Annotated in this window: 108 protein-coding genes, 1 tRNA gene, 3 pseudogenes and 1 riboswitch (1 of these 113 cut by a window edge); of the genes and pseudogenes, 59 read left to right on the forward strand and 53 right to left on the reverse strand. The window is 67.7% G+C overall.

The genetic code is table 11. From position 1 onward, the window contains the following. From MELE44368_RS11405 to MELE44368_RS11420, 4 genes are all read right to left on the reverse strand, one after another. The coding region (locus MELE44368_RS11405; protein ID WP_164890091.1) for a transglycosylase family protein at positions 1-559 on the reverse strand (559 nt) is incomplete at its 3' end. A 9-nt stretch (positions 560-568) separates the two neighbouring features. Continuing rightward, positions 569-752, reverse strand: a riboswitch (cyclic di-AMP (ydaO/yuaA leader). A 249-nt stretch (positions 753-1,001) separates the two neighbouring features. After that, the gene (locus MELE44368_RS11410; protein WP_128108586.1) at positions 1,002-1,268 is read right to left on the reverse strand and encodes a MoaD/ThiS family protein; all 267 of its coding nucleotides are present in this window, start codon (positions 1,266-1,268) and stop codon (positions 1,002-1,004) included. A 6-nt stretch (positions 1,269-1,274) separates the two neighbouring features. Further along, complete coding sequence (moaA, locus tag MELE44368_RS11415; RefSeq protein WP_128108587.1) at positions 1,275-2,339, reverse strand: GTP 3',8-cyclase MoaA; 1,065 nt, start codon at positions 2,337-2,339, stop codon at positions 1,275-1,277. Further along, the gene (locus MELE44368_RS11420) at positions 2,336-2,749 is read right to left on the reverse strand and encodes a YccF domain-containing protein (protein ID WP_128108588.1); all 414 of its coding nucleotides are present in this window, start codon (positions 2,747-2,749) and stop codon (positions 2,336-2,338) included. The genes moaA and MELE44368_RS11420 overlap by 4 nt, the downstream gene beginning before the upstream one ends. A 261-nt stretch (positions 2,750-3,010) precedes the next feature. Between MELE44368_RS11420 and MELE44368_RS11425 the strand changes: the two genes are divergently transcribed. Further along, positions 3,011-3,421 (forward strand): cold-shock protein, encoded by a 411-nt coding sequence (locus MELE44368_RS11425; protein WP_128108686.1) that lies wholly within the window; start codon positions 3,011-3,013, stop codon positions 3,419-3,421. A gap of 81 nt (positions 3,422-3,502) precedes the next feature. On the opposite strand, the gene MELE44368_RS11430 is transcribed toward MELE44368_RS11425, so the two are convergent. Beyond that, positions 3,503-4,357, reverse strand: a complete 855-nt coding sequence (locus tag MELE44368_RS11430; protein WP_128108589.1) for an endonuclease domain-containing protein — start codon at positions 4,355-4,357, stop codon at positions 3,503-3,505. Positions 4,358-4,467: 110 nt separating this feature from the next. Here MELE44368_RS11430 and MELE44368_RS11435 point away from each other — a divergent pair, with 110 nt between their 5' ends. After that, positions 4,468-5,481, forward strand: a complete 1,014-nt coding sequence (locus tag MELE44368_RS11435; RefSeq protein ID WP_164890092.1) for a glutathione S-transferase family protein — start codon at positions 4,468-4,470, stop codon at positions 5,479-5,481. A gap of 60 nt (positions 5,482-5,541) precedes the next feature. On the opposite strand, the gene MELE44368_RS11440 is transcribed toward MELE44368_RS11435, so the two are convergent. Together MELE44368_RS11440 and MELE44368_RS11445 are read right to left on the reverse strand one after the other, a co-directional pair. Next, on the reverse strand, positions 5,542-6,024 hold the full coding sequence (locus MELE44368_RS11440; protein ID WP_128108591.1) for a DUF2771 domain-containing protein: 483 nt from the start codon (positions 6,022-6,024) through the stop codon (positions 5,542-5,544). Then, positions 6,021-7,727, reverse strand: coding sequence for an MFS transporter (locus tag MELE44368_RS11445; protein ID WP_128108592.1), 1,707 nt, complete (start codon positions 7,725-7,727; stop codon positions 6,021-6,023). Before MELE44368_RS11445 ends, MELE44368_RS11440 begins: the two co-directional genes overlap by 4 nt. Before the next feature lie 88 nt (positions 7,728-7,815). Between MELE44368_RS11445 and MELE44368_RS11450 the strand changes: the two genes are divergently transcribed. Then, entirely contained in the window at positions 7,816-8,601 is a 786-nt protein-coding gene (locus MELE44368_RS11450; protein WP_128108687.1) for a DUF3027 domain-containing protein, read from the forward strand. On the opposite strand, the gene MELE44368_RS11455 is transcribed toward MELE44368_RS11450, so the two are convergent. Both MELE44368_RS11455 and MELE44368_RS11460 read right to left on the reverse strand, forming a co-directional pair. Next, positions 8,598-9,053, reverse strand: a complete 456-nt coding sequence (locus MELE44368_RS11455; protein ID WP_128108593.1) for an SRPBCC family protein — start codon at positions 9,051-9,053, stop codon at positions 8,598-8,600. The genes MELE44368_RS11450 and MELE44368_RS11455 overlap by 4 nt on opposite strands. A gap of 27 nt (positions 9,054-9,080) precedes the next feature. Continuing rightward, positions 9,081-9,329 carry a DUF2530 domain-containing protein gene (locus tag MELE44368_RS11460; RefSeq protein WP_128108594.1) on the reverse strand — a complete coding sequence of 83 codons (249 nt, stop codon included), beginning with the start codon at positions 9,327-9,329 and terminating at the stop codon, positions 9,081-9,083. A gap of 30 nt (positions 9,330-9,359) precedes the next feature. Here MELE44368_RS11460 and MELE44368_RS11465 point away from each other — a divergent pair, with 30 nt between their 5' ends. Together MELE44368_RS11465 and MELE44368_RS11470 are read left to right on the forward strand one after the other, a co-directional pair. Continuing rightward, positions 9,360-10,208, forward strand: a complete 849-nt coding sequence (locus tag MELE44368_RS11465) for a TrmH family RNA methyltransferase (RefSeq protein WP_128108595.1) — start codon at positions 9,360-9,362, stop codon at positions 10,206-10,208. After that, positions 10,205-10,477 carry a DUF2537 domain-containing protein gene (locus MELE44368_RS11470; RefSeq protein ID WP_128108596.1) on the forward strand — a complete coding sequence of 91 codons (273 nt, stop codon included), beginning with the start codon at positions 10,205-10,207 and terminating at the stop codon, positions 10,475-10,477. Before MELE44368_RS11465 ends, MELE44368_RS11470 begins: the two co-directional genes overlap by 4 nt. 16 nt (positions 10,478-10,493) lie before the next feature. Here the strand turns inward: MELE44368_RS11470 and sepH are convergent, their stop codons facing one another. Both sepH and serC read right to left on the reverse strand, forming a co-directional pair. Continuing rightward, a complete protein-coding gene (gene sepH, locus MELE44368_RS11475) occupies positions 10,494-11,282 on the reverse strand; it encodes a septation protein SepH (protein ID WP_128108597.1) in 789 nt (262 codons plus the stop codon). Positions 11,283-11,369: 87 nt separating this feature from the next. Next, positions 11,370-12,482 (reverse strand): phosphoserine transaminase, encoded by a 1,113-nt coding sequence (serC, locus tag MELE44368_RS11480; RefSeq protein ID WP_128108598.1) that lies wholly within the window; start codon positions 12,480-12,482, stop codon positions 11,370-11,372. Between the two features lie 202 nt (positions 12,483-12,684). On the opposite strand from serC, the gene MELE44368_RS11485 reads away from it, so the two are divergent. The 4 genes from MELE44368_RS11485 to MELE44368_RS11500 all read left to right on the forward strand — a co-directional run bounded on the left by MELE44368_RS11485 (position 12,685) and on the right by MELE44368_RS11500 (position 18,950). Further along, entirely contained in the window at positions 12,685-13,140 is a 456-nt protein-coding gene (locus MELE44368_RS11485) for a CAP domain-containing protein (RefSeq protein ID WP_241566576.1), read from the forward strand. A gap of 144 nt (positions 13,141-13,284) precedes the next feature. Further along, positions 13,285-14,310: an AurF N-oxygenase family protein gene (locus MELE44368_RS11490; RefSeq protein WP_128108599.1), complete on the forward strand. Its 1,026-nt coding sequence runs from the start codon at positions 13,285-13,287 to the stop codon at positions 14,308-14,310. 23 nt (positions 14,311-14,333) lie between these two features. Further along, complete coding sequence (locus tag MELE44368_RS11495) at positions 14,334-16,025, forward strand: 4Fe-4S binding protein (protein WP_128108600.1); 1,692 nt, start codon at positions 14,334-14,336, stop codon at positions 16,023-16,025. 162 nt (positions 16,026-16,187) lie between these two features. Continuing rightward, entirely contained in the window at positions 16,188-18,950 is a 2,763-nt protein-coding gene (locus MELE44368_RS11500; RefSeq protein ID WP_128108601.1) for a family 1 glycosylhydrolase, read from the forward strand. A 4-nt stretch (positions 18,951-18,954) separates the two neighbouring features. On the opposite strand, the gene MELE44368_RS11505 is transcribed toward MELE44368_RS11500, so the two are convergent. After that, positions 18,955-19,554 carry a TetR/AcrR family transcriptional regulator gene (locus tag MELE44368_RS11505; protein WP_128108602.1) on the reverse strand — a complete coding sequence of 200 codons (600 nt, stop codon included), beginning with the start codon at positions 19,552-19,554 and terminating at the stop codon, positions 18,955-18,957. A gap of 72 nt (positions 19,555-19,626) precedes the next feature. On the opposite strand from MELE44368_RS11505, the gene MELE44368_RS11510 reads away from it, so the two are divergent. Continuing rightward, the gene (locus MELE44368_RS11510) at positions 19,627-21,039 is read left to right on the forward strand and encodes an ABC1 kinase family protein (protein WP_206613746.1); all 1,413 of its coding nucleotides are present in this window, start codon (positions 19,627-19,629) and stop codon (positions 21,037-21,039) included. After that, positions 21,026-22,201 carry a cytochrome P450 gene (locus MELE44368_RS11515; protein ID WP_128108603.1) on the forward strand — a complete coding sequence of 392 codons (1,176 nt, stop codon included), beginning with the start codon at positions 21,026-21,028 and terminating at the stop codon, positions 22,199-22,201. The genes MELE44368_RS11510 and MELE44368_RS11515 overlap by 14 nt, the downstream gene beginning before the upstream one ends. Before the next feature lie 3 nt (positions 22,202-22,204). Here the strand turns inward: MELE44368_RS11515 and MELE44368_RS11520 are convergent, their stop codons facing one another. The 4 genes and pseudogenes from MELE44368_RS11520 to MELE44368_RS11535 form a co-directional block, all read right to left on the reverse strand. Beyond that, entirely contained in the window at positions 22,205-22,660 is a 456-nt protein-coding gene (locus tag MELE44368_RS11520) for a VOC family protein (protein ID WP_128108604.1), read from the reverse strand. A 121-nt stretch (positions 22,661-22,781) separates the two neighbouring features. Next, entirely contained in the window at positions 22,782-23,606 is an 825-nt protein-coding gene (locus tag MELE44368_RS11525) for a glycoside hydrolase family 16 protein (RefSeq protein WP_206613747.1), read from the reverse strand. A gap of 64 nt (positions 23,607-23,670) precedes the next feature. Beyond that, positions 23,671-24,278 (reverse strand): annotated as a pseudogene (locus MELE44368_RS11530) (maleylpyruvate isomerase N-terminal domain-containing protein). After that, positions 24,275-25,405, reverse strand: coding sequence for a citrate synthase 2 (locus MELE44368_RS11535; protein ID WP_128108605.1), 1,131 nt, complete (start codon positions 25,403-25,405; stop codon positions 24,275-24,277). The pseudogene MELE44368_RS11530 and the gene MELE44368_RS11535 overlap by 4 nt, the downstream one beginning before the upstream one ends. 116 nt (positions 25,406-25,521) lie before the next feature. Here MELE44368_RS11535 and pdxH point away from each other — a divergent pair, with 116 nt between their 5' ends. The 4 genes from pdxH to MELE44368_RS11555 all read left to right on the forward strand — a co-directional run bounded on the left by pdxH (position 25,522) and on the right by MELE44368_RS11555 (position 29,846). Next, positions 25,522-26,172, forward strand: coding sequence for a pyridoxamine 5'-phosphate oxidase (pdxH, locus tag MELE44368_RS11540; RefSeq protein WP_276050607.1), 651 nt, complete (start codon positions 25,522-25,524; stop codon positions 26,170-26,172). 113 nt (positions 26,173-26,285) lie between these two features. Continuing rightward, complete coding sequence (locus MELE44368_RS11545) at positions 26,286-26,939, forward strand: TetR family transcriptional regulator (RefSeq protein ID WP_128108607.1); 654 nt, start codon at positions 26,286-26,288, stop codon at positions 26,937-26,939. 99 nt (positions 26,940-27,038) lie between these two features. After that, complete coding sequence (locus tag MELE44368_RS11550) at positions 27,039-28,346, forward strand: citrate synthase (protein ID WP_128108608.1); 1,308 nt, start codon at positions 27,039-27,041, stop codon at positions 28,344-28,346. Positions 28,347-28,427: 81 nt separating this feature from the next. Beyond that, positions 28,428-29,846, forward strand: a complete 1,419-nt coding sequence (locus MELE44368_RS11555; protein ID WP_128108609.1) for an MFS transporter — start codon at positions 28,428-28,430, stop codon at positions 29,844-29,846. A gap of 41 nt (positions 29,847-29,887) precedes the next feature. On the opposite strand, the gene MELE44368_RS11560 is transcribed toward MELE44368_RS11555, so the two are convergent. After that, positions 29,888-31,459, reverse strand: a complete 1,572-nt coding sequence (locus MELE44368_RS11560) for a phytoene desaturase family protein (RefSeq protein WP_128108610.1) — start codon at positions 31,457-31,459, stop codon at positions 29,888-29,890. 3 nt (positions 31,460-31,462) lie between these two features. Further along, complete coding sequence (locus tag MELE44368_RS11565; protein WP_128108611.1) at positions 31,463-31,711, reverse strand: DUF2630 family protein; 249 nt, start codon at positions 31,709-31,711, stop codon at positions 31,463-31,465. On the opposite strand from MELE44368_RS11565, the gene MELE44368_RS11570 reads away from it, so the two are divergent. Further along, the gene (locus MELE44368_RS11570; protein WP_276050599.1) at positions 31,692-32,117 is read left to right on the forward strand and encodes an FKBP-type peptidyl-prolyl cis-trans isomerase; all 426 of its coding nucleotides are present in this window, start codon (positions 31,692-31,694) and stop codon (positions 32,115-32,117) included. The two genes, MELE44368_RS11565 and MELE44368_RS11570, sit on opposite strands and share 20 nt — an antisense overlap. 76 nt (positions 32,118-32,193) lie before the next feature. On the opposite strand, the gene MELE44368_RS11575 is transcribed toward MELE44368_RS11570, so the two are convergent. Together MELE44368_RS11575 and prrA are read right to left on the reverse strand one after the other, a co-directional pair. Beyond that, entirely contained in the window at positions 32,194-33,540 is a 1,347-nt protein-coding gene (locus MELE44368_RS11575) for a HAMP domain-containing sensor histidine kinase (protein ID WP_128108613.1), read from the reverse strand. Then, positions 33,540-34,241: a two-component system response regulator PrrA gene (gene prrA / locus MELE44368_RS11580; RefSeq protein WP_046749998.1), complete on the reverse strand. Its 702-nt coding sequence runs from the start codon at positions 34,239-34,241 to the stop codon at positions 33,540-33,542. The genes MELE44368_RS11575 and prrA overlap by 1 nt, the downstream gene beginning before the upstream one ends. Before the next feature lie 139 nt (positions 34,242-34,380). On the opposite strand from prrA, the gene MELE44368_RS11585 reads away from it, so the two are divergent. From MELE44368_RS11585 to MELE44368_RS11595, 3 genes are all read left to right on the forward strand, one after another. Further along, a complete protein-coding gene (locus MELE44368_RS11585; protein WP_128108614.1) occupies positions 34,381-36,303 on the forward strand; it encodes an ABC transporter ATP-binding protein in 1,923 nt (640 codons plus the stop codon). A gap of 134 nt (positions 36,304-36,437) precedes the next feature. After that, the gene (locus MELE44368_RS11590; protein WP_409366117.1) at positions 36,438-38,405 is read left to right on the forward strand and encodes an ABC transporter ATP-binding protein; all 1,968 of its coding nucleotides are present in this window, start codon (positions 36,438-36,440) and stop codon (positions 38,403-38,405) included. Further along, positions 38,402-40,243, forward strand: coding sequence for an ABC transporter ATP-binding protein (locus MELE44368_RS11595; RefSeq protein ID WP_128108616.1), 1,842 nt, complete (start codon positions 38,402-38,404; stop codon positions 40,241-40,243). The genes MELE44368_RS11590 and MELE44368_RS11595 overlap by 4 nt, the downstream gene beginning before the upstream one ends. A 2-nt stretch (positions 40,244-40,245) precedes the next feature. On the opposite strand, the gene MELE44368_RS11600 is transcribed toward MELE44368_RS11595, so the two are convergent. Continuing rightward, positions 40,246-41,358, reverse strand: a complete 1,113-nt coding sequence (locus tag MELE44368_RS11600; protein ID WP_128108617.1) for an epoxide hydrolase family protein — start codon at positions 41,356-41,358, stop codon at positions 40,246-40,248. Positions 41,359-41,455: 97 nt separating this feature from the next. On the opposite strand from MELE44368_RS11600, the gene MELE44368_RS11605 reads away from it, so the two are divergent. Next, positions 41,456-41,704, forward strand: a complete 249-nt coding sequence (locus MELE44368_RS11605) for a hypothetical protein (protein ID WP_128108618.1) — start codon at positions 41,456-41,458, stop codon at positions 41,702-41,704. A gap of 6 nt (positions 41,705-41,710) precedes the next feature. On the opposite strand, the gene MELE44368_RS11610 is transcribed toward MELE44368_RS11605, so the two are convergent. Together MELE44368_RS11610 and MELE44368_RS11615 are read right to left on the reverse strand one after the other, a co-directional pair. Continuing rightward, on the reverse strand, positions 41,711-42,403 hold the full coding sequence (locus MELE44368_RS11610) for a hypothetical protein (RefSeq protein ID WP_409366118.1): 693 nt from the start codon (positions 42,401-42,403) through the stop codon (positions 41,711-41,713). 56 nt (positions 42,404-42,459) lie between these two features. Continuing rightward, on the reverse strand, positions 42,460-43,929 hold the full coding sequence (locus MELE44368_RS11615; RefSeq protein ID WP_128108620.1) for an acetyl-coenzyme A carboxylase carboxyl transferase subunits beta/alpha: 1,470 nt from the start codon (positions 43,927-43,929) through the stop codon (positions 42,460-42,462). 168 nt (positions 43,930-44,097) lie between these two features. Here MELE44368_RS11615 and MELE44368_RS11620 point away from each other — a divergent pair, with 168 nt between their 5' ends. Genes MELE44368_RS11620 through MELE44368_RS26615 form a run of 7 tightly spaced genes read left to right on the forward strand, consistent with a single transcriptional unit; the run spans position 44,098 to position 51,873 of the window. Next, positions 44,098-45,288, forward strand: coding sequence for an MFS transporter (locus MELE44368_RS11620; protein WP_241566580.1), 1,191 nt, complete (start codon positions 44,098-44,100; stop codon positions 45,286-45,288). Beyond that, the gene (locus tag MELE44368_RS11625) at positions 45,285-46,280 is read left to right on the forward strand and encodes a thiamine pyrophosphate-dependent dehydrogenase E1 component subunit alpha (RefSeq protein WP_128108622.1); all 996 of its coding nucleotides are present in this window, start codon (positions 45,285-45,287) and stop codon (positions 46,278-46,280) included. Before MELE44368_RS11620 ends, MELE44368_RS11625 begins: the two co-directional genes overlap by 4 nt. Continuing rightward, positions 46,277-47,296 carry an alpha-ketoacid dehydrogenase subunit beta gene (locus tag MELE44368_RS11630; protein WP_064889849.1) on the forward strand — a complete coding sequence of 340 codons (1,020 nt, stop codon included), beginning with the start codon at positions 46,277-46,279 and terminating at the stop codon, positions 47,294-47,296. The genes MELE44368_RS11625 and MELE44368_RS11630 overlap by 4 nt, the downstream gene beginning before the upstream one ends. Next, a complete protein-coding gene (locus tag MELE44368_RS11635; protein WP_128108623.1) occupies positions 47,293-48,057 on the forward strand; it encodes an SDR family NAD(P)-dependent oxidoreductase in 765 nt (254 codons plus the stop codon). The genes MELE44368_RS11630 and MELE44368_RS11635 overlap by 4 nt, the downstream gene beginning before the upstream one ends. Continuing rightward, complete coding sequence (locus tag MELE44368_RS11640; protein WP_128108624.1) at positions 48,054-49,358, forward strand: ATP-grasp domain-containing protein; 1,305 nt, start codon at positions 48,054-48,056, stop codon at positions 49,356-49,358. Before MELE44368_RS11635 ends, MELE44368_RS11640 begins: the two co-directional genes overlap by 4 nt. Then, a complete protein-coding gene (locus tag MELE44368_RS11645; protein ID WP_128108625.1) occupies positions 49,355-50,608 on the forward strand; it encodes an ATP-grasp domain-containing protein in 1,254 nt (417 codons plus the stop codon). Before MELE44368_RS11640 ends, MELE44368_RS11645 begins: the two co-directional genes overlap by 4 nt. A 59-nt stretch (positions 50,609-50,667) precedes the next feature. Next, positions 50,668-51,873: a sensor histidine kinase gene (locus MELE44368_RS26615; RefSeq protein WP_164890093.1), complete on the forward strand. Its 1,206-nt coding sequence runs from the start codon at positions 50,668-50,670 to the stop codon at positions 51,871-51,873. Here the strand turns inward: MELE44368_RS26615 and MELE44368_RS11650 are convergent. Then, on the reverse strand, positions 51,862-52,500 hold the full coding sequence (locus MELE44368_RS11650; RefSeq protein ID WP_128108626.1) for a response regulator: 639 nt from the start codon (positions 52,498-52,500) through the stop codon (positions 51,862-51,864). The two genes, MELE44368_RS26615 and MELE44368_RS11650, sit on opposite strands and share 12 nt — an antisense overlap. Positions 52,501-52,635: 135 nt before the next feature. Further along, positions 52,636-52,995: pseudogene (locus MELE44368_RS11655) on the reverse strand (carboxyl transferase domain-containing protein); the annotation flags it as partial. Between the two features lie 204 nt (positions 52,996-53,199). Between MELE44368_RS11655 and MELE44368_RS11660 the strand changes: the two are divergent. From MELE44368_RS11660 to MELE44368_RS11695, 8 genes are all read left to right on the forward strand, one after another. Continuing rightward, positions 53,200-54,309 (forward strand): glycosyltransferase family 4 protein, encoded by a 1,110-nt coding sequence (locus MELE44368_RS11660; RefSeq protein WP_128108691.1) that lies wholly within the window; start codon positions 53,200-53,202, stop codon positions 54,307-54,309. After that, positions 54,306-56,432 (forward strand): amylo-alpha-1,6-glucosidase, encoded by a 2,127-nt coding sequence (locus MELE44368_RS11665; RefSeq protein WP_128108627.1) that lies wholly within the window; start codon positions 54,306-54,308, stop codon positions 56,430-56,432. Before MELE44368_RS11660 ends, MELE44368_RS11665 begins: the two co-directional genes overlap by 4 nt. A gap of 25 nt (positions 56,433-56,457) precedes the next feature. Beyond that, positions 56,458-57,192 (forward strand): enoyl-CoA hydratase, encoded by a 735-nt coding sequence (locus MELE44368_RS11670; RefSeq protein ID WP_128108628.1) that lies wholly within the window; start codon positions 56,458-56,460, stop codon positions 57,190-57,192. Next, positions 57,193-58,308 (forward strand): MBL fold metallo-hydrolase, encoded by a 1,116-nt coding sequence (locus MELE44368_RS11675; protein ID WP_128108629.1) that lies wholly within the window; start codon positions 57,193-57,195, stop codon positions 58,306-58,308. A gap of 151 nt (positions 58,309-58,459) precedes the next feature. Then, positions 58,460-60,040, forward strand: coding sequence for a serine hydrolase (locus MELE44368_RS11680; RefSeq protein ID WP_128108630.1), 1,581 nt, complete (start codon positions 58,460-58,462; stop codon positions 60,038-60,040). Next, positions 60,037-62,430: a cation-translocating P-type ATPase gene (locus tag MELE44368_RS11685; protein WP_128108631.1), complete on the forward strand. Its 2,394-nt coding sequence runs from the start codon at positions 60,037-60,039 to the stop codon at positions 62,428-62,430. The genes MELE44368_RS11680 and MELE44368_RS11685 overlap by 4 nt, the downstream gene beginning before the upstream one ends. A 10-nt stretch (positions 62,431-62,440) precedes the next feature. After that, complete coding sequence (locus MELE44368_RS11690; RefSeq protein ID WP_128108632.1) at positions 62,441-62,629, forward strand: antitoxin; 189 nt, start codon at positions 62,441-62,443, stop codon at positions 62,627-62,629. A gap of 3 nt (positions 62,630-62,632) precedes the next feature. Next, positions 62,633-63,079: a type II toxin-antitoxin system Rv0910 family toxin gene (locus MELE44368_RS11695; protein ID WP_128108633.1), complete on the forward strand. Its 447-nt coding sequence runs from the start codon at positions 62,633-62,635 to the stop codon at positions 63,077-63,079. 79 nt (positions 63,080-63,158) lie between these two features. Here MELE44368_RS11695 and MELE44368_RS11700 read toward each other — a convergent pair whose 3' ends face one another. Genes MELE44368_RS11700 through MELE44368_RS11730 form a run of 7 tightly spaced genes read right to left on the reverse strand, consistent with a single transcriptional unit; the run spans position 63,159 to position 70,668 of the window. After that, a complete protein-coding gene (locus MELE44368_RS11700; protein ID WP_128108634.1) occupies positions 63,159-63,728 on the reverse strand; it encodes an isomerase in 570 nt (189 codons plus the stop codon). Between the two features lie 2 nt (positions 63,729-63,730). Further along, complete coding sequence (locus tag MELE44368_RS11705; protein WP_128108635.1) at positions 63,731-64,402, reverse strand: NAD(P)H-binding protein; 672 nt, start codon at positions 64,400-64,402, stop codon at positions 63,731-63,733. A 10-nt stretch (positions 64,403-64,412) separates the two neighbouring features. Continuing rightward, a complete protein-coding gene (locus tag MELE44368_RS11710) occupies positions 64,413-65,864 on the reverse strand; it encodes an acyl-CoA synthetase (protein ID WP_128108636.1) in 1,452 nt (483 codons plus the stop codon). Positions 65,865-65,868: 4 nt separating this feature from the next. Next, positions 65,869-66,642: an SDR family NAD(P)-dependent oxidoreductase gene (locus MELE44368_RS11715; protein WP_128108637.1), complete on the reverse strand. Its 774-nt coding sequence runs from the start codon at positions 66,640-66,642 to the stop codon at positions 65,869-65,871. Beyond that, positions 66,633-68,303 carry an AMP-binding protein gene (locus MELE44368_RS11720; protein WP_128108638.1) on the reverse strand — a complete coding sequence of 557 codons (1,671 nt, stop codon included), beginning with the start codon at positions 68,301-68,303 and terminating at the stop codon, positions 66,633-66,635. The genes MELE44368_RS11715 and MELE44368_RS11720 overlap by 10 nt, the downstream gene beginning before the upstream one ends. After that, positions 68,300-69,049, reverse strand: coding sequence for a GntR family transcriptional regulator (locus MELE44368_RS11725; protein ID WP_128108639.1), 750 nt, complete (start codon positions 69,047-69,049; stop codon positions 68,300-68,302). The genes MELE44368_RS11720 and MELE44368_RS11725 overlap by 4 nt, the downstream gene beginning before the upstream one ends. Next, complete coding sequence (locus MELE44368_RS11730) at positions 69,046-70,668, reverse strand: SMP-30/gluconolactonase/LRE family protein (protein WP_128108640.1); 1,623 nt, start codon at positions 70,666-70,668, stop codon at positions 69,046-69,048. Before MELE44368_RS11730 ends, MELE44368_RS11725 begins: the two co-directional genes overlap by 4 nt. 138 nt (positions 70,669-70,806) lie before the next feature. Between MELE44368_RS11730 and MELE44368_RS11735 the strand changes: the two genes are divergently transcribed. The 14 genes from MELE44368_RS11735 to MELE44368_RS11800 all read left to right on the forward strand — a co-directional run bounded on the left by MELE44368_RS11735 (position 70,807) and on the right by MELE44368_RS11800 (position 87,111). After that, positions 70,807-71,652, forward strand: a complete 846-nt coding sequence (locus tag MELE44368_RS11735; protein WP_046749972.1) for an SDR family NAD(P)-dependent oxidoreductase — start codon at positions 70,807-70,809, stop codon at positions 71,650-71,652. 8 nt (positions 71,653-71,660) lie between these two features. Further along, positions 71,661-73,031: an aromatic ring-hydroxylating oxygenase subunit alpha gene (locus MELE44368_RS11740; RefSeq protein ID WP_128108641.1), complete on the forward strand. Its 1,371-nt coding sequence runs from the start codon at positions 71,661-71,663 to the stop codon at positions 73,029-73,031. Continuing rightward, the gene (locus MELE44368_RS11745) at positions 73,031-74,890 is read left to right on the forward strand and encodes a flavin-containing monooxygenase (protein WP_128108642.1); all 1,860 of its coding nucleotides are present in this window, start codon (positions 73,031-73,033) and stop codon (positions 74,888-74,890) included. Before MELE44368_RS11740 ends, MELE44368_RS11745 begins: the two co-directional genes overlap by 1 nt. A gap of 46 nt (positions 74,891-74,936) precedes the next feature. Further along, positions 74,937-75,851 (forward strand): SDR family NAD(P)-dependent oxidoreductase, encoded by a 915-nt coding sequence (locus MELE44368_RS11750; RefSeq protein WP_241566577.1) that lies wholly within the window; start codon positions 74,937-74,939, stop codon positions 75,849-75,851. Continuing rightward, the gene (locus tag MELE44368_RS11755) at positions 75,844-77,001 is read left to right on the forward strand and encodes a CaiB/BaiF CoA transferase family protein (RefSeq protein WP_128108644.1); all 1,158 of its coding nucleotides are present in this window, start codon (positions 75,844-75,846) and stop codon (positions 76,999-77,001) included. Before MELE44368_RS11750 ends, MELE44368_RS11755 begins: the two co-directional genes overlap by 8 nt. After that, positions 76,991-78,142 carry an acyl-CoA dehydrogenase family protein gene (locus MELE44368_RS11760; RefSeq protein WP_128108645.1) on the forward strand — a complete coding sequence of 384 codons (1,152 nt, stop codon included), beginning with the start codon at positions 76,991-76,993 and terminating at the stop codon, positions 78,140-78,142. Before MELE44368_RS11755 ends, MELE44368_RS11760 begins: the two co-directional genes overlap by 11 nt. A gap of 5 nt (positions 78,143-78,147) precedes the next feature. Then, positions 78,148-79,065, forward strand: a complete 918-nt coding sequence (locus tag MELE44368_RS11765; RefSeq protein WP_128108692.1) for an acyl-CoA dehydrogenase family protein — start codon at positions 78,148-78,150, stop codon at positions 79,063-79,065. Beyond that, entirely contained in the window at positions 79,062-79,976 is a 915-nt protein-coding gene (locus tag MELE44368_RS11770; RefSeq protein WP_128108646.1) for a Gfo/Idh/MocA family protein, read from the forward strand. Before MELE44368_RS11765 ends, MELE44368_RS11770 begins: the two co-directional genes overlap by 4 nt. Then, a complete protein-coding gene (locus MELE44368_RS11775; protein WP_206613750.1) occupies positions 79,973-81,184 on the forward strand; it encodes an acyl-CoA dehydrogenase family protein in 1,212 nt (403 codons plus the stop codon). The genes MELE44368_RS11770 and MELE44368_RS11775 overlap by 4 nt, the downstream gene beginning before the upstream one ends. Next, on the forward strand, positions 81,184-82,137 hold the full coding sequence (locus MELE44368_RS11780; RefSeq protein WP_128108648.1) for an acyl-CoA dehydrogenase family protein: 954 nt from the start codon (positions 81,184-81,186) through the stop codon (positions 82,135-82,137). Before MELE44368_RS11775 ends, MELE44368_RS11780 begins: the two co-directional genes overlap by 1 nt. Positions 82,138-82,156: 19 nt before the next feature. Further along, a complete protein-coding gene (locus MELE44368_RS11785; RefSeq protein ID WP_128108649.1) occupies positions 82,157-83,869 on the forward strand; it encodes a thiamine pyrophosphate-binding protein in 1,713 nt (570 codons plus the stop codon). Positions 83,870-83,921: 52 nt separating this feature from the next. After that, positions 83,922-85,358 carry an aldehyde dehydrogenase family protein gene (locus tag MELE44368_RS11790; RefSeq protein ID WP_128108650.1) on the forward strand — a complete coding sequence of 479 codons (1,437 nt, stop codon included), beginning with the start codon at positions 83,922-83,924 and terminating at the stop codon, positions 85,356-85,358. Between the two features lie 8 nt (positions 85,359-85,366). After that, positions 85,367-86,263 (forward strand): amidohydrolase family protein, encoded by an 897-nt coding sequence (locus tag MELE44368_RS11795; protein WP_128108693.1) that lies wholly within the window; start codon positions 85,367-85,369, stop codon positions 86,261-86,263. Positions 86,264-86,334: 71 nt separating this feature from the next. Beyond that, positions 86,335-87,111: a VOC family protein gene (locus MELE44368_RS11800; protein ID WP_128108651.1), complete on the forward strand. Its 777-nt coding sequence runs from the start codon at positions 86,335-86,337 to the stop codon at positions 87,109-87,111. On the opposite strand, the gene MELE44368_RS11805 is transcribed toward MELE44368_RS11800, so the two are convergent. Then, positions 87,112-87,771, reverse strand: coding sequence for an SDR family oxidoreductase (locus tag MELE44368_RS11805; protein ID WP_128108652.1), 660 nt, complete (start codon positions 87,769-87,771; stop codon positions 87,112-87,114). A gap of 118 nt (positions 87,772-87,889) precedes the next feature. Here MELE44368_RS11805 and MELE44368_RS11810 point away from each other — a divergent pair, with 118 nt between their 5' ends. Continuing rightward, positions 87,890-88,255, forward strand: coding sequence for an Hsp15 family ribosome-associated heat shock protein (locus MELE44368_RS11810; RefSeq protein WP_128108653.1), 366 nt, complete (start codon positions 87,890-87,892; stop codon positions 88,253-88,255). Positions 88,256-88,291: 36 nt separating this feature from the next. Here the strand turns inward: MELE44368_RS11810 and MELE44368_RS11815 are convergent, their stop codons facing one another. Further along, a complete protein-coding gene (locus tag MELE44368_RS11815; protein ID WP_128108654.1) occupies positions 88,292-88,738 on the reverse strand; it encodes a cupin domain-containing protein in 447 nt (148 codons plus the stop codon). Positions 88,739-88,816: 78 nt separating this feature from the next. Here MELE44368_RS11815 and MELE44368_RS11820 point away from each other — a divergent pair, with 78 nt between their 5' ends. After that, positions 88,817-89,254: a hypothetical protein gene (locus MELE44368_RS11820; RefSeq protein WP_128108655.1), complete on the forward strand. Its 438-nt coding sequence runs from the start codon at positions 88,817-88,819 to the stop codon at positions 89,252-89,254. After that, positions 89,251-89,847, forward strand: coding sequence for a GNAT family N-acetyltransferase (locus tag MELE44368_RS11825; protein ID WP_128108694.1), 597 nt, complete (start codon positions 89,251-89,253; stop codon positions 89,845-89,847). The genes MELE44368_RS11820 and MELE44368_RS11825 overlap by 4 nt, the downstream gene beginning before the upstream one ends. 7 nt (positions 89,848-89,854) lie before the next feature. Here MELE44368_RS11825 and MELE44368_RS11830 read toward each other — a convergent pair whose 3' ends face one another. Then, positions 89,855-90,304 (reverse strand): Hsp20/alpha crystallin family protein, encoded by a 450-nt coding sequence (locus MELE44368_RS11830; RefSeq protein ID WP_128108656.1) that lies wholly within the window; start codon positions 90,302-90,304, stop codon positions 89,855-89,857. Positions 90,305-90,592: 288 nt separating this feature from the next. Here MELE44368_RS11830 and MELE44368_RS11835 point away from each other — a divergent pair, with 288 nt between their 5' ends. Next, positions 90,593-91,282 (forward strand): GAF and ANTAR domain-containing protein, encoded by a 690-nt coding sequence (locus tag MELE44368_RS11835; protein WP_128108657.1) that lies wholly within the window; start codon positions 90,593-90,595, stop codon positions 91,280-91,282. A gap of 4 nt (positions 91,283-91,286) precedes the next feature. Here MELE44368_RS11835 and MELE44368_RS11840 read toward each other — a convergent pair. Next, positions 91,287-91,359, reverse strand: a tRNA-Arg gene (locus tag MELE44368_RS11840). Between the two features lie 422 nt (positions 91,360-91,781). Here MELE44368_RS11840 and MELE44368_RS11850 point away from each other — a divergent pair. Then, complete coding sequence (locus MELE44368_RS11850) at positions 91,782-91,976, forward strand: hypothetical protein (protein WP_128108658.1); 195 nt, start codon at positions 91,782-91,784, stop codon at positions 91,974-91,976. Between the two features lie 136 nt (positions 91,977-92,112). On the opposite strand, the gene MELE44368_RS11855 is transcribed toward MELE44368_RS11850, so the two are convergent. The 3 genes from MELE44368_RS11855 to sigC all read right to left on the reverse strand — a co-directional run bounded on the left by MELE44368_RS11855 (position 92,113) and on the right by sigC (position 94,690). Next, positions 92,113-93,576 (reverse strand): PepSY-associated TM helix domain-containing protein, encoded by a 1,464-nt coding sequence (locus MELE44368_RS11855; protein ID WP_128108659.1) that lies wholly within the window; start codon positions 93,574-93,576, stop codon positions 92,113-92,115. Continuing rightward, a complete protein-coding gene (locus tag MELE44368_RS11860) occupies positions 93,563-94,069 on the reverse strand; it encodes a hypothetical protein (protein ID WP_128108660.1) in 507 nt (168 codons plus the stop codon). Before MELE44368_RS11860 ends, MELE44368_RS11855 begins: the two co-directional genes overlap by 14 nt. 108 nt (positions 94,070-94,177) lie before the next feature. Next, positions 94,178-94,690, reverse strand: a complete 513-nt coding sequence (gene sigC, locus MELE44368_RS11865; protein WP_241566581.1) for an RNA polymerase sigma factor SigC — start codon at positions 94,688-94,690, stop codon at positions 94,178-94,180. Positions 94,691-94,825: 135 nt separating this feature from the next. Between sigC and MELE44368_RS11870 the strand changes: the two genes are divergently transcribed. Continuing rightward, positions 94,826-97,108, forward strand: coding sequence for a heavy metal translocating P-type ATPase (locus tag MELE44368_RS11870; RefSeq protein ID WP_128108662.1), 2,283 nt, complete (start codon positions 94,826-94,828; stop codon positions 97,106-97,108). 382 nt (positions 97,109-97,490) lie between these two features. On the opposite strand, the gene MELE44368_RS11875 is transcribed toward MELE44368_RS11870, so the two are convergent. Then, a complete protein-coding gene (locus MELE44368_RS11875; protein WP_128108663.1) occupies positions 97,491-98,168 on the reverse strand; it encodes an energy-coupling factor ABC transporter permease in 678 nt (225 codons plus the stop codon). Between the two features lie 77 nt (positions 98,169-98,245). After that, the gene (locus MELE44368_RS11880; RefSeq protein ID WP_128108664.1) at positions 98,246-100,219 is read right to left on the reverse strand and encodes a cytochrome c oxidase assembly protein; all 1,974 of its coding nucleotides are present in this window, start codon (positions 100,217-100,219) and stop codon (positions 98,246-98,248) included. Positions 100,220-100,433: 214 nt separating this feature from the next. Here MELE44368_RS11880 and MELE44368_RS11885 point away from each other — a divergent pair, with 214 nt between their 5' ends. Next, positions 100,434-101,009, forward strand: coding sequence for a DUF5134 domain-containing protein (locus MELE44368_RS11885; protein WP_164890094.1), 576 nt, complete (start codon positions 100,434-100,436; stop codon positions 101,007-101,009). Positions 101,010-101,024: 15 nt separating this feature from the next. Here MELE44368_RS11885 and MELE44368_RS11890 read toward each other — a convergent pair whose 3' ends face one another. Continuing rightward, a complete protein-coding gene (locus MELE44368_RS11890; protein WP_128108666.1) occupies positions 101,025-101,765 on the reverse strand; it encodes a zf-HC2 domain-containing protein in 741 nt (246 codons plus the stop codon). 250 nt (positions 101,766-102,015) lie between these two features. Here MELE44368_RS11890 and MELE44368_RS11895 point away from each other — a divergent pair, with 250 nt between their 5' ends. Next, positions 102,016-102,645, forward strand: a complete 630-nt coding sequence (locus MELE44368_RS11895) for a porin MspA (protein WP_128108667.1) — start codon at positions 102,016-102,018, stop codon at positions 102,643-102,645. Positions 102,646-102,918: 273 nt separating this feature from the next. On the opposite strand, the gene MELE44368_RS26620 is transcribed toward MELE44368_RS11895, so the two are convergent. Further along, positions 102,919-103,080, reverse strand: a complete 162-nt coding sequence (locus MELE44368_RS26620) for a hypothetical protein (protein WP_164890095.1) — start codon at positions 103,078-103,080, stop codon at positions 102,919-102,921. Positions 103,081-103,229: 149 nt separating this feature from the next. Here MELE44368_RS26620 and MELE44368_RS11900 point away from each other — a divergent pair, with 149 nt between their 5' ends. Continuing rightward, positions 103,230-103,814, forward strand: coding sequence for a hypothetical protein (locus MELE44368_RS11900; RefSeq protein ID WP_128108668.1), 585 nt, complete (start codon positions 103,230-103,232; stop codon positions 103,812-103,814). A gap of 249 nt (positions 103,815-104,063) precedes the next feature. Here MELE44368_RS11900 and MELE44368_RS11905 read toward each other — a convergent pair whose 3' ends face one another. Beyond that, on the reverse strand, positions 104,064-104,885 hold the full coding sequence (locus tag MELE44368_RS11905; protein WP_128108669.1) for a TIGR03621 family F420-dependent LLM class oxidoreductase: 822 nt from the start codon (positions 104,883-104,885) through the stop codon (positions 104,064-104,066). 169 nt (positions 104,886-105,054) lie between these two features. On the opposite strand from MELE44368_RS11905, the gene MELE44368_RS11910 reads away from it, so the two are divergent. Next, positions 105,055-106,155, forward strand: coding sequence for a glutamate--cysteine ligase 2 (locus tag MELE44368_RS11910; protein ID WP_128108670.1), 1,101 nt, complete (start codon positions 105,055-105,057; stop codon positions 106,153-106,155). On the opposite strand, the gene MELE44368_RS11915 is transcribed toward MELE44368_RS11910, so the two are convergent. The 9 genes and pseudogenes from MELE44368_RS11915 to MELE44368_RS11955 all read right to left on the reverse strand — a co-directional run. Beyond that, positions 106,152-107,219: a poly-gamma-glutamate hydrolase family protein gene (locus MELE44368_RS11915; protein WP_128108695.1), complete on the reverse strand. Its 1,068-nt coding sequence runs from the start codon at positions 107,217-107,219 to the stop codon at positions 106,152-106,154. The genes MELE44368_RS11910 and MELE44368_RS11915 overlap by 4 nt on opposite strands. A gap of 5 nt (positions 107,220-107,224) precedes the next feature. After that, positions 107,225-108,451 carry an Nramp family divalent metal transporter gene (locus MELE44368_RS11920; protein ID WP_128108671.1) on the reverse strand — a complete coding sequence of 409 codons (1,227 nt, stop codon included), beginning with the start codon at positions 108,449-108,451 and terminating at the stop codon, positions 107,225-107,227. A gap of 75 nt (positions 108,452-108,526) precedes the next feature. Continuing rightward, positions 108,527-108,706 (reverse strand): hypothetical protein, encoded by a 180-nt coding sequence (locus MELE44368_RS11925; protein WP_306439147.1) that lies wholly within the window; start codon positions 108,704-108,706, stop codon positions 108,527-108,529. A gap of 74 nt (positions 108,707-108,780) precedes the next feature. Continuing rightward, complete coding sequence (locus tag MELE44368_RS11930) at positions 108,781-109,041, reverse strand: hypothetical protein (RefSeq protein WP_128108673.1); 261 nt, start codon at positions 109,039-109,041, stop codon at positions 108,781-108,783. Between the two features lie 13 nt (positions 109,042-109,054). After that, positions 109,055-110,149, reverse strand: coding sequence for an NAD(P)H-dependent amine dehydrogenase family protein (locus tag MELE44368_RS11935; RefSeq protein ID WP_128108674.1), 1,095 nt, complete (start codon positions 110,147-110,149; stop codon positions 109,055-109,057). A gap of 10 nt (positions 110,150-110,159) precedes the next feature. Beyond that, positions 110,160-110,951, reverse strand: coding sequence for an SDR family oxidoreductase (locus MELE44368_RS11940; RefSeq protein ID WP_128108675.1), 792 nt, complete (start codon positions 110,949-110,951; stop codon positions 110,160-110,162). A gap of 243 nt (positions 110,952-111,194) precedes the next feature. Beyond that, positions 111,195-112,133 carry a non-homologous end joining protein Ku gene (gene ku / locus MELE44368_RS11945; protein ID WP_128108676.1) on the reverse strand — a complete coding sequence of 313 codons (939 nt, stop codon included), beginning with the start codon at positions 112,131-112,133 and terminating at the stop codon, positions 111,195-111,197. Then, positions 112,133-113,086: a carbohydrate kinase family protein gene (locus MELE44368_RS11950; RefSeq protein WP_128108677.1), complete on the reverse strand. Its 954-nt coding sequence runs from the start codon at positions 113,084-113,086 to the stop codon at positions 112,133-112,135. The genes ku and MELE44368_RS11950 overlap by 1 nt, the downstream gene beginning before the upstream one ends. Beyond that, a pseudogene (locus MELE44368_RS11955) lies at positions 113,083-113,956 on the reverse strand (mannitol dehydrogenase family protein); it runs 517 nt beyond the window's last position. The gene MELE44368_RS11950 and the pseudogene MELE44368_RS11955 overlap by 4 nt, the downstream one beginning before the upstream one ends.

A 113,956-nucleotide genomic window follows, 5' to 3' on the forward strand; every position in this document is an offset into this window, starting at 1 on the left:
CGGGAGGCAGCGGCGGTGGTGGCGGCGGCGGAGGCGGGGGGGCCTCGGGCAGGGGTGCCGCGAGCGCGTCGACGGGGGCCGGCGCGGGGGGTGGCGGCGGCGCGAAGGGGTCGACGGGCGGCGGAGGCGGCAGCACGCCGTTGAGAGCCGGAGCGTCGAGCGGCTGCGGCTCGTCCTTGACGACGTTGCGGGGGGTGTGACCGGAAAGCGGTCCCCCGCAGGACGGCCAGGCGCCCTTGCCCTGGGTCGCCAGCACGCGCTCGGCGACCGCGATCTGCTCTTCCTTGGTGGCCAGGTGCGCAGCCGGTGCGAACTCCTTGCCGCCGTGGCTGGCCCACGTGCCGGGCGCGAACTGCAGGCCGCCGTGATATCCGTTGCCGGTGTTGATGGCCCAGTTGCCGCCGGACTCACATCTGGCGACCTGATCCCATTCATGATCGGTGGCTGCGTTCGCGTGCCCGGCGAGGGCAATGCTTCCGCCGCCGATGACTGCGCCGGTGAAGGCGACTTTCGCGACGTTTACGGCCGATGCAGTGGGCTTGCGGTGTCGTCCACTCATGCGTGCGCTAGGTCCTCTCGTCGGCGCCCGCGAGGTCAGCTGTCGGGTTCGGGCTGGAGAGGTCGCCCGGTCGGCATCGTCGAGATGACGATGACGGCTTCACCCCAAGGAGCCGAAGGCTCCGAGTCCGCTGCTATTCGGCGGACCGGTTGGGTCCCCCGCCTCCATCCGAGTTGTTCGGTCGTGGTCCCGTGCGTCAGCGGATGGAGTTCGGCGCGGCTGAGCACGGCGGGCCGATCGATTCGTGGTCGACGGCTTGGGCAGAACCGTAACGGCTCTGTGTGGACCCGTCATCTTTTGTCGATATCGGCGTTTCCTGAGGTGGCAAATATTAAAAAGCCTCTAAAGGCCCAGCAAAGTAGCGCGTTTTCGCAGGACTGTACGGCGATACATCCGGCCGTAGCCAGCCCGTGACCATTTCGTTATGTGAGGTAAATCACGGCTAGCCGCCGGCGAAGGGGGGAAGGACGTCGACGGTCTGAGCGTCGCGCAGCACCGTCGACGTATCCCGCACGGCGATGCCGTCGCACAGAAAACTGCAGCGCATCAACACTTTTGCCAACTCCGCATCGCGCGCGCCGAGCCGCTCGACCAGGTCGGCGACCGTCGTTCCGGGTGCGATCCGAATTGCCTCCGCATCGTTACCCACCGCCGCCCGCGCGGCCGCGAAATAGCGCACGGTCACCTGCACCGTCGTGGTCGACGTCATCATCAGCTACCCGCCGATCGCGCTCATCGGGCGGTCCGGCTGCACGAAGCCGGGATCGTTGATGCCATGACCGGCGGCCTTGGCCCACATCGCCGCCCGCCAGGCGGCCTCGAGCGCGTCGTCGTCGGCGCCGCTACGCAGCAGCCGGCGCAGGTCGGTCTCCTCCCGCGCGAACAGACAGTTGCGCACCTGGCCGTCGGCGGTCAGCCGGGTGCGGTCACACGCCGCACAGAAGGCGTGCGACACCGAGGCGATGACGCCGACCTTGCCCACCGCACCTGAGTCGTCGGTGACCTGCCACAGCTGCGCCGGTGCCGAACCCCGCGGCGCGGGATCCGGCGTCACCTCGAAGTGCCGCCCCAAGGCGTCCAGTACCTCGTCGGCGGTGATCGCGCGGTTGCGCTGCCACCGGTGCTCGGCGTCCAACGGCATCTGCTCGATGATGCGCAGCTGGTATTCGTGCTCGAGACAGAACCGCAGCAGCGCGACAGCGTCGTCCAAACCGGTGACCGGGTCGAGCACCGCGTTGACCTTGACCGGGTTCAGCCCCGCGGCCTTCGCGGCCCGCAACCCGGCGAGCACGTCGGCCAGGCGGTCTCGCCGGGTGATGCGGGCGAAGCGCGCCGCGTCGACGGTGTCCAGCGACACGTTGATCCGGTCCAGGCCGGCCTGCCGCAACTTCGCCGCCCGCTTGTCGAGCCCAATTCCGTTGGTGGTCAAGGTGATCTCCGGACGGGGCCGCAGCGCCGCGGTCGCGGCGACGATGTCCTCGAGGCGTTTGGCCACCAGCGGCTCACCGCCGGTGAAGCGCACGCTGGTGATGTCGAGGCGCGTGACGGCGATGCGCAGCAGCCGGATCAGCTCGTCGTGCGACAGCAGTGCGTCGGTGCCCAACCACTTCAGGCCCTCGGCGGGCATGCAGTAGGTGCAGCGTAGGTTGCATCGGTCGGTCAGCGACACCCGCAGATCGGTGGCCACCCGGCCGAAGGTGTCGATCAGCGGCCCGGAGGTGGGTGCGGGTGCGGGTTGAGCCGGCCGCAGCGACGGTACGCCCAGGTCGACGAGGGTCATGCGGCGGCTCGCGTTGCGTTGAAGGCCGAGTTCACCTGGTCGACGGGCACGATCTCCTTGCCGAGCGGCACCAGCGAGACCGGAACCATCTTGAGGTTGGCCAGCGCCAACGGGATGCCGATGATCGTGACCGCCATGGCCGCCGCGCTGACGATGTGGCCGATGGCCAGCCAGATGCCGAACAGGATCACCCAGATGACGTTGCCGACCAGCGCGCCGGGTCGGGTGCCCGGCTTTTCGACGATGGTGCGGCCGAACGGCCACAACGCATAGGAGGCGATACGCAGGGCGGCGAACCCGAACGGGATCGTGATGATCAATACGAAGCAGATGAGGGCGGCCAGCAGGTACCCCAACGCCAGCCACAGGCCGCCGAAGATCAACCAGATGACGTTCAGGATCAGGCGCATTTCACCTCCAGCGGTCGTTCCAGCCTACCCAGTCGGGAGTACCGTTGCCCTGGAGTAGGTGATCGCAATGGCATCCCAGTCAAGGACATTGGTCGGCGATCGGCAGGATCCGCTGCGGGTTCGCTGTCGAACCGAACCCGGGCCCGCGCTCTAATGAGGATGCTGCTGCCCGCAATTGCCGAGTAAGATCACCCCATCGCGTCCCGACGCAGGCGGGACGCGTTCGTCATGAGAGCTTCCGAAAGACAGTAGGTGAGACCAGTGCCGACCGGCCGCGTGAAATGGTACGACGCCGAGAAGGGCTTCGGGTTCCTATCGCAGGAGGACGGCGAGGACGTCTACGTCCGGGCCTCGGCGCTGCCCGCCGGCGTCGAGACCCTCAAGGCCGGCCAGCGGGTGGAGTTCGGCATCGCCTCGGGCCGTCGGGGTCCGCAGGCGCTGAGCGTGACGATCATCGACCCGCCGCCGAGCCTGACCCGGACCCGCCGCGAGGCAGCCGCCGCCGAGCGCAAGCACAGCCCCGATGAGCTGCACGGGATGATCGAGGACATGATCACGCTGCTGGAAAGCGCCGTGCAGCCGGACTTGCGCAAGGGCCGCTATCCGGATCGCAAGACCTCGCGGCGGGTGTCCGAGGTGGTGCGCGCCGTGGCCCGCGAACTGGAGCGCTGAGCGCCGCGCTCTTGGGGCGCCGAGTCTGAGCTTGTGCACGGCAAATCGACGTTTTGCGTGACTTATCTTCAGTTTCGACGCTCAGACGGGTGCACCGGCGGCGCGTAGCGCGGTCTCGGTGCGCGCCACGATCGTGTCCGGGCGGTAGCGGAGCATCTCAGCGCTGACGCGGATGATGCGCCAATTCAAGGCCTCGAGTTGGGCCTGCACTTCAATGTCATTGGCTCGGATGGCCGGATTCGTCCAGTGTTGCGCGCCGTCGTACTCGACGCCGACCTGGTATCGGGGCCATCCCATGTCGACACGACGGACGTGGTCGCCGAAACGGTTGTACACGTCGATCTGCGTGTGGGTCGGCCGCAGCCCGGCGTCGGTGAGTGCCAGACGGGTGCGTGTCTCCTGAGGCGACTCGGCCCCGGGATCGGCGAGGTCGAGCACTTCGCGTAGCTGCACGAGCCCGCGCGCACCGCGATGACGGTCGATGAGTGTCCGCACGTCGTCCAGCGTCAGATCGGTGGCTTGCAGCAACGCGTCGACGCGGATGACGGCCAACGTCCGTCCGCGCCGGCGGCCGAGGTCGAACGCCGTTCGCGCGGGCGTCGTCACCGGAATGCCGCCGATGTTGACGACCTCGTCCGGCAAGAGCGTGTCGCTGTGCAACACGATGTCTCTGGTTCTGTGCTGGCTTGCTTGGTTCAGCTCGGCAGGTAATCGGGTGTCAATCCACTTGTCGCCGTGCATCGCCGCGGCCGAAACGCCGACGACGACCGCCCGGCGCCCCGACCACAGCCAGGCGGCCTTCGCCTTCAGCGCGGGCGTCAGCGATTGGTTTCGTGGCACGTAGACGTTGCGGTAGAGCGCCTGATACCGCGTGGCCAGGCCGCGGCGAGTGACGAGCCCGGCCGCCAACGCCTCGGTGCCAAGGAATAGCTGCATGCGGATAGGACGCGGGCGCACCCGCGGCGGTTCCTCGAATCTGAGCTTGTGCACGAATCGCCCTGGGCTTCCGGTGCATAAGTTCAGGTTCGACGGGTAGAACCGAAGGCGTGAGCTATGTCGCCGACAAGTCCAAGTCCGCAGGCGAGTTCAACCGCGACACCGACTACATCACGACCCGCATCACCGCCGACGGCCGCGACGGCTATCCCGTCGAGCCGGGCCGCTACCGGCTGATCGTGGCGCGGGCCTGTCCGTGGGCCAACCGCGCCATCATCGTGCGGCGGCTGCTGGGCTTGGAAGACGCGCTGTCCATTGGGTTTTGCGGCCCCACCCATGACGAGCGCAGCTGGACCTTCGACCTCGACCCCGGCGGCGTGGACCCGGTGCTGAAGATCCCGCGCCTGCAGGACGCCTATTTCAAGCGGTTTCCCGGCTACCCCAAGGGCATCACGGTGCCCGCGATCGTCGACGTGCCGACCGGGCAGGTGGTCACCAACGACTTCGCGCAGATGACGCTGGACTTCTCCACCGAGTGGACGCAGTACCGCTGCGACGGCGCGCCGCAGCTGTACCCCGAACCGCTGCGCGACGAGATCGACGAGGTAGCCCAGCGCGTCTACACCGATGTCAACAACGGCGTGTACCGCTGCGGGTTCGCCGGGTCCCAACAGGCCTACGACAAGGCCTACGACCGGTTGTTCGCCGCTCTGGACTGGTTGTCTGAGCGGCTCAAGGATCAGCGGTATCTGGTCGGCGACACCATCACCGAAGCCGACGTGCGGCTGTTCACCACGCTGGCCCGCTTCGACCCGGTGTATCACGGGCACTTCAAGTGCAACCGGCAGAAGCTCTCCGAGATGCCGGTGCTGTGGGCCTACGCGCGCGACCTCTTTCAGACGCCGGGCTTCGGCGACACCATCGACTTCGTGCAGATCAAGCAGCACTACTACCTCGTGCACAAGGACATCAATCCGACGCAGGTGGTGCCGAAAGGCCCTGACCTGTCGAACTGGCGGACGCCGCACGGCCGGGAAGCGTTGGGCGGCAGGCCGTTTGGCGATGGCACCCCGCCGGGCCCGACACCGGAGGGTGAGCGGGTGCCCGAGGGCCACAGCGCCTGAGGGACAAACGGGGGCATTGCGAGTAGAGCGCGCCAATACGTCGATCTCGGCGCAGGGCGGTTACGGCCAGACCGTGCGCACCGACCACTCGGCGTGCGGTACCGGGAACTCGTTGCCGTCCTCGTCACGCACCAGCGTCGGCAGTTGCACCGCGAAGCCGTACAGCTTGCCGCGGTGCGGGTCCACGGTGGGGATGGTGACCGCGTTCCGACTGCCGGGCCGGAACTCTTCGACGACGTCGGCGCCCTCGTACGTGCGCACCAGCACCCACGGCGCGCGGGAGATGGCCGGGGGCACCGACAGTTGCACGGTGTGTTCCGCGTCGACGGTGAGTTCACCCCCGGTGCGCGGAGTTACACAATCGGTCGGGTTGAGCACCTGGCAATACTGGTAGGGGCCCACCCTGGTCAGCTGACCGTCGGTGTACGCGCTGATCTCCGGATGTGCGGGCCGGGGGTCCTTGGACAGACGCCAGATCAGCACCCCGGTTCCGATCGACGCCAGCACCGCCACGACCGCCAACCCGGCGACGACGCGTTTCACCGACGCCTCACCGCCGGATCCGGTCGCCCACCCTCCTGCTCGGCCAGCACGGGACGGTTGCCGCCGAAGCCCGGAATCAGCGAGTCACCGCGATAGCTGACCACCGTCTGGGCCAGGCCGAGGATCAACACCGCGGTGATCGCGGTGAACCCGGCCCACAGTTCGGTGTAGATCAACACCCCGATGGCCCCACCGGCGACCCAGGCCAACTGCAGCAACGACTCCGAGCGGCCGAACGCCGACGCGCGGGAGCGCTCGGGCAGGTCGTCTTGCAGTGACGCGTCCAGGGACGCCTTGGCGATCGCGCTGGCGCCCGACGTGATCAACGTGGCGGCGGCGGCCACCAACAGGTTGCCGCTGATTGCGGTGAGCAGGGCGCCGACGGTGACCGCGGTGGCGCAGCGCACCACCAGCTGCGCCGGGTGACCGAGCTTGAGCCGGGCGCTGGTGAAGTTGCCCGCGAAGTTGCCGACCGCCGCGGCCGCTCCGATCAAGCCGAGGATCTGAAGCTGCTCCCAGCCGCTGGCGTCGTGCGACTTGGCGACGAACGCCGGATACAAGAACAGGAAGCCGACCATCACCTTCACGGTGCAGTTGCCCCACAGCGCGGTGATCGTGTTGCGGCCGAACGGTTGCCGCGCCGCACCGCCGGTGGGCTGCGGCTCTGATCCGCGGCGCAGCTCACCGGTGCGGCCGTGATAGCTCAGTGTCGCGGGCACCTCGCCCTCGGTGACCTCGACCCATTTCGGGATCCGCATCGCCAGCACGGCGCCGGCGATCGTCGCCGCGACGACGATGTACAGCGCGCCGGGCGCGTCGAACAGGTTGAACAGATACTCCGCGCCCGCGGCGATGACGCCGCCGGCCATGGTCCCGCCGAGCAGGCCGAAGATCGTCAGCCGCGAGTTCACCCGGACCAGATCGATCGTCGGCGGCAGCACCCGTGGCGCCACCGCGCCGCGCAGCACGCTGAATGACTTGGACAGCACCATCATTCCCAGCGCGCAGGGGTAGAGCACCCACGACGGGAAGCTGCCCGTCGCGCCGTCGTAGTTCATGATCAGCAGCAGCGCCAACACGGTGCGCAACAGAAACGACGTCGCCAGCGCGACCCGGCGGCCGTGCTGCAACCGGTCGAGCGCAGGACCGATCAGAGGGGCGACGACCGCGAACGGCGCGATGGTGATCAGCAGGTACAAAGCGACCCTGCTCTTGCTCTCGGCGGTGGCCGCCGCGAAGAACAAGGTGTTGGCCAGCGCGACGGCCATCGCGGCGTCGACGGCGAAGTTCGCGACCACCGGCCAGGTCAGCGCGGTCAGGCCGGACTTGTCGGCGCCATCGGCCGTCGCCGCCCGGTGCACCAGGCCGTACATCTTGGAGCCGACTTCGCGGCTGCGCGCGGCGGCCGCCCGCGTCACGGTGATCTTCTCGCCGGCCGCGGCGCCCGCGCCCGGCGGCGGGGACGAGTAGCGGTACCGGCGCTCGGACTCGTCCAGCGGCGGCAGCCACCGATTGGCGCTCGGGGTGGCGTCGGCCCGCCGCGCCTGGCGGTAGTCGCCGTCGCTGGGGTAGTTGGCCATCCCCGGGTGCTCGTCAGCACGCGGATCGGCCCAGTCGTTCTCCGCCGCGGGCGGGCGCGGCGGGTAATAGCGAGGGTCACGCCGACCCGCCGGGTCCCGGTAGTCACGCCGCGGTCCGGTCACGAAGTCGATTGTCCACCATCGGTGCGACAGCGGCCGGGTAGCCGACCGGTGTGGCTACCGGTGTGCCGGTCAGGCAGTATGAATGGCGATGGACAGCGTGACCGAATCGCCCGGGCACGGCGCGGCTGCACCGGCCGAACGCCCGGACTTGGAGACGGTGCTATTGGGCGCCGTCGATGAAGCACGCGCGGCGATCGTCGAGCACAGCGGCGAGGACACCGTCGGGGAGTACCTCGGGGCCAGCTTCGAGGACCCGACCGCGGCCACCCATCGGTTCCTCGCCGACATGCCCGGGTACCGGGGCTGGCAGTGGGCCGTCGTCGTCGCGGCCGCGCCGGGTGCCGAGCGGGCCACGATCAGCGAAGTCGTCCTCGTGCCGGGGCCGACGGCGTTGTTGGCGCCGAAGTGGGTGCCCTGGGAGGAACGCATCAAACCGGGTGACCTGAGCCCCGGTGACCTGCTCGCCCCGTCGACCGACGACCCGCGCCTGGTGCCCGGCTACATGTCCAGCGGTGACCCGGCGCTCGATGAGGTCGCCGCCGAGATCGGCCTGGGCCGACGGCAGGTGCTGAGTCCGTGGGGGCGCAGAGCCGCCGCGCAGCGCTGGCACGACGGGGACTTCGGCCCGAACTCGGCGATGGCACGGTCGACCCGCCGGGTGTGCCGCGACTGCGGCTTCTACGTTCCGCTGTCCGGGTCGCTGGGCGTGATGTTCGGGGTGTGCGCCAACGAGTTCTCCGCCGACGGACACGTCGTCGACTCCGAGTACGGCTGCGGTGCGCATTCGGACACCCCGCAGCCGCCGGGCAGCGGGTCTCCGCAGTACGCGCCCTACGACGACGGCGTGCTCGACCTGACCGAACCCGCCGACTAGCTTTCGGCGGCGGCCTTGATCCGGGCCAGTGACTGGTTCATGCCGTCGACGAGTTCACGTTCGAAACTCTCGACGCCGCCCATGAACGCGTTGGTGAGCTTGGTGGAGATGGGTTTGACGCCGTTCTCGGCGTGCCGGGTCTCCACCACCCGGGTGCCGGTGTCGGTGGGTTCGAGCTCGTAGCTCCACACCGTTCCGTTCTCGTTGACCTCGAACGCCAGCTTCTTCTCCGGCACGAACTCCGTGATGCGGCTGGTGGTGGGCCAGAACATCAAGCCGCGGCGGTTGAGGTTGATGGTGCGGGCGCCGACGCGTGGCGGGCCGCCGAGAACGATCATGCGACGGCACTGCGGGCTCCACTCCGGCATCCGGCGCAGATCCGAGATCACCTCCCAGACCTTCGAGACCGGAGCATTGATGTCGATCTGGGCCTGTAGCACCGGAGCTGCCATGGCGATCCCCTTGTCTGGTTTCGGATTTCAGTCCAACCCGTTCTGCGCGCCACGAGAGCCGCGACGCACAGCGTGACGCTGCCACAGAAATATCGATGTGCCAAGGGCGCCGACCCCCAACCCGGCCACCGCGTACGGCCGCCACTCCGCCAACCCGGGCACGGTGAACGACAGCACCGCGGCGATCACCCAGCCCACCCCGATCACCACGATGACCGGCCACGGGTTGAGCAGGGCGGGCGGCAACAGCGGGGGTGGCGGAACCTTGGGTGACATCGCTGCTCAACCTAGCCGATCGCTAGTCTGCTGCACGTGAACGTCGTTGACGTCGCTGACCCCGCCGACCCGCGGCTCGACGACTTTCGGGATCTCAACAGCGTGGATCGCAGACCCGATCTGCCCAGCGGCAAGGGGCTGGTCATCGCCGAAGGGGTGCTGGTGGTCCAGCGGATGCTGGCGTCCCGGTTCACTCCACGCGCGGTGATGGGCACCGACCGGCGGCTCGCCGAACTCGCCGCCGACCTCGACGGCGTCGACGCCCCGTACTACCGCGTCTCGGCCGAGGTGATGGCCGACGTCGTCGGGTTCCATCTCAACCGCGGCGTGCTGGCGTCGGCGTCGCGCCCCGGCGAGTTGACGCTCACACAGGTGCTCGCCGGCGCTGCGGGGCCGGGGACATCGGGCCGGAGCGCGCGCACCGTCGCGGTGCTCGAGGGCGTCAACGACCACGAGAACCTCGGCTCGATCTTCCGCAACGCGGCGGGCCTCGACGTCGACGCGGTGGTGTTCGGCGCCGGGTGCGCCGACCCGCTCTACCGGCGCGCCGTGCGGGTGTCGATGGGTCATGCCCTGCTGGTGCCGTACGCGCGGGTCGCCGACTGGCCGCGCGATCTGCAACTGTTGCGCGACAGTGGGTTTCGGCTCCTGGCCATGACCCCTGATCCGGCGGCGTGCACACTGGCCGACGCGATGGCGGCCCTCGCGCACGAAAAGGTGGCCATCCTGGTCGGCGCGGAGGGGCCCGGGTTGACCAGAAGCGCGATGGCGGCCAGCGATCTGCGGGTGCGGATCCCGATGTCACGGGGTACCGACTCGCTCAACGTCGCGACCGCTGCCGCGCTGGCGTTCTACGAACGGGCTAGGTTGAACCGGTGACCGACGACTCGACGCCGTGGGCGATGGGGTTGACGGTCGCCGCGTTCGTCGCGGCGGTCACCGCGGCGGCGGTGGTGGTGCTCAGCCTGGGGTTGATGCGCGTGCATCCGCTGTTGGCCGTCGGGCTGAACCTCGTGGCGGTCGGCGGGCTGGCGCCGACGGTGTGGGGCTGGCGCAAGCTGCCGGTCTGGCGCTGGTTCGTGCTGGGATCCGGCGTCGGGGTGGCCGGGGCGTGGCTGGCGCTGCTGGCCATCGCCCTCGGCGGCTGACGATTACCTCGCCGGACTACCGGCTGTTGGAGCGCACGCCCAACAACACGTCCTCCCACGCCGGCACCGACGGCTTGCCCTTGCGGGCCCGGGCCGGCTTCGCGGGGGCAGGCGGCTCGGGTTCGGGTGCGGCCGCGGTGGTCGGTGCCTGCTGCTGGGGCGGCGCCGGCTCCTCGGGGTCGAGTTCGGCGATGGGCGCGACGGGCCGCAGCGGCCGGGCGAAGTCCGGATCGATCAGCTCGCAGGCGGCGTCGTCGAACGCGGTAACGGTGCCGCCGTGGGCGCCGGGGGTGAACCGGAAGTGCGCCACGTTGTCGGACATGCCCGCTTTCCACGCCAGCTGCACGGTCCAGCGGCCGTCTTCGTTGCGCCACGCGTCCCAGTTGGTCGCGTCGGGATCCAGGCCCCTGGCGATCAGGGCCGTCGTCACCGTCTCGAGCAGGGTCAGCACCGCGGGCCCGTCGACCAGCACCGGATGCGCTGCGGTGGCCAGCTCGGCGGCGCGTGCGCGCTCGAGCAAGACGGGGTGCGCGAACCGCTCGACGCGTTCGACGTCGACGCCTGCGGCAGCCGCGACCTGCTCGACGGATGCGCCCGCCCGAATCCTGGATTGAATCTCTTTGGGACGCAGCACGTTCGGAACCTCGGAATCACTTCGTGGTTGGCTGGACGCGGCTTTGTCGCCGCGCACGGCGGCCCGCAGCCGGTCATCGGACAGCAGGACGAACTTCTCGCCGGAGTCATCGGCCTCGCAGACGATTCGTTTGCCGTCGACGTCAAGCCCAACGACTTTGAGTTCTCGCATGCCGGCCTCCTCAGGGCTACGCGCAAAGCCCGATCAACCGGACCCTACTGCGTTATCTCCCCGTTACCGCGCAGACACGCGGTGGCCTCAGAGCCGTTCCACCACCCAGTCGACGCAGGCGGTCAGCGCGCTGACGTCGTCGGGCTCGACGGCGGGGAACATCCCGATGCGCAGCTGGTTGCGGCCGAGTTTGCGGTAGGGCTCGGTGTCGACGATCCCGTTGGCCCGAAGCGTCTTGGCCACCGCCGCCGCATCGACATCGTCGGAGAAGTCCACGGTGCCCACCACCTGCGAGCGCAACTGCGGATCGGTGACGAACGGCGTGGCGAACGGCGAGGCCTCGGCCCAGCTGTACAGCCTTTGCGATGAGTCCGCGGTGCGCTTGACCGCCCAGTCCAGGCCGCCGTTGCCCAGCATCCAGTCGAGCTGGTCGGCGAACATGATCAGGGTGCCGATCGCCGGGGTGTTGTAGGTCTGGTTCTTGCTGCTGTTGTCGATCGCGATCGGCAGCGACAGGAACTCGGGCACCCAGCGCCCCGAGGCGGCGATGGCCTCGACGCGCGCCAGCGCGGCAGGCGACAGGATCGCCACCCACAGGCCCCCGTCGCTGGCGAAGTTCTTCTGCGGCGCGAAGTAGTAGGCGTCGGCCTCGCGGATGTCCACCGGTAGCCCGCCCGCCGCCGAGGTGGCGTCGATCGCGATCAACGCGTCCCCGGAACCCTCGGGTCGCTGCACGGGAACCGCGACGCCCGTTGAGGTTTCGTTGTGCGCCCAGCCGATGAGGTCGACGGAGGGGTCGGCCTGTGGCTTGGGGGCGCTGCCCGGGTCGGCCGTGACGACGACGGGGTCGCCGACGAAAGGGTTCTTGGCCACCGCGGAGGCGAACTTGCTGCTGAACTCGCCGTAGGTCAGGTGCAGTGAACGCTTGTCGATCAGGCCGAACGCCGCGGCATCCCAGAACGCGGTGGTGCCGCCGTTGCCCAGGACCACCTCATAGTCGTCGGGCAGGGAGAACAGCGCGCGCAACCCGTCGCGAACCCGGCCGACGAGGTTCTTGACCGGCGCCTGCCGGTGCGAGGTGCCGAACAGGTGGCCGGCGTCGGCCAGCGCGCGCAACTGTTCGGGACGCACCTTGGAGGGACCGCAGCCGAACCGGCCATCGCTGGGCTTGAGGTCGTTGGGAATCGTCAGTTCGGCCATGCGGTCAAGAGTAGTGACCGGACTTGCCCGGTTCGCCCCGAGGGAGGGCCCGGTAGAAACGCCGGAAAGTTAGGAAATGTAGCCAAACCGTTATGCACCGGTGTCCGTTCAGTCATACTTGACGCAGGTCGGGGGACCACAATTTCGAGCCCGTTCTGGGGGGCACGTGATCAGAGGGAAGAGTTTCGGGTCTCCGCCGACCGTGGCGGCGGTCGCGATGCTGTGTGTTTCGATGCTCGCCGCGGCGCCGGCCCAGGCTGACGGCGACGAGGGCGACGCAGTACTGAACCTGATCAACGCGACCCGTGCCGCCAACGGATGCGGCCCGCTTGCGCAAAACCCGCAGTTGACGGAGGCCGCCACGCGGCACGCCCTCGACGTCCTGAACAACGGTGCGGAAGGCCACGTCGGCACGGACGGGTCCTCCATCTCGCAGCGGGTGAGGGACGCCGGCTACGCGACGAACTCCACCGTCGGCGAGGTCGTGTTCTGGGGCACCGGCGCCGCGCGTAACCCAGCCGCCGCTGTCCAGTGGTGGATGAACAGCCCTGGGCACCGCGCGATCATCACCGACTGCGGATTCACCGAGGCCGGCTTCTCGGCGGTGAGCAACGGTCGCAAGATGTCTGCGGCAGGCGACTTCGGCAAGAAGAGGTAAGCACCCGCCTGCTGTGACTCATATCACATTCCTGCGCTGAGCGTTGCCGGGGCCACATCGCGCGACCGGGTCTGTCAAATATGCGATACCTGCGGTACTGTGTACATCTGCCCGGTTGATGTAAACCGCACAGGAGGCTTCCGTATGGCCCGGACACGGATCGTCAGGCGTTGGCGTCGCAACATGGAGATCGGCGACAGCCCCGAGGACAAGACCTACGCCGAGTTGCTCAAAACCCTCTCCGAGGGGTCGGTGCGGCGCAACTTCAACCCGTACACCGACATTGACTGGGATTCCCCGGAGTTCAAGGTCGTGGCCAACGACCCGCGCTGGATTCTGCCGGGCACCGACCCGCTCGGCCGCCACCCCTGGTATCAGTCACAGCCGATCGAACGCCAGATCGAGATCGGGATGTGGCGGCAGGCCAACGTCGCCAAGGTGGGTCTGCACTTCGAGTCGATCCTGATCCGCGGGCTGATGGAGTACGCGTTCTGGACGCCCAACGGCTCGCCGGAATACCGGTACTGCCTGCACGAGGCGGTCGAAGAGTGCAACCACACCATGATGTTTCAGGAGATGGTGAACCGGATCGGCGCCGACGTGCCGGGTATGCCGCGGCTGCTCAAGTGGATTCAGCCGGTGATCCCGTTGGTCGCCGGGCCGCTGCCGATCCCGTTCTGGTTCGGCATCCTCGCCGGCGAGGAGCCCATCGACCACACGCAGAAGAACGTGCTGCGGGAAGGCCGCAACCTGCATCCGATCATGGAACGGGTGATGGCCATCCACGTCGCCGAGGAGGCCCGCCACATCTCGTTCGCCCACGAGTACCTGCGCAAGCGGCTCCCACACCTGCCGCGCCGCAAGCGGTTCTGGTTGTCGCTCTATGTCCCGCTGGTCATGCGGATCCTGTGCTCGGCGATCATCGTTCCGCCGCGCGCGTTCTGGAAGGAATTCGACATTCCGCGCTCGGTGCGCAAGGAAGTGTTCTTCCGCTCGCCTGAGTCGCGGCAGATGCTGCGTGACATGTTCGGCGACGTCCGGATGCTGTGCCATGACACCGGGTTGATGAACCCGGTGGCCAAGCTGATGTGGCGGATCTGCAAGATCGACGGGCCGCCCAGCCGCTACCGCAGCGAGCCGGCCCGCCAACACGTCGTCGCCGCCGCGTAACCCCAAGGACGCCGGAGACTTTCGTGCCCCATGTGATCACCCAGTCGTGTTGCAGCGACGGGTCGTGTGTCTTCGCCTGCCCGGTGAACTGCATCCACCCGACACCCGATGAGCCCGGCTTCGCCACCGCCGAGATGCTCTACATCGATCCGGAGGCGTGCGTCGACTGCGGCGCATGTGTGACGGCGTGCCCGGTCGGAGCGATCGTGCCCCACACCCGGTTGACGCCCGAGCAGCTGCCGTTCGTCGCGCTGAACGCGGCGTTCTATCCCGTGCGCGAGGGCAAGGTGCCGCCGACCTCCAAGCTGGCGCCGGTGCCCGACGCGCCGAGGATCGACCCGCGGCCCGGGGGACCGCTGACGGTCGCGATCGTCGGCTCCGGACCCGCGGCGATGTATGCCGCCGACGAGCTGCTCACCCAGCGCGGCGTACGGGTCAACGTCTTCGAGCGGCTGCCCATCCCATACGGGCTGGTGCGTGCGGGTGTGGCGCCCGACCACCAGAGCACCAAGCGGGTGACGCGGTTGTTCGACAGGATCGCCGACCGGCGGGGGTTCACCTTTTATCTCAATGTCGAGGTGGGATCGGACATCACCCACGACGAGCTGCTGGCCCATCACCACGCCGTGCTCTATGCCGTCGGCGCACCCAACGACCGGCGCCTCGAGATCGACGGAATGGGAATGGCGGGCACCGGCACCGCTACCGAGATCGTCGCGTGGTACAACGGGCATCCCGAATTCGCCCGTCTGCCAGTCGATCTCGGACACGAGCGGGTGGTCATCATCGGCAACGGAAACGTCGCGCTCGATGTCGCCCGTATCCTCACCACGGATCCCGACGCGTTGGCGCGGACCGACATCTCCGATCACGCGCTGGCCGCGCTGCGCGGCTCGAAGGTCACCGAGGTGGTGATCGCCGCGCGCCGCGGGCCCGCGGATTCGGCGTTCACCCTGCCGGAGTTGATCGGGTTGACGGCGACCTGCGATGTGGTGCTCGACGCCGCCGACCACGAACGCGTCGCCAGGGATCTGGCTGAGGCCACAGATCCGTTGACGCGCAACAAGTTGGAGATCTTGAGCAGGCTCGGCGACGCCTCGGCGCCGGCCACCCGGCCGCGGATCCGGTTGGCCTATCAGCTGACGCCGCGGCGTGTGCTTGGTGAGCGGCGGGCAGAAGGTGTCGAGTTCGCCGTGACGGGAAGCGCCGACGAGGTCGTCCGGCTCGACGCCGGACTGGTGCTGACCTCGATCGGCTACCGCGGCAGGCCCGTTCGCGATCTCCCGTTCGACGACGCCGGGGGCGTGGTGCCCAACGATGGCGGCCGGGTGATCGACCCGTCGACGGGTGCGCCGGTGCGCGGCAGCTACGTGGCCGGGTGGATCAAACGCGGACCGACGGGCTTCATCGGCACCAACAAGTCTTGCGCCGCGCAGACCGTGCACAACCTGGTCGCCGACTACAACGACGGCCTGCTGCTCGATCCCGCCAGGGACCGCGCCAAGCCGGCCGCGCTGGACAGGTTGGTCCGAAGCCGGCAACCCGACGTGGTCGACGCGGCGGGGTGGAAGGCGATCGACGCCGCGGAGATCGCTCGGGGTGGCGGGCAGCGTCCGCGCAGGAAGTTCACCCATGCCGCCGACATGCTTGCCGCCGCGGCCGACGCGCCGGCGCCGCCGTTGCACGAGCGCGTGCTCGCCGGCTTGCGCCGCTAGGTCGTCGGTGTCCCGCGAGACTGCGTTGTAGCGGTCCGCTACTCGAATTTTCTCTGCGGAAACGCAGTCTCGCGAACACAATGCCGCGTGACGCCATCGGGTTCGCCGACGAATCCCCCGAATCGCCTGATAAACCGCGCGTTCGGCGGTATAGCAAACAACATGAACGCTGCGGCATACGTCGGTCGAGTCGGAAGCCTGGCTGTCGCCTTAGGGGTCGGCATCGCCGTGGCCACCGGTTATGGCTCGGGAATGGCGTGGGCGGACGGGTCCGGGTCGGGGACATCGAGCGCGGCGTCCTCGGCGTCCTCCGAGTCCTCCGAGTCCTCGAGTGCCAGCACCGCGGAGTCGGCGGCGGCTGATGAGAGCGGCGCCGAGGCCGAAGTCGAAACCGACCCGGAAGTTGAAGACGAACCCGACTCGGAGCCGGATGCCGAAGTCGGCTCCGAGCTGGAAGTCGAACCCGACTCCGAGCTGGACGCCGAAGACGAACCCGAAGTCGAGCCCGATCCTGAACCCGACCCCGAGCCCGAAGTCGAACCCGAGTCCGAACTAGAGCCCGAGCCGGAACCCGAATCCGAGCCGGAGGAGCTGTCCGAGCAGTCGGGGTCGTCCGACGAGCCCGCGACTAAAGAGCCCGTCGAACCCTCGCCGACCGCGACGAGCAACGCCGCCCGGGTCGACGCCGACGAGGACGTGACCGATGAGGTTGCCCTCGACGACAACGCCGCCGCCGCGATGCCCGAAACCACCGCGGTCTCGAGCACTTCCCTTGCGGCACAGGCATCCTCGCCGACTGCCGCGACGATCACCACATGGAACGCGCCGGCGTTTCCCTCGCTGCGGCCGTGGCCCACCGCGTTCGACCCGGCCACCGCCATCACCTATGTGACGGGCATCGTGTTCAGCCTCGTCAACGCCGTACTGGCGCCGTTCGCCGCCGGCCTGCCCGCCCCGCCGAGCGGCCCGCCGACGGTGTGGACGCTGCTGGCGTGGGTGCGACGTGAACTTTTCAACTCCACACCCCACGTCTCGGCCGAACTGCCGCCCTACACACAGAGTCTGGTCGACGGCGAGGTGATCATCACCGGCAATGTCGGCATCGTCGACCCCGACGGGGACCCGATGTTCTACACCGTCGTGGGCAGGCCGCTCAACGGCGGCGTGGTCGACGTCGACGCCGACGGCAACTTCACCTACCGGCCGATGAACGCGATGGCGGCGGTCGGCGGCTGGGACTCGTTCACGGTGGTGGCCGACGACCAGGCGGCCGGACTGCACGTGCACGGACCTGGCGGGTTGCTGCAGTTCGTGCCGATCGTGGGCAACCTGGTGTATCCCGGCGGGGGGCACCGGGCCACCCGCACCATCACCGTCAACGTCACCCCGGTCGACGGCGTCGACCTGTCCTTCCCAGACGGATTCCATTGGGGCGTAGCCCATTCCGGGTTTCAGGCCGAGGGCGGACCGGGTGTTCCCATGGACGTCAACTCCGACTGGTACCGCTGGACGCACGACCCGTTCAACCAGCAGCTGGGGCTGACCAGGGGAGTGCCCGAGGACGGGCCGGGCGCCTACCTCAACTACGACGCCGACGCCGCGCTGGCCCGCGACGAACTCGGCATGAACACCTTCCGGATGGGTATCGAGTGGAGCCGGATCTTCCCGAATTCCACCGCCTCGGTGGATATCTCGGATGAAGGCGGCGGCGTCAGCCTCGCCGATCTGGAGGCGCTCGACGCACTGGCCAACCAGGAAGAGGTCGAGCACTACCGCGATGTGCTGGCGTCGCTGCGCGCGCACGGCCTGGAGCCGATGGTCACCGTCACGCACTTCACCCTGCCGGTGTGGGTGCACGACCCCGCGATGACGCGGCTGCTGGTGCAGGCCGGGCTGCCCGCGCACGCGGCAGGCTGGCTGTCACCGTCGACGCCCGTCGAGTTCGAGAAGTACGCGGCGTATCTGGCATGGAAGTACGGCGACCAGGTCGACTACTGGGTGACGCTCAACGAGCCGTTCCCACCGATCCTCACCCAGTACCTGTCACCGCCGATTCCCGGCAGCCCGATTCCGCATTGGCCGCCGGGGATCGTCCGGCCGGACCTGGCCGCCACCTTCCTCGTCAACCAGGCCAAGGGGCACGTCGCCGCCTACGACGCCATCCACACCTGGGACACCGTCTCGGCGACGGAGGGTCAGCCCGCGGCGTTCGTCGGCTTCAGCAACAACATGATTCCCGCTCGCCCGGCCAACCCGAACAACCCGCTCGACGTGCAGGCCGCCGACGCGTGGAATCGGTTCTACAACCTCTGGTTCCCCAATGCCGTGATCGACGGGTGGGTGGACGCCAACTTCGACGGCATCAAGACGCTCGATGAAATCCACCCCGAGTTCAAGGACAAGGTCGACTTCCTGGGCGTGCAGTACTACGGATCGTCACCGATGCAGGGCTTCGGGCTGGCGCCGGTGCCGGGCATCCCGTTCCTGCAGGGCATCCCGGTCCAGTGCTCGCCGAGTTCACCCACCTGCAGCGACTTCAACCAGCCCATCGATCCGGGTGGCTTCCGGGAGGTGCTCGAGGTCGCCGCCTCCTACGGCAAGCCGATCTGGATCACCGAGAACGGTATCGCCGACGCGGGCGACTCGAAGCGACCGCCGTATCTGACCAGCCACATCGCGGTGGTGCAGGACCTCGTCGCGCACGGTGTGGATATCCGCGGCTACATCTACTGGTCGTTCGTCGACAACCTCGAATGGGCGCACGGCTACGACCTGCACTTCGGGCTCTACGGATCCGACCCGACCACGCCCGAACTGGAACGCACACCGAAGCCGGACAGCATCGCGGCCATCAGCGCGATCACCGGCGCCAACGGGCTGCCGATCGAGGTGCTGGAGACGTATGTCCCGAAAATGACTGTATGACGGCTCATCGGACCGCTTCGATGCGCGTGGCCAGAAGCGATGTCCACTCAGCCAGATACCGATCATCGGGAATGTGCGTCTCCGACCGACGAAACAGGCTCGTGGCAAAGCGGGCCCCGAGGATGCCGTTTACTCCGAGCGCGGCAAGGACGTTGCGGTCGTGTTCGGCCAGCGTTGGTGCCCAACCGACGATCCAGTCGCCGAGTTCCGCGTTGAGCCCATCGACCAGTGCGGCGTAAGCCGCGTCAAGACGTGCTGATCGGCCTGCGGGTGTCCGCGCGGCGATCTGCAGCAGTTCGATCTCCTCATCGACGACGCTGAGCAGGTAGCGCCCGAGCACGGTGAGTTCGGCGCGCAGATCGCCGAGGCCGGCGAACAGTGTCCGGATGTCGTGCATGGCGCGGCGGCGATCCAACTGGCGGTCGATGCCCGCGTCCAGCAGCGCGTCCTTGGACTTGAAATGGTGATACAGCGCGCCCGAACCGGGCGCCAGCCCGGCCGCGGCTTCGATCTGGGAGACGCTGGTCGCCTCGAAGCCCCTCGCGCTGAACAGCCGCATCGCCTCAGTGACCAGCCGTTCTCGCGTCGGCGTCGCTGCTCCCATTGACCGCTCCCAAGTGATCACTTACCTTAGTCAAGGGATCACTTTACTACGTGGGTCGGGGTTGGAGGGCGCATGTCGCATTGGGACAATTCCGTACCTCGTGGGCGCATCCGGCGCACGATGCCGCTCGCGGGTTTTGCCGCGCGGGCGGCAGGCGGCCGGCTGGTGGCCGGGTTGCGGGAAAAGACGGGCAGTGACGGCGCCGTCGCGCGGTTTCACGAGCGCACTGCCGAGCGATATGCCGAGCTTCTCGGCCATTCCCGCGGCGTGCTGATGAAGGCCGGCCAGATCCTGTCGATGGTCGACGCACGAGCGATGGGCACCGGCGGCTATTGGCCCTATCAGAAGGCCCTGTCACGTCTGCAGGCTGACGCACCGCCGATGCATCCCGCTCTGGTCCGTAAAGTGCTCGACAACGAATTAGGCTCTGCTGTCGCGAATTTCGCGGACTTCGACGACGAGCCGATGGCGGCCGCATCGATCGGGCAGGTCCATCGGGCAGTGCTCAAGGGCGGTCGTGATGTCGTCGTCAAGATCCAGTATCCCGGTGTGGCGCAGGCTATCCGCGACGATCTGGTCAATACCGAACTGGTCGCGACGTTTCTGCGGTTCGTGATCGCGGCGTCGGGAATGAAGGTCGATATCCGCACCCTCGCCCGTGAAGCGACGGCGCGAATCGCCGAGGAGGTCGACTACCGGCACGAAGCCGCGATGATCACCGCGTTCAGTGAGCTCTACCGCGGACACCCGTTCATCCGGATACCAGAGGTCATCCCCGAGGCCTCCGGCGACCGGGTGTTGACCATGACCTATCTGGACGGAATGGACTATGCCGCAGCGCAAGACGCCGACCAGGACCTGAAGAACACGTGGGCCGAGGTGATCAGTCGGTTCATCAACAGTTGCTACCGCCAGGCCAACCTGGTGCAGGCCGACCCGCATCCCGGCAATTACCGTTTTCATCCGGACGGCACCGTCGGCTTTGTCGACTTTGGCTGCATCACAGTCATGCCCGAGAAGAAGCGGTGGCTCTGGGTGTCGTTCATGCGCGCCGCATCCGAACAACGCATAGACGACTGCCGCGAGCTCATGACGGAACTGGGGTTCATCGGCCGTGACTCGTCGCTGAGCGCCGAGGAACTGCAGCGCTGGCTTTCGGACTTGACGTACGAAGTCACCATGCCCCAACCTGCGACGTACACACCCGACGCCACGGTGCGAACGGTTCGGGGATTCTTCGACATCAGTGGCGTCGACCATCCGCTTACCAAGGTAAATCTGCCACCGGAATTCGCGTTCACCTCCCGGATCACGTTGGCCTTCGCCAGCGTTGCCAGTGGTCTGCAGGCGACGATCCCGATACGGGCCATCTTCGAAGACCTCGACGGCGTCGCCGAACCCGTCACCGAACTCGGCAAGCTGCACCACGCGTGGGTGCGTGAGCGCGGCCTGCCCGGGGCGCTGGACCACCATGACCACCCCTGAGGCGACGACGCGGTTGCCGTGGGACCCCGCGGACCCGTACCCGTACTACGAGACCCGCCGCCGCTTGGGCGCGGTGGTCTGGGATGACGGCATGGGTGCGTGGCTGGTCCTCGGCTATCACGCCGCCCAGCAGATCCTTGCGAGCGCACATTGGACCAGCAATCCGCTGGCGAACCCCACCGCTCCAGCCGCGATACGTACGATGGATCCAGACCTGTTGCGCCGCAACATCTTGTTCACCGACGGCGTGGACCACCGGCGCTTGCGCGGCGCCGTCCGTGACGTGTTCACCCGGTCGTTCATCGCGGGCCTCGAACACGGCATCGAGGCGGTCGCCACCCAAACGATCGACGAACTACCGGCCGGTGTCGAATTCGACGTCATGGCTGACATCGCGTTGCCGCTGCCGATCGCGGTCGCTGCGGCGTGGCTCGACTTCGACGTCGCCTCCGCGCGGCTCCTGCGGGAGGAGTCGCCCGCGATCAGCCGAATGCTCAGCGACCCCTCCGACGGCGATGCCGTCGACGCGGGAACCGCGGCGTTTGCGACGTTGCTCACCGAGCTTCTACCGCTGGCCGCCGACCGGCGCGCCCACCCCAGGGACGACCTGCTCAGCTTCATCGCCGCCGACCCGGATCTCGAGCTCGACGACGTCGTCACCACGGCGGTGATCATCGCCGTCGCAGGCCACGAGACCACGGCAAACCTGTTGGGCGCAGCGCTGATCCGGCTACTCACACACCGGCCCGACGGGAACCGACCGATCGACACGGTCGGCGCCGTCGACGACCGTCTGGTCACCGAGCTGCTGCGGATGGACGGTCCGGTGCAAGCCGTCGGCCGCACCGCTACCCGCAACCACACCATCGAGGGCGTGGCGATTTCCGCCGGGCAACTGGCACTGGTGGTGCTCGGGGCGGCCAACCGAGACCCGCTCATCTTCAACCGCCCCGAACAGCTCCAACCGGACCGAGCCGGGCCCGCCCCGCTGTCCTTCGGCTACGGGGCGCACTTCTGCCTCGGGGCGGCGCTCGCCCGCCTCGAGCTCACGGTCGCGCTGCGACACCTGCTGGCGCGCCGTCCCGCGCTGTGCGGCGAACCGGTCTGGCGGGACATCCCAGCGATTCGGGGTCCGCAGCGCCTGCCGTGCGTCTTCGCCTAGCCGTTACTGCATCTGCTTGACCGCTTGGTCGATCTCGTCCTGGCTGACCTCGCGGATCGGCTGGCCCAACGACCACATGTGTCCGAACGGGTCGCGCACCTCGCCGTACCGGTCGCCCCAGAACATGTCATCGAGCGGCATGACGACGGTGGCGCCGGCGTCGATCGCCTGCTGGAACTTGGCGTCCACATCGGTGACGGTCAGGTGAATGGTGACCGGCGAGCCGCCCAACGCCTCCGGCGTCACCGACTTGCCGTCGTTCATCTCGGGGAAGTCGTCGTTGAGCATGACCATCGTCCCGTTGATCCGCAGCGCGGCGTGAAGCAGCCGCTTGCCGTCGGCGGCGGGCACCCGGCCCAACTCCTCGGCGTCGAACGCCTTGACGTAAAAGTCGATCGCTGCCGCGCCATCGCTGACCGTGAGCATCGGCGACACCGCGGGCTGAACATCAATTGCCATGAGCACTCCTGGAGGGTGTGATATTTGTGCGGGCGACGAAGTGTTGACCCGCCACGCGGGTGGATCTCATCGCGCCAGGGCCCATGCAACCACCGGGCACCGACAATTCGGCGCCGCCGATTCAGCCCGCGAAGACGCGCACCCAGTCCACGAGCATTTCGGCGGGGTAGTCGCCGCCGGCGGGATCCCCGCCGCCCGAGCCGGCGACCGCGAGGTTGAGCACCGGAAACATCGAGTACCCGGGATAGTTGAACGGCCAGTGCTCGATCGAGTGGGCCGGCACTTCGAAGTACGGCTCTTTGCCGGGCACGTAGTCCTGCCAGAAGTACATCCCCGCGTCGGTCCAGCTCATCCGCCAGGTGTGCCAGGCGCCGTCGACCGGGTAGGGCTGGGTGGCGTACGACGTGCCGTCGAGCAGTGCGTGCACCGTGGACCCGGACGGCCAGTCCTGGTTGCCGTACCACTCCATCAGGTCGACTTCGCCGCCGACCTCGGGATGGTCGTTCATCAGCCACCACGCCGGCCAGCACCCGTTGGTCAGGCAGTTCAGCTTGATGCGGGCCTCCCACGTGGTGTTGATCGGACCCCACCACCGGCCCTGGACCTTGCCGGAGACGTACTTGCCGTCCTCGTTGCGCGTCGCGCGGATGACGAGGTTGGAGTTGCCGTCGAGGAAGACGTGCTCGCGGCTGTCGCGGTACTGGCCCATGTTCTCCGGGCGGTCCCAGAACACCGGGTTCTTGATCGTTTCGCGGGCCTTGGCGATCGACCACTTCGACGGATCGGGCGCGGAACCCGCAGGTCCGTCGAACTCGTCGGCGAACAGGAACGTCCCGGTCTGGCCTGCCGGCGCTGGCTGCGCGTGGACTTTGGGAAGGGGAACGGCGGACGCCAAGAGGCCGAACCCGGTCATCAGCATCATCGTGCGGCGATCAAACTGCGGCATCCGATCACCTTAGAAGGCCATGTGGGGGTTTTTGCGGCATTTCCGTGTGCCAAGTGTCGGCGGGTCAGACCACCGAGAACGACGGCGGCAAGCCCGCGCGGCCCGTCAGCGCGAGCAGCACCGCCTCACCCTGCCCCGTCGTGACGGCCACCCGCGTCGCCAACGCGGCCGCCTCGGTGAGCACCTCGGGCGGCAGCGCGAGCGGAATGTCAACGGCGCGAGCGATATCCAACCCGTGTACGGCCAGCTCGAACACCCGTGTCGGCAGATAGGTGTGCAGCCGGATCCCCAGCCCGCCGATCACCTCGATCAGCGGGTCGTCGACGGCCTGCAGGTCGCGCAGGGCCTGTGTCATCAGCGCCTCGACCGCGACCGCCGGATCGTCGCCGAGCGCCCTGCCGGCCTGGCGTCCCCGTTCGGCGACAGCGGCCGGGTCGATGCCCAGCGCCGACGCGGTGACCCGCACGTAGTACTCCGCCGGCGTGGTGATGTCCTCGGATTCCGCGGTGGTCTCGAGGTAGCTGCTGACGGTGCTCAGCGAACGTGAGGTGTGCCCGACGAGTGCGCGGACATCCCATTCGCCAAGGCCCGGCTTGTCCCACGCCGCCGGGGGATCTCCCCGACAAGGTCGACGAAACCCCTTGCCGCAGAAGCGAAGACCGCTGTCCTCACGACGTGGCGACTTGGTCCCAGCCCTCCACGGATTCCGGGGATCGCGGCGGCGGCCCGACGTAGATCGCCGACGGCCGCACCAGCTTCCCGAGCCGCTTCTGCTCGAGGATGTGCGCACACCACCCGGCGGTTCGTCCGCAGGTGAACATGGCGGGCATCATCTTCGTCGGCACCTGCGCGAAGTCCAGGATCACCGCGGCCCAGAACTCGACGTTGGTCTCGATGGCCCGGTCGGGCCGGCGCTCACGCAGTTCGGCCAGCGCGGCCTGCTCCAACGCGGCGGCCACCTCGTAGCGCGGCGCCTCCAGGCGTTTGGCGGTGGCGCGCAGTACCCGTGCGCGCGGATCCTCGGCGCGGTAAACGCGGTGACCGAAGCCCATCAGCTTCTCGTTGCGGTCCAGGACGCCCTTGACCACCGCCCGGGCGTCGCCGGTCTTCTCGGCCTCCTCGATCATCGGGATCACCCGCGCCGGGGCGCCGCCGTGCAACGGGCCGCTCATCGCGCCGATCGCCCCGGACAGCGCGGCGGCCACGTCGGCGCCGGTCGACGCGATCACCCGCGCGGTGAACGTCGAGGCGTTCATCCCGTGTTCGGCTGCCGACACCCAGTAGGCGTCGATGGCCTCGATGTGTCTGGGATCGGGTTCACCCTGCCAGCGGGTCATGAAACGCGCTGTCACAGTGGCGCATTCGTCGATGGTGCGCTGAGGGACCGCGGGCTGGTGGATGCCGCGGGCCGACTGCGCGACGTAGGACAGCGCCATCACCGATGCGCGGGCCAGTTGTTCGCGCGCGGTCGCGTCGTCGATGTCCAACAGCGGAGAGTAGCCCCAGATCGGGGCCAGCATGGCCAGGCCGGCCTGCACGTCCACGCGCACGTCGCCGCTGTGGATCGGCAGCGGAAACGGCTCCGCGGGCGGCAGCCCCGAACCGAACCTGCCGTCGACCAGCAGTCCCCACACGTCGCCGAACGTCACGCGGTGGTTGACCAGATCCTCGATGTCCACGCCGCGATACCGCAGCGCACCGCCGTCCTTGTCCGGTTCGGCGATCTCGGTGGTGAAGGCCACGACGCCTTCGAGTCCAGGTACGAAGTCCTCGGGCGCCACAGGGGACTGGCTAGTCATTTGCCGATTCTCGCACTCGCGTGGGCTTGGTCGTCTACCGGTTCGCGGCACCCCGGTGAGCGTGCGCGGCGTAGCGTGATCGCGTGACACAGCAGGACGACGAGCACTTGGCGAGGATGCGGGTGGAGTACGGCTCAGTGGAAAAAGATGGCAGCCCCGATCTGGACAGCGACTGGCTCGGTCCCGATCCCGCGACGGGGTGGGTTGGGCTGCTGCGCAACTGGTTAGCCGACGCCGAACGCGCAGGCGTCGCGGAACCGAACGCGATGGTGCTCGGCACGGTCGACCGCAGCGGCAGGCCGGTCACCCGCTCGGTGCTGTGCAAGAGCATCGACGAAACCGGCATCACGTTTTTCACCAACTACGACTCGGCCAAGGGCGAGCAGCTGGCCGCCGCCCCCTACGCATCGGTGACCTTCCCGTGGTTCCTGCTCGGCCGCCAGGTTCACGTCCGCGGTCCGGTACACAAGGTCTCGGCCGAGCAGACGGCCGCGTACTGGGTTCTGCGGCCACGCGGTTCGCAGCTGGGCGCATGGGCGTCGCAGCAGTCCAGGCCGATCGGCTCGCGCGCGGAGCTGCTGCAGCAAATGTCCGAGGTGACAGCGCGGTTCGCGGGCGAGGACACCGTTCCGGTTCCGCCGAACTGGGGTGGATATCTGATCGCGCCCGAGGTCGTCGAGTTCTGGCAAGGCCGTGAAGACCGGTTGCACAACCGGATCCGGGTGATACTGGGCGCAGAGGTACGCGTCGAACGGTTGCAGCCCTGACATCGTCGGCGGCTATCACATGGCGGAGGCTGCCAAACGGTGATCGGGGTCGACTCCCCGGTGCCGCGGACCTTCTAAGGGCGCTCATATGTATGCCGGTTAGGATGCCCTTCGTGGCTGATGGGACGGGGGATCCGCGGCTCGGCCTGCGTGAGCGCAAGAAGCAACGCACCCGCGCGATGTTGTTGGACGCTGCCATCGAGCTGTGCCAGCGACAGGGCTTCGAGCGAACAACCGTCGACCAGATCGCCGCGATCGCCGACGTCTCACCGCGAACCTTCAGCCGATACTTCGCCACCAAGGACGCCATCGCGTTCGCGTTGATCGACGAGGCGATCGACGTCGCCGCCGTCGAGCTGGCCGGCCAACCCGAGGGCATCAGCCATCTTGAGGCGCTGCACAGGGCATACGTCGGGATGTACGACAACGCCAAGAGCAGCGCCGGGCCGGGTGGACTGTCCGCGGACCGTCTGATCTGCAGCGTGCGGATCATCATGACGTCGCCGGCCCTGCGCCAGGCCGCCCTCGAGTACCGTCCCCACGCCGTCAACGTCGAGCTGGCCAAGCGCATGGGGGTCGGCACCGATGACCGCGCGTTGCGGCTGGTGTCCTCGGTCTGGGGGGCGATCATCATGACCGCGCTGGCTGATCTGGCCGACAGCCAGCTCGACTGGGAGGGGGTCGGTATCGACGACATCGTCGCCCGCCTCAATGACACGTTCGCCGAGTTCACCGGCCTGATGTCTGAGGTTGTCCAACTCGTGTGACCAATGCCGCCCCCGCCCGGGCAGGACAGCCCGGAGAGGACTACCTTTTGTAGGACATACTGTCTGTCGTTCATCCCCCGCAGCGAAGAAGGGATTCCCGTGGCCGATAACCCAAGTAGTGGAGGCCAGAAAGCCACCCTCTCCTACCCCGGCGGCGAGCTTGACCTCGACATCGTTTCTGCAACCGAGGGAGCGGACGGCATCGCGCTGGGCTCGCTACTGGCCAAAACCGGCTACACCACCTACGACGAAGGCTTCGTCAACACCGCGTCCACCAAGAGCTCCATCACCTACATCGACGGTGAGGCCGGGATCCTGCGCTACCGCGGCTACCCGATCGAGCAGCTCGCGGAGAAGTCGAACTTCATCGAGGTCAGCTACCTGCTGATCTACGGTGAGTTGCCGACCCCCGAGCAGCTCGACAAGTTCACCGGCCATATTCAGCGACACACCCTGCTGCACGAGGACCTCAAGCGGTTCTTCGACGGCTTCCCGCGCAACGCACACCCGATGCCGGTGGTGTCCAGCGCGGTCAACGCACTGAGCGCCTACTACCAGGATTCGCTCGATCCGTTCGACGACGAGCAGGTCCAGCTGTCCACGATCCGGCTGCTGGCCAAGCTGCCGACGATCGCGGCCTACGCCTACAAGAAGTCGGTCGGCCAGCCGTTCCTGTATCCGGACAACTCGATGACCCTGGTCGAGAACTTCCTGCGGATGACGTTCGGGCTGCCCGCCGAGCCCTACGAGGTCGATCCGGAACTCGTACGGGCCCTGGACATGCTGTTCATCCTGCACGCCGACCACGAGCAGAACTGCTCGACGTCGACGGTGCGGCTGGTGGGCTCCTCGCAGGCCAACCTGTTCACCTCGATCTCCGGCGGCATCAACGCGCTGTGGGGCCCGCTGCACGGCGGCGCCAACCAGGCCGTGCTGGAGATGCTGGAGAAGATCCGTCAGGCCGACGGCGACGTGAACGACTTCGTCAAGAAGGTCAAGAACCGCGAGGACGGTGTGAAGCTGATGGGCTTCGGGCACCGCGTCTACAAGAACTACGACCCGCGGGCGCGCATCGTCAAGGAGCAGGCCGACAAGATCCTCGGCAAGATCGGCGGCGACGACGAACTGCTGCAGATCGCCAAGTCGCTGGAGGAGGTCGCGCTCACCGACGACTTCTTCGTCGAGCGCAAGCTCTACCCGAACGTCGACTTCTACACCGGTGTGATCTACCGCGCGATGGGCTTCCCGACGCGGATGTTCACCGTGCTGTTCGCGCTCGGCCGGCTGCCCGGGTGGATCGCGCACTGGCGGGAGATGCACGACGAGGGCAGCGGCAAGATCGGTCGTCCGCGCCAGATCTACACCGGCTACACAGAACGCGACTACGTCCCCGTCGGCAACCGCTAGCCCGGTCCTTCTCTTCGGCGAGCGCGCACTGGCGTACGCGCATCGCAGAGATTTGCGTACCTAGCTGTGCGCTCGCATGAGATGACCGCTCGGCGCAAGGCCATCATCCTGATGTCCTGCTGCCTGAGCCTGCTGATCGTGTCGATGGACGCGACGATCGTCAACGTCGCGATCCCCAGCATCCGCGACGACCTCAACGCGTCCGCCTCGCAGCTGCAGTGGATCGTCGACATCTACACCCTCGTGCTGGCGTCGTTGTTGTTGCTGTCCGGGGCCGCCGCGGATCGGTTCGGCCGCAGGCGCACCTATCAGCTCGGTTTGACGGTGTTCGCGCTGGCATCGTTGCTGTGCAGCGTCGCACCGAACATCGAGACGCTGATCGCGGCGCGTCTGCTTCAGGCCATCGGCGGTTCGATGTTGAACCCGGTGGCGATGTCGATCATCACGCAGGTGTTCACCGGCCGCGTGGAGCGGGCCCGCGCGATCGGCATCTGGGGTGGGGTGGTCGGCATCTCGATGGCACTCGGTCCGATCGTCGGCGGTGCGCTGATCGAGTTCGTCGGCTGGCGTTCGGTGTTCTGGATCAACCTGCCGATCTGTGCGGTGGCCATCGCGTTGACGGCGATCTTTGTGCCCGAATCGAAGTCGGTGACGCTGCGCGACGTCGACCCGGTCGGCCAGGGCCTGGGCATGGCCTTCCTGTTCGGCATCGTCTATGTGCTCATCGAATGCCCGGTGATGGGCTGGACCGCGGGCCGCACCATCGCGGTGCTGGTCGCGGCGACGCTGGCTCTCGCAGGTTTCCTGCTGTGGGAGGCCCGCCGTCGCGACCCGTTCATCGACCTGCGGTTCTTCCGCAGCATCCCGTTCACTTCGGCCACCGTGATCGCGGTGTGCGCCTTCGCCGCGTGGGGCGCCTTCCTGTTCATGATGTCGCTGTACCTGCAGGGCGAACGCGGCTTCTCCGCCCTGCACACCGGCTTGATCTACCTGCCGATCGCCATTGGCGCGCTGGTGTTTTCGCCGTTGTCCGGCCGCATGGTGGGGCGGTTCGGCAGTCGACCGTCGCTGCTGATCTCGGGCGCGTTGATCGCGCTGGCGGCGCTGATGCTGACCCGGCTCAGCGCCGCCACCCCGGTCTGGCACATGCTGGTCATCTTCGCCGTGTTCGGCATCGGCTTCTCGATGGTCAACGCGCCGGTGACCAACGCCGCGGTCAGCGGCATGCCGACCGACCGGGCGGGCGCCGCGTCGGCGATCGCGTCGACCAGTCGGCAGGTCGGGGTGAGTATCGGTGTGGCCCTGTGTGGTTCGGTGGCGGGGCCGGCGCTGGCGGCCGCGGGCGCTGACTTCGCCGCGGCGGCCCGGCCGCTGTGGTTCATCTGTACGGTCTTCGGGCTTGTCATCGCGGGCCTGGGCCTGTACTCGACGTCCGAACGCGCGTTGTGTTCGGCTGAGCGGCTTGCCCCGCTGATCGCCGAACCCGAAGCCGCGAAATAGCATTCCAGGTCGTTGAGCGCCCGGTTTCGCAGCCCTGGCTGCTATCTGGGCACAGCCTCCAGCACCGCCATCGCGGCGTTGTGCCCGCCGATACCCGACACCGCACCACCCCGCCGGGAACCTGAGCCGCACAACAAGATCCGCTCGTGCGCGGTCGCCACGCCCCAGCGGCGCGCCGGCGTGTCCAGAGGCTCGTCATCCTCGGCGAACGGCCAGGACAACGCGCCGTGGAAGATGTTTCCCGCGGTCATTCCCAGCGACTGCTCCAGGTCGGCCGTCGTCTTGGTCTCGATGCACAGCCGCCCCGCGGAGTCTTCCATCAACACATCTTGAATAGGTTCGGCCAGCACGGAATTCAAGGAGTTCAGCGCGGCGGAGGTCAGCGCGTCCCGCATCCGGTCGGGTCCGCCCGAGGCGATCAAGCCGTGCGGGGTGTGCAGCCCGAACACCGTCATCGTCTGCGCACCCGAGGCGCGCAACTCGTCGGACAGGATCGACGGATCGGTCAGCGAATGACAGTAGATCTCGCATGGCAGCGGATCGGGAACCAGCCCGTGGCTCGCGCGCATGTGTGCCGAATCCAGTTGCCGCAGCGTCTCGTTGATGTGAAACGTCCCACCGAACGCCTGCTCGGCGGAGACGCTGTCGTCGCGCAACCGCGGCAGCCGGTGCAGCATCAGGTTGACCTTGACCTGCGCCCCGGGCGCCAGCGCGGGCTCGGGCTCGCCGAGCAGCCGCGCCAGCACCGCAGGTGTCACGTTGGCCAACACCACGTCGGCGTGCACCCGATGCTCGTCGCCGTCGCGGCGGTAGCGCACCTGCCCATCGGGGTCGATCGCAAAAACCTCTGCGCCGCAGATGATTTCCGCACCATGGCCAGCGGCCGCAGCGGCCAGCGCACCGCTGACCGCGCCCATCCCGCCGACCGGCACATCCCAGTCGCCGGTGCCGCCGCCGAGCAGGTGGTACAGGAAGCAGACGTTCTGGATCAACGACGGATCGTCGGTGCGCGCGAACGTGCCGATCAACGCGTCGGTGGCGATGACCCCGCGCACCAGATCATGAGACACCGCATCGGTGATCGCATGCCCGATCGGTTCCTCGAGCATCATCTGCCAGGCACCGTCGTCGCCGACGAGCTCGCGGGCCTGCCCGCGCGTCATCAGCGGCTGCAAGAGCGTGGGCCACAACCGTGATGTGACGGCACCGCAACGCTCGTATAACTCCGCGAAGCCCGCCTCGTCGGCCGCCGCACCGACCGCGTCGAACGTCGACGTCGGCCCGACCAGCAGGCCCGTCCGCCCGCCGGTCGCCGGGTCAGGCGTGTAGGACGAATAGCGGCGACGCACCAGCCGCACCCGAGCGGAGAGGTCCTCTATTACGCGGCGGGGCAGCAGGCTGACCAGATACGAGTAGCGGGACAACCGGGCGTCGACGCCGTCGAAGGCATGGGCGGACACCGCCGCGCCGCCGACGTGGTCGAGGCGCTCCAGTACCTGCACCCGGCGGCCGGCGCGCGCCAAATAGGCCGCGGCCACCAGGCCGTTGTGCCCGCCGCCGACGACGACGGCGTCATATTTCGCCGCCGGTGCGGCTCCGGCGTCGGATGTCACAGCTCAGCCGAGATAGCCTTCGACCTCGTCCGGAGGACGGATCTGAGCCTCGCGGGGATCGCCGCCGGACTCGCGCAACGCCCGTCGCTGCCGCAGCAGATCCCAGCACTGGTCGAGCGCGATCTCCAACGCGCGCAGCCGTTGGTGCTCCTCGGACTCGTCGATCTCACGGTGCTGAAGCTTGCTGCGCAGCTCCTGCTCCTCGGCGACAAGCTTGTTGACCTGAGCCAGAATGTCGTGGTCCGTAGTCACCGGTCCAGTCTGCCCGACTAGCGTGGAAGCGGTGAGTGCAACTTCAGGGCAGAAGCCCGAGATCGAGTTTCCCGACGGACCACCACCGGCGGACCTGGTCATCACCGACCTGGTCGTCGGCGACGGTGCGGAGGCGGTGCCCGGCGGGACCGTCGAAGTGCATTACGTCGGCGTCGAGTTCGACACCGGCGACGAGTTCGACAGCTCGTGGGGTCGCGGCGAGTCGATCGAGTTTCCGCTGCGCGGGCTGATCCAGGGCTGGCAGGACGGCATCCCCGGGATGAGGGTCGGTGGCCGTCGTCAACTCGTCATCCCGCCCGAGCAGGCCTACGGTCCCGCCGGCGGTGGGCACCGGTTGTCCGGCAAGACGCTGATCTTCGTCATCGACCTGCTGGCCACCCGCTAGGTTCCCGCGAACGTTCCTTACCACTCGAACATTCGTCGAAATTTCGAGTGGTAAGGAACGTTCGCGCGGAAGGAACCTAGTCCCGCACCCCGGGTAGCTTCAGCAACAACCGGGCGCCACCGAGCGGGCTTTCGGTCAAAGTCGCCGTGCCACCGTGCAATTCGGCTTGCTGGGCGACCAGCGCCAGGCCGAGTCCCGAGCCGGAGTGCGACGCCGTCGACCCGCGGGAGAACCGGTCGAACACGACGTCGCGCTCTTCCTCGGGAACACCGACCCCGTCGTCGTCGATGGCGATCTCCACGCCCTCACGCGAGCTGACCGCCGACAGCTGCACCCTGGTCGCGCCGCCGTGCTTGACCGCGTTGGCGATCGCGTTGTCCACCGCGAGCCGCAGCCCGGCGGGCAGGCCGACGATGATCACCGTCGGCGCGGGCACCAACGACACGTCGAGATCGGGATACACCCGCATCGCGTCGTGGGCGGCGCGGTCGAGCAATTCGGTGATGTCGACGGGCACATGGTCATCCGACGTCGACAGTTCGCCCTGCGCCAGCCGTTCCAGCGCGCTGAGTGTGGCCTCGATGCGCGATTGGGTGCGGATGACGTCGTTCACGACCTCTTTGCGTTGCTCCTCGGGCAGATCCAGGGTGGCGAGCACCTCGAGGTTGGTGCGCATCGCGGTCAGCGGGGTGCGGAGTTCGTGCGCGGACACCGACGCGAAATCGCGGGCCGACGCCAGCGCGGCCTTGGTTCGGTCCTGCTCGTTCCAGATGCGCTGCAGCATGCCCTTCATGGCATCGGCGATCTCGACCGCCTCGGTGGCGCCGCGGACGTCGATGTCCGGATCGGCGTCTCCGGCGTCGATGGCCCCGGTCTGCTGCGCCAGCCGTTTGAACGGACGCACCGCGAACGCGGCCAGCACCCAACCCCCGAGCGTCGCCGCGCCGATCGCCAGCGTGCAGATGATGATCACCCGCCGATGCAGGTTGTTGATGTCGGCGATGGTCGCGTCGTAGGTGGCGCCGACGGCCACCGACATCGGGCCGGGGTAGTAGGGGATGTCGACCGTGCGCACGCGGTAGCGCACCCCGTCGACGTAGGTGTCGGCATAGCCGGAATCCAGCGGCGGCAGTACGACGTCGGAGTTGGACGCCACCTGGTCGCCGCGCCGCACGGTGATCACGACGTCCTGGTTGTTCGGCGACTTGGGGATCTCCTCGAGACCCTGCGGTAGCAGCGGGATCACGAACCCGGCTGCCTCGTCCAGGCGGCGGTCCAGCCGCTCGTTCCACGCGTCGGTGATACCGAACCACACCACCGTCCCCGCGATGACGACGACGATCGCGGCCGCGATAGCACTGGTGAACGCCACGCGTTGACGCAGTGAGGGAGTCCGCCGGAAGATCCGGGACAACAGGTCCATCACTGTGTCCGCAGGACAAACCCCACGCCACGCACGGTGTGCAGAAGCCGAGGCGCGCCGCCGGCCTCCAGCTTGCGGCGCAGGTAGCCGATGAACACGTCGACGACGTTGGTGTCAGCGGCGAAGTCATAGCCCCACACCAGCTCGAGCAGCTGCGCCCGCGACAGCACCGCGGTCTTGTGCTCGGCCAGCACGGCCAGCAGGTCGAATTCGCGCTTGGTCAGGTCGACGTCGACGCCGTTGACGCGCGCCCTGCGGCCGGGGATGTCGACCTCCAGCGGGCCGACCTGGATGGTCTCCGAGGAGAACGTCGCCGTCGAGCCGCGCCGGCGCAGCAGCGCCTTCACCCGCGCGACCAGTTCGGCCAGCACGAACGGTTTGACCAGGTAGTCGTCTGCCCCGGCCTCCAGCCCGGCGACCCGGTCGTCGACCGAACTGCGCGCCGACAGCACGCAGACCGGGACGTCGTTGTCCATCGCGCGCAGGGCGGTGACCACGCTGACTCCGTCCAGCACCGGCATGTTGATGTCGAGCACGATCGCGTCCGGCCTGGTCTCTGTCGCGCTGCGCAGCGCTTCCGCGCCGTCGACAGCGGTCGCCACGTCGAACCCGGACAACCGCAGGCCGCGCTCGAGCGAGGCCAGCACGTCGGGGTCGTCGTCCACCACGAGCACCCGGGGCGATGCAGCAGCACTTTCCATATCCACAATCTTGCCTGAAACGACGGGCGAACCGCGGGAAGCTGCGCATTCGGCCCGGCTGATCTGCGCCGATACGGCCCGCCACGCCGCCCGCCGGAACATTTGACCTCATCTTTTGTTGAGGTTCTACGGTGAATTCATGAGTATCGAGACGGTTGCCCGGCAAACCCTGTACCGGCAGGCGCACGCTCGCGGCGGCGACCTGCGCTCGCTGGCCAACCGGACGCTGCTGCGGCGGATCTGGCGGTTCGCGCAGCGCCATCACCGCAAACTGTGGGTGTTCGTCGCCGCCAGCGTGGTGAGCGCGCTGCTCACCGTGGCGACGCCGCTGCTGGCGGGCAAGGTGGTCGACGCGATCGTCGACGGGTCCGCGCCGCGCGTCGTGGTGCTGCTGGCGGCCGTGATCGCGCTCGTTGCCGTCGCGGAGGCGGCGGTGACGTTGGGGACGCGTTGGCTGTCGTCGAACATCGGGGAAGGGCTGATCTTCGACCTGCGCACCGCGGTGTTCGACCACGTGCAGAGGATGCCGATCGCGTTCTTCACCCGCACCCGCACCGGCGCGCTGGTAAGCCGGTTGGGCAACGACGTGATCGGTGCCCAGCGAGCATTCTCCGACACGCTGTCGGGCATCGTGTCCAACGTCGTGACGCTGACGTTGACGCTGGCGGTGATGCTGTCGATCTCGTGGCAGGTCACGCTGCTCTCGCTGTTGTTGATGCCGCTCTTCACCGTGCCCGCGCGACGCATTGGCGCCAAGATGGCGGACTTGTCGCGTGAGAAGACAATTCACAACGCGACGATGAACACCCAGATGACAGAACGGTTTTCCGCACCGGGAGCGACGTTGGTGAAGCTGTTCGGCAGCCCGGCGACCGAATCCCAGGAGTTCGCCGTTCGCGCCGGGCGGGTGCGCGACATCGGGGTGAAAACCACGATGCTGCAGTCGGTGTTCATGAACTCGCTGACCCTGATGTCGGCGTTGGCGCTGGCGTTGGTGTATGGGCTCGGCGGGTGGCTGGCCATCGGCGGGCACCTGCAGGCGGGTGCGATCGTGGCGCTGGCGCTGCTGTTGACGCGGCTGTACGCGCCGTTGACGGCGCTGGCCAGCGCGCACGTCGAAATCGCCAGTGCGCTGGTCTCTTTCGAGCGGGTCTTCGAGGTGCTCGACCTTGTCCCACTGATTCAGGAGCGCCGCGACGCCGTCGACGTGCCCGCAGGCCCGGTCACGGTCGAGTTCCGCGACGTGCGGTTCTCCTACCCGTCCGCCGACAAGGTGTCGCTGGCCTCGCTGGAGGAGGTCGCGGTGCTGGACACCCGCGGCGGAGACGAAGTGCTGCACGGTGTTTCGTTCACCGCGCAACCGGGCCAGGTGGTCGCGTTGGTCGGGTCGTCGGGTGCGGGCAAGTCGACGATCGCGTCGCTGCTCGCCCGGCTCTACGACGTCGGAGCCGCGGACGCGGCGACATCGGACAAAGGCTCGGGATCCATCAAATTGAACGGCATCGATGTGCGCGACGTGACGTTCGCGTCGTTGCAGGACACCGTCGGGGTCGTCACCCAGGACGGGCACCTGTTCCACGAGTCGATCCGGTCGAACCTGCGGCTCGCCGCCCCCGACGCCACCGACGCGCAGCTGTGGGACGCGCTCGAACGCGCCCGGCTGGCCGATGTCGTGGCCGCCATGCCCGACGGGCTCGACACCGTGGTGGGGGAGCGCGGCTATCGGCTCTCCGGCGGGCAGCGGCAACGGCTCACCATCGCGCGCCTGCTGCTGGGCTCGCCGCGGGTGGTGGTGCTCGACGAGGCCACCGCATCGCTGGACTCGTCGTCGGAGGCCGCCGTCCAGCAAGCGCTCGACGAGGCGCTGGCGGGACGGACCTCGATCGTGATCGCCCACCGGCTGTCCACGGTGCGCGCGGCCGACGTGATCCTCGTCGTCGAGGACGGCCGCATCGTCGAGCAGGGCAGCCACGACGAGCTACTGGCCCGGGGCGGGCGCTACGCCGAGCTGTACGAGACCCAGTTCGGCGACCAGGCCGTGCGGGAGTGGCCTGCCGCATGACCCCCGTATTCCGCCGAGATCGACGTTTTGCACGTTCTTACTCGACTTTTCCCGCCCGTTTGTCCCTTTCGGCGAGCTGGCGTAGGGGTTAACCGGTTGCTGCCCATGGGAAGATCTACCAAGTGGTTGACGCCGTGACCCTGCGCTCTGCGCCCGCTATCGCCCCACCGCCCCAGCGCCGACGTACCAGCTCGGACCTGTGGCGGCTGCTGCCGTACCTGCTGCCGTACCGGGCGCGCTGGATCGCGATGGTCACTGTCGCCATCGCCAGCCTTTCCGCGACGATCGCTGTTCCGCTGATGACCAAGGCCGTCATCGACGGGCCGGTACGCGAGCAGGACCCGCAGGGGCTGTGGCTGCTCGGCAGCGCGGCCATGGGCGTCGGCGTGTGCGAGGCCGTGCTGTGGTTCATCCGCCGTTGGCTGGCGGCCCGCGCCACGATGGGGGTGGAGGCCGACATCCGCAAGGACCTCTACGCCCGGCTGCAGATCCTGCCGATGAGCTTCCACGGCCGATGGCAGTCGGGTCAGCTGCTGTCGCGAATCATGAACGACCTCGGCACGATTCGTCGGTTCATGTCGTTCGGTCTGCTCTTCCTGCTGCTGAACACCCTGCAGATCACCGTGGTGACCGCGATCCTGCTGGTGATGTACTGGCCGCTCGGCGTCATCGTGATGTTGTCGATCGTCCCGATCGCCGGCACCGTGCTGCACTTCCAGCGCGAGTACACCCGGCTGTCGCGGCTGGCGCAGGACCAATCGGGCCACGTCGCGACGCATGTCGAGGAGTCCGCGCTCGGGGTGCGGGTGGTGAAGTCGTTCGGCCGCGAGGACTACGTCTACGACCGGTTCGACGAGCAACTCACGAACCTCTACGACACGCAGGTCAACCGGGTGGTGGTGTCGGCGAAGTTCTGGACCCTGCTGGAGATCATCCCGAACCTGACGCTGATCGTGGTGCTCGGTTTCGGCGCTTACGCCGCCGGCCACGGCTACGTGACGATGGGCACGCTGGTCGCGTTCATCACGATGATGCTGTCGCTGGTGTGGCCGATCGCGTCGCTGGGCTTTCTGCTGTCGATGACGCAGGAGTCGTTCACCGCCGCCAATCGGATCGCCGAGATCTTCGACGCACCAATAGAAATCACCGACGGCCCGCACGACGAACCGCCCCGCGAAGCGCGCCTGGAGCTCATCGACGTGGGCTTCCGGTTTCCCCCGTCCGGCGAACCGGACACAGCAGCCGGGCCCGGCGACGATTGGGCCCTTCGGCACGTCAACGCCGTCGTCGAACCCGGCGAGACGATGGCGCTCGTCGGGGCCACCGGTTCGGGCAAGTCGGTGCTGACCGCGCTGTTGTCGCGGCTCTACGACGTGACCGAGGGCCAGGTCCGCATCGACGGCCGCGACATCCGCGAGTTCTCGCTGTCGGCGCTGCGCCGGACGGTGGCCACCGCCTTCGAGGACCCGACGCTGTTCTCGATGTCGGTGGCGGAGAACCTGACGCTGGGCCGGTCCGCGGACAACCCGGCCACCGACGAGGAGATCGCCGAGGCCGTCGAGGTCGCCGCCGCGCAGTTCGTCTACGACCTGCCGTTCGGTCTGGACACCCGCATCGGCGAGCAGGGCATGAGCCTGTCCGGCGGCCAGCGGCAGCGGCTTTCGCTGGCCCGGGCGATCCTCGCGCAGCCCAAGATCCTCGTGCTCGACGACACCCTCTCGGCGCTGGACGTGCACACCGAGGCCGTCGTCGAGGAGGCGCTGACCCGGGTGCTGCACGACGTGACCGCCATCGTCGTCGCGCACCGCGCGTCGACGGTGCTGATCGCCGACAAGGTCGCACTGCTGCAGAAGGTCGACGGCTACGGCACCATCACCCACATCGGCACCCACGCCCAGCTGCTCGCCTCCGTCCCGGAGTACCGCTACCTATTAGCGGCCGACAGCGAATTTGGGGCACTCGACGACCGCGCCGAACGTGTCTGCGCCTGGCAGGACGACGAGGACCGCAGCCGGCTGGGCCTGGCGTACGAGGAGCAGGAGGTGCTGGACCAGGATCGCGTCGCGCAGCGGTTCGTCACCACGGAATCGGAGGGCCGATGACCGTCGTGGCGGGCCGGGCCGACCCCGGGTGGCGCGGCAAGTTCGCCGAGGAGCAACCCGACGACCTGCCGATCGACGAGAGCGTGCCACGGCGCCGCGAGGCCCGGCTGCTGCTCTGGTCGCTGTTGCGGCCATACCGCGTGACGGTCGCGTTGCTCGCCGTGGTCGTGGTGGTGGAAAACGTTGCGCGCCTTCTGGTCCCACTGCTGGTGCAGCGCGGCATCGACCATGGCATCCCGCCGATCGTCGAGGGCGGGCCCGCGCACACGCTGCTGATGATCGTCGCGGCGCTCGGGGTGGTGGTGCTGATCCAGGCCATCAGCAGAATGTTCTTCCTGCGCCGTTCGGGCCGCATCGGGCAGAAGGTGCTGCTGGAACTGCGCCGCCGGGTGTTCCGGCACTTCCAGCGTCTCGACATCGCCTTCCACGAGCGCTACACGTCGGGGCGGGTGGTGAGCCGCTCCACCAACGACGTCGAGGCCATCCAGGACATGCTCGAGACCGGCTTCGACAGCCTCGTCACAGCCGTGCTCACCCTCTTCGGCACCGCGATCCTGCTCGTGACGCTGGACTGGCGACTGGGCCTGATGTGCCTGGGCGCCTTCCCGATTCTGATCGGGTTGGTGTGGTGGTTCCGCGAGGAGTCGGCCAAGACGTACCGCAGGGTCCGCGAGAGCGCCGCGCTGGTGATCGTGCAGTTCGTCGAGACCATGACCGGCATCAAAGCCGTGCAGGCGTACCGGCGCGAACCGCGCAACCAGCAGATCTTCGAAGACATCGCCGATCGCTACAAGGACGACAACGAGAAGACCTTCCGGCTGCTCGCGATCTTCATGCCGGGCGTCAAACTGGTCGGCAACATCACCACCGGTGTGGTGCTGCTCTACGGCGGCTACCGGGTGCTCAACGACCAGATGACGATCGGCACCCTGACCGCGTTCCTGCTGTACCTGCGGATGTTCTTCGAGCCGATGCAGGAGATCAGCCAGTTCTTCAACACCTTCCAGTCCGCCGCCTCCGCGCTGGAGAAGCTGGCGGGTGTGCTGGCGCAGCGGCCCGGCATCAAGGACCCCGAACACCCGGTCGCGCTGGATCACGTGCGCGGCGAGATCTCGCTGACCGACGTGCAATTCGAGTACGTGCCGGGCCGGCCGGTGTTGCCGGGCCTCAGCGTCGACGTGCCGGCCGGGCAGACGGTCGCGCTGGTCGGCACCACGGGCGCGGGCAAGACGACGATCGCCAAGTTGATCGCCCGGTTCTATGACCCGACGTCGGGTTCGGTGACGCTGGACGGCGTCGATCTGCGCGACGTCTCGCAGTCGGAGCTGCGCCGCCACGTCGTGATGGTCACCCAGGAGAACTTCATGTTCGACGGCACCATCGCCGACAACATCCGCTTCGGAAAGCCCGACGCCACCGACGAGGAAGTGGCGGCCGCGGCCGCGGCGGTGGGCGTCGACCGGTTCATCGATTCACTGCCCGACGGCTACGACACCGACGTCGCCAAGCGCGGCGGCCGGCTCTCGGCGGGCCAGCGTCAACTCGTCGCGTTCGCCCGGGCGTTTCTCGCCGACCCCGCCGTGCTGATCCTCGACGAGGCGACGTCGTCGCTGGACATTCCCAGCGAGCGGATGGTGCAGCGGGCCCTGGAGACCGTGCTGGCCGACCGCACGGCGCTGGTGATCGCCCACCGGCTGTCGACCGTGCAGATCGCCGACCGGGTGCTGGTGCTCGAACACGGCCGCATCGTCGAGGACGGCGCACCTGCGGACCTCATCGCCCGCGACGACGGCCGCTACGCCGCGCTGCACCGGGCGTGGGTGCAGTCACTGGCCTGACCTCAATGCCGGAAGCCGTCGAAGAACGTCGCGACGTCGTCGACGAAGAGCTCGGGCTGTTCGAACGCGCCGAAATGGCCGCCGCGCGGCATCGTCGTCCAGTGTGTGACGTTGTAGTTGTTCTCACACCAGCTACGCGGGGAGCGCAGGATCTCCTTGGGGAACGCCGCGACACCGGTGGGCACCTGTACCGGCTCGCTGTCGCCGAAGCTGGCGAAGCTCTCCCAGTACAGCCGCGCGGACGAGGCGCCCGACGCGGTCGCCCAGTAGAGCATCACGTTGTCGAGCAGCTCGTCTCGGCTCAGCACGTTCTCCGGATGGCCGTCGCAGTCCATCCACGACCAGAACTTCTCGACGATCCACGCCAGCTGCCCCACCGGCGAGTCGACCAGCCCGTAGCCCAGCGTCTGCGGCCGGGTCATCTGTTGCTTGGAGTAGCCCGAATCCCACTTCTGGTAATAGTCCAGCCGCTCGAGCGCGGCCAGCTCGTCCTCGGTCGGGTTGGAGAGATCACCGGGCTGCCCGAGCGGCATGTTGAGGTGGATCGCGACGCACCCGTTGCCGCCGGCGGCGTCGCGGCCGAGCTGGGTGGTGACGGCCGCTCCCCAGTCGCCGCCCTGGGCGCCGTACCGCTCGTAGCCGAGCCGGCCCATCAGCGTGGCCCACGCCGCGGCGATCTTCTCGACGCCCCACCCGGTTCGTGACGGCTTTCCGGAGAAGCCGTACCCGGGCAGCGACGGGCACACGACATCGAACCCGCGCTCGGTGAGCGGCTCGATCACCTTGTGGAACTCGACGACCGAACCGGGCCAGCCGTGGGTGATCAGCAGCGGGAACGCGTTGTCGCGACCCGACCGCTGGTGAATGAAATGGATTGCGAGCCCGTCGATCTCGGTGGTGAAGTGGTCGAACCGGTTCAGCGCAGCCTCACGGGCCCGCCAGTCGTAGGTGTGCGCCCAGTAGTCGGCCAGCTCACGGGTGTAGGCCAGCGGGATGCCCTGGCTCCAGTCGTCGACGCATTCGGCCTCCGGCCACCGCGTGCGGGTCAGCCGCTGGCGCAGGTCGTCGAGGTCGGAATCGGGAACGGCGATGTGAAACGGGGTGATTGCGGCCATGCCGCATGCTCCCACGGATTTCGCGCCTGCGGTCGCGCCGTTTCACAGCCGGCAAGAAACCGGAGCGGTTCACCCGAAAACCGGGTATTGCTGTGCCATGACCATCTCGACCGACGATGTGCGCCGATTGCTGCACGCCGAGGACAAGAACGCCGTCTTGGTGTTGGTGGAGGGCCGCACCGAGGTGATCGGTGCCGGGCAGCTGGCGTCGGACAAATACCGCGGCGCGTTGGAGGTGATCTCGCGTGAGGACCTGCTGGGCCGGGTCAGCGCGGGGGCCTCCGAGCGCGAGCTGACAGAGCAGGCCGCCATCCTGGACTCCGCGGTCTCCGAGCTGGGCGGCTGAACCCGCCTACGCCTCGATCTCGCCTGCGATCCGGCGCTCGATGCTGGCCCTGGTCACCGCCGGCAGCACGATCAGGCCGTCGAGTTCCTTCTGGGCCCGGGCATAGGCGCTCTTGCGTTCCTCCTGGGTGGCCCCGCGGTCGGTCGCCAGCCGCAACAGGTGCTGGGCTCGCTCCAGGCGGTCCTGGTCCTCGGCCGAGAAGTCGCTGCGCCGTCGGCGGATCGCCTCGGCCTCGGCCAGGTCGAACGCCGCCACATAGTCGTGGACCGCGTCCCGATACTCGAGTTGTGCGGCGCGGTCGCCGAGGATGTCATCGACGGTGTCCGGTCGCAGCAGATCCGCGCGGCTGCGGGCCTTGTGGAAACCGATGGTCAACGGATCGCGCAGATCGGTCATCATCGGAAAGTCCAGCAGTTTGGCGATGTCGATCTCATAGTCCAGCCAGCGGGCGTCGGTGCGGTCATGGCGCTGCAGCACCTTCGTCATCTCGCGGCGGTTGGCCGCTTCGTTCTCCCGCGTCTTACCCGCCGCCTCGGCCAGCGCGATCTTGGCCTGCTGCTTGATGCGGTAGCGCTCGAGCCGGCGCTCCGCACGGCGTTCGTTGGCCGCGGCGATCGCTCGCACGCTGCCGCCGATCGCCCCGCCGAGCGGAAAGATCAGCCACCAGAAGTTCCCCGCGAAATGCAGCAGAGATTCCACAAACGCCAGCATGCCACTTGTCGCCGACGGCCCGCATCGGCCGAAATCGCACAGCCCTACAACCCGATGTGGCGGTACCGCCGCAGCCGGGTGTTCAGCCGTTCGTCGTCGGGGATCGAGCGCAGCGTGTGGAGTTCGTTGGCGATCGTGGCCGACAGCCGCCGGGTGAACTCAACCGGCTCGTCGGCGGCATCCGGGCGTTCGGGCACGATTGCGTCGACGATCCCGTGGCGCAGCAGGTCCACTGAGCGAATGCCTTGTGCCGCAGCGAGTTCCGGTGCATGGTCGACGTCGCGGAACACGATCGCGCTGGCTCCCTCCGGCGGCAGCGGAGCCAGCCAGCCGTGCAACGCGGCCAGCACCCGGTCGGCGGGCACCATCGCCAGCGCAGGCCCGCCGCTGCCCTGGCCCACCAGCACCGACACCGTCGGCGTGTCCAGCGTGACGAGTTCGGCCAGGCACCTCGCGATTTCGGCGGCCAGCCCGCCCTGCTCGGCATCGACGGTCAGCGCGGGCCCGGCGGTGTCGATGATCAGCACCAGCGGCAGGGTCAGGCCTGCCGCCAACGCCATCCCGCGGCGCGCTTCCCGCAGTGCCGCGGGTCCGACCATGCCCCCGACCACCCGTTGCTGACCGAGGACGACGGCGGGCTGTCCGGCGAACCTGGCCAGCGCCAGCAGCGTCGTGGCCGCCTCGCCGTGACCGGTCCCCGACAGCAGCACCTGGTCGGTCGTCCCGTGCCGCAACAGATATCCGACGCCCGGCCGGTCGGGCCGCCGCGACGCCTGCACCGACTCCCACGCCGGCACGTCGGGCAGCTGTTCGGGCGCGGGCGCCGGTGGCGGCGGGCCGGCCGGATCGGCGACCACCCTCAGCGTGCGGTCCAGCGTCTCGCGCAGCGTCTCGAGCGGAACCACGGCGTCGACGACGCCGTGCCGCTCGAGGTTCTCCGCGGTCTGGATGCCCGGCGGGAACGGTTCGCCGTAGAGGTGTTCGTAGACCCGCGGGCCGAGGAAGCCGATCAGCGCTTCGGGTTCGGCGGCGGTGACGTGGCCCAGCGAGCCCCACGACGCGAACACACCGCCGGTCGTCGGATTGCGGAGGTAGACCAGGTACGGCAGGTGCGCCTTCTTGTGCAGCTCGACGGCGGCGGCGATCTTGACCATCTGCAGGAACGCGACCGTGCCTTCCTGCATGCGGGTGCCACCCGAACTCGGCGATGCCACCAACGGCAGCCGCTCGGCCGTGGCCCGCTGCACCGCCATGGTGATGCGCTCCGCGGCGGCCACTCCGATCGAGCCGGCCAGAAAGTCGAACTCGCACATCACCAACGCCACGCGGCGGCCGAAAATCGTGCCCTCGCCGGTGACTACCGACTCGTCGAGGCCGGTCTTCGCCGCCGCGGCGGCCAGTTCGCGTCGGTAGGAGTCGGTGGTCGCGATCTGCAGAGGCTGGGTGTCCCAGCTGTGAAACGAGCCGTCGTCGAGGACGGCATCACGCAGGGCAAGGGCGCCGATGCGGCTCACCCGATGAGGCTAACGCGGGCGGCTCGCGGCCAGCGGGTCCTCCGATCGTAGGAGGGCGCCTCATCACCTACTGGGCGCGATCGCAGGATGTTCGCGCAGGTGAGCGCTTTTTACGGTCATTGCGTGACCGCAACACTCACCACCACGAACCAAGGCCAGGCGCCGGAGATCACGGCGGACGCCGGCTACCCGCCGGCGATCTGGGTGCTCCTGGGAGGCAATTTCCTGGTCCGAGCCCTGGGGTTCGCCTACCCGTTCATGGCTTACCACGTCGCTCATCGCGGACACGGGGCCACCGCGGTCGGGGCGGTCCTGGCGGCCTTCGGCGTGGGCTGGATGGTCGGGCAGCTCGTGTGCGGCTCGTTGGTCGACCGCATCGGCGGACGCATCACCCTCATCGCCTCCATGCTGTTCGCGGCGGTCCTGCTGACGTTGCTGGCGGGCGCCCACAGCCTGCCCGCTCTGCTGGTCGCAGCGGCGCTCGCCGGAGTGGTGTACGACGCCCCCCGCCCGGTCGTCTCCGCCGCAATCACCGAGTTGATCGCCGATCCCGAGAAACGGGCGAAGATCGACGCCTTGCGGTACGGCTGCGTGATGAATGCCGCAGCCGCCATCACCGGCGCGCTTGGTGGGCTGCTGGCCGACCGGATCGGCACCCCCACGCTCTATCTGATCAACGCGGCCGCTTGCGCGGCGTTCGCCCTGGTGGCGCTGGCCTACATTGCGCCCGATGTGCGCCGCCCCGCGCCGCCGACGAAGTCCACGTACCGTGACGCGTTCTCCGACTCGCGACTGCTGCTGCTGCTGGCGTCGAGTGTGGGGACGCTGACCGCGCTCTGGGGCCTGTACGCCGCGATGCCGATGCTGATGACCGCCGCCGGGCTCGACGTCGGTTCCTACGGTCTCGCCCAGCTGGCCAACGCGCTGGCCGTCGTCGTGCTCACCCCGCTCATCACGCCGTGGCTGAGTGCGCGCGTGGCCTCGCGTCCGCGACTGGACATCTTGGCGGTCGCGACGGTGTGGGTGACCGTGTGCATGGCGATGGCGAGCTTCGCCCACACGTCCACCGAGTTCAGTGTGGCCGCGGCGGCCTGTGCCCCCGGGGAAATCGCCTGGTTCGTCGTCGGCGCCGGCATCGTGCACCGCATCGCCCCGCCGGCGCTGCGCGGGTGCTACCACGGCCTGTGGGGAATGGCGTTGGCCGTTGCGGCGGTCACCGCACCGATCCTGGCGTCGTACAGCCTGAGCCGCGGTGGACCGTCCCTCATGGCGATCGCCGTCCTGGTCGTCGGTGTGACCGGCGCGGCACTGTGCGCGCCGCTCGCTCAAGCACTGGAATTAAGGAGTCATGCGAAATGATCGGCACCACAACACGGTTCATCGATGAGAAAACCGACCTGCTCGAACTCTATCGCCGCATGTGCGTCCTGCGCGAGCTCGACATCGTGCTGGAGGAACTGCGCGCCGAGGGCCTGGTCAAGGGACCGATGCATGTGGGGTTCGGGCAGGAGGCCGCGGGTATCGGCGCCACCGCCGCGCTGCGTGACGGCGATATCACCACAGCGACGCATCGGCCCCACGCCCAGTATGTCGGCCTCGGCCTTCCGCTCGGTCCGACGGTCGCCGAGATGATGGGCCGCGCCGACGGCCAGTGCGGCGGCCGCGGCGGACACATGCTCATCGCCGATCCGGACCACGGGCTGCTCGCTCCCTCAGGGATCATCGGCCACTCGCTGCTGTTGGCCGTCGGTCATGGCTACGCCCAACGGCTGGCCGGCGACGGGCGCGTCACGCTCTGCGTCACCGGGGACGGGGCCGTGAACTCCGGCGCTTTCAACGAGGCGGCGAACATGGCCGCGCTCTGGCAGCTGCCCGTCGTGATCTTCGTCGAGAACAACCAATACGCGTTGAGCGTGCGCCTCGACCGGCACGTGCGGGAGACCGAGTTGTACCGCCGCGGTTGGGGATACGGCATACCCGGGGTTCGGGTCGACGGCAACGACGTCGAAGCGGTGCACCGGTGCGTGGCCAGGGCCGTGGCACGGGCTCGCGACGGTAAAGGACCAACGCTGGTGGAAGCCGTCACCTACCGCGCGGCGGTGTTCTCCGGGGCCGACCATGGCGGGTACCGGGACCCCGCCGAGGGGGCCGGGTTCACGGATCCGCTGAGCCTGGCGCGCGGTCGACTCATCGACGCGGGCACCAGCCCTGACCAGGTCGACGCCATCGAACGCGCGGCCCGCCGAGAGGTCGAGGACGCCGTCGCGTTCGCCAAGGCCAGCCCGTGGCCAGACCCCGCAGAACTCACCGACATCGCAACGAAATGGGACGGAAGGGAGCCCCGGTCATGAACCGCATGACATACGCGCAAGCGCTGAACGACGCACTGCGCCAAGAGATGCGACGCGACGAGCGTGTCATCGTGCTCGGCCAGGACGTGGCGGTGTACGGAGGAATCTTCGGCGCCACCCAGGGTCTGCTCGACGAGTTCGGTCCCACCCGCGTGGTGGACACGCCGATCTCGGAGAACGGCATCGTCGGCGCCGCGATCGGCATGGCGATGTCGGGGCTGCGGCCGGTCGTCGAGATCATGTACAGCGATTTCCTCTGCCTGGCCATGGACAGCCTCGCCAACGGGGCGTCGGTTTTCCCCTTCGTTACCCAGGGTCGCGTCACCGTGCCGCTCGTGGTGCGCACGCAGGGCGGCCCCGGAGGCAATGCGGGACCTCAGCACTCGAAATCCCTAGAGCAGTGGACGGCGCACCTGCCGGGAATCCACACCGTGTTGCCCAGCAGTCCCGCGGACGCCAAGGGCCTGCTTACCTCGGCGCTGCGGTCGCCGGACCCGGTCATCGTGTTCGAACACAAGAAGCTGTACGGCACTGAGGGTTTGGTCCCCGATGGGGAGCACGTTACGCCCCTGGGAACGGCGGCAGTCGTGCAGGAGGGGACCGACGTCACCATCGTCGCGGTCTCCGGCATGGTGCGGCACGCACTGGACGCGGCGGCCGAGCTGTCGACGCGCGGTGTGAGCGCCGAGGTGGTGGACGTCCGCTCGCTGCGGCCTCTCGACACCGCCACGCTCGTCGCCTCGGCGCGCAAGACCGGCCATGTCGTGGTCGCCGCCGAGACCTGGTTGCGGTACGGGCCCACCGCGGAGATCGCCGCCGTCATCATGGCGGAGGCGTTCGAGGAACTGCGCGCGCCCGTCGCCCGAGTCGGTGCGGCGGCGGTGCCCTATCCGGCGAGTCCCGCGCTCGAGCCAGCCGTCATCGGCGGTGCCGACGACATCGTGCACGCCGCCCAGGCGCTCTTGACGACTCGCACGTTGCGCACCCACCGAAGCGAATTGAGGCGCAGCGCATGACCGGCCGCTTCGCAGACAAAGTCGTTCTGGTCACCGGTGCGGGCACCGGGATAGGACGGGCCACCGCATGCCGTTTCGCGCAAGAGGGCGCGACGGTGGTCGTCGCCGGCCGGCGGCTCGAGCCTCTGCGGGAAACGGTGTCGCTCATCGAATCTGACGGCGGAAAGGCCCAAGCATTCCAGATCGACGTCACCCGCGAAGACGAGGTCGCCCGGCTCATCGACACGATCGTCATCCGCAACGGCGGATTGGACGCGGCCTGCAACAACGCCGGAGTACCGGGATCGGGGAAGCCCTCCGACGGCTACGACCTGGACCACTGGCGGCGCATCGTGGACACCAATCTCCAAGGCGTGTGGCTGTCGATGAAGCACGAAATCGCCCATATGCGCACCAATTCCGGGGGAGCGATCGTCAACGTGGCTTCCATTGCCGGCATCGTCGGCTATTACCACTCAGCCCCCTACACCGCCAGCAAGCACGGCGTGGTGGGGCTCAGCCGGGCAGCCGCCATCGATCACGCCACGGAGGGCATCCGCGTGAATACCGTCTGCCCGGGGCCGATCTCGACACCGATGCTGATCGAAGCCAAGGCCGCGCGCGGACCGGCGGCCGATGACTTCTACCTATCCCACATTCCGATGGGACGACTTGGCCGACCGGAAGAGGTCGCCCATGCAGTGGTGTGGCTCGCTTCAACCGAAGCGGCTTACGTAACAGGCCAGGCATTGGCCGTAGACGGAGGATGGACAGCCCAATGATCACACCGAACACAACAATCCCGATGAACCACAACCGGTCTCGACACATCGTTCTGGTCGACACCTACGGGGCGGCGTCGCGCCTCGCGCCGGCCTTTCAGGCCGCGGGATACATCCCCATTCGCGTGCAGAGCACTGTCGAGGTGCCCACGGTGTACCGCGGCCGACCCGACCGGTTCCCGTTCGTCGTCGACATCGTCCACCGCGGCGACCTCGCCGACACGGTGAACGCGCTGTTGCCGTTCGAACCCGTCGCCGTCATCCCCGGCTGCGAACCGGGCGTGGAATTGGCCGATGCGCTGAGCGAGGCGCTGCACCCGCTGACCGGCACGCCGAGCAACGGCACGGCGCTCAGCTCGGCGCGGCGCAACAAGTTCGAGATGATCGAGCGGATCAAATCGCAAGGGTTGCAAGGAGCTCGCCAGATCCTTGTCGAGAGCGAGGAACAGTTACGCGAGTGGCACACCCAGCTCGGCGGCATGGCGATCCTCAAGCCGCTGCGCAGCTCGTCCAATGACGGCGTCACGTGGTGCGCCACCCCGGACGACTCCGTGCGGGCGTTTCGCCGGCTCAACGGGCGGGAGAACATCAACTCGGAGGCCGCGGACGGTGTGGTCGCACAGGAATACCTCGTCGGTGCTGAATACCTGGTCAACACGATGAGCCGCGACGGCCGGCACCACGTCACCGACATCTGGAGGACCCATCGCATCAGTGCGAACGGCGTGTCCGACCTCATGGTGGCCTGCCAGATCATGCCCGCCACCGGCGAAGTGCAGGACAAGCTCATCCCGTACGCGTTCGGCGTGCTCGACGCGCTCGACATCCGCCACGGCGCGGGGCACGTCGAGATCAAGACCACGCCCACCGGCCCCTCCCTCGTCGAAGTGGGGGCACGGATGGCCGGCCAGGACATCCCCGGTTTCGCCGGTCTCGCGATCGGCGAGTCGCAGGTCGACTGGATGGTGGACGCCTACGTGCGCCCGGAACGCTTCAGGCAACGCTGCGGGCGCCCCTATCGGCTGCAGCGAAGCTTCGCGTGGGCCAAGATGGTCGCCCCGCGCAGTGGAACGTTGGTCTCCTACCGCGGTCTGCAGGCCATCAAGGAGCTGGAGAGCTTCCGCGACATCCAGTTCCAGGTTCACCCCGGACAGCAACTGCAACGAACGGTCGACGACAGCACCTACCCCGTCACGGTGACGCTGATGCACGAGGTGGACGACATCCTGCTTCGTGACCTCTGGACGCTGCGCTACATCGACGGTGAGCACTTCTACGAACTGAAAGGAGACGCATCATGATCGTCGTTCTGTCCCTGTACCGTCCGCGCTTGGAGGATTTTCTCGCCGCGCAGGGCGAAAAGATCCTCGCCCTGATTCCGGACAGCATGCGCACGGCGCGCGAGGCCGGCGATCCGGGATATCCCATCAGGACCATCGACCGATGGGATAACTACAACGAGCTCGCCCGCCTCGCAGGCGAATTCGAAACCCTCGGGGTGACGGCTGTCGCGACCATCGACGAGCCGTGCATCCGCGCCGCAGCCTTCCTGCGAGGTCTGTTGGGGCTACCCGGTCAGGACCACGAAAGCGCGGTCGCGTGCACCGACAAGTCGGTGATGAAGCGGCGCCTGGCCGCCCACGGCATCCCGGTCGCCGAGCACCGCGTCGTGCACAGCGTCGCCGAGATCCGTGAATTCCTCGACGAGATCGGCGACGCCATCGTCGTCAAACCTCGCAGTGGTTTCGGCACGATCAACACCCACCGGGTCGGCCTGGACAATTTCGACGACCTCGCCGCAGCGGGCGCGTTCGCACCGCCGCGCGACCTGCCGGAGTACTTCTGGTCCACGTCCATGACGTCGGACCTCGGCCAGGTCAGCTATCTGGTGGAGCGTTATGTCGACGTGGTCGCCGAATATCACTGCGAGCTGATGCTCCACGAGGGCGAGGAAGTGCACTGCCTGGCAGCCCGATACGCCAACCCGGTCCTGGCGGACCATGCGGTCGGATCGGTGTGGCTGCATCACCGGTCGGCCGAGGCCGTCGAGGTGCGCAGACTCACCCGTGCGGCCGCGAAAGCGTTGGGCGTGACACACGGTTTCGGGCACTGCGAAGTCTTGCGCGACCGCACCGGCCGGTGGTTTGTCGGTGAGTTCGGTTCTCGCCCCGGCGGATCGATGATTCCCCGCTCCCTGAAGCTGAGTTACGGGATAGACAACCTGGCGCTGCTGGCCGACCAGCTCTGCGGGCGCAGGCCACGCAAACAGCCGCCGCCACGGCGTATTCCCGGCGCGATTGCGTGGCTCGCCATACCCGTCGAATCCGGCGTGATCACCGACATGCCCGATGAGGCTCAGCTGCTCGGCCTGCCGGGAGTCATCGACGCCGAAATCGTCATGCGGCCGGGGGATTCCACCAAGGGCCTGACCTCCGGGGCGATGTTTCACGCCGCCTACATCTTCTGTGTCGGCGAAAACGCGCAGGAGGCAGAAGACTTCGCCAAACATGCACAGCGGGCCTGCCACATCGCGGTCGACCCCGCGGCGTGACGGTCGGCGATACCGTAGTACTCACGGCAAAGGCGGTCGAGTTCTGCGAAGGTGACGCAATGACGGCTATCAGCGCTGACGTCGATGGCAGTGACGTGCACGAAATCCGGGAAAATCATCAATTGCTGTCGGTGCGGGCCGCCGCGTTGCTTCGGCTGGCGGTGGTCGGGCTCATGGCTGGTGCCATGGTGCTCGGCACGGGCATGCACGAATGGTTTGCGCAATCGGTCCTGCTGGTCATCTACGGCGCCGGCGCCATCTGGGTGGCGGTGTTGGCGTTCCGGAAGGGAACTTCGGCAGCCCATCCGACCACCCAGACGGTCGTCGCGGTCGTCGACGTCACCGCGATCTGCATTTTCGAACTGCTGTCGGACGGTGGATACACACCGCTGGCGGTGATGGTCTTGCTGGCGCTGCTGGTGGTGCTCGAGGTGTCGGCCCGCCGGGCCGCGGCCATCCTCGCTGTCAGCGCGGTGGCGTTCACCGCCGTCGTGGTCTTCGACCCGGTGATGTTGCCGGATCTCGGTTGGGCCAAGACCATTTTCGTCTGCGCGCTGTTCGCGTTTCTGTGCTGTACCGTTCTTGCCGTCGTCGCCACCCAGCAGCGGCACCTAGGTGAGATCGAGCGGCTCAGCGCGTCGCGTCGGGCGCTGCTCGCGGACACCATGACGGCCTTTGACGATGAGCGGCGGCAGCTCTCGGAGTCCCTGCACGACGGACCGCTGCAGTTGGTGATGGCCGCGCGGTTCGACATCAGTGAAGCGGCGAAAGCATCCACCGACGACCGGTTACACCGCGCGTTGAGCAGCCTGCGTGAGGTCATCGGCCGCATGCGCGAGGCGACGTTTCTGCTCCATCCGGCGGTGCTCGATCAGGCCGGTCTCGCCGAAGCCGCCCAGAAGCTGGCGTCGATCACCGAAAACCGCTCCGGCATCGACATCTCGGCAGAGGTCGACTACCCGGTCCGCAGCTCGGTCGACCCACTGGTCTTCGCCGTGATGCGCGAGCTGGTCTCCAACGTGGAGCGACATTCTGGTGCGGCCCAGGCCCGCATCGAGCTCCGCGCGGTCGACCGCGTGTGCCGCCTCGATGTGGTGGACGACGGCGTCGGAATCTCGCCGGAGACGTTGAGCCGCCGGCTGGCCGAAGGGCACATCGGCATCGCATCGCACCGAACACGCGTTGAAGCCGCGGGCGGCAGAATGACATTCATACCGACAGCGGTGGGAACCCACGTCCGGGTCGAGCTGCCGTTACTCCAGTAGCCGGCGCCGCATCGCCTCCGCTACGGCGGCAGCGCGGTCCGACACCCCCAGCTTCTCGTAGAGGTGCTGCACGTGGGTACGGACCGTCGTCGGTGCGAGGTGCAATTCGGCGGCGATCTGAGGTACCGACAGCCCGTCGGCCATCATCCGGACTGTTTCGAGTTCCCGGGGCGACAGCAAGGCGGCGTCGCCCTTGGCCCGCTGCTTGATTTCGTTGGCGAGCCCGCTGGCCAACTGCGTCGGAACGTAGCCGTCGCCCTTGGCGCAGCTGACGATCGCCGCCACGATTTCGTTGCTGTCCGACTCCTTGGTGAGATAGCCGCTCGCGCCGGCGGACAGGGCCTTGTACACCAGCGGGGCGTCATCGAACGCGGTGAGCAGGATGACTTGGGTCGGCAGGTCGTCACGTGCCACCGCATTCACCACGTCGAGGCCATCGAGTTCCGGCATCCGGTAATCCAGCAGCGCGACCGTCGGCCGGTGCTCCCGGATGGCGGCAAGCGCCCCACGCCCGTCGCTGGCCTCGGCGACGACCTGTATCCGGCCGCTCTCTTTCAATGCGCGTACGACGCCCGTCCGATACACCGGGTGATCATCGGCGACGATGACGGTGATGCCCCCGATCATGGGACAATCTTGGCACCGGGACGGCGACTTTTTTGCGAATGCACAGATTGCGTGCCAGCGGACAGCCACAGCTGAAACGGTGACCACTACCACCACTACAGCCCCTCACATTCGAGAAGCCTGCCCCGTGTTGAGTAGGTAAACTAAGTATGGTAGGTGCGCTTTTTGTGCAGCTCGACGGCGGCTGCGATCTTGACCATCTGCGGAAACGCGACGGTGCCGTCCTGCCTGCGGGTGCCACCCGAACTCGGCGATGCCACCAACGGCCGCCGTTCGGCCGTGGCCCGCTGCACCGCCATGGTGGGCGCTCCGCGACGGCCACTCCCATCGAGCAGGCCAGAAGTTCGAACTCGCACATCACCAACGCCACGCGGCGGCCAGGTCGCGACGATACGAGTCGGTGGTCGCGATCTGCACAGGCTGGGTGTCCCGGCTGTGAAAACGAGCCGTCGTCGAGACGGCATCACGCACGGCAAGGGCGCCGATACGGCTCACCCGATGAGGCTAACGCGGGCCATCGCCGTCCCCGGTCAGCCGATTCGCGAAGTACGCGACAACGAGCCATAATTAGCACTCGAGAGGCGAGAGTGCTAACGCCGCGGGGAGGCAATAGAGACCAAAGGAGGAACAGTGGGCCCCACCAATTTCGTCAACGAGCGTCAAGTCGACGAACCGGCCATCGAACCCGCCATCGAGCCGATGCGCATCGTGCTCGTCGCACCGCCCTACTTCGACGTTCCACCGAAGGGCTACGGGGGCACCGAGGCCGTCGTCGCCGACCTGGCCGACGCCCTGGTGAAACGCGGACACGACGTCACGCTGCTGGGCGCCGGCGAGCCGGGCACCGCGGCCAAGTTCGTTCCGCTGTGGGACCGCAGCCTTCCCGACCGTCTCGGCCAGCCGTACCCGGAGATCATGCACGCGCTCAAGACGCGGCACGCGATCGAGCGGATCGTCAAGGCCGACGGCGCCGACATCATCCACGAGCACACGTTCGCCGGGCCGCTCAACGCCGCGCTGTACCGCTTGCTCGGGCTGCCGACCGTGGTCACCATGCACGGTCCGATCGACGAGGATCTGTACCCGTTCTACCGCGAGCTCGGCCACGACGTCGGCCTGATCGCGATCAGCGACCGGCAGCGCGAGCTCGCCCCCGATCTCAACTGGGTTGGCCGCGTCCACAATTCACTGCGCATCGACGATTGGCCGTTCCGCAGCGACAAGGGCGACTACGCGCTGTTCCTCGGGCGGTACGCCCCGTACAAGGGCGCCCACCTGGCACTCGACGCCGCGCACGCGGCCGGGATCCCGCTGGTGCTGGCGGCCAAGTGTGACGAACCCGCCGAGCAGGCATACTTCGACGAGTACGTGCGCCCGCGGCTGACCGAGAACGACCACGTATTCGGCCAGGCCGACGCCGACGACAAGCGCAAACTGTTGGCGGGCGCGCGCTGCGTGCTATTCCCGATCCAATGGGAGGAACCGTTCGGGATGGTGATGATCGAGGCCATGGCGTGCGGCACCCCGGTGGTCGCCCTGCGCGGCGGCGCGGTGCCGGAGGTGATCGCCGACGGCGTGACCGGGTTCGTCTGCGACCGGCCCGAGGAGCTTCCGCAGGCCATCGAGATGGTCGAGGCGCTGGATCCGGCCGCCTGCCGCCGACATGTCGCCGCGCACTTCGGGTTCGGGCACTTCGGTTCGGGTTACGAACGCATCTACCGCGAAGTGGTCGACGCGGCGCGCGGTCAGCAACCGCTCGCGATGCGTCAGATCATCACCCCGGCCAGATCGACGCGGGGGCGGACATGAGCACCCCGTCGGCACTCAACGCCGGCGAACCGGCCAGTCTGGGCTTCGGCGGCGACGCGGTGACCCTGGTGGAGGGGGCCACCTTCTGCCGATCCGGCTACGACGGCGACGTGCTGGAGGGTCGCTCGCACGGGCTGTTCTTCCGCGACTCCCGGGTACTGTCCCGGTGGGAACTGCGCGTCGACGGCCGGTCACCCGAGCCGCTGTCCGTCGACATGCCGGAGGCGTTCGCCGCGCACTTCATTTCGCGTCGCGCACCGCAGGCCGGGCTGGCTGACAGCACGCTGCTGGTGGTGCGCGAGCGGCTGGTGGCCGACGGTATGCGGGAGACGATCTCACTGCAGAACCTCGGCACCGAACCCACCGTGGTGTCGCTGGAACTGCACGCGGACGCCGACTTCGCCGACCTGTTCGCGGTGAAGGAAGGGCGCCTCGCCGCCGGCAGCGCCGAGATGACCGTCGTCAGCGGCGAACTCGTCCTTCGGGACCGCACCGACCACGTCCGCGGACTGGTCGTGTCGGCCTCGGGGGACCCGACGGTGGTGCCCGGGGCGTTCAGCTGGCGCATCGTCATTCCGCCGCGCCGACGGTGGCAGACCGAGGTCGTCGCCCAGCCGACATGGTCCAACCAGAGCGTCAAGAGCCGCTTCCGCACGGGCGAACACCTCGAGTCCAGCGCGCCCGCGCAGAAACTGCAGGCCTGGCGCGGCACCGCCACCAAGGTCGAACCCGACCACCGGGTGCTCGCAGAAGTGTTGCGGCGCACCGAAAGCGACCTCGGCGCGCTGTTGATCCACGACGAGACGGGAGAGAAGAGACCGTTCGTCGCCGCGGGTGCTCCCTGGTACATGACTCTGTTCGGCAGGGACAGCATCCTCACCGCGTGGATGTCGCTGCCGGTGGACTACGGGTTGTCGCTGGGCACCCTCCAGCAGCTGGCCGAGACCCAGGGCCGCAACGTCGATCCGGTCACCGAGGAGCAGCCCGGACGGATCATGCACGAACTGCGCCGCGGACCTCTCAGCGCCGCGGTGCTCGGCGGTCCCGTGTACTACGGCGCGGTGGACGCGACGCCGCTGTTTGTGATGCTGCTCGGCGAGAGCTGGCGCTGGGGCGCCGACGAGCAGGTGATCCGGTCGCTGCTGCCCGCGGCCGACGCGGCGCTGGACTGGGCCGCGCGCTACGGCGACCGCGACGGCGACGGCTTCATCGAATACCAGCGCGCGACCGACCGCGGGCTGGTCAACCAGGGCTGGAAGGACAGCTTCGACGGGATCAACGACGCGAGCGGGCGAATCGCCGAGCCGCCGATCGCGCTGTGCGAAGTCCAGGGCTACCAGTACGCTGCGCTGCTGGCGCGTGCCGAGTTGGCCGAGGCGTTCGGCGAGCCGGCGACCGCCAAGCGGTTGCGCGAGCGCGCGCAGTCGCTCCGGGCCAATTTCCTCGACGCGTTCTGGCTGCCCGACCGGGGCTGGTACGCGCTCGCGCTGGACTGCGACAAGCGACCTGTCGACTCGCTGACCAGCAACGTCGGCCACTGTCTTTGGACGGGAATCGCCGCCGACGAGCACGTGGAGTCGATCGTGAAACGGCTGGCGACCGACGAGATGGACTCCGGCTTCGGCCTGCGCACACTGGCCAGCTCGATGGGCGCCTACAACCCGATGAGCTACCACAACGGTTCGGTGTGGCCGCACGACACCGCGATCGTCGTCGCGGGCCTGATGCGCTACCGGCACGTGCCCGGCGCGGTGGACCTCGCCGAACGGTTGGCGACCGGCCTGCTCGACGCGGCCGCCGCGTTCGGCGGGCGATTGCCCGAATTGTATTGTGGCTTCTCGCGTTCGGAGTTCCGCTCACCGGTGCCCTATCCGACGTCGTGCTCACCGCAGGCCTGGGCCAGCGCGGCACCGCTGCTGCTGGTGCGGGCGTTCCTCGGGCTGGACCCACACGTGCCGAACCGGCGCATCGCGGTGACCCCGAAGCTCCCCGAGTCCTGGGGCCGCGTCTCGCTGACCGACCTGACGCTCGGCGAGGCGACCGTCAACATCGAAGCCCAAGGTGACGAGGTCAAGGTCAGCGGCGTCCCCGGCGGCTGGGAGGTGGTCACCCCGCAGAGCTGACCATTCCGCTCGCTAGGGTGGCGACATGATTGGTGTGACCCGCGACGGCCAGGTATTGACTCTGGAGATGCAGCGCGCCGAGCGCCGCAACGCGCTGAACGGCGAGCTCGTCGACCGCCTGCGTGAAGCAATCGAGAAAGCCGCCACCGAAGACGTCCGCGCGATCGTGCTGACCGGGCAGGGCGCGGTATTCAGCTCGGGCGCCGACCTGTCCGATCCTTCCGGGGTGGCCGACGAACTGCCCGACAAGGCCAAGGCCCTCAACCTCGCCATCGACAAGACCCCGGTGCCGGTCATCGGGGCGATCAACGGACCCGCGATCGGCGCCGGTGTCATCCTCTCGATGATCTGCGATCTGCGGGTCGTGGCGCCCGAGGCGTACTTCCAGTTTCCGGTCGCGAAATACGGTTTGGCGCTGGATAACTGGAGCATCAGGCGGCTGACCTCGCTGGTCGGCGCGGGCCGGGCGCGGGGGATGCTGCTGGCGGCCGAGCGGCTCACCGCAGACATGGCGCTGCACACCGGGATGGCCAATCGTATTGGCACACTGGCCGATGCGCAGGAATGGGCCGCCGAGATCGCGGGCTATGCCCCGCTCGCGTTGCAGCACGCCAAGCGGGTACTCAACGACGATGGTGCATACGAGGAGCCGTGGCCCGAGCATCAGGAATTGTTCGATCGCGCATGGGCCAGCCAGGACGTCATCGAGGCTCAGGTCGCGCGGATCGAGAAGCGCCCGCCGAGGTTCCAGGGAGCCTGAGTGATCCGCACAGCGCTGCGCTTCGGCTTAGGGACGGCATCGCTGCTGGCCGGTAGCTGGGTGGTGCGCGCGCTGAACGGTGCGCCCGTGGCGCTGGGCGCCGCGCCCGCCGAGATCGAAGCTGTGGCCAGGCGTTCGCCGAACTACCGCGACGGCGTCTTCGTCAACCTCGATCCCGCCTCGATGATCAACCTCGACCGAGAGCAGCAAGAGCTGCTGCTGCGCGAACTGCTCGGCTCCCGCGAAACCGGGAAGCCCAGCGGCCCCGTACCGGTGGTGCAGCCCGCGGCCACCGACGTCGAGCCGCCGGCGCTGGCGGTGTCCTGGTTCGGGCACTCCTCGGCGCTGGTCGACATCGACGGCTACCGGGTGCTCACCGACCCGGTGTGGAGCCGACGCTGCTCACCGTCGCGCACCGTCGGCCCGCAGCGGCTGCACGACGTCCCCGCCCCGCTGGAAGCGCTGCCCGCCGTCGACGCGGTGCTGATCAGCCACGACCACTACGACCACCTCGACATCGAAACGATCGTCGGGCTGGCCCGTACCCAGCGGGCGGCGTTCGTGGTGCCGCTGGGAGTCGGCGCCCACCTGCGCAAGTGGGGAATACCGGACAGCCGCATCGTCGAACTGGATTGGTACGACAGCCACCAGATCGGCGAGCTGCGATTGGTGTGCACCCCCGCGCGGCACTTCTCCGGCCGGGTGTTCTCCCGTAACACCACGCTGTGGGCGTCCTGGGTGATCACCGGCCCACGGCATCGCGCGTTCTTCGGCGGTGACACCGGCTACACCAAGAGCTTCCCCGAAATCGGGGTCGATCACGGACCTTTCGACCTCACCCTGCTGCCGATCGGCGCCTACCATCCGGCGTGGCCCGACATCCACATGAACCCCGAGGAGGCCGTCCGCGCCCACCTCGACGTCGCCGAGGCCGACTCGGGCCTGTTGGTGCCGATTCACTGGGCGACCTTCCGGCTGGCGCCTCATCCCTGGGCGGAACCGGTCGAACGGCTGGTCAAAGCGGCGCACGACGAACGCGTGCGGATCGCGGTGCCCAAACCGGGTGAGCGCGTCGATCGCGCGACGTCGTCATTCGACCCGTGGTGGCGGCTCTGACGCACGCTCCGCAGGCGACCGTCGGCGTCGCCATTTCTACGTCAGGGCGGTGGTTCGCGCCGATCCACGACCCTGCGGCAGAAACCGGCGCGAATGGCCCGCTGGCGCGTATGACGGGCCCCACGAGCGAGCACCCGTTACCGTTCACGTCATGAGTTCACTGGTCAGGGCGGTGTTCGCGGTGGTGCTGTTGACGCTGGGGGTGGGGTGCGCGCCGGAATCGACTCCGCCCGCGCCATCGCCTCCCGCGCAGGCCGACGTGCCACCACCGCTGGTCCCGGCGATGGCCCTACCGGAGAACGCCGTCGAGAACGCGGTCGCGAAACTCGACGGCATCGCCGAGCGGATGATGGCCGAATCCGGGATCCCGGGCATGGCGGTCGCCGTGGTACACGGCGGAAAAACCCTGTACGCGAAGGGGTTCGGCGTCAAAGAGGTGGGGGGAACCGGCGAGGGCAACCAGGTCGACGCCGACACGGTGTTTCAGCTGGCGTCGCTGTCCAAACCGTTGGCGGCGACGGTGGTCGCGCAGCAGGTCGGTGTCGGCGCGGTCGACTGGGACACCCCGATCGTCTCGAAGCTGCCGTGGTTCGCGCTCTCGGATCCGGTTGTCACACAGATGGTCACCGTCGGCGACATGCTCGCGCACCGCTCCGGCCTGCCCGATCACGCGGGTGATCAACTCGAGGACATCGGCTACGACCGCAGGCAGGTGCTCGAGCGGCTGCGCCACCTTCCACTGGACCCGTTCCGGATCTCCTACGCCTACACCAACTTCGGGTTCACCGCAGGGGCCGAGGCGGTCGCCGCCGGCGCCGGCAAGCCGTGGGAGCAACTCGCCGACGAGGTGTTGTTCGAGCCGCTTGGCATGTCGTCGACGAGCTACCGGTTCGCCGATTATCGGGACCGCCCGAACCGCGCCGTCGGGCACATCGACATCGACGGGCGCTATCAGCCGACCTACGTCCGCGACGCCGATCCCGAAGCGCCTGCGGGCGGGGCCAGTGCGTCGGCCAACGACATGACCCGCTGGCTGGCGATGGTGTTGGCCAACGGAAACCACGCCGGCAAGCAGATAGTCGCCGCCCAGGCACTGCTTCCGGCGCTCACCCCCCAGGTCGTCTCGAGCCGGGCGACCGAGCCCGCGATGCGGTCGGGCTTCTACGGCTACGGCTTCAACGTCGGCACGACGTCGGGTGCGCGGACGGAGCTGAGCCATTCCGGTGCGTTCCTGCTCGGCGCGGCCACCAACTTCCTGATCCTGCCGTCGGCGGACGTGGCCATCGTCGCGCTCACCAACGGCACACCCGCCGGCGTGCCCGAAGCACTGACCGCCGAGTTCGCCGATCTCGTGCAGTTCGGCGAGGTGCGCGAGGACTGGTATGGGCTCTACACCAAGGTTTTCGCCGAGATGACAAGCCCGGAGGGCTCGTTGGCAGGTAAGCAACCGCCCGCCGACCCCGCACCCGCCGCGCCGTCGGCGTCGTACGTCGGCACCTACCACAACGACTACTGGGGCCCGGCCACGATCACCGAGGTCGACGGCGGCCTGCAGCTCAGCCTCGGGACGAAGCTGAATGCGCGGCTGTCACATTGGGACGGCAACACCTTCACCTACACCTGGGTGTCGGAGAACTTCCCGCCGGGCTCTGTCGGCAAGGCCACCTTCGACGGCGACACACTCACGCTCGAGGACTACGACGCGTTCGGCAGGGGAGCATTCGTCCGGTGACTGCTGTGATCGCCGCTGGGTTGACCGAAGCTGAAGTAGCTCAACGCATCGCGGACGGAAAGACCAACGACGTCCCGACCAGGGCCGCCCGAAGCGTGTCCGAGATCGTGCGGGCCAACGTGTTCACCCGCATCAACGCGATCCTCGGCGTGCTGCTGATCATCGTGCTGTTTACCGGTTCGGTGATCAACGGCGCGTTCGGGTTGCTGATCATCGCCAACAGCGCCATTGGCATGATCCAGGAACTGCGCGCCAAACGGACACTGGACAAGCTGGCCATCGTCGGACAGACCAAGCCGCTGGTGCGCAGGCGTTTCGGCGGGGTCTCCACCGCGAAACCGTTGCCGCCCAACGAGGTGGTGCTCGACGATATCATCGAGCTCGGGCCCGGCGACCAGATCGTCGTCGATGGCGAGGTCGTCGAAGAGTCCAACCTCGAAGTCGACGAATCGCTGCTCACCGGGGAGGCCGACCCGGTCGCCAAAGACCCCGGCGACACGGTGATGTCGGGCAGCTTTGTCATCGCGGGCAGCGGCGCCTACCGGGCCACCAAGGTCGGCCGCGAGGCCTATGCGGCCAAACTCGCCGAAGAGGCAAGCAAGTTCACGCTGGTGAATTCCGAACTGCGCAGCGGCATCAACAAGATCCTGCAGTTCATCACGTACCTGTTGATTCCCGCGGGCCTGCTGATCATCTACACGCAGCTGTTCACCACCGGCGCCGGATGGAACCAGGCGGTGCTGCGCATGGTGGGGGCGCTGGTGCCGATGGTGCCCGAGGGCCTGGTGCTCATGACGTCGATCGCGTTCGCGGTCGGCGTCATCCGGCTGGGACGACGACAGTGCCTGGTCAATGAGTTGCCCGCCATCGAGGGCCTGGCGCGCGTCGACGTGGTGTGTGCGGACAAGACCGGCACCCTGACCGAAAACGGTATGCGGGTAGCAGATCTCAAGAAGATCGACGAGTGCGCCGCCGCCGAGGTGTTGGCTCAGTTGGCCGCCGACGACGCCAGACCCAATGCCAGCATGCAGGCGATCGCCGAGGCGTATCGGATGCCACCGGGCTGGACCGCCACCGAGACCGCACCGTTCAAGTCGTCCACCAAATGGAGCGGGGCATCCTACGGCGAGCACGGCAACTGGGTGCTCGGCGCACCCGACGTGTTGCTCGAACCGGGTTCACCGGTGGCCGAGCAGGCCGAGGAGATCGGCGCGCGCGGCCTGCGGGTGCTGCTGCTCGGGTCCAGCGATCTGCCCGTCGACCACCCGGACGCGCCAGGGCGGGTGACGCCGGCGGCGTTGGTGGTGCTCGAACAACGGATCCGGCCCGACGCCGGTGACACCCTCGATTATTTTGCGTCGCAAAAGGTTTCGATCAAAATCATTTCGGGTGACAACGCGGTGTCGGTCGGCGCGGTGGCAGAGTCGCTCGGCCTGCACGGGCAGGCCATCGACGCTCGCGAGTTGCCCGACGATCCCGAGGGGCTGGCGGACACCCTTCAGGAATACACGACGTTCGGCCGCGTGCGGCCCGATCAGAAGCGCGCGATGGTGCACGCGCTGCAATCGCGGAGTCACACGGTCGCGATGACGGGCGACGGCGTCAACGACGTGCTGGCGCTCAAGGACGCCGACATCGGCGTGGCGATGGGCTCGGGCAGTTCGGCGGCGCGGGCAGTGGCCCAGATCGTGTTGTTGGACAACAAGTTCGCCACGCTGCCGTACGTCGTCGGCGAAGGCAGGCGGGTGATCGGCAATATCGAACGCGTCTCCAACCTGTTTCTGACCAAGACGGTGTACTCGGTGCTGCTGGCGAGCCTGGTGGGGCTGGCGGGGCTGTCGTCGAGGTTCTTCGGTTCCGATCCGCTGCTCTACCCGTTCCAGCCGATCCACGTCACGATCGCGGCCTGGTTCACCATCGGCATCCCGGCGTTCATCCTGTCGTTGGCGCCCAACAACGAGCGCGCACAACCCGGTTTCGTGCGCCGGGTGATGACGGCGGCGCTGCCGTCGGGTCTGGTGATCGGCATCGCGACGTTCAGCTCGTATCTGGCGGCCTATCAGGGTCGGGGGGCCACACCGGCCGAACAGACCCAGGCGTCGACGGCGGCGCTGATCACGCTGCTGGTCTCGGCGGTGTGGGTGCTGGCCGTGGTGGCCCGGCCCTACCAGTGGTGGCGGGTCGCGCTGGTCGCGGTGTCAGGGGCGGCCTACGTGGTGATCTTCGCGATCCCGCTGGCCCGGGAACTGTTCATGCTGGACTTCTCGAACGTCAAGACGACGTCGATCGCGCTGGCGATCGGCGTGCTCGGGGCGGCGGCGATCGAGGTGATCTGGTGGGTGCAGGGTGCGGTGTTGGGGGAACGACGACGGTTGTGGCGCTCGGAGTAGGGTTGAGTCCATGGCATTTCTCGACAAGGTGAAGAATCTGGTGGCGCGCAACGCCGACAAGGTGGGCACCGCGATCGACAAGGCCGGTGACATCGTCGACCAGAAGACGCAGGGCAAGTACGCTCAGCACATCGACAAGGCGCAGGACGCGGCCAAGAAGTACGTCAACAAGAGCAACCCAGAGAACCCCCAGAATTGACGCATGGCGAAACTTTCTGTCTCCGTGGACGTTCCACTACCGCCGGAGAAGGCTTGGGAGTGCGCATCTGATCTGTCCCGCTACCGGGACTGGTTGAGCATTCACCGGGTGTGGCGCAGCAAGCTGCCCGATACCTTGGAGAAGGGCACCACGCTGGAGTCCATCGTCGAGGTCAAGGGCATGCCCAACCGAATCAAGTGGACCATCGTCCACTTCAGGCCGCCGGAGGCGATGACGCTCAACGGCGATGGCAAGGGCGGCGTCAAGGTCAAGCTCATCGGCAAGGTCAGACCCTCCCCGAAGGACGCCGAGGCGTCGACGGTGTCGTTCGACGTCCACCTCGGTGGGCCTGCACTGTTCGGCCCGATCGGCATGGTGGTAGCCGGTGCGTTGAAGGGCGACATCCGCGAGTCACTCGAGCGGTTCAAGCAGGTGTTCGCCCGGGCTTAGTCCCCGGCGAGCAGTCGCGTACACCCCCTGAAACCCCGCATTTTGGGGGTTTTCACGTCTGCTCGCCGGCCAGGGTGCTTCAGCGGCGCAGCCGGCGGCGGACCAACTTGGTGAACTCGACCGCCGACCGGCGGACCGACTCGAACTCCAACGACACCAACAGCGTGTCGACCATCGCGAACGGCAGCGTGGTCGCCACCGCGCCGCGGCCGTACTCGAGGTGCCACGAGCCGGGATGAATGGTCAGCCCCCTGGCGTGTCCCTTCTCCAGGCACGCGTGCTCGCCGGGGCGCAGCGTCGTACCGACGAGGTCGTCGGACTCCAGGTCGTAGGAGTCGATCTGGCCCGCCAGCAGGAACTTGTGGATCTGCACCCGCTTATAGCGGCCCGAAAAGCCTTGTGTGCCTGTGGGAGACCCGAACACCACGATGTATTCGCGCGGGCTGAAGTACAGGAAGCGAACCTTGCCGAGTATCCCGCCGGCCCGGCTGCCCACCCAGCGGCCCGGCGTCGGATCGATGAGATCGGGGTATTCGGCGGCCAGCAGTTCGATGGTGCGGTCGATCAGCTCGCCGTTGTCCAACGGCAGGCCGACGACCTCCTTGGCGGTCGTGGCGAGCACTTCGGGGTCGAACTTGTAGGCAGTCATCGTCAGCGCCCCTGATCGCAGACTTTCTGTACGGCTTCACGGATCGGCGTGTCCCCCGAGATCACTTCGAATGTCCGGCAGGTCGTGCCCGGGGTGTCGAGCACCGCCAGCAGCACGGCGGCGACATCTTCGCGGGGGATGCTGCCGCGGCCGGTGTGCTCGGCGATCGTCACCAATCCCGTCCCGGGGTCGTCGGTCAGCAGCCCCGGCCGCACCACGGTGGTGTCCAGGTTGGTGCGGGCGCGCACGTTGTCGTCGGCCGCGCCCTTGGCACGCAGGTAGGCCACGAACACCGGATTGCCGGCGTCGTCGGGGGCCTCGGCGTCGGCGCCCATCGCCGAAATCATCACGTAGCGGCGCACTCCGGCGGCCTCGGCCGCATCGGCCAACAGGATCGCCGCCGCCCGGTCGACGGTGTCCTTGCGCGCGGCCCCGCTGCCGGGACCCGCACCTGCCGCGAAGACCACCGCGTCGGCGCCACGCAGATGTGCCGCGACGTCGTCGACCGAGGCGTGCTCCAGGTCCAGCACCACCGGTTGCGCGCCGACCTGCTCCAGCGCCGCGGCATGATCCGGGTTGCGGATGATGCCGGCGACCGAGTCGCCGCGCTGCGTCAGCATTCGTTCCAGGATCCTGGCGATCTTGCCGTGGCCGCCGGCGACGATGACGTGCATACCGGCGATCTTAGGTGGCCACTCGGGCGCGCAGCTCGCGCTTGAGCACCTTGCCGTAGCTGTTCTTCGGCAGCTCGTCGATGAACTCGTAGCGCTTGGGCCGCTTGAACCGGGCGATGCGCTCGAGCAGATGCGCGTCGAGTTCGGCGGCCGAGGCCGACCCGACGATGAACGCGACGACGACCTCACCCCACTCCTCGTCCGGTGCTCCGACGACACCGGCTTCGGTGACACCGGGATGTTCCAGCAGCACCTCTTCCACCTCGCGCGGATAGATGTTGCTGCCGCCGCTGATCACGACGTCCTTGGAGCGGTCGCGCAGCGTGAGGTAGCCCCGCTCGTCGAACGAACCCATGTCACCGGTGTGCAGCCAGCCGTTCTTCAGCGTCGCCGCCGTGGCTTCCGGGTTGTTCCAGTAGCCCGACATGACAACGTCGCCGCGGCAGACGATTTCGCCGATCTCACCGGTGTCGGCCCGGGTGCCGTCGGCGCGCAGCACCGCGACGTCGACGCCGGAGCGGGGGTAGCCGACAGAGCCGAGGATCGCATCGTCGGTGCCGATATGGTCTTCTCGGCGCAGGCCGGTGATCGTCATCGGCGCTTCGCCCTGACCGTAGAGCTGCACGAAGATCGGGCCGAACGCGGCCATCGCCTTCTTGAGGCTGTCGACGTACATCGGGCCACCGCCGTAGACCACCGTGCGCAGGTTACGGGGGCAGGCTCGGCCCGTCTGCACCAGCCGCTGCACCATGGTGGGCGCGAGGAACGCGCTGCAGCCGGGATGGTGCGCGCACAGATCGAGGAACTCCCCGGGTTCGAACGCCGCGGACTCCGGTAGCACCTGCCGGGCGCCGCGCAGCACGTACGGCGGGATGTACAGTCCGGACCCGTGCGACATCGGGGCACCGTGCACCAGGCTGCAATCGGCGTCGGGCGAGTCGAAGTCCGCCAGGTGAGCGACGGTCATCGCCATCAGGTTGCGGTGTGACAGCATTGCGCCCTTGGACCGCCCGGTCGTCCCGCTGGTGTAGAACAGCCACGCCAGCGCCGCCGGGTCGGTGTCGGCCGGCGCGGTGATCGGTGACGCGCCGAGGCGCTGTGAATAGCTTGTGCTGCCGATGATCTCGACGTCGGAAAGCCCCTCGGCCAGTTTGGGCGAGGCGAACACGAGGGCTGCGCGGGAATCGTCGAGTATCTGTTGCATCTCGCGCGGGTGCAGCTTGTAGTTCAGCGGCACATAGACACACTCCGCCGCCCAGACGGCGAACATCAACTCGATGATCTCGGGGCGGTTCTCGCTGGCGACCGCGACGCGTGTGCCGGGCGGGCCCAGTGTCGCGGCAAGCCGCAGCGCCCGGTCCCTCAGCTCCTGCCACGTATGCAGTTGGCGCTTACCGCAATACACCGCCCCGCGATCGCCGAGCCGGCTCGCGGTCTGGTCGAGCAACCCGAACAGGTTCATGCGCTCACCTTGCCACCCACTCGGAGTTCAGGGCGAAGTCCGACAGGTACTTGGTCGAACTCCAGCCGCCGTCGACGACGATGGTCTGCCCGTTGATGAAACTCGCGCCCTCCGAACACAGGAACGCCACGGTGCTCGCCACGTCATCGACCTCGCCGAGCCGCGGATACGGGGTCATCTCGGTGTTGATCTTGCGGAACCGCTCGTCCTCCAGGCGGCTGGCCACCATCGGCGTCAGCGTCACGCCCGGCGCGACGGCGTTGCACCGGATGCCCTGGGGACCGTACTGGCAGGCGATGTGGGTGGTCAACGCGGTCAGCCCGCCCTTGGCCGCCGAATACGCCCCGCCGCGCAGCCCGCCCACGACGGCGAACGTCGACGTCACGTTGACGATCGCCGAACCGGGCTGCATGTGCACGATCACGTCGCGCGCCAGCCGGAACGGGGCCCGCAGCATCAAACCCAGGAAATAGTCCAGGGATTCGTCGTCCGTCTCGTGTAATGGCTTGGGGCTGCCCACCCCTGCGTTGTTGACGAGGAAGTCGATGCGGCCCCAGCGGTCCAGTGCGGTCTGCACGATCCGCTGCGGCGCATCGTCTGCGGTCAGGTCGACGGCGACGGTGGCCACCCGGTCCGGATCGCCGATCGCGGTTTCGAGTTCGGCGAGCCGGCTCTCGTCGCGGCCGGTCCCGACCACCGCCATGCCCGCCTCGGCGAGTTTGGTCGCACAGCCGAAGCCGATGCCGCTGCTTGCGCCCGTCACGATCGCTACCTGCATTTCGGTCCACCCTCGCTCGTCAACGTCGCCTGGATCTGATGTTTGAGAACCTTGCCCGCGTCGTTCTTCGGCAGGCTGTCCCACACGACGACCTGCTCGGGAACCTTGAACTTGGCGAGCCCTTCGCGCAGCAGCAGCTCGCGCAGCTCTTCGAGGTCGGGCGGCGGCTGATCGGTTGCGACGATCACCGCGCACGCCCGCTCACCGGTGCGTTCGTCGGGCACACCGACCACGGCGATCTCGGCGACGCCGGGATGCGTGGCGAGAAGGTCCTCGACCTCCTTGGGGGAGATGTTCTCGCCGTTTCGGATGATGATGTCCTTGGCACGGCCGGTGACCACCACGTGATCGTCGACCCAGCGGCCGAGATCGCCTGTGCGAAAATAGCCCTCGTCGTCGAACGCCGCCACCTCGTCGTCGGGATGCAGATAGCCGACGAGCATCTGCGGGCCCCGCGCCCGGATCTCGCCGTCGACCAGTTTGACGTCGGCGATACCGGGCCGGCCGTCGGTGTCTGCCGCGTGATCGACGCCGTCCAGCGAGCCCACCGTCGTGACCGGAACCTCGGTCGACCCGTAAACCCTTGACACCGCGGCGTTCTCGAAGTAGTCGGCCGCTCGCCGGATCAACGAGGGCGGCACTGAGGCTCCGCCGCAGATGAAGACCTTCAGGTCGGGAAGCCGCGTGCCCGCCCGTTCCGCCGCGGCGAGCAGCCCGTTGAGAAACGGTGTGGCACCGGCCATGTGCGTGATGCGCTTCTCGTGCATCAACGACACGGCTTCGTCGGGGTTCCAGCGGTCCATCAGCACCGCGGTGCTGCCGAGCAGCAGCGGGCATTCGAACGCATAGATCGACCCGCCGATGTGTGCGATCGGCGACGGCACGAGAAAGCTGTCACCGGGCTCGACGCGCCAGTGCTCGCCGATCTGGCGGATCAGCGCGTGGATCGAGTTGTGCGTGTGCAGAACCCCTTTGGGTCGGCCGGTGGTGCCCGACGTGTAGAGGATCATGCGCACGGCGTCGGGGTTGAGCACCGGCAACACCGCCGTGCCCGGCTCGGCGAGCAGCGAGGCATACGGCGTATGCCCGCGAACGTTCCTTACCGCTCGAAGATCCGGCGATTCTTCGAGCGGTAAGGAACGTTCGGCGGCCCCACCGGCGGCCCCACCGGCGGCCCCACCGGCGGCCCCATCAGCGGCCGCGTCCCGCACCACCACCACCTCCGGCGGTGCGGCCATCGCCGCGGTGACCCGCTCCAGCATGGCGCTGTAGTCGTGGTTGCCGAAGACGGACGGTATGAAGATCGCCCTGGTGTCGGCGTCGGACAGGATGAACTGCAGTTCCCGGTCGCGCAGCGAGGGCAGGATCGGGTTCACCACCATGCCCGCCAACGTCGCGCCTAGGTAGACGACGGCCGCCTCGTGCCAGTTCGGCAGCATGAACGAGACCACGCTGCCCGCGGGCATACGTGAGGTGAGCGCGTGCGCCAGCGCGGTGGCCTGCTCGTGCAGGCTGTGGCAGTCGAGCCGAATATCGCCGTCCACCAACACCGTTCGCTGTGGTGTGGTCTTAGCCGCGTCACGAAGGGAGTCGGCCAGGGTCTCGTGGACCCACAGCCCACGCCGATAGGCATCGGCCGCGCGGGCCTCCTCGACCCTCACGGCGCGGCCTGCCCCTTGATGCGCCGCATGGTCATCGAGTGCCGGTAGCGCGACGACGGATGGGTGTTGATGGTGACCTGGGCGATCTCCCCGTCTGACGTCTTGTACGTGCGCCGCATCTCCAGCGCGGCCGTGCCCGGCTCCATCTGCAGCGCGTCGGCCAGCGTGTCGGTGGCGGCGACCGCCGAGATCTCTTGGTGCACCTCGACGATGCTCACCCCGAAGAGGTCCTCGATCAGCGGGAAGATCGGCCCGGAATGCCGTTGCAGCAGCCGACCCACCGCAGCGAACGCACGGTTGATGTAGTACTCGGTCACGCAGACCGGAGTGCTGCGCGCGTCGACCCGGCGGTGCCCGCGCACGGCCAGCCACTGCGAACCGGCCGTCAACCCGGTCTTCGCGGCGAGTTCGTCGTCGATGGTCACCATCGCGTTGGACTCGATCTCCAGCTGCGCACCCGCGGCGAACGCGAGCAGGTCGTCGATCGACATCACGTCCTGGACATAGGAATTCGCCGAAGGCCGCGGCACCACCAGTGTGCCCGCCCGCGGCCGGGAGGCGACCAGGTTGTCGTCGCGCAGCCTGCGCAGCGCCTCGCGGATGGTGTAACGGCTGACCTCGAACCGCTCGCACAGCTGCTGCTCGGTGGGAAGTTGTGACCCCACCGGATACACCCCGTCGACGATCTCCTTTCGCAGGGTGCGTGCCACCTGGAGGTACCGGTGGTCGGCGGAGTTGACCGTCATGTCCCGTTCCGGCGCAGCGCCAGCACACTACCGTCGCCGTCGGCGGAGACGTACAGCGTGCCATCGGGTCCCATGGTGATGCCGGCGAACGGGCCCTGCGGGCCGGAGAACGGCGGCATTCCCTTGAGCGGCTTGGGCTCCACCCCGGGAGGAGCGCCCACCGGGAGACCGGAGGCGATGGTGGTGCGCACCTTGGTGCCCAGGTCGAACGCGACGACCTCTTTGGCCCCGGCATCGACGATGTAGAGGACCCCGCCAGCGACATGGATCCCCTGCGGACGCTGCAGCCCGTCGACGACGGTTTCGGTCGAACCCGTCAGCCGCACCACCCGGCCGGCGCCGGATTCGGCGACCAGCGGACGGCCGTCGGCGTCGAACGCCACGCCAACCGGGTCCTGCAGGCCCGACGCCAGCACCTCGGTGCTGCCTGACCGCAGCGAGTGCACCCGGCCCGTGCCGAGTTCGGCGAACACGATCGCGTCGTCGGGTCCGACCGCGACGCCGTAGAGTTGGTCGAATCCGTCAGCGAGATAATCGGTTTCGCCGTCGGCTGGACGATACCGGCCGATCTGGCCGCCTGAGGTGGCCACCACGAACGCGCCCGCCCCCACCGGCGCCAACCCGCGGAGGAACCCGGGATAGCCTGGCGTGAACAGCATTCCGACGGTTCGCAGCGACCCGTCGGCTTCGACCGCGTAGAAGTAGGTGCCGTCCGCGACGTAGAGAGAACCGTCGTCGCCCACCGCCAGATCCAGCGGCCAGTTCAGACCACCGGGCAGCACCGTGCGGGTCTGGCCGGCGCTCGAGATCTCGGTGATCTCACCGGTGAAGTTGGAGACCAGCACCCGGTCACCGACCAGCGTGAGGTTGTCCAGCCCGGGGGTGAGCTGTGCCAGCAGCGTCTTGTCTCCCGTGCGCGGATCGATGCGCAGCACCTGCCCGCTGGCCACCTGGGTCGAGACGATGTGGCCCTGCGGGTCGAACTTCACCGCATCCGGAACACCCAGCTCCGCGGTAACCCGTTGCGGCTCAGCCTGTTCGCCGGCATTCGGGTCGATGCGCCAGATCTCGTTGGCGGTCATCAGCGGGTAGTACAGCCAACCGTCTGGGCCGACCTCCATCGCGTTCGGCGACGCAAGGTCGGTCAGCAGGATCTGCGCGGCGCCGGTGGCGCGATCGAGTTCCATCAACCGTCCGCCGTCGCGGCACTCGTTGATGAACAGCCGGTCCTGGTGCACAGTGATGCCGTTGGCGCAGGGCAGATCGTCGCGCAACACGCGGGTCTGGCCGCGGGGATCGCGCACGCTGACACGTCCGTCCATCACCTCGGTGGCGTACAGGTTGCCGCTGGTGTCGAACGCGACGTCGTCGGGTGCGACGATGTCGCCGCCCTTGGCGCTGACGGTGTGCAGCTGCCCGGTGCCCAGATCGAGCGCGCTGATCTGGCTTCCGGTCACCTGTGCGACGTAGACCCGTCCGTCGGGCCCGGTGCGCAGACCGTTTGCGCCGAACAATCGGCTCGGCGCGGTGAGGCGCCGGAGCTGCCAGCCCTCGCCGACGGTCGGGTTCGGCCCGGTGTAGCGGGCCTGCGGAAGCGACCCCGTCGCGGATTGCGTCATGAACTCGGACCGTATCAAGCTCCGTTAGTCCAGACAATAGGCTGCTTTACCAGCTCAGCGACTCTTGACGGACAGATCCGCGCTGCGGAATAGTGTTCTGCAATATGCAGAGCACCGTATCGTGTCCGGACAAATAGCGTGAGCGAGCTTCTGAGCCTGGCCGGCCGCATCGTCGTGGTGTCGGGGGCCGGCGGCGGCGGCATCGGCACCACCGTGACCCGGATGGCCGCGCAGGCCGGCGCCACCGTGGTGGCGGTCAGCCGGTCGAAGGAGAACCTCGACGAACACGTCGCACCGCTGGCCGCGCAGGGGCTGGCGGTGGTGCCGGTGGCCGCCGACGCCTCGACCGACGAGGGCATCGACACCGTGCTGGATCAGGTGCGCCGCACCGAGGGAACGCTGTACGGCCTCGTCAACATCGCGGGCGGCGCAGCGCCGGCGACGTGGATGCCCGCCACCCGGGTGACCCGCGACGACTGGCGGGCGTTGTTCGCCGCCAACCTCGAAACGGCGTTCTTCATGAGCCAGGCCGTCGCCGCCGAAGTCCGGCAGCGGGGCAACCCCGGGTCGATCGTGTCGGTGTCGTCGATCAGCGGCATGAACACGGCGCCGTTCCATATCGCCTACGGCACCGCCAAGGCCGCCGTCGCCGCGATGACGCGCACGATGGCCGTCGAACTGGCGCTCGACAACATCCGCGTCAACGCCGTGGCGCCGGGAGTGACCGAAACCGCCGCGTCGCGCACCTACGTCGACGAGGACCCCGACCGGGACCGCCGCGCGATCGCGATGGGCCGCCGCGGCCGGCCGGAGGAGCAGGCGGGCGCGATCCTGTTCCTGCTGTCCGACCTGTCGAGCTACATCACCGGGCAGACGTTGCTCGTCGACGGTGGGCTGAACCTCAAGTGGACGCATCTGGACGCCGACAACACGTCGTTGTTCCTCAAAGACGAATCCTTCCGCGCCGAGATCAAGCGGTTTTAGGAGAACCCATGACAGATCTGGAAACCCAAGTCGCCGACGAGCTTTCCGAGCCGATGACGATTCCCGTGGAGGCCTACATCTCCGAGGAGTACGCCCGCGCGGAACGCGACAGGCTATGGCGCAGGGTCTGGCAGCAGGTCGGCCGGGTCGAGGAGCTTTCCGAGGTGGGCAGCTATCTGACCTACGACATCCTCGACGACTCGATCATCATCGTGCGCACCGGGCCCAACGAGTTTCGGGCGCACCACAACGTGTGCATGCACCGCGGCCGCCGGCTCGTCGACACCCCGGAGGGCGCGAAGAACGCCTGCGGGCGGGCCCGCAAGTCCTTCGTGTGCGGATTCCACGGCTGGACATACGGTCTCGACGGCGCCTGCACCCACATCCGCGAACAGGACGACTGGAAGGGCGCACTGACACCGCAGAACACCCACCTCGTTCCCGTTCAGGTGGACACCTGGGGCGGGTGGCTGTTCATCAACATGGACCCCGACTGCGAACCGTTGGCCGACTACCTGTTCCCCGCGGCCAAGATCCTCGACCCGTTCGGGCTGGAGAACATGCGCTACCGCTGGCGCAAGTGGCTGTACTTCGACTGCAACTGGAAGGTCGCGCTGGAGGCCTTCAACGAGACCTACCACGTGTTCACCACCCACCCGGAGTTCAACAAGTTCGGTGAGTTCAGGGGCTGGGCCAAGGCGCAGGGCAAGCACAGCAACATCGGCTACGACGCGCCGAAAGACATGGAGGCCACCAAGTCCAAGATCCGGTTGGGCACCGGTGACGATCCCCGCGTCTCCACCGCCGAGATGCAGATGTACACCTGGGAGCAGACCAACGCCACCACCACCGAGACTCTGGTCAACGCCGCCAAGCGTCTGGTGGACGAACTGCCCGAGGGCACACCGCCGGACAAGGTCCTCGAGCACTGGCTGGCTTCGGCCCGCCGCGACGACGAGGCTCGCGGGGTGATCTGGCCGACCATCCCGGCCGACATCCTCGGGCAGGCGGGCACCGCGTGGCAGATCTTCCCGAACTTCCAGATCGGCCAGGGTCTGACCACCGCGCTGTGCTACAGCGCGAAACCGCATCCCAGCTACGATCCCAACAAGTGCATCTTCGAAGTCGCCACGTTCGAGCTGTTCCCCAAAGGCCAAGAACCGCAGACCGAGTGGGAGTACACGCCCAAGGACAGCCCGAACTGGCTCTCGGTGCTGCCGCAGGACTTCTCCAACATGGCCGCGGTGCAGCAGGGCATGAAGTCGCTCGGCTTTCCCGGCACCAGGCCCAACCCCTATCGCGAACGCAGCACCGTCAACCTCCACCACCAACTGTCCAGATACATGGGCACCGGCGAACCACAGGAGCTTTCAGACTGATGACCGAGACACTTGGTACCTCCGCACAGCCGTGCGGTCCGACGGACACCCCCGACGACGTCGACATCGATGCGCTGCGGGAGAAGTACGCCCAGGAGCGCGCCAAGCGACTGCGTCCGGAAGGCTCCAAGCAGTACGTCGAGCTGACCGACGACTTCGCCGGCTACTACGAAGTCGACCCCTACACGCCGGTCACGCCGCGTGACCCGATCACCGAGGACATCGACGTCGCGGTGCTGGGCGGTGGCTTCGGCGGCCTGCTGTCGGCGGCGTATCTGAAGAAGGCCGGTGTCGACGACGTCCGCATCATCGAACTCGGCGGTGACTTCGGCGGGGTCTGGTACTGGAACCGCTATCCGGGTATCCAGTGCGACAACGAATCCTATTGCTACATCCCGATGCTCGAAGAGCTCGACTTCATGCCGTCGAAGAAGTTCGCGGACGGCACCGAGATCTATGAGCACTGCCGGCGCATCGGCAAGCACTTCGGGCTCTACGACGGCGCGATCTTCTCCACTCAGGTGCGCAACCTGCACTGGGACGAGGAGATCAACCGGTGGCGCATCAGCACCAACCGTGACGACGACATCCGTGCGCGTTTCGTGGTCATGGCCTCGGGCCCGTTCCACCGGCCGAAACTGCCCGGCATCCCGGGCATCAAGGACTTCAAGGGCCACAGCTTTCACTCGTCGCGGTGGGACTACGACTACACCGGCGGTGACAGCACCGGCAACCTGCACAAGCTGGCCGACAAGCGGGTCGCGGTCGTCGGCACCGGCGCCACCGCGATCCAGATCGTCCCGTATCTCGCCAAGGACTGCCAGCACCTGTACGTGTTTCAGCGCACGCCGTCCACGGTCGACGAACGCAACAACGCGCCCACCGATCCGGAGTGGGTGAAGACGCTGAAGCCGGGCTGGCAGAAGGAACGTCAGCGCAACTTCCACGCCTGGACCTTCGAGGGCATGGCGCTGGGCCAGCCGGATCTGGTGTGCGACTTCTGGACCGAGCTGGGCCGCAACACCGCCGCGCGGGTGATGGCGCTCGAGGACCCGGCGTCGCTGACCCCCGAACAGTTCATGGCGATCCGCGAGGAAGAGGACTACAAGATCATGGAGCGGCTGCGCCGCCGGATCGCCGAGATCGTGAAGGACCAGGACACCGCCGAGGCGCTCAAGCCCTACTACCGTCTCCTGTGCAAGCGGCCGCTGTCCAACGACGAGTACCTACCCACCTTCAACCGGCCCAACGTCACGCTGGTCGACGTATCGGAATCCAAAGGCGTGGAACGGGTCACGGAGAAAGGGCTGGTCGCCAACGGCCAGGAGTACGAGGTCGACTGCATCATCTACGCCAGCGGTTTCGAGATCACCACCGATATCAGCAGGCGGTACTCGATCGAGGCCATCGAGGGTCGCGACGGGCTGTCGCTCTACGACTACTGGCGCGACGGGTACAAGACCCTGCACGGCATGACCAGCCGCGGGTTCCCCAACCAGTTCTTCACCGGGTTCACGCAGGTCGGCATCTCGGCGAACATCGCGTCGAACTACGAACTGCAGGGTGAGCACATCGCCTACATCATCGCCGAGGCGTTGAAGCGCGGCGCCACCACGGTGGAGCCGACGCAGGAGGCGCAGGAACAGTGGTGTCAGACGATCCGCGAAACCGCCGTCGACACCTCGGCTTTCGACGCGTCCTGCACGCCCGGCTACTACAACAACGAAGGCGGCGGCGGCGGTGAGGGGTTGCGCTCGCATCTGGGCGAGCCCTACGGCCCGGGCTTCTACGCGTTCGGTGACCTGCTCAAAGAGTGGCGCGACGAGGGTGACCTGGATGGGCTCGCCCTCGGACCCTAGCGATTTGTGTGCGTCTGAGCGCTCGTCTTCGCACACAAATCGCAGCTTGAGATTCGACGGCCGCGTGGCCGTCGTCACCGGAGCCGGTCGCGGACTGGGTCGCTCGTACGCGATGCTGCTGGCCGAACGTGGCGCCAAGGTCGTCGTCAACGATCCCGGCGGCAGCATCACCGGCAGCGGTTCCGACGCGGGGCCCGCCGAGGACGTGGTGCGCGAAATCGCCGCGGCCGGCGGGGAAGCGGTGGCCAACACCGACTCGGTCGCCACCGCGGACGGCGGCAAGGCCGTTGTCGACACCGCACTCGAGCGGTACGGCGGTGTCGACATCCTCATCCACAACGCCGGCAACGTCCGTCGTGCGGCGTTGCGGGAGATGAGCTATGACGACTTCGACGCCGTCCTCGACGTCCACCTGCGCGGCGCATTCCATGTGGTGCGCCCCGCGTTTCCGCACATGTGCGACGCCGGCTTCGGCCGCATCGTGCTGACGTCGTCGATCGGCGGGCTGTACGGCAACCACCAGGTGGCCAACTACGCGGTGGCCAAGGCCGGGGTCATCGGGCTGTCCAACGTCGCCGCGATGGAAGGCGCGGCCCACGGCGTCATTAGCAATGTCATCGTGCCCGCCGCCGTCACCCGCATGGCCGAAGGCATTGACACGTCGGCGTATCCGCCGATGGGACCGGAGCTGGTGGCCCCGACGGTGGGCTGGCTCGCACACGAAACCTGCGCGGTGACCGGCGAGGTGTTCATCGCGCTGGCCGGACGGGTCGCCAGGGCGTTCGTCGCCGAAACGCCTGGCGTATACCGCCCGTCGTGGTCCATCGAGGATGTCGCCGAGCAGATCGCGACCATCCGCGACACCGCGAACCCGCTGATCTTCCCGGTGGTGCCCGACGGGCACGGGGACCACATCCGGTACAGCTTCGCGATGGCCGACCAGGGAGCGCTTCATGGCTAGCGGTCCGCTCAAGGGCATACGTGTCGTCGACCTCACCGCGATGGTGATGGGTCCCTACTGCACCCAGATCATGGCCGACATGGGCGCCGACGTGATCAAAGTCGAACCGCCGCAAGGCGACAACACCCGCTACATCTCGGTGGGCCCCGTGCCCGGAATGAGCGGTGTGTTCGTCAACGTCAACCGCGGCAAGCGCAGCGTCGTCATCGACCTGCAGACCGACGCGGGCAAGGCGGCGCTGCGCGCCCTCGTCGAAACGGCCGACGTGTTCATCCACTCGATGCGGGCCAAGGCCATCACCAAGCTGGGCCTCGACTATCCGAGCGTGGCCGCGATCAACCCCGCGATCGTCTACACCAACTGCTACGGCTACAGCAGGCGCGGGCCGGAACGCGACCGGCCGGCCTACGACGACACCATCCAGGCCGAATGTGGAATCCCCGCCGTGCAACAGCAACTCACCGGCGAGGCCGACTATGTCGGCACGATCATGGCCGACAAGGTGGCGGGGCTGACCGCGCTCTACGCGACGACCATGGCGCTGTTCCATCGCGAGCGCACGGGGGAGGGCCAGGAGGTCGAGGTCGCCATGTTCGAGACCATGGCGGCGTTCATGCTGGTCGAACATGCCAACGGCGCCATGTTCGACCCACCCCTCGGGCCCGCCGTGTATCCGCGCACGGTGGCGCCCAACCGCAGGCCGTACCGCACCCGCGACGGCTACATCGCCGCGCTTATCTACAACGACAAACACTGGGACGCCTTCGTCAACGCGGTCAAACCCGCCTGGGTCAACGAATCCCACGCGACCCTGGAGTCACGGGCCCGCGACATCGACACCGTGTACGGGCTGCTGGCCGAGACGATGAAGGAACGCACCACGGCCGAATGGCTGGAGTTGTTCGGCGAGCTGGAGATCCCGGCCGCGCCGCTGAACTCACCCGACGCGTTGTTCGACAACACGCACCTGAACGCGGTGGGGCTGTTCGAGACCGTGGACACGCCGCACGGCCAGGTGCGCTTTCCCGGTGTGCCGACGTGGTTTTCGCGTACCCCCGGTGCGGTCGCGGGCCCGGCTCCCGAACTCGGCGCCGACACCGCGGAGGTGCTCGAAGAACTCGGTTTGGCAGGTGCCGACCATGCGCTTTGACATGGGCGAGAAGGCGGCGGCGCTGCGCACCGAACTCCGCTCGCTGGTCAACGACAATGTGCCGGAGCACTATCTGGGCGCGTTCACCGACCACCCGGAAGATCTGGAGATCGCGCAGCGGTTCTGCAGGCTGCTCGCCGAGCGCGAACTGCTGTGTCTGGCATGGCCGAAGGAGTTCGGCGGAGGCGGGGCATCGGTGTGGGAGCAGACCGTGGTCCGCGAGGAGATGTGGGCGCACCACGAGCCCAGGGGCGCCCAGTACATGGGCGTCAACTGGGTGGGGCCCATCATCATGCGTCACGGCACCGAGGAACAGCAGCGCAAACACCTCCCGCCGATCGCCCGCGGAGAGGTGATCTGGTGCCAGGGTTTCTCGGAACCGGAGGCGGGCTCGGATCTGGCGTCGCTGCGCACCAGCGCCCGCCGGGACGACGACGGCTGGCTGGTCAACGGACAGAAGATCTGGACCTCCTACGCGACGATGGCGCAGTGGTGCTTCCTTCTCGCGCGCACCTCCCATGGCGAACGCAAACAGCAGGGGCTGACGATCTTCCTTGTCCCGATGGATGATCCGGGGATCCAGGTCAGGCCGATCCGCGCCATGTTGGGTCCTCATCACCTCAACGAGGTGTTCTTCGACGATCTGCGGGTCACCGAGGACGCCGTGCTCGGCACGGTGGACCAGGGCTGGTCGGTCGTGCAGGACGTGATGGCCTTCGAACGGGTCGGCATCGCGCGGTATGCACGATGTGAACGGCTGCTCGCCGCGGCACCCGCCGTGCTCGGCGACCGCTGGGAGGGCCTGCCCGCCGAACTGCGGGGTAGATGGATGCGAATGCTGACGCACTGCCGCCGGGCGCGGCTGATGGCGTATCGCGTGGTGTCCCTGCAGAGCAGCGGTCGCATCCAACCCGGTGACGCCGCGGCGTACCGGATCGCGGTCACCAAACTCGACCAGGACAGCGCCGAGGTTCTGATGGACATCGCCGCCGAGGTGCCCCGCGACGCTCCGCGCGCCGTGTGGTTCCTTGGCGAGGTCGACGACCACTGGCGCTACTCGCAGGCGTCGACGGTGTCGTCGGGAAGCATCGAGATGCAACGGATCCTGCTGTCCCGCGCGTTGCTGGCGGCAGCGAAATGAGCGAGATGATCCTCGACCTGTCCGACGACGCCAGGGAGTACGGGCGCCAAGCGTTGCGGGCCTTCGAAGCCGCCGGCGGCGACGAGTTGGTGCAGCAGGCCGAAGCCAAACCGGACCGCCGCGAGTCCCTCGTCAGCTCCGCGCTCGCCGATCTCGGCGCCTGGGAGCTCGATCCACGCACCGACGCCGACGGGCTCGAGGCCGCTGCGGCGCTGTGCCGAAGCGCCGGCTACTGGGCGTTGCCCTACCCGGTCGCGGAGCGGCTGGCCAAGCCGACCGACCTGGACGCCGACGGCCTGATCGTGGTCTCCGGACCACGCCCCGCCGGGCCGGTCGCAGGGCTCCAATCACGTTGGATCGCAGTTACTCCGGACGGTGTCCGGCACCGGGTGAGCGGGCTGGGTCCGACAGGGCCGGGGTTCGTCGCGGAGTTGGAGTTGGTCCGCGAAGACGACGACGGCGCGGCCGACGTCGCTCTCGGGCTGGTGCTGCCATGCTGGACGCTGCTGGGCATGCTCGACCGGGCGATCGAACTGACCGTCGCCCACATCACCCTGCGCAAGCAGTTCGGGCAGACCCTCTCGGCCTTTCAGGGGGTGCAGTTCCAGCTCACCGACGCCGAAGTCGAGCGCAGCGGGCTCGACATCCTCGCGAAGTACGCCCTGTGGAGCATTCAGGACGCGCGGCCCGAGGCGGTGAACGACGCACTGGCGCTGAGGATGTCGGCGATCGAAGCCGCCGAGGTGGTGTTCCGGGTCTGCCACCAGCTGCACGGCGCCGTCGGCTTCTGCGACGAGACCACGCTGTCGTGGCTGTCGCGGCACAGCCAGCCGTTGCGGCGGCTGCCGCTGGGGTTGTCGGCCACACGCGACGAGCTCACCCGCAGCGCGGGCCGCGCCGGTCTGACGGGACTGTACGCATGAAGGTCGTCGTGATCGGCACGGGATTCGGCAAGCACGCCGCAGCCCCGGCCTATCAGAGCGTGGGCTTCGACGTCGAGGTGGTCAGCCCCCGCGACGACGCCGCGGTGAACGCGGCGCTGGCGGCCGACGTCGATCTGGTCTCCGTGCACTCGCCGCCGTTTCTACACCTGCAGCACGTCACGGCCGCGGTCGAGCACGGCCGTGCGGTGTTGTGCGACAAGCCGTTCGGACGCAACGCCGACGAGGCGATCGCCATGCGCGACCAGGCTCGGCGCGCCGGCGTCCCCAACTTCCTGAACTTCGAGTTCCGGTTCAACGAGTCATGGTCGACGCTCAAGAAGCTCGCCGACGACGGAACCATCGGCACCCCCGCGCATCTGCACTGGAGTTTCTTCGGCAGCGGGCTCCGCGGCCGCAAGCTCGGATGGATCAACGACCGCGAACTCGGTGGCGGCTGGATCGGTGCCTACGGCTCGCATCTGATCGACTTCATCCGCTGGCTGTTCGGCAGTGACATCGTCGACTGCGGCGGCGTCATCCGCACCGACATCCCCGGCGCCACAGCCGAAGACGGGTACTCGGCCTGGTTCCGGACGGCCGATGGAGCCACCGCCAACCACGACACCGGGTTCGCCGCCGCCGTACCGTCGACCCCGCGCGTCACGCTGATCGGCAGCAAGGGCACCGTCGAGCTGACCGGCGACACCACGCTCGTGGTCCGACGCCCCGGCGAGGATCCCGAGACCACAGAGTTCGACCCACCGCCGCGGCGCACCCCGCCCCCCGCGCTGACCACCTACTTCGGCAAGGTCGCCGAAGCGCTGCGCACCGGCGCCCCGACCGCCCCGTCGTTCGACGACGGTGTGGCCGTCGCGCAGGTCATGGATCAGCTGAGGGCCAACGCCTCATGACCGCCGAATCTGAACTTATGCACGAAATGTCGCGGGATACGCGTGCACAAGCTCAGTTTCGGCGGCGGGTAAGGCAGTGGTGCGCCGAACACGTTCCGGCCGATTGGCGCACGAGCCAGACCGGCGCCACCGACGACGAGTTCGTCGCCTTCCAGAAGGCCTGGTTCGCCGAACTGCACCGCGCGGGGTTCGCCGTGCCGCACTGGCCGCGAGAATGGGGCGGCGGCATGTCGGTCGCGGACCAGGTCGTGCTGCATCAAGAGCTGGCCAGACACGACGCGCCGCGGCTGGTGCTCGCGTTCGTCGGCATCCACCACGCCGCCTCCACGCTGCTGGCTGCGGGCACCGACGAACAGCGACGCAGACATCTGCCGGCCATCCTCGACGGTGAGATCTGGGTGCAGGGGTTCTCAGAACCCGAGGCCGGATCGGATCTGGCCAGCCTGCGCACCACCGCACGCAGGGTCGGCGACTCCTATGTGGTCAACGGCCAGAAGCTGTGGGCCAGCGGCGGAATGCACGCCGACTGGTGCCTGTTGCTCGCCCGTACCGATCCGGACGCACCGAAACGCAAAGGCATCTCGTACTTCCTGCTCGACATGACGACACCCGGCGTCGAGGTGCGCCCGATCCGCAACGCCGTCGGCGACTCGCACTTCTGCGAGATCTTCCTCAACGACGTCGAGATCCCGGCCGTCAACCTCGTCGGCGCCGAGAACGCCGGCTGGCAGGTCGCGCAGGCCACGTTGGGCGCCGAGCGGGGCCTGACCATGCTCGAGCTCGCCGAGCGGCTCGGCAACGCCGGCTTCCGCTGGCTGGTGGAGGCCAGCCCCGTCGACGACCCGGTCGTCGCCGACCGGCTGGCGCAGTTCGAAACCGAGATCACCGGGCTGCGGGCGTTGTGCCGAAAACTCGTGGAGGACAGCACATCCGATCAGCCGACGACCGGACCCGCCGACGCATCGATCGTCAAGCTCTACTACAGCGAGCTGTTGCAGCGGATGACCGACTTCGGCGTCGAGGTCGGCGGCCTGAGCGCCCACACCGAGCTGGCCAAGCCGATGTCCAGCGGCTGGGAATCGGGGTCTTGGGTGCTGGACTTCATCGGCTCGTGGGAGTGGACCATCCCCGGCGGGTCGAGCGAGATTCAGCGCACCATCATCGGCGAACGCGGCCTGGGCCTGCCGCGAGAACCGAGCAGCGCATGATGGCCGGGTTTTCCGAGTTTCACGACGAGCTGCGTTCGGTGGCACGCGATCTGCTCGGCAAGGACCGCGCGCTCGACTGGGCGGCGCTCGTCGAGGCCGGCTGGGTGGGGCTGGAGGTGCCCGAGGAGTTCGGCGGCGCCGGTGCGACGTTCGAAGAGACCGCGATCATCTGTGAGGAGATGGGCCGCGCCGCCAGCGCCACCAGTTACCTGGGCAGTGCGGTGTTGGCCGTCGGCGCGCTGAACGCATTGCAGCCCAGCGACGTCCGCGACCAGTTGCTGCGCGACATCGCGTCCGGTTCGGCCCGGGTGGCCGTCGCGTTCGAGCCGCTCGAGTTCGTGCCCGACGCCGAAGACGCCGACCGGGTACTCGTGATCACCGACGGCGGCCTCGCCGAACCGGCGGTGACCGTGACCCCGCGGCTCGTCGTCGACGAGACCCGCAGGCTCGCAACGGTATCCCCAACGGAGCGCGACGGCGACGTGCTGTGCTTCGCCGGGGATTCCGCCGCCATTATCGCCAGGCTGCGCGACCGGGCCGCGGTCGCGATCGCCTGCGACAGCCTCGGGCTGAGCGAGGCGATGCTCTCGGCGACCGTCGACTATGCGAAGGTGCGCCAGCAGTTCGGCAGGCCGATCGGCTCGTTTCAGGCGGTCAAACACGCCTGCGCCGACATGCTCGTCAGCATCTCGGTCTCCCGCCGGCTCGTCGCCGCCGCGGTGCGTGCCGTCGCCGTCGACGACCCGGACGCCGGCGTCGCCACCGCGATGGCCAAATCGCGCGCGTGCGCCGCGGCCGTCGACATCGCCGGCAAAGCCATGCAGCTGCACGGGGGCATCGGTTACACGTGGGAGAGCGGCGTCCACGTCTACCTCAAACGCGCCGCGCTCAACCGTTCCCTGTTCGGTTCGCCGACAGTTCACCGTCAACGACTCGCACAACGCTATCGCTAACGCAATCAAGGAGTTTCACATGGGCGTACCGGTATACAAGCGCATTCTCGACCTCTTCGAGGCCGAGGGGGTGAACACCCTGTTCGGCATCCCGGACCCCAACTTCGTGCACATGTTCGCGGAAGCCGAGGCCCGCGGGTGGTCGGTGGTCGCGCCGCATCACGAGCTCAGCGCAGGGTTCATGGCCGAGGCGGCCTCGCGGATGACCGGCAAGCCGGGACTGTGTATCGGCACCCTCGGGCCGGGCATGGCCAACATCGCGGGGGCGATCCAGTGCGCGCTCGTCGAGAACTCGCCGGTGATCTTCCTCGGCGGGCAGCGCGCGCGCATCACCGAGCGGCGCGTTCGGCGCGGCCGTATCCAATTCGTGCAGCAGGAACCGCTTTTCGAGGCGTCGGTCAAGTACAGCAGTTCGATCGAGTACGCCGACCAGACCGACGAGATCATCCACGAGGCGATCCGGCGCTCGATGTCCGGCACACCCGGACCCAGCTACGTCGAGTTCCCGTCGCACGTGATCCTCGAAGAGCTCGATGTCGCAGACCCCCCGCCGCCCAACCGGTATCGCCTCGTCAACCAGGGGGCCGGGGCGCGTGAGGTGGCAGAGGCCGCCAAGCTGATCCGCGAGGCGAAGAGCCCGATCCTGCTCGTCGGCCACGGCGTGCACACCTCCCGCACCCAGCAGGAGGTCAAGGAGCTCGCCGAGCTGATGGCCTGCCCGGTCATCCAGACCTCCGGAGGCACCTCGTACATCCCGGGACTGCAGGACCGGACCTTCCCGTACCTGTTCTCTCCGGCCGCCAACGAGGCAGTCGAGGAATCCGACCTGTGTGTCGCGCTGGGAACCGAACTCGGTGAGCCCATGCACTACGGCCGCACCCAGCACTGGGCCGGAAACGACGCCAACCGCAAGTGGGTGTACGTCGAGCAGGACCCGGCGGCCATCGGCGTCAACCGCTCGTTCGATGTGCCGCTGGTCGGCGATCTGCGCGGCGTCGTGCCCCAACTGGTCGAGGCGCTGCGCGACACCCCGCGCGAACCGTCGGCCAACCTCGACAAGCTGGTCAAGGCCGACGCCGAGGAGCTCGCCCAGCTCGCGGAGAACGCGCCGTCGGGCCGCACGCCGATTCATCCGGCGCGGTTCGTCGTCGAGGCCACCAAGGCGTTCAACGAACTCGAGGACGGCATCATGGTGCGCGACGGCGGCGCGACCGTGATCTTCCAGTGGACCTACTCGCAGTCCAAGCCGCGCGACGTGATCTGGAACCAGAACTTCGGGCACCTGGGCACGGGGCTGCCCTACGCGGTCGGCGCCTCGATCGCCGAGGGCCGCAAACGGCCGGTGATGCTGCTGACAAGCGACTCCTCATTCCTGTTCCACATCGCCGAACTCGAGACCGCGGCGCGGGAAGCGGTGCCGCTGGTGTGCGTGGTCGGCGTGGACCATCAGTGGGGCCTGGAGGTGGGCGTCTACAAGCGGACGTTCCCGCAGCCCTCGCCGCAGCCGGGCGTGCACTGGAGCAAGGACGTGCGGATGGACAAGATCGCCGAGGGCTTCGGCTGCCACGGCGAATACGTCGAGAAGGACGACGAGCTCGGACCGGCCATCGCCCGCGCCTACGCCAGCGGGAAGGTGGGCGTGGTGCACGTGTGCATCGACCCGAAGGCCAACTCCGAGGAGATGCCCAAGTACGACAGGTTCCGAACCTGGTATGCAGAAGGCACACAGTAGGGACGTGTTCTAAGAGGCCGCGGTCGAACCGCGAATGAGAGAGAGTAGAGCCATGCGTGAGTATCTGAAGTTCTACATCGGCGGCAAGTGGGTCGATCCGGTCCGGCCCAACACCCTCGACGTCGACAACCCGACCACCGAAGAAGTCTCCGGCCGGATCGCGCTCGGCTCCGCCGCCGACGTCGACGTGGCCGTGCAGGCGGCGCGCAAGGCGTTCGCCACCTGGTCGCAGTCCACCCGCGAGGAACGGCTCGACCTGCTGCAGGCGATCCTGGCCGAATACCAGAAGCGCTCCGGTGACCTGGCCGACGCGGTCAGCGAGGAGATGGGCGCCCCCGCTACCCTGGCCGCGGGGCCACAGGTGGGGATGGGGCTGGGTCACCTTTCGACGGCCATCGACGTGCTGAAGAACTTCGCGTTCGAAGAGCAGCTCGGGTCCACGCTGGTGGTCAAGGAACCGATCGGGGTCTGCGGCTTGATCACGCCGTGGAACTGGCCCGTCAACCAGATCGCCTGCAAGGTGTTCCCGGCGCTGGCCACAGGCTGCACGATGGTGCTCAAGCCGTCGGAGGTGGCGCCGTACTCGGCGCAGATCTTCACCGAGATCGTCGACGCCGCAGGTGTTCCCGCCGGTGTGTACAACCTCGTCTACGGCGACGGGCCGGGCGTCGGCGCCGCGCTGTCCAATCACCCCGACATCGACATGGTGTCGTTCACCGGGTCCACCCGCGCCGGCATCGACGTCGCGCGCAACGCGGCCGCCACGGTGAAGCGGGTGACGCAGGAACTCGGCGGCAAGAGCCCCAACATCGTGCTCGACGACGACGACTTCGCCAAGAGCGTGGCCGCGGGCACGTCAGTGATGATGGTCAACAGCGGCCAGAGCTGCAACGCGCCGTCGCGGATGCTGGTGCCGAACTCGCGCATGGACGAGGCCATCGCGGTGGCCAAGGAAACCGCGGCCGCGGTGAAGGTCGGCGACCCGAACGAACCCAGGGCGCTCGGACCGGTGGCGTCCAAGGCGCAGTTCGACAAGATCCAGGGGCTGCTGCAGAAGGGCATCGACGAGGGCGCGACGCTGGTCATCGGCGGGCCGGGCCGGCCCGACGGCCTTGACACCGGCTACTACGTCAAGCCGACGGTGTTCGCCAACGTCCGCAACGACATGACCATCGCCCGCGAGGAGATCTTCGGGCCGGTGCTGTGCATCCTCGGCTACGACGATCTCGACCAGGCCCTCGAGATCGCCAACGACACCGACTACGGGCTGGCCGGCTACGTCTCGGGTGCCGACCTGGACCAGGCGCGCTCGGTGGCCCGCCGGATTCGCGCCGGTTCGGTGGCGATCAACCACGGCTTCGACATGACCGCGCCGTTCGGCGGATACAAGCGCAGCGGCAACGGCCGCGAGTGGGGTCAGTTCGGCTTCGAGGAGTATCTGGAGACGAAGTCGACGATGAACTACGCGCCGGAGGCCGCGGCCGGGTAGACGGCGCCATCGTGAGCGAAAAGTACGAATACGGGGTCGATTTCGATCGCATCGACGCGATCGACATCCACACCCACGTCGAGGTCGACTGCCGCGGCCACAAGGCCTACACCGACGAGCTGATCGAGGCGACCGCGAAGTACTTCAAACGTTCGCCCGGTCAGCTGTCGAGCGTCGACGCCGTCGCCGAGCTGTACCGGCAGCACAACACCGCGGCGGTGGTGTTCACCATCGACGCGCGCACCGGTATGCGCCATGTGCCCAACTCGATAGAGGACCTCGTCGCGGGGGCGGTGCGCAACCGCGATGTGTTGATCCCGTTCGGCAGCGTCGATCCGTGGCAGGGCCGCGCCGCGGTGCACCGGGTGCGCGAGCTCGTCGGTGAGTACGGCGTCAGGGGCTTCAAGTTCCACCCGAGCATGCAGGCCTTCGAGCCCAACGACCGCCGGTTCTACCCGATCTACGAGGCGATCACCGAGGCGGGTGTGCCCGCGCTGTTCCACACCGGGCAGACGGGCATGGGCTCGGGGCTGCCGGGCGGGGGCCGGGTCAAGCTGCGCTACTCCGACCCGATGTTGCTCGACGACGTCGCCGCCGATTTCCCGGAGCTGACGATCGTGATGGCCCACCCGGCGGTGCCGTGGGTGGACTCGCAGATCGCGATCGCCGCGCACAAGGCGAATGTGTACCTCGACCTGTCGGGGTGGAGCCCGAAGTACTTTCCGCCCCAGCTGGTGCACGCTCTGGGCCGGCAGCTGCGGACAAAGGCGTTGTTCGGCACCGACTTTCCGTACATCCAGCTGGACCGGTGGCGCCGCGACTTCGAGGCGCTCGACATCGACGCGGCCGTGGTGCCGCTGGTCTACAAGGAGAACGCGCTGCGGGTCCTCGGGCTCAGTTCTTGACCGCGATGAGTTTTCCCGCCGGCGGTGGTCTGCACGGGTGACCGACCCACAGAATCACGAAGGAGACCATCGTGCCCGTTCGCACTGCCGCCCCCGTCGGCGCACCGACCTGGATCGACCTCGCCAGCTCCGACCTCGAGCGCTCGAAGCAGTTCTACGGCGCGGTGTTCGGTTGGACGTTCGAGTCGGCAGGCCCCGAATACGGCGGCTACGTCACCGCATTCAAGGACGGCAAACCCGTCGCGGGCCTGATGCACAACGATCCGCAGTGGAACAGCCCCGACGGGTGGACGATCTACTTCCACACCGCCGACATCAAGGCGACGCTGAACAGCGCTGTCGCCGCCGGCGCCATCACCTGCATGGAACCGGTGGAGTCGATGGAGATCAAGGACAAGGGCTGGATGGGCATGCTCAGCGACCCGACCGGCGCGATGTTCGGGCTGTGGCAGCCGACCGGGCATCGTGGCTTCGAAGTGGTCAACGAGGACGGCGCGCCGGTCTATCACCAGCTCACGACCCGGGACTACCGCAAGGCGCTGGACTTCTACCGCGAGGTGTTCGGCTGGCAGACCGAGACGGTGTCGGACACCGACGAGTTCCGGTACGCCACAGCGTCGTTCGACGGTGAGGCGCTGCTCGGGGTGATGGACGGCTCGGGCCACCTCGCCGAGGGCGTGTCGTCGACCTGGTCCTTCTTCCTCGGCGCCGACGACGTCGACAAGACGGTGCAGCTGATTCTCGACAACGGGGGTAGCGTGATCCGCGCCGCCGAGGACACGCCGTACGGCCGGCTGGCGGCCGTCGCCGACGCCACCGGTGCCGACTTCAACCTGTCGTCGGTGTAGCTAGGCGATCATGCGGTGTTCGGGCCCGCCGACGTACACCATGCCGGTCGGGCTGGCGGTGTTGACGGCGTTGACGACCGCATCGGCGAACGACGCGTCGACGGTATCACCGGACACGACCGTGAAATGCACACCGGCGCGGTGGAATTCCGAACGCATCGCGTACAGCGTGGTCTCGCCTGCCCACCTGCCCGCCGCCAGGGCGGTCTGCCCTTTCGGCACCGCCTTGAGCGGGTAGAAGTGGGCCTGGTGGTTGGTGACGAACACGATGCGGCCGCCGGAGCGGATCAGCGGCAGGCCCATCACCGCCAGACGGCGCTGGGCCTCGCGGTTGATCCGCATCGCGTGACCCGCGTGCGTGCCGGGCTCGAGGTGCACCGACGCGTTGAGGACCACGGCGTCGAGCCGCCCGAAGCGCTCGGCGATGGTATCGACCATCGCCGCGCTCTCGGCCTCGTCGGCGATATCGGCGCGCAGGCTGGACGCGCGGCCGCCCGCGTCGGTGATCGCGTCGACGACGGCTTGTGCACGCTGGGCTGCGTTTCGGTAATGCACGACGACGTGCGTGTCGGGGCCGGCGAGCCGCTGTGCGGATTCCGCGCCCACGCCTCGTGAACCACCGGTGACCAGGACGATCCGTTCAGCGGATTCCTTCTGCATGTCGGATCCCTTCTGTTGCGGCTATCCGTCAGCTGAGGAACACCGTACACCAATTTCTAAGAAAAATAAGGCCGAGATAAGGTCACAATAAGGTCGACGTGCCCGGCATCATGAACGCGTGGAGTCGACGCGCGTGGACCGGTGGTTGTGGTCGGTCCGCCTCGCGAAGACGCGACCAGATGCGGCCGCGGCGTGTCGGGGCGGACGGGTGCGGGTCAACGGCCGGCCCGCGAAACCGGCCACCATGGTCTCGCCCGGTGACGAGGTGCGGGCCCGGGTCGGCGAGGTCACGCGCGTCGTGGAGGTGCTGCGCGTCATCCACAAGCGGGTCGGCGCCGCCGACGCGGTGACGTGTTATCTCGACCGAACCCCAAAGCCCCAGAGAGTGCCCTCGGTGCCTGTCGCCGTCCGGGACCGCGGAGCGGGGCGCCCGACCAAGCGGGACCGTCGGATGTTGGACAAGCTGCGCGGCATCCAGCCGTGAAAGTCGTTGGCCGCCAAATCGACCCGGAGTTGTGGTTCAGTCGCCGGGGGCGGCCAGTTCGAAGTCGGCGAAATCGAAGCCCGGTATCACCACGCAGCTGACGAGGGTCGGTTCGTCGTCGCGGGGCCGGGCCCGCTGCCAATGGCCGGGCGGGACGACGAATTGCGGATGCTCGCCGGCCAATATGTCGGATCCGAGCAGATGTGTTGTGGCACCGTCTTGTTGGCGGCCGACCTCGAGGAGAAGGGGGCTGCCGCAGTGGTAGAACCACAGCTCAGCACTGCGCACGGTGTGCCACGCCGACTGCTGGCCGGGCATGAGCAAGAACAGGATCGCCGTGCCCGCGCTGCGCGGGCCGGTGTAGTCGGGTGGCAACGCCGACTGCGGGACGGTCAAGTCGCTGCGCCAGGTTTCCCGATACCAGCCGCCCTCGGGGTGGGGGGACAGCTCGAGGCGCCGCGCCCAGTCGGGAAGTTCGGTCATTTCACCACCCGCGCTTTCGTTGTCGGACACTCCACCTTAGAGAGCGGAGCGGCGGGGCACACCGGATAGGCTCAAGCCATGTCTCGCGTGCGCCCCGGTTGGTTGGTGGCGCTGTGCGCGGCGATCGTCGTGGTGAGCGCCTGGCTCCCGTGGCTGACCACCTCGGCCGACGGGGGCGGGCGCGCCAACGCGATCGGCGGTGTCGTCGTCGGCGAGTTGCCCGTGCCACCGCCGGGATTCGGCGTGGGTCAGCTGATCGTGTTGCTGGGGGCGGCGTTGATCGTCGCGGGGGCGATGGCGGGGCGGGGGTTGTCGGGCCGGCTCGCGTCGTCGGCCGCGTTGGCGATTTCGGTGCTCGTCGTGGTGATGACGGTGTGGTACTACCGGCTCTACGTGTACCCGCCGGTGGCCGCGGGCTATGGCCTGTTCGTAGGCGGGGCACTCGCCGTCGTCGCGGTGATCCTGTCCGTGTGGTCGATGATGGCCGCCTGGTCGACGACGAACCGGACGGCATGACCGGATTCGTCGAAGCGGTCACGTTGCGCGGGCAGCGCTGGGTGACGCTCGAACCGCTTGGCCGCGAGCATATTCCGGAGATCACCGCGGCCGCAGCAGGCGGGGAACTTGGTCGGCTGTGGTTCACCGCGACACCCGCGCCGGAGGCCGTCGAGCAGTGGGTGGACAGCAGGTTGGCAGTACAGCAACCCGACCAGGGTTTGACGTTCGTGGTGCGCCGCCTCGACGGTACGTTCGTCGGCTCGTCAAGTTACATGAGCGTCGACGCGGCCAACCGGCGGCTCGAGATCGGCAACACGTGGTACGTCGAGTCCGCGCGTCGCAGCGGCGTCAACTCCGAGACCAAGCTGTTGATGCTCGGCCACGCTTTCGACCGGCTGGGTTGTGTCGCAGTGGAATTCCGCACCCACTTCTTCAACTTCGCCAGCCGGGCGGCCATCGAGCGGCTGGGCGCCAAGCTCGACGGCGTGTTGCGCAGCCATCAACTCCTGCCCGACGGCTCGCGCCGCGACACGGTCGTGTACTCGATTCTGGACATCGAGTGGCCTGCCGTGCGGTCCAACCTGAGGTTCAGGCTGGACCGCAACGGCTGACGGGCGCTTAGCCGGATTCGACGGTGGTCGCCTCGATCGACTTGGGCGCCGAGCCATGGGCGACCTCGATCTTGCGCGGCTTGGCCCGTTCGGCGAGCGGGATGGTCACGGTGAGCACCCCGTTCTCGTAGGTGGCCGAGATGGCGTCGGTGTCAATGCCTTCGCCCAGGGCCAGCTGCCTGCGGTAGGTGCCGAAGAACCTTTCGCTGGTGAGCCACTGCGCGCCGTCCTCCGAGCGGGCGGTGCGGTGCGCAGAGATGGTCAGCATGCCGTTGTCGACGTTGACGTCCACCGAGCCGGGGTCAACACCGGGCAGGTCGGCCGTCAGCAAATAGTGGTCGTCGATCTTGCAGAGGTCCATCGGCATGAACCGAGGTGAACGGTTTGATCCGGTCTGGCTGGTGAGCAGGCCCCGGGTCAGAGCATCGAATTCGCTGAACGGATCAAAACGAAGCACAGCAATTCACCTCCTCGTCACGATAGAGCCCGCCACCCTGGCGGGCGGCATAAATCACTGTGCACCTGCGAGATTAGCACTCATTATCAGAGAGTGCTAGCAAGATTGGACGGATTTCCGGCGCGCCTCCGGCAACCTCGAGAGGCGGCCCCGTCGGCTACGTTCTGAACCGACGAGACCTCAGCAGGCGTGATGGTCGACCACCACGCCCGCCTGTCAGACCTATGCCCTTACCTGCAGAAAGCAAACGTTCGTGTATTGGATAGCCATCCCGGGAACCCGGTACGCATGGCTGATCTCTCTGGCCCCCACGGTCTGGCGCAGCGGATGGCTGAGCTGGCGCGGGCCTCGGCGGCTCCACGCAGCGTCGACGAGGTGCTGGCCGACGTCACCACGACGGCACGGGAGTTGATCCCGGGTACCGACACGGCCGGCATCCTGCTGGTGGGCCGGGGTGGCAAGTTCGAATCTCTGGCGGCCACGTCCGAGGTGCCGCATCAGCTCGACGAGCTACAGATGAGGTTCAACGAAGGTCCCTGTGTGCAGGCGGCCGTCGACGACCTCCTCGTGCGCACCGACGACTTCCGGAAAGAAGATCGGTGGCCCAGCTACGCGCCGGCCTGTGTCGAGGTCGGGGTGCTCAGCGGATTGTCGGTGAAGCTGTACACCGCTGAGCGCACGGCCGGAGCGTTGAACCTGTTCAGCTTCGAACCGAACGCGTTCGACACCGACGACGAAACGATCGCCGCGGTCCTCGCGGCCCACGCCGCGGCGGCGATTCTGGCCAGCCGCCGCGGTGAGCAGATGGAGTCGGCGCTGTCGACCAGGGACCGCATCGGCCAGGCCAAGGGCATCATCATGGAGCGCTACGGCGTCGACGACGTGCGGGCGTTCGAGATGCTCAAACAGATCTCGCAGGACAGCAACACCCGGCTGGTCGACGTCGCGCACCGGGTGATCGACACACGCAACAGCTGATGGGTGCCCCCGGCAGGATTCGAACCTGCGACACCGGCTTTAGGAGAGCCGTGCTCTATCCCCTGAGCTACGAGGGCGCGGGACGTCGTTGAATACCTGACTAAAACCTAGCCGTTCGATGCGCTGGGCGGTTGTCTGCGGTGTTCGTGGCGTCCTTTTGCCGTTCCCGGCGATTGGGTTGGTCGGCGGGGTGCGGCGGGTGTGAGTGTAGCGGGCACGACGAGGGCCACGCGACGCGTGGGCGTGCGTGGTGGGCGCTTGTCAATGGCGGCCGCCGTTAGGCGGCTCGTTCTGCGGGGTGTCGTCGGCGGTGCAGGTAGGCCGTGATTGCGTTTCGGCCCAAGGCGAATCCAAGCATGACGGTCAGCTGGCGAACCGCGGCGTAGGCGATCATCCGCCCGCCGTAGAGGGTGCGGTCCAGGGTGTTGTTCAGACTCTCGGAGTCCTCTCGCCACCCATAGCAGCGGTCGTAGACGCTGTTGCCTCCGTCGGTCTTGACGTGCTGGCGCAGGTGCTCGGCGGGGTTGTAGCCGCGGTCGCGATCGTCATCGGTGTGCCGCTGCCGGGTTCGGCAGCGACGGCGCTTGTGTTCGCATTAGTCGCGCTGCGGGTGGCCGTGGTTCCGGCAATTGAACGTCGCCTTGCGACATCCGATCGGAAGCTGGGGCCGTCGATCAATCGACGAGTGCGATGAGCACGCGGCCCGGTTTCAAGTCGTAGTTGCGTCACGATCAATCCCGACGTGTCCGACCCAGCCTTTGCCGATCGGCCGAAATGGTCAGCCGTTGTTAGTCGTCTATGCGGTTGAAAATCAACGGGATTCACGTTTCTCAACGTGACTTTGCGGCGCTAGCTCGTCGCCCCTGGAGCATTCCTACCAGGATGTCGACCACGACAAAGGCGAGCAGACTCAACCCGAACAGCGGCAGGAACCACCCGATGGCGGCGGCCGCAGCCACGACAGCCACCGCGGCTCCTAGAGGTAGATGGGTGAGCGCGCCTCGGCGTGGCGGTCGGCCGGCGGGTGTTCCTCCGCGTGCTGGCCGGCGTCGCCACCACAGCATGTAGCCGTGCACGATGACGGTGACCAAAGCTGCTGCGAGACCAAGGAATACCAGCTGGTTGACCAAGCCGAACAGCAGCCCCATGTGCAGTTGAATGCCCCACGCCGACAGTTTGGCGGCAAGGGGCCAGTCGGCGAACCATGACGTGTCGGTGATCGTGCCGGTTGTTCCGTCGACGGCGACGGCGTTGTTCGACATCACCCACGGCTGCCGGGTCTGGGTGACCGTGAAGGCGGTGCCGGCCTCGGCAGGGATGCTGACCTCGACCTTGCCGCCAATTCCCGCTGCGCGTGCGGAGTGCAATACCCGGTCCACATCGTCGACTCGCGGCTCCGTATGTGTATTGGCAGCCTTGGCGGCTCCCGGCTCGTGGCCCGCATGATCGGAGGCCACAGCGGCGGTAGCGCCGGTGTTTTCGAGCGCGCTCGACACGGTCGGGGTCGTCCACGACAACGCCGCCCGTAGATCGGTGATATTCGTGCCGGCGTACAGGGACCAGGTCAGCCCGGTCGCCGACAGGAACAGCAGCCCGGCGGCGATCCAGATACCGACCGCACCGTGCCAGTTCAGCGTCCGGTTGCGCCCCCGGCTTGACCGGTCGACAGCCAACAACTTGGCATTTGCATCGCCGCGTGCGGACAGCCGCCGATACCGCGTGCCCCACAGAAATAGCCCGGCCAGGGTGATCAGCCATAGCCACGACGCCGCCAGTTCGCTGTACAGCCGCCCGGGATCACCCAGGTGCAGGCTGCGGTGAAGCTGGGAGATCCAGGCGCGAACGGGTAGCGCACCGCTGCTGCCGTAGACGGTGAGTTCACCCTGCGGTGTCGCGGTCACCGGGTCGATGAACACCGCGAGACGTTCGGAGATACCCAGGGTCGGATCGTCGAAGAACACCCGTGTGGTGTCGGTAGGTTCGGTCGCGGGTCGCACCGCGGTCACGGTGAGGTCGGGGCGCCGTGCTTGAGCAGCGCGGATCTGGTCGGCGACCGGGCGCAGTTCGCCGACACTGTCGGTGTGCAAGTAGTCGTGGTAGACGAACTGCTCGATGCTCGGTGCGATCGCGTACAGGCCACCGGTGACGGCGGCGATGAGTAGGAACGGTCCGACGAAGATCCCGGCGTAGAAGTGCAACCGCATGAACACCGGGCGAAAACGCGTGCTGCGGCCGGTCCTGCCTGGTGCCGGATCGAGGTTGGCCTGCTCGCTGGCGACTTCAGGGATAGACATTGCGGTCCTCACCGGTTACTGGCTGGTGGTGGAGTTTGCGCATGTCTGGTTGAGAGCGGTCCAGTGGGGTGAGAATCACGCCGAACCACACCGTCGTCAGGACAACGGCGGCCAGACAGCCGACCGTTATCCACACCAGCGGATAGGAGGCCTGGGCTGTCTGGCGCCACCACAGTGCACCCACACTGGTTACCGTCGATACCCATGAGGTACACACGGCGGCACAACACCAACGAAAGCGCCTCATGCACAAGGCGAGCACCGACACCATCCATGCCAGCAGAAGGATCACGGTGGTCACGTGCGGGATGACGGCTGGATGCTCTGCGGCGTTCGTGCCCCACCAATGGAGCACCGCCGCAATGCCCAAGGCCGTTGCCGCTACCGCCGCCGCGACTCGCCGGGTACCGCTGATCCAGACCTCTTCAAGTACGCGGTGCTCGATGTCGCGCAGCGCGCGCTCGACCTGCGTGTGTTGCAGTCCAGTTCTCACCCAATTACTCCACGGTCTGAATTTGCAGTCCGCCCAGAACAGTCGGGTCGACGGCTACGGCGGTTCCAGCCCGCGCCGAAGTCGTCGGATCGCGGTGGTGCGCGGTGCTCAGCCGGCGCGGTGATCGGCGTTGGCGGCGTTGATCAGGTCGTCGCGGGCCCTGGCGACGCGTGAGCGGATGGTGCCCACGGGGCAGCCGCACACTTCGGCGGCTTCGGCGTAGGACAAGCCGAGTACTTGGGTTAGCAGCAGCGCGTGCCTGCGGTCGGTGTCCAAGGTGTCGAGCAGCAGCTTGACTTCGATGATGTCTTCGAATCGCGAAGTGGACCGGTGTTTGTCGAGGACCTTGTTCAAATCCACCGTGTAGCTTGTGCGGGGCCGGCTCTGATTGTGGCGGATCTGATCGACGACCACGCGCCGGGCGATGGACAGCAGCCAGGTCCGCGCCGATGATCGGCCGGTGAAACGCGGCAAGGATCGGATCGCGCGCAGGAACGTCTCCTGCGTGAGATCGTCGGCGCTGCCGGGGTCGGCAAGGTAGGCCACCGAGCGCCACACGTCGCGCTGGGTGGCCTTGATGAACTGTTCCAATGCTGCGGGGTCGCCGCGACCGGCCGCCATGGCCAGCCAGGTAACTTGGTCGTCGTCGCGGGAGCCCACGCGCCGACACTATATCGATGCGCCGTGGGAACTCATCTGCGGGGAGGCCCGACCAACCTTGGTGGGGACACCGGCGGCCCCTGGACAAGGAGAACGATGACAGCTGCCGTGGTGGGCACCACCGAGCCGGCCGAGAGCCGGCTGGTCCAGCTTGAGGTGTCCGGTATGTCGTGCGCGGCATGCGCGGGCCGCGTGGAGGCCAGGCTCAACAAGGTGCCGGGTGTGCGGGCATCGGTGAACTTCGCCACCAGGGCGGCCAGCATCGATGCCCGCAACGACATCGAGATCGCCGAGCTGTGCGATGTCGTGCGCCGAGCCGGCTATGACGCAGGACTGCGCGCCGAATCGGGCGTCGCCGACACCGATCCGGATGCCGAGCGCGCCCGCGGCTTGCTGGTTCGGCTCGCTGTTGCCGCGGTGTTGTTTGTGCCGTTGGCCGATCTGTCGGTGATGTTCGCGGCGCTACCCAGCACCCGGTTCGCCGGTTGGGGCTGGTTGCTGGTTGCGTTGGCTTCGCCGGTCGTGACGTGGGCGGCCTGGCCCTTTCACCGCGTTGCGCTGCGCAACGCGCGACACGGCATCGCCTCGATGGAGACCCTGATCTCGGTGGGGGTGACGGCTGCCACCGCATGGTCGGTACACACCATCTTTCTCGACAACCGTGCCGGCGACATCCGTGGGGTGTGGCAGGCCCTGATGGGCAGTGACGCGATCTATCTCGAGGTCGCTGCGGGTGTGACGATGTTCGTGCTGGCCGGACGATATTTCGAGGCCCGCGCCAAATCCAAAGCTGGTGACGCGTTGCGCGCGTTGGCCGCGCTGAGCGCGAAAACCGTGACCGTCGTGTTGGCCGACGGCGCGGAGATGACGATCCCGGCTGACGAGCTCAAGGAGCAGCAGCGGTTCGTCGTTCGGCCCGGTCAGACCATCGCCGCCGATGGCTTGGTGGTCGACGGTGACGCGGCAATCGACATGAGCGCCATGACCGGTGAAGCCAAGCCCGCCCGAGCACATCGAGGCGGGCACGTGATCGGCGGCACCGTCGTGCTGGACGGCCGGCTGATCGTGGAGGCGGCTGCGGTGGGCGCTGACACCCAGTTCGCCGGCATGGTGCGTTTGGTCGAGCAGGCCCAGGCGCAGAAAGCCGACGCCCAGCGCCTCGCCGACCGCATTGCCGCCGTGTTCGTGCCGTGCGTGTTCGCCATCGCGCTGCTGACCGCGCTGGCGTGGACGCTGGTGGGCGCCGACGCCGACCGCGCGTTCTCGTCGGCGCTGGCCGTGCTGGTGATCGCCTGCCCGTGCGCGTTGGGGCTGGCCACTCCGACGGCGATGATGGTGGCCTCCGGCCGCGGCGCCCAGCTGGGAATCTTCCTCAAGGGCCACCAGGCGCTGGAGGCCGTCCGCTCGGTCGACACCGTGGTCTTCGACAAGACCGGGACCCTCACGACGGGACATCTATCGGTGACCACCGTGGTGGCGGCCCACGGATGGCAGCCCAGCGACGTGTTGGGCCTGGCCGCGGCCGTCGAGGCGGCATCCGAGCACGCCGTGGGAATCGCCATCGCGGCCGCGGCGCCGCACATCCGCCCGGTGACCGAGTTCCGCGCCGTCACCGGACAAGGCGTGGCGGGCACCGTCGACGGGCTGCGCGTCGAGGTCGGCAAACCGTCCTGGGTGACCCGGCAGGCCGCAGCGCCAGCGGAACTGCTCACCACCCGGCGCAGTGGTGAATCACGCGGTGAGACAGTGGTCTTCGTGTCCGTCGACGGCATTGTGTGCGGGGCCATCGCGGTCGCCGACACCGTCAAGGACTCCGCGGCCGCCGCGGTCGCGGCGCTGCATGAGCAGGGTCTTCGGACGATGCTGCTCACCGGTGACAACGCCGCGACCGCCGCGGCCATCGCCGCGCAGGTCGGCATTGACGACGTCATCGCCGAGGTGCTTCCCGAGGGCAAGGTGGACGTCGTCGAGCAGCTGCGCGACCACGGCAATGTAGTGGCCATGGTGGGCGACGGTATCAACGACGGGCCCGCACTGGCCTGCGCCGACCTCGGTCTGGCGATTGGGCGCGGGACCGATGTGGCCATCGGAGCCGCCGACATTATCCTCGTGCGCGACCACTTGGACGTCGTTCCGCAGGCGTTGGACCTGGCGCGGGCAACCATGCGCACTATCAGAATCAACATGGTGTGGGCGTTCGGCTATAACATCGCCGCAATACCGATCGCCGCGGCGGGATTGCTGAGTCCGCTGATCGCTGGCGCGGCGATGGCGTTCTCCTCGTTTTTCGTTGTCTCGAACAGTCTGCGGCTGCGCAACGTCGCGTCATCGAAGCCCGAAGCGCCGAACCTGACACCACGGCACAATCACCTGGCTTGAGCCACCGCGTCCACGGTTCTGCGCAGTCGTCCGAAACCGGCGTTCCGGGACACAAACCGTACGTAAACTCCGAGGTGGGTCAGGTATCGCTGCCCAGATACCGTAAGGAGGGCCTATGTCTCGAAGCGCCGGAGAACGGTACGAATGCAAGGAGTGCGGCGCGACGCTCGTCTACGAGAAACCGTGTCCCTGCGAACCCGAACAGGAACACGCAGAAGTGTGCTGCGAAACACCGATGACGAAGGTGCCGCATCCGGCCTAATAGCTGAGCGCAGCGCGTGAGATCCGCCGCCGGGTCGGAGGCGGGTGGAATCATGGTTGCCGTGGGTGTTGGTTGCCGTGCGTGTTAGCTCGGGGGCGGGTAGAGCCCGTGTAGTGCCGCTCAGGCGGGATTGAACAGCCGACGCTCCACAACCGGGCTGTTGGCGAGTTGGTGCGCACCCTTGGCCACGGCAAGCACGGTAAGATCAGCCAACGGTTCCACCACGATCACCAACAGGTACGCTGCGCCGAACGCGGCGATATCAGCGACGGTCTGCGCGGCGAAACCCTCACCGTAGAGTGCCCAGAACGCGACCCAGGACACGATCCCGGCTTGGTAGGTCGTCGAGAGCGCCAGTGCCTGCCGGTATTTCAGTTCGACGTAGGGGGTGTCGGGCGCGATGACCCGGCTCGCGACGAACTGCAGGGCGAACAGCGGCACCAGCAGCGTGGTGACGTTCATCCCGTACTGCGGAAGGTCCGGCGGGGCGAAGAGCAGGCCCTGGATCAACAGCCCGGCGGCCAGCCCGAGCGCTGCGGGCGCGGCCCCGAAGATCAGGAACAGGGTGGAACCGAGGATCAGATGGACCTCGGAGACACCGACGGGATAGTGCGGAAACACTTGGAAGAAGGTGAACACCAAGCCGGTGGTGGCGAGCGTCCGCACCAACAGCGGACCCACTCCGCGGTCCTTGATCAGCTTCCACGCCAGGCTCAGAGCGTAAACACCCGCACCGGTGGCGGTGACATAGCTCAAGACGATCTTGGAGCCGTCGACGATGCCAGGCTCGATATGCAACTGGTCCCCTTCTCGGTCGGCGGATCTGCGATACGCCCGCTCAGTTAAGCACACGGGGCAGAGCGTGACGGGTGTGATCAACGTCGGGAGCGCGACAGCTCGCGCAGCATGGCATTGTAGGCGTCGAGTTCGTCGTCGGCGTAGGAGCTTTCGGCATGGCGGTCGGCGCGGCTGGCGACCCGCCGGTCTTGTCGTGCCCATTGCACTACCAAGGCGATCACGACGATGATCACAGGCAGTTCGCTTGAGCCCCAGGCGATCGCACCACCGAGGTGCTGGTCGTCGATGACGCTGTCCAGCCAGGGCAGATCAAGCGAGCGATAGAAGTTCCCGCCGATACTCGACGTCATCGTCATGGTGGCGATACCGAAGAACGCGTGAAACGGCATCACCGCGAACAACATTGCCAGGCGACCGAGGAACGGTAACCGGCGCGGTCCCGGATCGATACCGATAATCCCCCAGAAGAACAGATACCCCGTCACCAGAAAATGAATGCTCATGAGCTCATGACCCCAGTGATAGCGGGCGAGCGTATCGAACAACGGGGTGAAATAGACGACGTAGACCGACGCGACGAAGAGCACAAACGCCGTCACCGGGTGCGCGAGCAGTGCGGTGACCCGCGAATGCACCAACCAGACCAGCCACTCCCTGGGCCCCGGCGGTTGATCTCCAGCGGCGGCCGGCAGCGCACGCAACGCCAAAGTGACCGGGCCACCGAGCACCAACAGCACCGGGATGAACATATTCAGCGTCATGTGCTCGGCCATGTGCACGCTGAACATCGCCGACCCGTAGGCCTTCGCCCCCGAACTGCTGGTCACGATCAACGCCAGACACCCTGCCAGCCACGCGATCATCCGTCCGGCCGGCCAGCGGTCCCCGCGGCGGCGCAGACGCAGCACACCAACGATGTACAACGCCGCCAGCGCCGCCGCACCAACACCGATGAGCGTGTCGAATCGCCACACCGTCAACAGTCGGACAACGTCGGGCGGTTCGGGCAGGGCGTAACCCAATAGCACATCCCAGGCGGTGAACTCACGCGCCAGCAGACGCGGGGCGGTCTGCACCGCCATGGCTCCGACAAGCGCGACTACGCAAATCATCGCCAGCGCACCGCAACTGGCCAGGACGCCAACGCCAGGCATCTTGGATCGGCGCGCCGCAATGAATTGCCCAAGATCGCTCAGCCACACGATCAGCAGCACAGCGCCCGCGGTCATCGCGAACCAGCGGTAGGGACCCTCCGGTGATCCCGGCTCCGCGAGGAGGAACAGCAGCTGCGCACCGTAGGCGAGCGCGATCGCCCCGGCGCAAACCTGGACCACGAGAACGGGCCGGCTCAGCGCGGGATCGGGGCGTACGAGAAACACCGCAGCTTTCACTCCCGCCAGGATCATCAGCGCAATCACAAACACGATCACCGCGCTGGTCGCGTAATCATGATCGGGACCCTGGCCGGCATTACCGGTAACAGGGACCGCCACGACACCGACGGCCGCGGGCACCACCAACACGCAATGCGCGACCCACCGCACCGTCACGCGCAGCGACACCGCCAGCACCGCGGCGCACAGCGCGGTGACAACCCACCCTCGGGACATCTCCGACGCGCCGATCGCGTCGCCGAGACCCGCGCTGCGAACCAGCCGCGTCGCGGCCACCCCGGCGTCACTGGCCGCCTGGACCACGATCATCGCGGCAGCGGCAAGCGCCCACACCACCGCGAGGCGTTCGGCCACCAGATGGATCCGGAACGCGGCGGCGTCGATCACGCCGCGGTCGGGACACGCGGTCGTCACGATGTAGACGAGCGCGCCCAGGCACAATGCGCCACACAGGCTGGCGGTGAAATAACCCACGGGTTCCCCAACGGCGGTCGCAGTCCCCGGATAAGAATCGCCGATCGCCGCATACGGCCGCGCACCGGATACCAGCGCGTAGCCCGCCAGTGCGAGACCCGTCGCCGCATACCCGCCGACGAGCACCCCAAGCCTGCGAGCCAGCCCTGGCGACCCGGATATCGACACCAGCTTCGCCGCCATCAACCGCATCGGCCTTTCAGGACTGTCCCGGTATCACCGAATAGTCTACGACCGGCCGTCGTAGTTCCGTGGGGGCCTCAACGGGGCATCTCGACTGGCCCACCGATAAACGGTGAGCCGACGACTGGCCACGTCGGGAACTCAGGGCAGGGTGGCCACGACCTGTATCCCTGAGGGCAACGGAGAGGATATGGAGCCGACGCATGGGCCATCGATGACCGAGCACGTGCATTCGATGATGCCGATGCTGCCCGGCTGGATTCGACTGCTCTGGATGCTCGCCCTGGCAGTGGTTGCGGCAGTGCACATTTGGCACGGTGTGACGATGACGGGACAAGCCCGTTGGTGGCACGGCGCGCATACCGTGATGGCGGTGGGCATGCTCGCCATGTACGCAGCAGACCCGATGCGGCAGGCCGGGCTCGACCGTGCGCTGGTCGTTGTTTTCGCCGTCGTCACCGTGGCGATCGCCGCCACCGCGGCGGCGTTGTCCCGCCGCGAGGGGCGGGCGAACCCGCTGTGGGCAGCCACCGGGTCCGACACCGCCGCGATGGTCTACATGGCGGTGATCATGGCGCCGGTGCTCACCGTATCCACCACGGTGAGCTGGGTCATTGTCGCCTATCTCGGCGTCCAGACCCTCGCGTGGCTGTTTGGTGTGTGGGAGCGGACGCTGTCCCCCAGGCGGTCGTCGCCGGGACTGTCGGGCCCTTTCGGTTACGACGTCCGGCTCAGCCTTGCCGTGATGACCGCAAGCATGGGCTACATGCTCGCGGCCATGGCGAGCTGACCACGGCCGACGGGTTCAGGCCGCCGAACCATCGGTCGGCCACAGGTGCCCACGCCGCCGGCCACGAGATGCGTTCTGGGGCAACACGATATCTGTCGGCTCCGGCGACACACCGGCACGCGGCGTCGGGTGGGGCCGCCGCCCGTCGTGGCGCCACACCAGCAGCGCCAACAGGGTGCCCAGCACAACGGGCACGTGGCTGAACACCCGTACGCCCGTCACCTCACCAGACACCCAGTCCGTGATGACGTAGGCCGTCAACGCAATCGAAAAGACGACCAACACACCAGCCAGTCCGGCAGCGGCCGACGGCCGCAATGCGGCAATGACCATCACCGCGCCCAACGCCACCGACCATGCCGTGGACTCATTCAGCAGATGAACGCCAGAACCCGCGCCGTGGTGGCCCACGGCAACGCCGAGATCGACTCCGAATGCCTGCGCCGCCGCCAACGCCAACTGGGCGGCGCCCACCATCGCCAGCGCCCATCGCCGCCACACGAGGCCGAAGCGGACCGCAAACCAGCGAGACCCCGCGGGCGCATTGTCGGCTGACGGCGCCGTCACCGATGCGATGTGCTCTCTTGTGGCACCGGCCATGCTCCGCAGTTCTTCCGCTTGTCTCGACGCCAGCGCATACCAATCCGAGCACCGCGGGCATGTCGCAAGGTGCTCGTCGACCCGCGGCGCGGGCACAGGTTCCCGCTCTCCATCGAGGCGAGCCGACAGCGCCTCACGCGCAACGTCGCAGTCCACAACTCCATAGTCGCCCAATAGCGCGGAATTGTTCCAACCGCGAGACCCCATTGAGGCGATGCTCTTGGCCGCCGGTCCGGAGATCATCCGCCAATCCGCGCCGCCGCTCAACCACCAGCGTCTACGACGGTTTGTCGTAGAAATTTGCTGCGGCTGGGAACTTCACGCCGCGCTTGCCGACTACTGACAAGACAGCATCGCAATCAGGGCTGCTACACGGCCCGGATCACCGCCAACAGTGAGGGAGTAGATGAAGGCAGTCAGTCGGGTCTTGAGCGCATTGACTGTGAGCGCGGCAGCTCTGTTTGCGAGCACGGCCACTTCCCACGCCGGGCTGGACAACGAGTTGAGCTTGATCGACGGCCGGGACCGGACATTGACGATTCAGCAGTGGGACACGTTCCTCAATGGTGTGTTCCCGTTGGACCGCAACCGGCTGACCCGTGAGTGGTTCCATAGTGGTCGGGCTAAGTACATCGTGGCCGGCCCGGATGCCGAGGAGTTTGAGGGCACGCTGGAGCTGGGTTACCAGATCGGCTTCCCGTGGTCGCTGGGTGTGGGGATCAACTTCAGCTACACCACGCCCAACATCCTGTTGGACTCCGCGCCGTTCCCTCCGGTGGCCGGTGAATTCATCACGACGCCGAACCTGTTCCCCGGCGTGTCGATCAGTGCGGATCTGGGCAACGGTCCCGGTATCCAGGAGGTGGCCACGTTCTCCGTTGACGTCGCCGGTCCGAACGGTGGTGTGGCGGTCTCCAACGCGCACGGGACCGTCACCGGTGCGGCCGGTGGCGTGCTGCTACGCCCTTTCGCCCGCCTGATCGCCTCCACCGGCGACGGCCTCACCACCTACGGCGACCCCTGGAACATGAACTAACACCTGAATGGACGCATCCCGATCCGCGCGGATAGGGCAAATACAACAGAAAATGTCGGACCTGGGAACCTGTCGCCGTTTCGAATCGACAAAGACTGTGAATCAAATGATTCCCTCAGTAACTGCCCGGCCCGATCGCGATACAACTGCACACAACAAAGGAGAAAACGAAATGCCACAGGCACGCAAGGCGGTATTGTTCATCGGCGGATGTCTACTAGCGGGGAGTCTGTCTGCAGTCTTGCTCGCCCCCATTGCGTCACCTCACCCAGGTCACGACCACGGCGGCGGTTCCAGCGACAGTAGTGACTCCAGCTCGGCGAGTGACGGTTCCGGCTCGACGGGCGGTGGTTCGAGCTCGACGAGCGGCGGCAAGGAGAGGAGTTCGAAGGCACTCTGTCCGGGAGGCGTTCCGCGCCCTGCCGGATCGAACATCTGCCCACCCGCCAGCTGACCTACGGACCATAGGTGCATTAGCTAACTCCTGACATCATCGCGCGGCAATTCGCGCAATCTCACCGCACTAATCCTCCCATCGCATATTTCGCTCCTAAAAATGGAATGTTCCATAGAAAGGCATCAACATGTCCAGCAGCCAATATCGAATTCTGCCACAGCAAACGGCTCGTACAACTGCCATCGTCGGTGGAATCATCGCCGGCGCGATGCTGGCAGTGGGATCCCCGGCCGTCGGCATGGCTTCGGCCCACGGTCATAGCACCGAGTCCGGCGATGCCGTGGGACGCCCGGGTCTCGATAACCCGGCACCCGGCCTTCGAGCCGTCCAGGCCATCGGCGACCGAGTCTATAACCAGAACACGCCGTTGAATCGGGCGCTCGACAACTCGTTATTCGGGGTGTACTACCACCAGCGGTTCGGCACCCCGAACTATGCGGACCCAACCCACGGCGACAACGGCAACTTCCCGACGCTGCTCAACAGCAACGTCTTCGGCGGCGTGCCACGGTTCGCTTACGATCTCGCCCAGGAACTGGGTACTCCGCTACCCAACGAGGAAGACCTGCCCGGAACCGCAATCCGCGCGCTGAGCGGTGTGCCGAAGTCGGCGCACCCGGACCATCCGCACCCGCACTCGACGGTGACACTATCGAACGACTGCAACAAGGTCATCGCCCGAACGTCCTTGCGCGCACAAGGCAGCTGCTAACGATCGCCTGGGCCGATCCGCTGGGGCCGATAAATGGCGGATCGGCCAGCACGCGTCCAATACGCCGTTGATACCCCGTGCCCGAGAGGGACAATTCGTGGGTTTGGACCTGTCAGTTCGCCCCTGGCGCGTTCCCAAATCTCTGTCATCGCGTTCTCGACCTTCAAAGCCCACCATTGGGGACCAGGCAAGGAGACGTTTTCGTCAAGTCCCCGAGGGCGCGTCCGCACGGAGCTCACCGAAAGGCCGTCAGCGCAGTTCCGCGATCACCTTGGCGAACGCCTCCGCATGGCGCTGCTGCACGGTGATGTAGGTGACGCCGTAGGTCTCACGATAGCCCCGGATCGTGTCGGCGATCTCCTTCGTCGACCCCGACAACACCGCCGGTGTGCGTAGCAATTCCTCGTCGGACAGCCCGGGCAGGAACTGCCGGGTGATCGACATGTCCGGTAGGCCCGAATCGTCGGTGGGCATCGCGGTGACGGCGAGGTTGAGCTCCAGCTCGTCTAACCGCTCCCCGGCCGCCTCCCGGACGAACGTGATGCGGTCGGCCAGCGGGTCGAAATCGGGCCCGACGGGTGCGCCGCCGGTCAGCCCGATGATGTGCGCCCGCCGCGCCGCCAGCGTGAGCAGCTTGTCGCCGTTGCCTGCGATCAGGATCGGCACGTCGGGCACGTGCTCGTGAAAGTGTTCGGTCACGTGGCCCAGCCAGGCGACCCGCTGCCCGGCCGTCGGGAACGGCAGCTCGGCCTGCTCGAACTCCTCCTTGACGTATCCGGCGCCCAGGCCCAGCTCGAATCGCCCGCCGGACAGATCCCGCAGCGAGGTGACGTCACGGGCCAGCAGCGCGGGCCGGTAGAAGCCCGCGTTGAGCACGAACGTGCCGACGCGCAGCCGCTCGGTGGCCAGCGCAACGGCGGTGAGCATGGGAAACGGTGCGGTGGTGTAGAGGTGGTCGGCCATGTGCAGGACGTCGTAGCCCATATCCTCCACCCGGCGGGCGAAATCCTGCACCGACTGCCGGCGTCGGCCAACCTGAAGCCCCACGCCGAACCGGAAGTCCTTGGCCATCATCAGATCGTATGCGCCCGGCCCGAAGGAGAAGGTTTGACGGGCGTCGGCGCGGGGCAATACTCCTGCCGCCCACTCCGACCCCCGGAGTCCCACCAACTTAAGGACTTTCTGCCCGATCCGGCCCGTCGTGAACCCGTTCCGACGGGCCGGATCAATACCCTCCACCATGGCCACTCATCCCACGTTCGGCGTCGAAGAGGAGTTCCTGCTCGCCGACCCGACATCCGGCGAACCCGTCCCGGTCAACGTCGAGACGGCTCGCCGTGCCGCCGAGCGCGGAGTGAAGCTGCAACTCGAGCTCACCAGCTGCCAGGTCGAAACCACCAGCGACGTCTTCGGCGGCAGCCGCGAACTGCGCGAGCACCTGCTGACGCTGCGCCGCGCGGCCACCGATGCCGCCGAGGCCAGCGGGGCGCAACTGCTCGCTGTCGGGCTGCCGCCCGCGGTGCCGCACCAGTTTCCGATCACCGACACCGCCCGCTACCGGGAAATCGCCGAACGGTTCGGCATGATCGCCCACGAGCAGGGCATCTGCGGATGCCACGTGCATGTGGCGGTGCCCAGCCGCGAGGCCGCGATCCGGGTGAGCAACCGGCTGCGGCCCTGGCTGCCGACCCTGCTTGCGCTGACGGCCAATTCGGCGGTGTACCGCAACACCGACACCGGCTACGCCAGCTGGCGCAGCGTGCTGTGGGCGCGCTGGCCCAGCGCGGGCCCGCCGCCGCACTTTGACTCGGTCGACGAGTACGACGCCGTCGTCGCGATGCTGCGCAACGCGGGCGCGGTGCTCGACGACGGCATGGTGTATTGGGACGTCCGCCCGTCGGCCACCTTTCCGACCGTCGAGGTGCGCGTGGCCGACGTGCCGGCCACGGTGGCCGAGACGGTGCTGCTGGCGATGTTGGTGAGGGCGACGGTGATGACGGCGCTCGACGAGGAGCGTGAAGGACAACCGGTGCTGCCGCTGACGGCGCACGCGTTGAAGGCCGCGTATTGGAAGTCCGCCCGCGACGGCCTCGACGGCGAGGCGGTCGATTTGTCAGAGGGTCATCACAGCGTGCCCGCGCGCCTGCTGCTGGACCGCCTCGTCGATCGTGTCCGCCCGGCGTTGGAAGCGGTCGGTGACTTTGACGCCGTCACCGAGGAACTGGCCCGCGTCACCGAGCAGGGCAACGGCGCCGTGCGGCAGCGACGCGCGTACCAGCGCCGCCACGACGTCGCCGACGTCATCGCGGAGGCCGCAGAGGCCACCACCGACGGCTGTTAGCAGTAGATCTCGTGCCACGAGTGCGCGGTCGCGACGAGGCCCTGCACCAACGCCGACGTGGCCGGGGACAGGCCGTCGTCGCCGGGCAGCTGGCTGCGGGGACTGATGCCGCGCACCCGCGGCGACAGCTCCAGCTGCGCGCCACCGCCGCGGACCCGGTTGACCGGGTTGTCCGGATGCAGCCCGCGCAGCTCACGCGGGATCGCGTCGAAGTCGGTGACCACCCGGTAGCCGGGTATCTCGACATTGCGCGAAAGATGCTGGGCCAGTTCGCGGTTCCGCCCACCGGCCAGCAGCTGCGTGCTGCGGCCGATGCGGCCGTACCCGTGCAGCGAGACCGCGACGTCGACGTGGGACAGAAACTCCGCGAGCCGCTCGGATTCCTCGGCGCGGTACCGCGACGACGGCAGGTGGTGCGGATAGTGGTCCGGATGGCGAAGCACGTAAAGCGACGCGCCAGCGGCGTCCGCGGCCCGCTCGGCGATGACGTCGGTCATCTGTTCCAAGCCGCCGCCGTGGATGGCCAGAAAGCCGAACCGTGACCGCAGCGTGCTGTGTTCGATCATGCCTGGCTCGGCCAGCAGCTCCGAAAGAGTTTGCGGTGCCGGGGTATTCGCAGAATGGACGGAGCGTGGCCAGCCTGCCGGATCCCATCGCCGCAGAAACTCGACCCAGCGGTGCGGCAGGCCGTGGTGCAGTGCGCCGTCGATGATGCGCTCCAGGTAGCCGGGCCGCGCCGGGCCGGGTTCGATGCGATGGTCGATGTAGACCCAGGCGTCGGCCGGGCCGTCGTCGGTGTGCACCGTCAGCCGGTCACGGCGATACCGCACCGGAACACCTTCGGTGCTGTCCAAGGTGGCCAGATCGTGGTCGGTGATCCGCCACAGCACGCCGTGCACGACGGATCCGTCGAACGGTTCGACGGTGGCCACCCCGCGCTCGTTGATCAGCCAGCCGTGGTCGGAAAGCCTGGCCGGGCGCGGATCGACCGCGCCCGGGCATCGCCGCGCCATCTGCTGCACGCACAGGTTGGACCCGTACGCGAAGTACGTGTGTTCAGGCAGCACGGTCAGCCCGTCACGGTCAGATAGATCAGCACCACGTTCAGCAGGGTAATCAGCACGCCGACGATCCAGCCAAGCGCCGTTGTGACGCGGTGGTTGACGTCGTCGCCCATCAATCGGGTATTGCTCGTCAACCGCACCAACGGGATCAGCGCGAACGGAATTCCGAACGACAGCACCACCTGCGACAACACCAGCGCGCGGCTGGGATCCAGCCCGACCGCCAGAATCACCAACGCCGGTGTCAACGTGATCAACCGGCGCAACAGTAGCGGAATGGCGCGGTGCAGCAGGCCCTGCATGATCATCGCCCCGGCGTAAGCGCCCACCGATGTTGACGCCAGGCCCGAGGCCAGCAGGCCGATCGCGAACAACAGCGCGACCGTTGTGCCCAGCGTGTTCTCGACCGCCGCGTGCGCCCCCTCGATGGAGTCGGTGTCCGCCTGGCCCTGCAGGTTGGTCGCCGCCACCAGCAGCATCGACAGGTTCACCGCCCCTGCGACCACCATCGCGATGCCGACGTCCCATCGGGTTGCCCGCAGCAGCATGCGCCGCATCGGCCCCGCCTCGGGATGCCCGTGGCGGTCGCGCGCCAGGCCGGAGTGCAGGTACACCGCGTGTGGCATCACGGTGGCGCCGAGCATCGCGGCGGCCAGCAGCACGCTCTCCGCGCCGGCGAACCGGGGGAGCAGGCCGTCGGCGACCTCGGCGGCCGGTGGGGGCGAGACGACCAGGCTGGAGAGGAATCCGATGGCGATCACCAGCAGCAGGCCGGTGATGACGCGTTCGAACATCTGCTGGCCGCGCCGATCCTTCACCACGAACAGCAGCAGCGACACGAATCCGGTGATCACCCCGCCGGTGAGCAGCGGCAGGTCGAACAGCAGATACAGCGCGATCGCCCCGCCAACGACCTCGGCGAGATCGGTTGCCATCGCGACCAATTCGGCTTGCAGCCAGTACGCCAGCCGGCTGCTTCGACGCATCTGGCCACCCACCGCCTCGGGCAGCGACATCCCGGTGACCAGACCCAACTTGGCCGACAGGTACTGCACCAGGCAGGCCATGGCGTTGGCCACGACGATGACCCATACCAACAGGTAGCCGAACTGCGCCCCGGCGCTGACGTTGGCGGCGACGTTGCCGGGGTCGACGTAGGCGATCGCGGCGACGAAGGCGGGGCCGAGCAGAATCCAACTCGGCCGCAACCGCACGCGCTGATCACTTGCCACCAGCCAACCCTTCTATCCGGTGTATCGAATAGAAAAGTTAGGGTAGCCGAAACCTAGTGGGTGGTCATCGGCAGGTCACCGACCGAGGCCTCCGAGGCCGATCACGAACCCGCCGTACGGCCAGCCCCAGATTTCGGTGGTCACCGTCGGCGAGGTGACGATCTGGGCGCTGCCGTTGGTCTGGCACTGGGTGGTGTTGGGGCCGACGTCGGTGCATCGCGGTGCGGCCTCAGCAGTCGGCGCGGTGACCGCCAAAGCGATAACGGTGCTGGCGAAAAGCGCTGCCGCACAGCGAATTTTAGGCCGCATGATCGGCCTCCGCTCGAAGATCAGGGGAAGAAGAAGCCGTCCCCGCCCCACATGTCGCCCCATGGGCCGATCTCGGCCGGCGTGGCGTCGATCGAGACGTTGCCGGGTGTCGCGCACTCCGTGTCGGAGCCGCCCAGGGCTGCCGAGCCGCCGGTGTCGACGCACTTGGGCAGCAGATCGTCATTGCCGCCCTGGGCCGAGGCCACCGGGGCGAACAGGATGGCCGCCACGACGCCGCTCGCAGCGAAAACCGGGGTGAGATAACGAAGGGTGGTCGGCATAGGCACATCCTTACTATTGGTTTCCCTCGTCCTGACTGCGAGCGTACAACCCTTTTCCGGTGATAAGGGGCAAGTCGAGCGTCGTTCTGATGCCCGCCGGCGCGTCCACCACCTCGGGAATCGCATTGACCACCCGGGCGGCCGTGGCGACCAGACCGGCGTGGTTGTGATCCCCGTTCGGACTGCTGAGACAGAGGTCAAGCGCGTAGGACGGCTCACCGGTGAGTTCGACCCGATACGACCCGCCTTCCTGCGCCGGCTGTGGCCAGTCCGGACACAGGTCGTCGCGCAGCCGGGTGACGTGTTCGAGCACGGTGGCGATCTTGCCGTCCTTCATTCCGCGCACTTCGAACCGCAGGGCCGCAGCCGTTCCCTCGGCGATGCGCCCCGCCGCGACGTCGAAATCCTCGGGGGCCGGCTCACGCACGAAAGTCTCGGTCACCTCGTCGAGTTCGACGCCCAACCCGGCGGCGAGCTGGCGCACCACCGAACCCCATGCCAGCGACAGCACACCCGGCTGCAGCAGCATCGGGAGCTCGTCGAGCGGCTTGCCGAAGCCCATCACGTCGAACATCACCGTCGCGCTGTCGTAGGTGTTGTAGTTGATGATCTCCATGCACCGGATCTGCTCGATGCGCTGGCAGGTGCCCGCCAGCGCCAGCGGCAGCAGGTCGTTGGCGAACCCGGGGTCGATGCCATTGATGAAGATACTCGAGTTGCCGTGTTGCGCAGCGTCTTCGATCGGTTTGATCATCTCGTCGGGTAGCACCTGCCACGGATGCTGCAGGAACACCGCGCTGCTGCCGACGACGTTGACGCCGGCCGCCAGGATCCGGCGGTAGTCCTCGAGCGCCTCGGTCAGCCGGTTGTCGGCCATCGCGGTGTAGACCACGCACTGTGGTTCGGTGGCCAGCACGGCGTCGAGGTCGGTGGTGGCGGTGACGCCGGTCGAATTCCCGAGTCCCGCAAGCTCACCGGCGTCCCTGCCGGCTTTGGCCTCACTCGACACCCACACGGCGGTGAGTTCGAACCGCGGGTCGGTGACGAGTTGGGAAAGGGCGTGGCGACCGACGTTGCCGGTGCCGATCGCGGCGACTTTGATTGTCATGGCGGGTTCCTCACAGATCCGGGATCGGCATGTCGAGGTTCGGGTATGTGAGGCCGCCGTCGACCTCGAGCGTCTTGCCGGTCAGATAGCTGCCCGCAGGGGAGGCGAGGTACACCGCGGCCGCGGCGATGTCCTCGGGTTGGCCCAGGCGGCGCAGCGGCGTCGCCTTCTCCATCGGCGCGCGGAGTTCCTCGTTGGAGGCGACGATGTCGAGCGCGGAGGTCAGGATCGACCCGGGCGCGATGGCGTTGACCCTGATCCGCGGGCACAGATCGAGGGCCGCCAGCCGGGTGTAGTGGGCCAGCGCGGCCTTGGCCGTGCCGTAGGCGGCGAAGCCGCGGCCCGCGAGCCGGCCCATCGTCGAGGTGATGTTGATGATGCTGCCGCCGCCGGAGTGCTCGAGCATCAACGGAACGGCCGCGGTGGCGAGCGCGTGCGCGGTGGACACGTTGAACGTGAACGCGTCGCGCATGTCCTTGGTGGAGGTGCTCAGCAGCGCGTTGGGCATCGTGCCGCCGACGTTGTTGACGACGATGTCTAGTTTTCCGAACGCCCCGACGGCCTCGTCCGCCAGCTTGGCGGTGTCCGCGGGGTGGGCAAGGTCGGCGACGACGACGTGCGCCCTGCGCCCGACCGCCTTGATCTGCTCGGCGACCTCGTCGAGCTGGGCCTGTGTGCGCGCCGCGATCACCACGTCCGCACCGGCTTCCGCGAACGCGAGCGCCATCGCGGCGCCGAGTCCACGGCCCGCTCCGGTCACCACCGCGACGTGGTCATCGAGCCGAAACCTGTCGAGAATCACGTTGGCCTACCTTCCGTCACCTGGCGACCGTAACAAGTGCGCAGGCGCGAGTGCGGCGATTCTGAAACACGTTCTAATTCGATGTGCGCGGCTCGGGGTGCGTGCTGGACGACGGTGCCGGCCCTAACCCACGACGCGATTTCTGCAGGAGGGCTGTGATCGCAGCCGGATCACGACCCCTGCGCAGAAATCGACGCCGGCGGTGGTAGGTCCCGGCGACTACTGGGCGGTGACCACCAACCGCTACTTCTTGGCCGCGGCCTTCTTCGCGGTCTTCTTGGCCGGTGACTTCTTGGCCGCCTTCTTCGCCGAGGACTTCTTGGCAGGCGCCTTCTTGGCTGCGGTCTTCTTCGCGGTCTTCTTGGCCGACCCATCCGAATCACCGCCACCTCCGCGCCGCGCCTTGACGCTGGCCTCGAGCTTGGCCAGCAGATCGGAGACGTCCTCGGTCTCGTCGAGCTCCTGAGGCTGCTCCTCGGTGGTAAACGCCTCGCCGCCTTCGAGTTTCGCCGCGATCAGCTCGCGCAGCTGCTCCTGGTAGTCATCGTGGTAGCGGTCCGGGTTGAAGTCGTCGGTCATCGAGTCGACCACCTGGCTGGCCATCTTCAACTCGGCGGGTTTGATCTCGACTTCCTTGTCGAGAACCGGGAAGTCGGGATCGCGTATCTCGTCGGGCCACAGCAGCGTCTGGATGACCATCACGTCGCGCTTGGAGAAGTCCTGCACCCGCAACGCCGCCAGCCGCGTCTTGTTGCGCAGCGCGAAGTGCACGATGGCGACCCGGTCGGTCTCCTTGAGCGTCCGCGTCAACAGCACGTAGGACTTCGTCGACTTGCCTTCTGGCTCAAGGAAGTAGCTCTTGTCATACATCATCGGATCGATGTCGCTGGCCGGCACGAACTCCAGCACCTCGATCTCACGGCTGCGTTCCTCGGGCAGCGTCGCGATGTCCTCGTCGGTGATGATGACCGTCTGACCGTCGTCGGATTCGTAGGCCCTGGCGATGTCGCGGTACTCGACGACCTCGCCGCACACCTCGCAGACCCGCTTGTAGCGGATGCGTCCGTTGTCCTTGGCGTGGACCTGGTGAAACTTGACGTCGTGGTCCTCGGTCGCGCTGTATACCTTGACCGGGACGTTCACCAGGCCGAAGGCGATGGAGCCTTTCCAGATGGAACGCATCAACCCAGTATGGCTGATTGCAGGGCGGCATCGCGGGTATCGCGATCCGGCAGGTCGGCTCCCGCGCGGGCGACCGTCAGCGCCGACGACAGCGCGGCGGTCCGCACGACGCCGGTCAACGCCTCGGTGGTGATGCCGGCCAGGTCGCGTCGTCGCTGGGCGCCGAGCAGCCCCAGCGACCACAAGGCGTCGATGAGACCCGACATGAAGGCGTCACCCGCGCCCACGGTGTCCACGACGTCGACCTGCAGCGCAGGCACGCGCACCATGCCTGCCGCGCACAGTGCGAACGCGCCTCGGTCGCCCATCGTCACCGCGACGATCGAGGGGCCCAGGCCCAGCCAGGTCTGTGCGATCTGTTCGGGGGCGAGGCTCGGGTCGATCCAGCGCATGTCCTCGTCGCTGGCCTTGACCACGTCGCTGCGCTCGACGAGCCGGTCGATGCGCCCACGCGCGGTGTCGTCGTCCTCGATGAGCACCGCGCGCACGTTCGGGTCGAAGGTCACCGTCGCCGCCGGATGGTAGGTGTCCAGCAACGCCGCGACCGCGCGGCAACCCGGCTCGAGCACCGCCCCGATCGATCCGGTGTGCGCGACCAGCGGTGGCGACACCTCGGGAGTGCCGGTGAGCCGCCACTCGATGTCGAACTCATACTGCGCCGATCCGTCGGCGTCGAGGGTGGCCAGCGCGTTCGGCGTGCGCTGCGCGGTCATGCTTCCCGAAACCAGTTGTACGCCAGAGTGTTTCACGTATTCAGCGATGCGTTGCCCGCGCGGATCGTCGCCGATGTGCGTCAGGAAGTCGACCCCGCGGCCCAGCCTCGCCAAGCCGACGGCCACGTTCAGCGGACTGCCGCCGACGTACTCGCCGATGACGCGACCCTCGCGTGCGACGATGTCGATCAACGCCTCGCCGATCACCAGGGCCCGCTGCGGGCTTCCCGGCTCGGTCATGGCGTGTCCTTTCCCAGCAGCTTCTCCAACGTCGCGCGCGCTCCGTCGCGGTGCAGTGAGTCGAGTGCCCACAGATAAGCCTCGACAAACCGCGGTTCGCGGGCCAGATCGCCGAACACGGCCGTGTTTTCGATGAACGCCGTCGGGTGGTCATGCTGGGATCGCGCCAACGGGACCAGGATGTCGGCGAGTTGATCCTGCACGTCGATCGGCTGGCCCTGCTCGTCGACTCCTTCGGCGTAGCGGGCCCAGCTGGCCAACGTCGCCGCCGACAACCGGACCGGCGCACCCGTCTTCAGGTTCTCCCGAACCACCGGCAGCAGCCATTTGGGGATTCGGTCGGAGGAGCCGAAGCACAACCTGGCGATGGTGTCCTTGATCCCCGGGTTCGCGAACCGCTCGATGAGCGTGCGCTTGTAGTCGGGCAGGTCGATGCCCGGGACCGGCCGCAGCGTCGGCGTCGCCTCCGAATCCATGTACTCCATCAGGAATCGGGCGAACAGTGAATCGCCGGCAGCCTCGTCCACCAACCGATATCCCGCCAGATAGCCGAAATAGCAAAGGCTTTGGTGGCTGGCGTTGAGCAGACGAAGCTTCATCAAATCGTAGGGCGTGACGTCGTCGACCAGCAGCACGCCGGCCTGCTCCAACGGCGGTCGCCCGTCGGAGAAGTCGTCCTCGAGCACCCCCGACGTGAACGGTTCGGCCACCACCGGCCGCCGGTCGTCGACACCGAATTCCGTCTTCACCACGTCGATCACCTCGGCGGTGGTGACCGGGGTGATGCGGTCGACCATCGAGTTGGGGAACTTGGTGTGTGCGGACATCCAGTCGCCGAGACCGGGATGCAGTCGCTCGGCGTAGGTGGTG

Origin of the sequence: Mycolicibacterium elephantis DSM 44368, assembly GCF_004014805.1 — a bacterium.
In the GTDB taxonomy this organism is placed as follows: domain Bacteria; phylum Actinomycetota; class Actinomycetes; order Mycobacteriales; family Mycobacteriaceae; genus Mycobacterium; species Mycobacterium elephantis.

Excerpts from the sequence above, each read along its gene's own strand:
- MELE44368_RS11520 (WP_128108604.1), bottom strand. The coding sequence starts at position 22,660 with ATGGCAATTGATGTTCAGCCCGCGGTGTCGCCGATGCTCACGGTCAGC.
- MELE44368_RS11430 (WP_128108589.1), bottom strand. The coding sequence starts at position 4,357 with ATGCAGCTATTCCTTGGCACCGAGGCGTTGGCGGCCGGGCTCGTCACT.
- MELE44368_RS11555 (WP_128108609.1), top strand. The coding sequence starts at position 28,428 with ATGACCGCTCGGCGCAAGGCCATCATCCTGATGTCCTGCTGCCTGAGC.
- MELE44368_RS11895 (WP_128108667.1), top strand. The coding sequence starts at position 102,016 with ATGAAGGCAGTCAGTCGGGTCTTGAGCGCATTGACTGTGAGCGCGGCA.
- MELE44368_RS11510 (WP_206613746.1), top strand. The coding sequence starts at position 19,627 with ATGTCGCATTGGGACAATTCCGTACCTCGTGGGCGCATCCGGCGCACG.
- MELE44368_RS11725 (WP_128108639.1), bottom strand. The coding sequence starts at position 69,049 with ATGACGGTCAACTCCGCCGACCACCGGTACCTCCAGGTGGCACGCACC.
- MELE44368_RS11535 (WP_128108605.1), bottom strand. The coding sequence starts at position 25,405 with ATGACTAGCCAGTCCCCTGTGGCGCCCGAGGACTTCGTACCTGGACTC.
- MELE44368_RS11770 (WP_128108646.1), top strand. The coding sequence starts at position 79,062 with ATGAAGGTCGTCGTGATCGGCACGGGATTCGGCAAGCACGCCGCAGCC.
- MELE44368_RS11855 (WP_128108659.1), bottom strand. The coding sequence starts at position 93,576 with ATGTCTATCCCTGAAGTCGCCAGCGAGCAGGCCAACCTCGATCCGGCA.
- MELE44368_RS11740 (WP_128108641.1), top strand. The coding sequence starts at position 71,661 with ATGACAGATCTGGAAACCCAAGTCGCCGACGAGCTTTCCGAGCCGATG.
- MELE44368_RS11635 (WP_128108623.1), top strand. The coding sequence starts at position 47,293 with ATGACCGGCCGCTTCGCAGACAAAGTCGTTCTGGTCACCGGTGCGGGC.
- MELE44368_RS11625 (WP_128108622.1), top strand. The coding sequence starts at position 45,285 with ATGATCGGCACCACAACACGGTTCATCGATGAGAAAACCGACCTGCTC.
- MELE44368_RS11585 (WP_128108614.1), top strand. The coding sequence starts at position 34,381 with ATGAGTATCGAGACGGTTGCCCGGCAAACCCTGTACCGGCAGGCGCAC.
- MELE44368_RS11910 (WP_128108670.1), top strand. The coding sequence starts at position 105,055 with ATGGCCACTCATCCCACGTTCGGCGTCGAAGAGGAGTTCCTGCTCGCC.
- MELE44368_RS11455 (WP_128108593.1), bottom strand. The coding sequence starts at position 9,053 with ATGGCAGCTCCGGTGCTACAGGCCCAGATCGACATCAATGCTCCGGTC.
- pdxH (WP_276050607.1), top strand. The coding sequence starts at position 25,522 with ATGCGGGTGGAGTACGGCTCAGTGGAAAAAGATGGCAGCCCCGATCTG.
- MELE44368_RS11880 (WP_128108664.1), bottom strand. The coding sequence starts at position 100,219 with ATGGCGGCGAAGCTGGTGTCGATATCCGGGTCGCCAGGGCTGGCTCGC.
- serC (WP_128108598.1), bottom strand. The coding sequence starts at position 12,482 with ATGGCCGAACTGACGATTCCCAACGACCTCAAGCCCAGCGATGGCCGG.
- MELE44368_RS11815 (WP_128108654.1), bottom strand. The coding sequence starts at position 88,738 with ATGACCGAACTTCCCGACTGGGCGCGGCGCCTCGAGCTGTCCCCCCAC.
- MELE44368_RS11410 (WP_128108586.1), bottom strand. The coding sequence starts at position 1,268 with ATGACGTCGACCACGACGGTGCAGGTGACCGTGCGCTATTTCGCGGCC.
- MELE44368_RS11690 (WP_128108632.1), top strand. The coding sequence starts at position 62,441 with ATGGCATTTCTCGACAAGGTGAAGAATCTGGTGGCGCGCAACGCCGAC.
- MELE44368_RS11790 (WP_128108650.1), top strand. The coding sequence starts at position 83,922 with ATGCGTGAGTATCTGAAGTTCTACATCGGCGGCAAGTGGGTCGATCCG.
- MELE44368_RS11595 (WP_128108616.1), top strand. The coding sequence starts at position 38,402 with ATGACCGTCGTGGCGGGCCGGGCCGACCCCGGGTGGCGCGGCAAGTTC.
- MELE44368_RS11640 (WP_128108624.1), top strand. The coding sequence starts at position 48,054 with ATGATCACACCGAACACAACAATCCCGATGAACCACAACCGGTCTCGA.
- MELE44368_RS11500 (WP_128108601.1), top strand. The coding sequence starts at position 16,188 with ATGAACGCTGCGGCATACGTCGGTCGAGTCGGAAGCCTGGCTGTCGCC.
- MELE44368_RS11930 (WP_128108673.1), bottom strand. The coding sequence starts at position 109,041 with ATGCCGACCACCCTTCGTTATCTCACCCCGGTTTTCGCTGCGAGCGGC.
- MELE44368_RS11605 (WP_128108618.1), top strand. The coding sequence starts at position 41,456 with ATGACCATCTCGACCGACGATGTGCGCCGATTGCTGCACGCCGAGGAC.
- MELE44368_RS11825 (WP_128108694.1), top strand. The coding sequence starts at position 89,251 with ATGACCGGATTCGTCGAAGCGGTCACGTTGCGCGGGCAGCGCTGGGTG.
- MELE44368_RS11460 (WP_128108594.1), bottom strand. The coding sequence starts at position 9,329 with ATGTCACCCAAGGTTCCGCCACCCCCGCTGTTGCCGCCCGCCCTGCTC.
- MELE44368_RS11755 (WP_128108644.1), top strand. The coding sequence starts at position 75,844 with ATGGCTAGCGGTCCGCTCAAGGGCATACGTGTCGTCGACCTCACCGCG.
- MELE44368_RS11680 (WP_128108630.1), top strand. The coding sequence starts at position 58,460 with ATGAGTTCACTGGTCAGGGCGGTGTTCGCGGTGGTGCTGTTGACGCTG.
- MELE44368_RS11650 (WP_128108626.1), bottom strand. The coding sequence starts at position 52,500 with ATGATCGGGGGCATCACCGTCATCGTCGCCGATGATCACCCGGTGTAT.
- MELE44368_RS11885 (WP_164890094.1), top strand. The coding sequence starts at position 100,434 with ATGACCGAGCACGTGCATTCGATGATGCCGATGCTGCCCGGCTGGATT.
- MELE44368_RS11745 (WP_128108642.1), top strand. The coding sequence starts at position 73,031 with ATGACCGAGACACTTGGTACCTCCGCACAGCCGTGCGGTCCGACGGAC.
- MELE44368_RS11600 (WP_128108617.1), bottom strand. The coding sequence starts at position 41,358 with ATGGCCGCAATCACCCCGTTTCACATCGCCGTTCCCGATTCCGACCTC.
- MELE44368_RS11900 (WP_128108668.1), top strand. The coding sequence starts at position 103,230 with ATGTCCAGCAGCCAATATCGAATTCTGCCACAGCAAACGGCTCGTACA.
- MELE44368_RS11420 (WP_128108588.1), bottom strand. The coding sequence starts at position 2,749 with ATGCGCCTGATCCTGAACGTCATCTGGTTGATCTTCGGCGGCCTGTGG.
- MELE44368_RS11645 (WP_128108625.1), top strand. The coding sequence starts at position 49,355 with ATGATCGTCGTTCTGTCCCTGTACCGTCCGCGCTTGGAGGATTTTCTC.
- moaA (WP_128108587.1), bottom strand. The coding sequence starts at position 2,339 with ATGACCCTCGTCGACCTGGGCGTACCGTCGCTGCGGCCGGCTCAACCC.
- MELE44368_RS11775 (WP_206613750.1), top strand. The coding sequence starts at position 79,973 with ATGACCGCCGAATCTGAACTTATGCACGAAATGTCGCGGGATACGCGT.
- MELE44368_RS11760 (WP_128108645.1), top strand. The coding sequence starts at position 76,991 with ATGCGCTTTGACATGGGCGAGAAGGCGGCGGCGCTGCGCACCGAACTC.
- MELE44368_RS11805 (WP_128108652.1), bottom strand. The coding sequence starts at position 87,771 with ATGCAGAAGGAATCCGCTGAACGGATCGTCCTGGTCACCGGTGGTTCA.
- MELE44368_RS11570 (WP_276050599.1), top strand. The coding sequence starts at position 31,692 with ATGTCGTGGTCCGTAGTCACCGGTCCAGTCTGCCCGACTAGCGTGGAA.
- prrA (WP_046749998.1), bottom strand. The coding sequence starts at position 34,241 with ATGGAAAGTGCTGCTGCATCGCCCCGGGTGCTCGTGGTGGACGACGAC.
- MELE44368_RS11525 (WP_206613747.1), bottom strand. The coding sequence starts at position 23,606 with ATGCCGCAGTTTGATCGCCGCACGATGATGCTGATGACCGGGTTCGGC.
- MELE44368_RS11950 (WP_128108677.1), bottom strand. The coding sequence starts at position 113,086 with ATGACCGAGCCGGGAAGCCCGCAGCGGGCCCTGGTGATCGGCGAGGCG.
- MELE44368_RS11715 (WP_128108637.1), bottom strand. The coding sequence starts at position 66,642 with ATGCAGGTAGCGATCGTGACGGGCGCAAGCAGCGGCATCGGCTTCGGC.
- MELE44368_RS11450 (WP_128108687.1), top strand. The coding sequence starts at position 7,816 with ATGGACAGCGTGACCGAATCGCCCGGGCACGGCGCGGCTGCACCGGCC.
- MELE44368_RS11820 (WP_128108655.1), top strand. The coding sequence starts at position 88,817 with ATGTCTCGCGTGCGCCCCGGTTGGTTGGTGGCGCTGTGCGCGGCGATC.
- MELE44368_RS26620 (WP_164890095.1), bottom strand. The coding sequence starts at position 103,080 with ATGTTCGATCCGGCAGGGCGCGGAACGCCTCCCGGACAGAGTGCCTTC.
- MELE44368_RS11575 (WP_128108613.1), bottom strand. The coding sequence starts at position 33,540 with ATGGACCTGTTGTCCCGGATCTTCCGGCGGACTCCCTCACTGCGTCAA.
- MELE44368_RS11780 (WP_128108648.1), top strand. The coding sequence starts at position 81,184 with ATGGCCGGGTTTTCCGAGTTTCACGACGAGCTGCGTTCGGTGGCACGC.
- MELE44368_RS11515 (WP_128108603.1), top strand. The coding sequence starts at position 21,026 with ATGACCACCCCTGAGGCGACGACGCGGTTGCCGTGGGACCCCGCGGAC.
- MELE44368_RS11670 (WP_128108628.1), top strand. The coding sequence starts at position 56,458 with ATGATTGGTGTGACCCGCGACGGCCAGGTATTGACTCTGGAGATGCAG.
- MELE44368_RS11630 (WP_064889849.1), top strand. The coding sequence starts at position 46,277 with ATGAACCGCATGACATACGCGCAAGCGCTGAACGACGCACTGCGCCAA.
- MELE44368_RS26615 (WP_164890093.1), top strand. The coding sequence starts at position 50,668 with ATGACGGCTATCAGCGCTGACGTCGATGGCAGTGACGTGCACGAAATC.
- MELE44368_RS11730 (WP_128108640.1), bottom strand. The coding sequence starts at position 70,668 with ATGACGCAATCCGCGACGGGGTCGCTTCCGCAGGCCCGCTACACCGGG.
- MELE44368_RS11870 (WP_128108662.1), top strand. The coding sequence starts at position 94,826 with ATGACAGCTGCCGTGGTGGGCACCACCGAGCCGGCCGAGAGCCGGCTG.
- MELE44368_RS11700 (WP_128108634.1), bottom strand. The coding sequence starts at position 63,728 with ATGACTGCCTACAAGTTCGACCCCGAAGTGCTCGCCACGACCGCCAAG.
- ku (WP_128108676.1), bottom strand. The coding sequence starts at position 112,133 with ATGCGTTCCATCTGGAAAGGCTCCATCGCCTTCGGCCTGGTGAACGTC.
- MELE44368_RS11505 (WP_128108602.1), bottom strand. The coding sequence starts at position 19,554 with ATGGGAGCAGCGACGCCGACGCGAGAACGGCTGGTCACTGAGGCGATG.
- MELE44368_RS11835 (WP_128108657.1), top strand. The coding sequence starts at position 90,593 with ATGGCTGATCTCTCTGGCCCCCACGGTCTGGCGCAGCGGATGGCTGAG.
- MELE44368_RS11905 (WP_128108669.1), bottom strand. The coding sequence starts at position 104,885 with ATGGCCAAGGACTTCCGGTTCGGCGTGGGGCTTCAGGTTGGCCGACGC.
- MELE44368_RS11660 (WP_128108691.1), top strand. The coding sequence starts at position 53,200 with ATGCGCATCGTGCTCGTCGCACCGCCCTACTTCGACGTTCCACCGAAG.
- MELE44368_RS11785 (WP_128108649.1), top strand. The coding sequence starts at position 82,157 with ATGGGCGTACCGGTATACAAGCGCATTCTCGACCTCTTCGAGGCCGAG.
- sigC (WP_241566581.1), bottom strand. The coding sequence starts at position 94,690 with ATGGCGGCCGGTCGCGGCGACCCCGCAGCATTGGAACAGTTCATCAAG.
- MELE44368_RS11705 (WP_128108635.1), bottom strand. The coding sequence starts at position 64,402 with ATGCACGTCATCGTCGCCGGCGGCCACGGCAAGATCGCCAGGATCCTG.
- sepH (WP_128108597.1), bottom strand. The coding sequence starts at position 11,282 with ATGCGAGAACTCAAAGTCGTTGGGCTTGACGTCGACGGCAAACGAATC.
- MELE44368_RS11935 (WP_128108674.1), bottom strand. The coding sequence starts at position 110,149 with ATGACAATCAAAGTCGCCGCGATCGGCACCGGCAACGTCGGTCGCCAC.
- MELE44368_RS11665 (WP_128108627.1), top strand. The coding sequence starts at position 54,306 with ATGAGCACCCCGTCGGCACTCAACGCCGGCGAACCGGCCAGTCTGGGC.
- MELE44368_RS11710 (WP_128108636.1), bottom strand. The coding sequence starts at position 65,864 with ATGAACCTGTTCGGGTTGCTCGACCAGACCGCGAGCCGGCTCGGCGAT.
- MELE44368_RS11765 (WP_128108692.1), top strand. The coding sequence starts at position 78,148 with ATGATCCTCGACCTGTCCGACGACGCCAGGGAGTACGGGCGCCAAGCG.
- MELE44368_RS11490 (WP_128108599.1), top strand. The coding sequence starts at position 13,285 with ATGGCCCGGACACGGATCGTCAGGCGTTGGCGTCGCAACATGGAGATC.
- MELE44368_RS11695 (WP_128108633.1), top strand. The coding sequence starts at position 62,633 with ATGGCGAAACTTTCTGTCTCCGTGGACGTTCCACTACCGCCGGAGAAG.